This is a genomic window from Shimia sp. R9_3, assembly GCF_017743755.1.
Lineage (GTDB): Bacteria > Pseudomonadota > Alphaproteobacteria > Rhodobacterales > Rhodobacteraceae > Shimia.
In genome coordinates, this window is record NZ_JAGHRP010000009.1 from 1 (window position 1) to 115,343 (window position 115,343).

103 protein-coding genes and 1 pseudogene (1 of these 104 running past the window's edge) are annotated in these 115,343 nt (G+C 54.7%); 52 read left to right on the forward strand and 52 right to left on the reverse strand.

Features of this window, described 5'->3' with window-relative positions; translation table 11 throughout:
* Positions 1-199 precede the first annotated feature (199 nt).
* On the reverse strand, positions 200-1,456 hold the full coding sequence (locus J7412_RS18550) for a Xaa-Pro peptidase family protein (protein ID WP_209080230.1): 1,257 nt from the start codon (positions 1,454-1,456) through the stop codon (positions 200-202).
* Positions 1,457-1,587: 131 nt separating this feature from the next.
* Between J7412_RS18550 and J7412_RS18555 the strand changes: the two genes are divergently transcribed.
* The 5 genes from J7412_RS18555 (at position 1,588) to J7412_RS18575 (ending at position 8,245) form a co-directional block, all read left to right on the forward strand.
* Positions 1,588-2,436, forward strand: coding sequence for a LysR family transcriptional regulator (locus J7412_RS18555; protein WP_209080232.1), 849 nt, complete (start codon positions 1,588-1,590; stop codon positions 2,434-2,436).
* 374 nt (positions 2,437-2,810) lie between these two features.
* On the forward strand, positions 2,811-4,418 hold the full coding sequence (locus tag J7412_RS18560; protein ID WP_209080241.1) for an ABC transporter substrate-binding protein: 1,608 nt from the start codon (positions 2,811-2,813) through the stop codon (positions 4,416-4,418).
* 140 nt (positions 4,419-4,558) lie between these two features.
* Positions 4,559-5,515, forward strand: coding sequence for an ABC transporter permease (locus J7412_RS18565; RefSeq protein WP_209080243.1), 957 nt, complete (start codon positions 4,559-4,561; stop codon positions 5,513-5,515).
* 10 nt (positions 5,516-5,525) lie between these two features.
* Positions 5,526-6,587: an ABC transporter permease gene (locus tag J7412_RS18570; RefSeq protein WP_209080245.1), complete on the forward strand. Its 1,062-nt coding sequence runs from the start codon at positions 5,526-5,528 to the stop codon at positions 6,585-6,587.
* A gap of 5 nt (positions 6,588-6,592) precedes the next feature.
* Positions 6,593-8,245, forward strand: coding sequence for an ABC transporter ATP-binding protein (locus J7412_RS18575; RefSeq protein WP_209080247.1), 1,653 nt, complete (start codon positions 6,593-6,595; stop codon positions 8,243-8,245).
* Between the two features lie 109 nt (positions 8,246-8,354).
* On the opposite strand, the gene J7412_RS22060 is transcribed toward J7412_RS18575, so the two are convergent.
* The 5 genes from J7412_RS22060 to eutB form a co-directional block, all read right to left on the reverse strand.
* Positions 8,355-8,477 carry a hypothetical protein gene (locus J7412_RS22060; RefSeq protein WP_280637754.1) on the reverse strand — a complete coding sequence of 41 codons (123 nt, stop codon included), beginning with the start codon at positions 8,475-8,477 and terminating at the stop codon, positions 8,355-8,357.
* A 292-nt stretch (positions 8,478-8,769) separates the two neighbouring features.
* A complete protein-coding gene (locus J7412_RS18580; protein ID WP_209080249.1) occupies positions 8,770-10,143 on the reverse strand; it encodes an aspartate aminotransferase family protein in 1,374 nt (457 codons plus the stop codon).
* 241 nt (positions 10,144-10,384) lie between these two features.
* A complete protein-coding gene (locus J7412_RS18585; protein WP_209080251.1) occupies positions 10,385-10,873 on the reverse strand; it encodes an Lrp/AsnC family transcriptional regulator in 489 nt (162 codons plus the stop codon).
* 4 nt (positions 10,874-10,877) lie between these two features.
* Positions 10,878-11,864, reverse strand: a complete 987-nt coding sequence (locus J7412_RS18590; protein WP_209080253.1) for a cyclodeaminase — start codon at positions 11,862-11,864, stop codon at positions 10,878-10,880.
* A complete protein-coding gene (eutB, locus tag J7412_RS18595; RefSeq protein WP_247744006.1) occupies positions 11,854-12,870 on the reverse strand; it encodes a hydroxyectoine utilization dehydratase EutB in 1,017 nt (338 codons plus the stop codon). Before eutB ends, J7412_RS18590 begins: the two co-directional genes overlap by 11 nt.
* 258 nt (positions 12,871-13,128) lie before the next feature.
* Between eutB and J7412_RS18600 the strand changes: the two genes are divergently transcribed.
* The 4 genes from J7412_RS18600 (at position 13,129) to dddP (ending at position 17,806) form a co-directional block, all read left to right on the forward strand.
* Positions 13,129-14,313, forward strand: coding sequence for a M24 family metallopeptidase (locus tag J7412_RS18600; RefSeq protein WP_209080261.1), 1,185 nt, complete (start codon positions 13,129-13,131; stop codon positions 14,311-14,313).
* 2 nt (positions 14,314-14,315) lie between these two features.
* Positions 14,316-15,473 (forward strand): acetylornithine deacetylase, encoded by a 1,158-nt coding sequence (argE, locus tag J7412_RS18605; protein WP_209080263.1) that lies wholly within the window; start codon positions 14,316-14,318, stop codon positions 15,471-15,473.
* A 93-nt stretch (positions 15,474-15,566) separates the two neighbouring features.
* Complete coding sequence (locus tag J7412_RS18610) at positions 15,567-16,241, forward strand: GntR family transcriptional regulator (protein ID WP_348540512.1); 675 nt, start codon at positions 15,567-15,569, stop codon at positions 16,239-16,241.
* A 230-nt stretch (positions 16,242-16,471) separates the two neighbouring features.
* Positions 16,472-17,806: a dimethylsulfonioproprionate lyase DddP gene (dddP, locus tag J7412_RS18615; protein ID WP_209080265.1), complete on the forward strand. Its 1,335-nt coding sequence runs from the start codon at positions 16,472-16,474 to the stop codon at positions 17,804-17,806.
* 151 nt (positions 17,807-17,957) lie between these two features.
* Here the strand turns inward: dddP and J7412_RS18620 are convergent, their stop codons facing one another.
* Positions 17,958-19,499, reverse strand: coding sequence for a trimethylamine methyltransferase family protein (locus J7412_RS18620; protein WP_209080267.1), 1,542 nt, complete (start codon positions 19,497-19,499; stop codon positions 17,958-17,960).
* Positions 19,500-19,607: 108 nt separating this feature from the next.
* On the opposite strand from J7412_RS18620, the gene J7412_RS18625 reads away from it, so the two are divergent.
* From J7412_RS18625 to J7412_RS18650, 6 genes are all read left to right on the forward strand, one after another.
* The gene (locus tag J7412_RS18625) at positions 19,608-20,318 is read left to right on the forward strand and encodes a GntR family transcriptional regulator (RefSeq protein ID WP_209080269.1); all 711 of its coding nucleotides are present in this window, start codon (positions 19,608-19,610) and stop codon (positions 20,316-20,318) included.
* Positions 20,319-20,325: 7 nt separating this feature from the next.
* A complete protein-coding gene (locus J7412_RS18630; RefSeq protein WP_209080271.1) occupies positions 20,326-21,243 on the forward strand; it encodes a dihydrodipicolinate synthase family protein in 918 nt (305 codons plus the stop codon).
* A gap of 2 nt (positions 21,244-21,245) precedes the next feature.
* Positions 21,246-22,742, forward strand: a complete 1,497-nt coding sequence (locus J7412_RS18635; protein WP_209080273.1) for an aldehyde dehydrogenase — start codon at positions 21,246-21,248, stop codon at positions 22,740-22,742.
* 98 nt (positions 22,743-22,840) lie between these two features.
* On the forward strand, positions 22,841-24,079 hold the full coding sequence (locus tag J7412_RS18640; protein ID WP_247744007.1) for an FAD-binding oxidoreductase: 1,239 nt from the start codon (positions 22,841-22,843) through the stop codon (positions 24,077-24,079).
* Positions 24,080-24,654: 575 nt separating this feature from the next.
* Positions 24,655-25,329 carry a hypothetical protein gene (locus tag J7412_RS18645; RefSeq protein ID WP_209080277.1) on the forward strand — a complete coding sequence of 225 codons (675 nt, stop codon included), beginning with the start codon at positions 24,655-24,657 and terminating at the stop codon, positions 25,327-25,329.
* A gap of 23 nt (positions 25,330-25,352) precedes the next feature.
* Complete coding sequence (locus J7412_RS18650; protein WP_209080279.1) at positions 25,353-26,087, forward strand: hypothetical protein; 735 nt, start codon at positions 25,353-25,355, stop codon at positions 26,085-26,087.
* 161 nt (positions 26,088-26,248) lie between these two features.
* On the opposite strand, the gene J7412_RS18655 is transcribed toward J7412_RS18650, so the two are convergent.
* From J7412_RS18655 to J7412_RS18710, 12 genes and pseudogenes are all read right to left on the reverse strand, one after another.
* On the reverse strand, positions 26,249-26,626 hold the full coding sequence (locus J7412_RS18655; RefSeq protein ID WP_209080281.1) for a hypothetical protein: 378 nt from the start codon (positions 26,624-26,626) through the stop codon (positions 26,249-26,251).
* Positions 26,627-27,127: 501 nt separating this feature from the next.
* A complete protein-coding gene (locus J7412_RS18660) occupies positions 27,128-29,476 on the reverse strand; it encodes an acylphosphatase (protein ID WP_209080283.1) in 2,349 nt (782 codons plus the stop codon).
* The gene (locus tag J7412_RS18665) at positions 29,469-30,890 is read right to left on the reverse strand and encodes a hypothetical protein (RefSeq protein WP_209080285.1); all 1,422 of its coding nucleotides are present in this window, start codon (positions 30,888-30,890) and stop codon (positions 29,469-29,471) included. The genes J7412_RS18660 and J7412_RS18665 overlap by 8 nt, the downstream gene beginning before the upstream one ends.
* Before the next feature lie 703 nt (positions 30,891-31,593).
* The gene (locus J7412_RS18670; protein WP_209080287.1) at positions 31,594-31,824 is read right to left on the reverse strand and encodes a hypothetical protein; all 231 of its coding nucleotides are present in this window, start codon (positions 31,822-31,824) and stop codon (positions 31,594-31,596) included.
* A gap of 460 nt (positions 31,825-32,284) precedes the next feature.
* The gene (locus J7412_RS18675; protein ID WP_209080288.1) at positions 32,285-33,898 is read right to left on the reverse strand and encodes a chemotaxis protein CheW; all 1,614 of its coding nucleotides are present in this window, start codon (positions 33,896-33,898) and stop codon (positions 32,285-32,287) included.
* A 3-nt stretch (positions 33,899-33,901) separates the two neighbouring features.
* On the reverse strand, positions 33,902-34,387 hold the full coding sequence (locus tag J7412_RS18680; RefSeq protein ID WP_209080290.1) for a chemotaxis protein CheD: 486 nt from the start codon (positions 34,385-34,387) through the stop codon (positions 33,902-33,904).
* A complete protein-coding gene (locus J7412_RS18685; protein ID WP_209080292.1) occupies positions 34,384-35,232 on the reverse strand; it encodes a protein-glutamate O-methyltransferase CheR in 849 nt (282 codons plus the stop codon). The genes J7412_RS18680 and J7412_RS18685 overlap by 4 nt, the downstream gene beginning before the upstream one ends.
* A 31-nt stretch (positions 35,233-35,263) precedes the next feature.
* Positions 35,264-37,162 carry a PAS domain-containing methyl-accepting chemotaxis protein gene (locus tag J7412_RS18690; RefSeq protein ID WP_209080294.1) on the reverse strand — a complete coding sequence of 633 codons (1,899 nt, stop codon included), beginning with the start codon at positions 37,160-37,162 and terminating at the stop codon, positions 35,264-35,266.
* A gap of 159 nt (positions 37,163-37,321) precedes the next feature.
* Positions 37,322-38,057 (reverse strand): annotated as a pseudogene (locus J7412_RS18695) (IS5 family transposase).
* A 199-nt stretch (positions 38,058-38,256) separates the two neighbouring features.
* Positions 38,257-38,562 (reverse strand): hypothetical protein, encoded by a 306-nt coding sequence (locus J7412_RS18700; protein WP_247744008.1) that lies wholly within the window; start codon positions 38,560-38,562, stop codon positions 38,257-38,259.
* Positions 38,563-38,636: 74 nt separating this feature from the next.
* Positions 38,637-39,029, reverse strand: a complete 393-nt coding sequence (locus J7412_RS18705) for a nuclear transport factor 2 family protein (protein WP_209080298.1) — start codon at positions 39,027-39,029, stop codon at positions 38,637-38,639.
* A 22-nt stretch (positions 39,030-39,051) separates the two neighbouring features.
* On the reverse strand, positions 39,052-39,573 hold the full coding sequence (locus tag J7412_RS18710; protein ID WP_209080305.1) for a TetR/AcrR family transcriptional regulator: 522 nt from the start codon (positions 39,571-39,573) through the stop codon (positions 39,052-39,054).
* A gap of 121 nt (positions 39,574-39,694) precedes the next feature.
* Here J7412_RS18710 and J7412_RS18715 point away from each other — a divergent pair, with 121 nt between their 5' ends.
* The 4 genes from J7412_RS18715 to J7412_RS18730 all read left to right on the forward strand — a co-directional run bounded on the left by J7412_RS18715 (position 39,695) and on the right by J7412_RS18730 (position 42,652).
* Complete coding sequence (locus J7412_RS18715) at positions 39,695-40,750, forward strand: hypothetical protein (protein ID WP_209080307.1); 1,056 nt, start codon at positions 39,695-39,697, stop codon at positions 40,748-40,750.
* 171 nt (positions 40,751-40,921) lie between these two features.
* Positions 40,922-41,338 (forward strand): hypothetical protein, encoded by a 417-nt coding sequence (locus J7412_RS18720; protein WP_209080309.1) that lies wholly within the window; start codon positions 40,922-40,924, stop codon positions 41,336-41,338.
* A gap of 9 nt (positions 41,339-41,347) precedes the next feature.
* The gene (locus J7412_RS18725) at positions 41,348-41,665 is read left to right on the forward strand and encodes a hypothetical protein (protein WP_209080311.1); all 318 of its coding nucleotides are present in this window, start codon (positions 41,348-41,350) and stop codon (positions 41,663-41,665) included.
* Between the two features lie 21 nt (positions 41,666-41,686).
* Entirely contained in the window at positions 41,687-42,652 is a 966-nt protein-coding gene (locus J7412_RS18730; RefSeq protein WP_209080313.1) for an SDR family oxidoreductase, read from the forward strand.
* A 162-nt stretch (positions 42,653-42,814) separates the two neighbouring features.
* Here the strand turns inward: J7412_RS18730 and J7412_RS18735 are convergent, their stop codons facing one another.
* The 3 genes from J7412_RS18735 to J7412_RS18745 form a co-directional block, all read right to left on the reverse strand.
* Positions 42,815-43,741, reverse strand: a complete 927-nt coding sequence (locus J7412_RS18735) for an alpha/beta hydrolase (protein WP_209080315.1) — start codon at positions 43,739-43,741, stop codon at positions 42,815-42,817.
* 99 nt (positions 43,742-43,840) lie between these two features.
* Positions 43,841-44,857, reverse strand: a complete 1,017-nt coding sequence (locus J7412_RS18740) for an AraC family transcriptional regulator (protein WP_209080325.1) — start codon at positions 44,855-44,857, stop codon at positions 43,841-43,843.
* A 188-nt stretch (positions 44,858-45,045) separates the two neighbouring features.
* The gene (locus J7412_RS18745; RefSeq protein ID WP_209080327.1) at positions 45,046-45,708 is read right to left on the reverse strand and encodes a glutathione S-transferase family protein; all 663 of its coding nucleotides are present in this window, start codon (positions 45,706-45,708) and stop codon (positions 45,046-45,048) included.
* Positions 45,709-45,825: 117 nt separating this feature from the next.
* Here J7412_RS18745 and J7412_RS18750 point away from each other — a divergent pair, with 117 nt between their 5' ends.
* On the forward strand, positions 45,826-46,413 hold the full coding sequence (locus tag J7412_RS18750; RefSeq protein ID WP_209080329.1) for a TetR/AcrR family transcriptional regulator: 588 nt from the start codon (positions 45,826-45,828) through the stop codon (positions 46,411-46,413).
* A gap of 824 nt (positions 46,414-47,237) precedes the next feature.
* On the opposite strand, the gene J7412_RS18755 is transcribed toward J7412_RS18750, so the two are convergent.
* The 4 genes from J7412_RS18755 to J7412_RS18770 all read right to left on the reverse strand — a co-directional run bounded on the left by J7412_RS18755 (position 47,238) and on the right by J7412_RS18770 (position 49,101).
* Positions 47,238-47,411 (reverse strand): TRAP transporter large permease subunit, encoded by a 174-nt coding sequence (locus tag J7412_RS18755; RefSeq protein ID WP_348540513.1) that lies wholly within the window; start codon positions 47,409-47,411, stop codon positions 47,238-47,240.
* Between the two features lie 286 nt (positions 47,412-47,697).
* A complete protein-coding gene (locus tag J7412_RS18760) occupies positions 47,698-48,093 on the reverse strand; it encodes a carboxymuconolactone decarboxylase family protein (protein WP_209080340.1) in 396 nt (131 codons plus the stop codon).
* A 31-nt stretch (positions 48,094-48,124) separates the two neighbouring features.
* Complete coding sequence (locus J7412_RS18765) at positions 48,125-48,412, reverse strand: DUF1330 domain-containing protein (protein ID WP_209080518.1); 288 nt, start codon at positions 48,410-48,412, stop codon at positions 48,125-48,127.
* A gap of 2 nt (positions 48,413-48,414) precedes the next feature.
* Entirely contained in the window at positions 48,415-49,101 is a 687-nt protein-coding gene (locus tag J7412_RS18770) for a GntR family transcriptional regulator (protein WP_209080342.1), read from the reverse strand.
* 104 nt (positions 49,102-49,205) lie between these two features.
* On the opposite strand from J7412_RS18770, the gene J7412_RS18775 reads away from it, so the two are divergent.
* The 7 genes from J7412_RS18775 to J7412_RS18805 all read left to right on the forward strand — a co-directional run bounded on the left by J7412_RS18775 (position 49,206) and on the right by J7412_RS18805 (position 57,345).
* Entirely contained in the window at positions 49,206-49,808 is a 603-nt protein-coding gene (locus J7412_RS18775; protein WP_209080344.1) for an amino acid synthesis family protein, read from the forward strand.
* Positions 49,780-50,613 (forward strand): alpha/beta hydrolase, encoded by an 834-nt coding sequence (locus J7412_RS18780; protein ID WP_209080346.1) that lies wholly within the window; start codon positions 49,780-49,782, stop codon positions 50,611-50,613. The genes J7412_RS18775 and J7412_RS18780 overlap by 29 nt, the downstream gene beginning before the upstream one ends.
* Positions 50,610-51,527: a flavin reductase gene (locus J7412_RS18785; protein ID WP_209080355.1), complete on the forward strand. Its 918-nt coding sequence runs from the start codon at positions 50,610-50,612 to the stop codon at positions 51,525-51,527. The genes J7412_RS18780 and J7412_RS18785 overlap by 4 nt, the downstream gene beginning before the upstream one ends.
* Before the next feature lie 5 nt (positions 51,528-51,532).
* Positions 51,533-52,570 (forward strand): LLM class flavin-dependent oxidoreductase, encoded by a 1,038-nt coding sequence (locus J7412_RS18790; protein WP_209080357.1) that lies wholly within the window; start codon positions 51,533-51,535, stop codon positions 52,568-52,570.
* Positions 52,571-52,593: 23 nt separating this feature from the next.
* Entirely contained in the window at positions 52,594-54,057 is a 1,464-nt protein-coding gene (locus J7412_RS18795) for an aldehyde dehydrogenase (RefSeq protein ID WP_209080359.1), read from the forward strand.
* A gap of 88 nt (positions 54,058-54,145) precedes the next feature.
* Positions 54,146-55,816: a BCCT family transporter gene (locus tag J7412_RS18800; protein ID WP_209080361.1), complete on the forward strand. Its 1,671-nt coding sequence runs from the start codon at positions 54,146-54,148 to the stop codon at positions 55,814-55,816.
* Between the two features lie 80 nt (positions 55,817-55,896).
* The gene (locus J7412_RS18805) at positions 55,897-57,345 is read left to right on the forward strand and encodes an NAD-dependent succinate-semialdehyde dehydrogenase (protein ID WP_209080362.1); all 1,449 of its coding nucleotides are present in this window, start codon (positions 55,897-55,899) and stop codon (positions 57,343-57,345) included.
* A gap of 273 nt (positions 57,346-57,618) precedes the next feature.
* On the opposite strand, the gene J7412_RS18810 is transcribed toward J7412_RS18805, so the two are convergent.
* The 5 genes from J7412_RS18810 to J7412_RS18830 all read right to left on the reverse strand — a co-directional run bounded on the left by J7412_RS18810 (position 57,619) and on the right by J7412_RS18830 (position 63,933).
* Complete coding sequence (locus J7412_RS18810; protein WP_209080364.1) at positions 57,619-59,232, reverse strand: GMC family oxidoreductase N-terminal domain-containing protein; 1,614 nt, start codon at positions 59,230-59,232, stop codon at positions 57,619-57,621.
* 42 nt (positions 59,233-59,274) lie between these two features.
* Positions 59,275-60,243, reverse strand: a complete 969-nt coding sequence (locus J7412_RS18815; RefSeq protein ID WP_209080366.1) for an enoyl-CoA hydratase/isomerase family protein — start codon at positions 60,241-60,243, stop codon at positions 59,275-59,277.
* 20 nt (positions 60,244-60,263) lie between these two features.
* On the reverse strand, positions 60,264-61,037 hold the full coding sequence (locus tag J7412_RS18820; protein WP_209080520.1) for an enoyl-CoA hydratase-related protein: 774 nt from the start codon (positions 61,035-61,037) through the stop codon (positions 60,264-60,266).
* Positions 61,038-61,135: 98 nt separating this feature from the next.
* Entirely contained in the window at positions 61,136-62,413 is a 1,278-nt protein-coding gene (locus tag J7412_RS18825; RefSeq protein ID WP_209080375.1) for a CoA transferase, read from the reverse strand.
* A 26-nt stretch (positions 62,414-62,439) separates the two neighbouring features.
* Positions 62,440-63,933, reverse strand: a complete 1,494-nt coding sequence (locus J7412_RS18830; protein WP_209080522.1) for a CoA-acylating methylmalonate-semialdehyde dehydrogenase — start codon at positions 63,931-63,933, stop codon at positions 62,440-62,442.
* A gap of 102 nt (positions 63,934-64,035) precedes the next feature.
* Between J7412_RS18830 and J7412_RS18835 the strand changes: the two genes are divergently transcribed.
* From J7412_RS18835 to J7412_RS18860, 6 genes are all read left to right on the forward strand, one after another.
* A complete protein-coding gene (locus J7412_RS18835) occupies positions 64,036-64,956 on the forward strand; it encodes a LysR family transcriptional regulator (protein WP_209080377.1) in 921 nt (306 codons plus the stop codon).
* Positions 64,957-65,333: 377 nt separating this feature from the next.
* Positions 65,334-67,700 carry an EAL domain-containing protein gene (locus J7412_RS18840; protein ID WP_209080390.1) on the forward strand — a complete coding sequence of 789 codons (2,367 nt, stop codon included), beginning with the start codon at positions 65,334-65,336 and terminating at the stop codon, positions 67,698-67,700.
* 179 nt (positions 67,701-67,879) lie between these two features.
* Positions 67,880-69,832 (forward strand): ATP-binding protein, encoded by a 1,953-nt coding sequence (locus J7412_RS18845; protein ID WP_209080392.1) that lies wholly within the window; start codon positions 67,880-67,882, stop codon positions 69,830-69,832.
* A 42-nt stretch (positions 69,833-69,874) separates the two neighbouring features.
* Positions 69,875-70,027 (forward strand): hypothetical protein, encoded by a 153-nt coding sequence (locus J7412_RS18850; RefSeq protein WP_209080394.1) that lies wholly within the window; start codon positions 69,875-69,877, stop codon positions 70,025-70,027.
* Positions 70,028-70,274: 247 nt separating this feature from the next.
* Positions 70,275-71,186 carry a MurR/RpiR family transcriptional regulator gene (locus J7412_RS18855; protein ID WP_209080396.1) on the forward strand — a complete coding sequence of 304 codons (912 nt, stop codon included), beginning with the start codon at positions 70,275-70,277 and terminating at the stop codon, positions 71,184-71,186.
* Between the two features lie 161 nt (positions 71,187-71,347).
* Complete coding sequence (locus tag J7412_RS18860) at positions 71,348-73,153, forward strand: hypothetical protein (RefSeq protein ID WP_209080398.1); 1,806 nt, start codon at positions 71,348-71,350, stop codon at positions 73,151-73,153.
* A gap of 1,283 nt (positions 73,154-74,436) precedes the next feature.
* Here the strand turns inward: J7412_RS18860 and J7412_RS18865 are convergent.
* Both J7412_RS18865 and J7412_RS18870 read right to left on the reverse strand, forming a co-directional pair.
* Positions 74,437-76,152: a phosphoenolpyruvate hydrolase family protein gene (locus J7412_RS18865; protein ID WP_209080400.1), complete on the reverse strand. Its 1,716-nt coding sequence runs from the start codon at positions 76,150-76,152 to the stop codon at positions 74,437-74,439.
* On the reverse strand, positions 76,149-76,790 hold the full coding sequence (locus J7412_RS18870) for a phosphoenolpyruvate hydrolase family protein (protein ID WP_209080402.1): 642 nt from the start codon (positions 76,788-76,790) through the stop codon (positions 76,149-76,151). Before J7412_RS18870 ends, J7412_RS18865 begins: the two co-directional genes overlap by 4 nt.
* 188 nt (positions 76,791-76,978) lie before the next feature.
* On the opposite strand from J7412_RS18870, the gene J7412_RS18875 reads away from it, so the two are divergent.
* Genes J7412_RS18875 through J7412_RS18910 form a run of 8 tightly spaced genes read left to right on the forward strand, consistent with a single transcriptional unit; the run spans position 76,979 to position 84,100 of the window.
* Positions 76,979-77,845, forward strand: a complete 867-nt coding sequence (locus J7412_RS18875; RefSeq protein ID WP_209080403.1) for a branched-chain amino acid ABC transporter permease — start codon at positions 76,979-76,981, stop codon at positions 77,843-77,845.
* Positions 77,845-78,819 (forward strand): branched-chain amino acid ABC transporter permease, encoded by a 975-nt coding sequence (locus tag J7412_RS18880; RefSeq protein ID WP_209080405.1) that lies wholly within the window; start codon positions 77,845-77,847, stop codon positions 78,817-78,819. The genes J7412_RS18875 and J7412_RS18880 overlap by 1 nt, the downstream gene beginning before the upstream one ends.
* Positions 78,820-78,845: 26 nt before the next feature.
* Positions 78,846-80,084, forward strand: coding sequence for an ABC transporter substrate-binding protein (locus tag J7412_RS18885; protein ID WP_209080407.1), 1,239 nt, complete (start codon positions 78,846-78,848; stop codon positions 80,082-80,084).
* Positions 80,075-80,848: an ABC transporter ATP-binding protein gene (locus J7412_RS18890; protein WP_209080409.1), complete on the forward strand. Its 774-nt coding sequence runs from the start codon at positions 80,075-80,077 to the stop codon at positions 80,846-80,848. Before J7412_RS18885 ends, J7412_RS18890 begins: the two co-directional genes overlap by 10 nt.
* The gene (locus tag J7412_RS18895; protein WP_209080411.1) at positions 80,838-81,557 is read left to right on the forward strand and encodes an ABC transporter ATP-binding protein; all 720 of its coding nucleotides are present in this window, start codon (positions 80,838-80,840) and stop codon (positions 81,555-81,557) included. Before J7412_RS18890 ends, J7412_RS18895 begins: the two co-directional genes overlap by 11 nt.
* Before the next feature lie 29 nt (positions 81,558-81,586).
* Positions 81,587-82,795 carry a Tm-1-like ATP-binding domain-containing protein gene (locus tag J7412_RS18900; protein ID WP_247744016.1) on the forward strand — a complete coding sequence of 403 codons (1,209 nt, stop codon included), beginning with the start codon at positions 81,587-81,589 and terminating at the stop codon, positions 82,793-82,795.
* Position 82,796: 1 nt separating this feature from the next.
* Positions 82,797-83,657: a phosphoenolpyruvate hydrolase family protein gene (locus J7412_RS18905; RefSeq protein ID WP_209080413.1), complete on the forward strand. Its 861-nt coding sequence runs from the start codon at positions 82,797-82,799 to the stop codon at positions 83,655-83,657.
* Positions 83,657-84,100, forward strand: a complete 444-nt coding sequence (locus J7412_RS18910) for an SRPBCC family protein (RefSeq protein WP_209080422.1) — start codon at positions 83,657-83,659, stop codon at positions 84,098-84,100. Before J7412_RS18905 ends, J7412_RS18910 begins: the two co-directional genes overlap by 1 nt.
* 431 nt (positions 84,101-84,531) lie before the next feature.
* Here J7412_RS18910 and J7412_RS18915 read toward each other — a convergent pair whose 3' ends face one another.
* From J7412_RS18915 to J7412_RS18925, 3 genes are all read right to left on the reverse strand, one after another.
* Positions 84,532-85,809, reverse strand: coding sequence for a TRAP transporter large permease (locus tag J7412_RS18915; protein WP_209080424.1), 1,278 nt, complete (start codon positions 85,807-85,809; stop codon positions 84,532-84,534).
* A gap of 6 nt (positions 85,810-85,815) precedes the next feature.
* On the reverse strand, positions 85,816-86,343 hold the full coding sequence (locus J7412_RS18920; protein WP_209080426.1) for a TRAP transporter small permease: 528 nt from the start codon (positions 86,341-86,343) through the stop codon (positions 85,816-85,818).
* A gap of 64 nt (positions 86,344-86,407) precedes the next feature.
* Entirely contained in the window at positions 86,408-87,388 is a 981-nt protein-coding gene (locus tag J7412_RS18925; protein WP_209080428.1) for a sialic acid TRAP transporter substrate-binding protein SiaP, read from the reverse strand.
* Positions 87,389-87,687: 299 nt separating this feature from the next.
* Between J7412_RS18925 and J7412_RS18930 the strand changes: the two genes are divergently transcribed.
* Positions 87,688-88,452, forward strand: coding sequence for a helix-turn-helix domain-containing protein (locus J7412_RS18930; RefSeq protein WP_209080436.1), 765 nt, complete (start codon positions 87,688-87,690; stop codon positions 88,450-88,452).
* 176 nt (positions 88,453-88,628) lie between these two features.
* On the opposite strand, the gene J7412_RS18935 is transcribed toward J7412_RS18930, so the two are convergent.
* From J7412_RS18935 to J7412_RS18950, 4 genes are read right to left on the reverse strand one after another with little or no spacing between them, the layout of a single operon-like run.
* Positions 88,629-90,122 (reverse strand): cryptochrome/photolyase family protein, encoded by a 1,494-nt coding sequence (locus J7412_RS18935; RefSeq protein ID WP_209080438.1) that lies wholly within the window; start codon positions 90,120-90,122, stop codon positions 88,629-88,631.
* A gap of 26 nt (positions 90,123-90,148) precedes the next feature.
* Entirely contained in the window at positions 90,149-91,384 is a 1,236-nt protein-coding gene (locus tag J7412_RS18940; protein WP_209080440.1) for an FAD-binding domain-containing protein, read from the reverse strand.
* The gene (locus J7412_RS22125; protein ID WP_209080442.1) at positions 91,381-91,518 is read right to left on the reverse strand and encodes a DUF2256 domain-containing protein; all 138 of its coding nucleotides are present in this window, start codon (positions 91,516-91,518) and stop codon (positions 91,381-91,383) included. Before J7412_RS22125 ends, J7412_RS18940 begins: the two co-directional genes overlap by 4 nt.
* The gene (locus tag J7412_RS18950; RefSeq protein WP_209080444.1) at positions 91,515-93,029 is read right to left on the reverse strand and encodes an FAD-binding domain-containing protein; all 1,515 of its coding nucleotides are present in this window, start codon (positions 93,027-93,029) and stop codon (positions 91,515-91,517) included. Before J7412_RS18950 ends, J7412_RS22125 begins: the two co-directional genes overlap by 4 nt.
* Before the next feature lie 379 nt (positions 93,030-93,408).
* Between J7412_RS18950 and J7412_RS21905 the strand changes: the two genes are divergently transcribed.
* A complete protein-coding gene (locus tag J7412_RS21905) occupies positions 93,409-93,666 on the forward strand; it encodes a hypothetical protein (RefSeq protein WP_247744010.1) in 258 nt (85 codons plus the stop codon).
* A gap of 14 nt (positions 93,667-93,680) precedes the next feature.
* On the opposite strand, the gene J7412_RS18960 is transcribed toward J7412_RS21905, so the two are convergent.
* Both J7412_RS18960 and J7412_RS18965 read right to left on the reverse strand, forming a co-directional pair.
* Positions 93,681-95,309: a hypothetical protein gene (locus tag J7412_RS18960; RefSeq protein WP_209080446.1), complete on the reverse strand. Its 1,629-nt coding sequence runs from the start codon at positions 95,307-95,309 to the stop codon at positions 93,681-93,683.
* A gap of 32 nt (positions 95,310-95,341) precedes the next feature.
* Positions 95,342-95,668 carry a hypothetical protein gene (locus J7412_RS18965; protein WP_209080448.1) on the reverse strand — a complete coding sequence of 109 codons (327 nt, stop codon included), beginning with the start codon at positions 95,666-95,668 and terminating at the stop codon, positions 95,342-95,344.
* Between the two features lie 78 nt (positions 95,669-95,746).
* Here J7412_RS18965 and J7412_RS18970 point away from each other — a divergent pair, with 78 nt between their 5' ends.
* Entirely contained in the window at positions 95,747-96,697 is a 951-nt protein-coding gene (locus J7412_RS18970; protein ID WP_209080450.1) for a YcaO-like family protein, read from the forward strand.
* 27 nt (positions 96,698-96,724) lie between these two features.
* On the opposite strand, the gene J7412_RS18975 is transcribed toward J7412_RS18970, so the two are convergent.
* From J7412_RS18975 to J7412_RS18990, 4 genes are all read right to left on the reverse strand, one after another.
* Positions 96,725-98,176, reverse strand: a complete 1,452-nt coding sequence (locus J7412_RS18975) for a hypothetical protein (protein WP_209080452.1) — start codon at positions 98,174-98,176, stop codon at positions 96,725-96,727.
* Positions 98,140-100,056, reverse strand: coding sequence for a hypothetical protein (locus J7412_RS18980; RefSeq protein WP_209080454.1), 1,917 nt, complete (start codon positions 100,054-100,056; stop codon positions 98,140-98,142). Before J7412_RS18980 ends, J7412_RS18975 begins: the two co-directional genes overlap by 37 nt.
* Before the next feature lie 236 nt (positions 100,057-100,292).
* Positions 100,293-101,018 carry a response regulator transcription factor gene (locus tag J7412_RS18985; protein WP_209080456.1) on the reverse strand — a complete coding sequence of 242 codons (726 nt, stop codon included), beginning with the start codon at positions 101,016-101,018 and terminating at the stop codon, positions 100,293-100,295.
* Positions 101,015-102,208: an ATP-binding protein gene (locus J7412_RS18990; RefSeq protein WP_209080458.1), complete on the reverse strand. Its 1,194-nt coding sequence runs from the start codon at positions 102,206-102,208 to the stop codon at positions 101,015-101,017. Before J7412_RS18990 ends, J7412_RS18985 begins: the two co-directional genes overlap by 4 nt.
* A gap of 209 nt (positions 102,209-102,417) precedes the next feature.
* Between J7412_RS18990 and J7412_RS18995 the strand changes: the two genes are divergently transcribed.
* The 5 genes from J7412_RS18995 to J7412_RS19015 are packed head-to-tail and all read left to right on the forward strand — an operon-like array spanning position 102,418 to position 107,706.
* The gene (locus tag J7412_RS18995; protein WP_209080460.1) at positions 102,418-103,431 is read left to right on the forward strand and encodes a substrate-binding domain-containing protein; all 1,014 of its coding nucleotides are present in this window, start codon (positions 102,418-102,420) and stop codon (positions 103,429-103,431) included.
* A gap of 3 nt (positions 103,432-103,434) precedes the next feature.
* On the forward strand, positions 103,435-104,907 hold the full coding sequence (locus J7412_RS19000) for a sugar ABC transporter ATP-binding protein (RefSeq protein WP_209080462.1): 1,473 nt from the start codon (positions 103,435-103,437) through the stop codon (positions 104,905-104,907).
* Complete coding sequence (locus tag J7412_RS19005) at positions 104,904-105,830, forward strand: ABC transporter permease (protein ID WP_209080464.1); 927 nt, start codon at positions 104,904-104,906, stop codon at positions 105,828-105,830. Before J7412_RS19000 ends, J7412_RS19005 begins: the two co-directional genes overlap by 4 nt.
* The gene (locus tag J7412_RS19010; RefSeq protein WP_247744011.1) at positions 105,827-106,804 is read left to right on the forward strand and encodes an ABC transporter permease; all 978 of its coding nucleotides are present in this window, start codon (positions 105,827-105,829) and stop codon (positions 106,802-106,804) included. Before J7412_RS19005 ends, J7412_RS19010 begins: the two co-directional genes overlap by 4 nt.
* Positions 106,801-107,706: an SMP-30/gluconolactonase/LRE family protein gene (locus J7412_RS19015; RefSeq protein ID WP_209080466.1), complete on the forward strand. Its 906-nt coding sequence runs from the start codon at positions 106,801-106,803 to the stop codon at positions 107,704-107,706. Before J7412_RS19010 ends, J7412_RS19015 begins: the two co-directional genes overlap by 4 nt.
* A 96-nt stretch (positions 107,707-107,802) precedes the next feature.
* Here the strand turns inward: J7412_RS19015 and J7412_RS19020 are convergent, their stop codons facing one another.
* From J7412_RS19020 to J7412_RS19040, 5 genes are read right to left on the reverse strand one after another with little or no spacing between them, the layout of a single operon-like run.
* Positions 107,803-108,696, reverse strand: coding sequence for a carbohydrate ABC transporter permease (locus J7412_RS19020; RefSeq protein WP_209080468.1), 894 nt, complete (start codon positions 108,694-108,696; stop codon positions 107,803-107,805).
* A 3-nt stretch (positions 108,697-108,699) separates the two neighbouring features.
* Complete coding sequence (locus J7412_RS19025; RefSeq protein WP_209080471.1) at positions 108,700-109,605, reverse strand: sugar ABC transporter permease; 906 nt, start codon at positions 109,603-109,605, stop codon at positions 108,700-108,702.
* Positions 109,606-109,657: 52 nt separating this feature from the next.
* On the reverse strand, positions 109,658-110,908 hold the full coding sequence (locus J7412_RS19030; RefSeq protein WP_209080478.1) for an extracellular solute-binding protein: 1,251 nt from the start codon (positions 110,906-110,908) through the stop codon (positions 109,658-109,660).
* A gap of 27 nt (positions 110,909-110,935) precedes the next feature.
* Positions 110,936-112,012 (reverse strand): ABC transporter ATP-binding protein, encoded by a 1,077-nt coding sequence (locus J7412_RS19035; RefSeq protein WP_209080480.1) that lies wholly within the window; start codon positions 112,010-112,012, stop codon positions 110,936-110,938.
* A 3-nt stretch (positions 112,013-112,015) separates the two neighbouring features.
* Complete coding sequence (locus J7412_RS19040; RefSeq protein WP_209080482.1) at positions 112,016-113,140, reverse strand: enolase C-terminal domain-like protein; 1,125 nt, start codon at positions 113,138-113,140, stop codon at positions 112,016-112,018.
* Between the two features lie 140 nt (positions 113,141-113,280).
* Here J7412_RS19040 and J7412_RS19045 point away from each other — a divergent pair, with 140 nt between their 5' ends.
* Positions 113,281-113,982 (forward strand): GntR family transcriptional regulator, encoded by a 702-nt coding sequence (locus J7412_RS19045; RefSeq protein ID WP_209080484.1) that lies wholly within the window; start codon positions 113,281-113,283, stop codon positions 113,980-113,982.
* A gap of 43 nt (positions 113,983-114,025) precedes the next feature.
* Positions 114,026-114,346, forward strand: coding sequence for an L-rhamnose mutarotase (locus J7412_RS19050; RefSeq protein ID WP_247744012.1), 321 nt, complete (start codon positions 114,026-114,028; stop codon positions 114,344-114,346).
* 95 nt (positions 114,347-114,441) lie between these two features.
* Here J7412_RS19050 and J7412_RS19055 read toward each other — a convergent pair whose 3' ends face one another.
* A complete protein-coding gene (locus J7412_RS19055) occupies positions 114,442-115,044 on the reverse strand; it encodes an XRE family transcriptional regulator (protein WP_209065735.1) in 603 nt (200 codons plus the stop codon).
* A gap of 143 nt (positions 115,045-115,187) precedes the next feature.
* Between J7412_RS19055 and glyA the strand changes: the two genes are divergently transcribed.
* Positions 115,188-115,343 carry the beginning of a serine hydroxymethyltransferase gene (glyA, locus tag J7412_RS19060; RefSeq protein WP_209080488.1) on the forward strand. The gene runs 1,098 nt beyond the window's last position, so the window shows 156 of its 1,254 coding nt (coding positions 1-156); its start codon is at positions 115,188-115,190; its stop codon lies off the right edge, out of view.

Genomic DNA, 115,343 nt, shown 5'->3' on the forward strand with positions numbered 1-115,343 from the left:
AACTGACTACAACGAAATCAGGCCACATTCGTCGCTCAAGAACTTGACCCCGAGCGAATTTGCGGCCCAACTGAACGAAACCCGAAAGGTCGCATGAAGCCCGGACCAGAAACGGGGTGAACACCAAGCCAGCCGCACGCTTACTGTCAGCTTGGACCACTCATGTGGGGCTTAGGCCTCTAGGTCTTCAGCACCGAGATCACTGAAGCAAGTCGTCCTCAAATGGAAAGCGGGATAACAGTTCAATTCCGGAATTGGTCACCAGCACCTGCTGTTCCAACTTAACGCCCTCACCCCCGGTGGCTTTGCCGATGAAGCTTTCGACGCAGAGGGTCATGCCGGGCAAGATTTCTCCGTCATATCCGGCATCAGGGAAGTCGCCGCGATGGTAGAGATAGGGGTATTCCCCCGTCATTCCGCAGCCATGCGCAGACAGATAGTAGCGGTTCTCATAGTACTCTTCAGGAATGTCCCACGCGCGGTTCGCATAGTCGCGAAAGCTCATGCCCGGTTTCAGGATGCCCATGTTGTGGTGCACCTGCTCATAGGCCACTTTGTAGAGCTCTTTCTGCGCGAGGGTGGGTGTGCCTGGACCCGAGTGAAAAGTGCGTGAGAAGTCAGAATAATACCCGTGACAGCCCACTACATCCGTATCTAGGGCGATCAGTTCGTTTTCGCCAATCACATTGCTGGAGGTTTCCTGAAACCAAGGGTTCGTACGGTTTCCGGCATTGAGCAACCGCGTTTCACAGTAGTCGGCGTTTTGGGCTATCACGGACTGATGGAGCACCGCCCACAGCTCATTTTCCGTCATGCCCGGACGGATTGCCTCACGTAGTTTGCTTACGCCAACCTCTGTGGCGCGCAGGGAGGCGTTCACGCACTTCATCTCTTCTTCGGATTTGATGGCGCGAGCCATTTCAACCGGTTCCTGTGCGTCCACAATGTGCAGCCCACACTCTTTCATCGCGATCGCCGTGCCAGCGTTCAGGCGTTCGAGCCCAACGGTGGCGCCAGGGCCGACCAATTCTGAGATCAAATCGTTCATTTCTGCCGCCCAGGTCCGTTCACGCTCTGCGATATGAGGGCCCGCAGCCACGAAACTCGCGGTTTTGGCTGGTCGAACCTCGTCAATGGTTTCAAAGCCGCACCCCAGATGCAGACAGCCGGTGAATTCAAACAGAATGCTCCGATGTGTTGTGAGCAGCAAATAACGCGATGGCGCATTGCGTTGACTGAACACCTGCATGTTGCGCGCGCCAGTGGCGTAGCGGATATTGATCGGGTCCGACAGGATCACTGCATCCAAGCCGTAGTGTTTCATCTGATCGCGTACCCGGCCAAGGCGGTAAAGACGTACCGCCTTGAGATCGATGCCTTCGCTCTCGGGCGCGCGATCCAGCAAAGCAATTCCCGTCAGGTCGCTACGGTTTGCGTGCCAGTCAAAATTTGCCATTTTGCACCCCTTCGTTTCGGGTAAGTTTAGGTTCTGGCTGTACTGTGGAAAACACTTGAAAAACTCAGGCAATGGCATAACCAAAAGGAATGAGAAGTCTTCGCAAATCTCTTCCTCCACTGGACACTCTGGTGTTTTTTGAAGCTGTGATGCGCAACGGTGGTTTCACGGCTGCGAGTGCGGAGCTTTATGTCTCGCAGGCGGCAGTTTCCAAGCGCATTCGGCAACTCGAAGATTGGCTAGGCACCCCGTTATTTGACCGTGGCGCTCGCAAATTGACCCCAACGCCTGCAGCAAAGAAGCTGGTTGAACCCGTGTCGATGGCGTTGGATTATCTCAATTCATCCCTCAAAACCATCAAGCCGCAGGCAAAATCTCAGGTGCGGATCGCCACAAACAGCGCAGTGTCTGTGTTCTGGCTTTTGCCACGCCTCCGTGCCTTTGCGTTGAGTGACGCCTCATGCGTCGTTGAAAACATTGTGTCAGATGATCCCGGGGCGCTGATCTCCGCCGAACACGATCTCGCGATCATCTATGGGAATGCGCCCCCTGATGGATGGACGGGCGTCAGGCTCATGGACGAAGAGCTTGTTCCTGTGATAGCGCGGGATCGCGTCAGTGCGTTTCAAAACATGCCGCATAGTCTGTTGCTGCTGGACTATCAAAGGCATGCGCCAGACTGGATCAACTGGGATGTATGGAAAAAGCAATACCCCGGATCCGCATTGTCCAAACTGCCGCGGCAAATGTGTGAAACCTATTCCCAATCCATCGGGCGCGCTCTTGCTGGTGAAGGCATTGCATTGGGAAGTCGCGCCCTGCTGCAGATCGAATTGCGCAGCGGAACACTTCTTGCCATGGATGACGACCGATACTGGACAGGCAAAAGCTACTTTCTTGTGCACCGCTTGGGGACACCACTTCATGCTGGCGCAAAGGATTTTGCGCACTTTCTACAGACATTTTGCTTCGGGGACTGACCGGGATCTCGAGCTTGGGATTCGACGCTTATCGTCATGAGAAGAGAGCGGAGTCCCAATATCGCCGTCTATCTGTGGCGGGGTTTGAAGGTCGAAAATCGGCCGGTCGTTCGGCTGAGTCTTTTAAGTTAAGTAGCGGTCGACTCATCTATGGCTCGCTCGATCAGAGATTGTAGGGATGTCGCAAATAGACCGCTTGCTTATGGGTCCCCTCTCACAGACTCGCTAGAACATTGCATTATATGTCATTTTCTGACTTAAAGATGTTGTGAGGGCTTGGAGGGGGTGTCGCTTTTGAACAATTCGCTGCAGGCTGGTTGGGTTTACGCTGAGGAACCCAACTCTGAAAAATCAAAAATCGACAGGGAGTCATTATGACAAAAAAAGACCAACAGCTTCTCAACCGACTGGCTGACGCAGCCCGCAAGGGCGGTATCTCGCGCCGGAGTTTTATGCATTATTCGTTGGCCGCAGGGATGACGGCGACCGGCGCCACGGGCTTGTGGACCACGCAAGCGGCCGCTGCGCCTCAAAAAGGCGGCACCTTCCGTTGGGGTATTCACGACGGCAACACCGGCGACACACATGATCCGGGCACGTACTTGACCAGGACGATGATTTTCCTGGCGCACACGCACCGCTCCTATCTGACGATGATCAACGGCGACGGCTCTCTGGGGGGCGATCTCGCAACCAGCTGGGAAGGCAGTGCAGAAGCGTCGCAATGGACCTTCAAGCTGAATGAAAATGCCAGCTTCCATAGTGGCAAAAAGCTGACGGCAACCGATGTGATTGCGTCGCTCAACCACCACCGGGGCGAGGATTCCACATCTGCTGCCAAAGCGCTTTTGGCGGATGTCACCGACATTTCCGCTGATGGTGACTACACCGTTGTTGTGAAGCTGTCCGGCGGCAATGCTGACTTCCCGTGGCTGATGACAGACTATCACCTCGCCATCTGCCCAGCTAATGACGACGGAACCATTGATTGGAAATCCGGCGATGGCTCTGGCCCTTACAAGATCGATTCAGGCGAGTTCGGCGTTCAGTTCAGCCTCAGTCGCCATGATGGCTGGCACGGTGAAGGGGCCTACTTTGATGCGGTGGAAATCATCACATTGAACGATCCGAACGCCCGTCAGACCGCTTTGGTGACAGGCGATGTGGACGCGGTTTCGCTGATCGAGCTGAAAACTATGGCGCTGATGAGCCGCAACCCGAATGTGACCGTGCACAACATTCCATCTGCGGGTGCGATCACCATGCCGATGCTCACCGACATTGCGCCGTTTGACAATGTGGATGTGCGCAACGCCCTGAAACTGGCCATCGACCGCGACGAAATCATCGAAAAGATCGCCTTTGGCGCCGCCACCAAAGGCAATGACTTCCACCATTCGCCCGCGCAGCCATATTGGCCTGAGGATATCCCGCAGCGTGAGTATGACCCGGATCAGGCCAAGTCCTTGCTGAAGAAGGCTGGTCATGAAGGGTTGGAAATCAGCATCAGCGTGGCAGACAGCGTCTACGCAGGTGCGGTGGATATGTGCGTGCTTTATGCAGAGCAAGCTAAGAAGGCTGGCATCAACATGAAGGTCGTGCGTGAGCCCAACGATGGCTACTATTCCGATGTTTGGCTGAAGAAGCCCTTCTGCGCCGTGTCTTGGGGTGCCCGCCCGACACCGGACGTGATGTACACGCTGGCATACAAAGACGACGCGGCCTGGAACGAAAGCCGCTGGCAGAACGCAGATTTCAACAAACTTCTGCTGCAAGCCAAGGCCGAGCTGGACGACACTCGCCGTGGGGAAATGTATCGCGACATGGCCATGTTGGCGCGCAATGACGGGGGCACGGTCATCCCCTTCTTCAACAACTTCGTCTATGCGAACCGCTCCAATGTTGGCACGCCGGAGGCTTTGGCGGCGAGCTGGGAGTGCGATGGCGCCCGCGCCGCGAGCCGTTGGTGGTTTACCGGCTGATAAAGCCTTCACAAAGAACGTGGAGCCCGGATGGACCGGGCTTCGCATCTCTGAGCCGTCAGACACAATAAGATGGCCAAAGGCCAAAAAGGCCGCTTCCGGCAGATCGGACCCGTCGGAACATCAACAGGAGGGAGTCCATGGGGGACATTTCCAAACTCATAGCCAAGCGTCTTGGGCTTGGCTTGATCACGCTTGTTGTGATCTCCGCCATCATCTTTTTTATGGTTTTGCTGCTGCCCGGCGATCCGGCACAGGCCGTTCTTGGGCAAGGTGCTACCGAAGAAAACCTTGCGGCCCTGCGCGAGCAAATGGGGCTGAACACACATCCGGTTGTCCGGTATTTTGAATGGCTTGGTGGGGCGGTTACGGGCAATTTTGGAAACTCCATCGTCTCCGGAGATCCTGTCATGGATCTTATCTCTGACCGGTTTGTGAACACCCTGTTTCTGGCAGCCTATGCGGCGGTGATTGCGGTGCCTTTCGCGATCACGCTGGGTATCATTGTGGCCTTGCTGCGCAACACGCTGTTTGACCGTGTGGCCAATGTGCTGACCCTGACGTCCATTTCCAGCCCAGAGTTCTTTCTTGGCTATATCCTAATTCTGTATCTGTCGGTGAAATCCAACATGTTCCCCGCCATTGCGAGTTTGAATGACGGCATGACCTTTAGCGAACTGTTGCACCGCACTTTCCTTCCTGCTTTGACTTTGGTGCTTGTGGTCACGGCGCATATGATGCGCATGACGCGTGCGGCAATCATCAGCCTTCTCGCCTCGCCTTACATCGAAATGGCCCGTCTCAAGGGCGCACCTCCGTGGAAAGTCGTTGTCAGGCACGCCTTGCCGAATGCCTGGGCCCCGATCATCAATGTTGTGGCGCTCAATCTGGCCTATCTGATCACAGGGGTAGTGCTGGTTGAGGTGGTGTTTGTGTATCCTGGAATCGGCCAGGCGTTGGTCGATGCCGTGTCCAAACGCGATTTCCCTGTGGTGCAAGCTATCTGCTTGATTTTCGCAGCCACGTTTATCCTGCTTAATCTCGCGGCCGATGTCGGCTCCATCCTGACCAACCCGCGCCTGCGGCATCCGAAGTGAGGACAGACACATGAACGTATTTGTAATCTCATACTTCGCGATCCTGATCATCGCTTCCTGCCTCGCGGCCTTTTACGGTAAGCGCAGCATTTTCCTGACGCTCTTCACGCTCACACTGGTCAGCTTTGTTGTTGGTATCGTGGGCGGCGCGGGCGCGCTGCGCGCAATATCAATGGGCGCCATTATTCTGGCCTTCGCCGCCGGGGTCTCCTACTGCTTCCGTGAGTTCCTGGTGATCATCTCTCCAGCCAATGTGTCAAAAGAGCTGAAGACCGCGCCGCTGACTGCCGCGTTTGGTATGTTCATCATTTTCACCTACGCAATCGCGGGCATCTTTGCGCCTTGGATTGCGCCTTATGGAGAGTCTGAGGTCATATCTTCAGCTTTTGCGCCAGCCGATGAAAACATGCTGTTGGGCGCAGATCAGCTGGGCCGTGATATGTTTAGCCGCATCATCTTTGGCGCGCGCAACACTGTCGGCCTCGCGCTTACGGCAACGGCGGCGGCCTTCTTTATGGGGGCGACGGCAGGTCTGATCGCAGCCACACGAGGTGGCTGGATTGATCAGGCTTTGGGGCGCTTTGCGGATGTTATCATGGCGATCCCGTCGCTGATCTTCGCGCTGCTGATGCTGTCGATTTTCGGTCCGCATGTCTTTGTGATTATTGTGGCTGTGGCCATCATCTACGCGCCGCGTGTATTCCGCCTTACACGTGCGGTGGCTGGCAACGTCGTGGTTATGGACTATATCGAAGCTGCGAACCTGCGTGGCGAGAAGAACGCTTATCTCATTCGCAAGGAGATCCTGCCCAATGTCACTGCTCCGTTGGTGGCGGAGTTTGGTCTTGAGTTCTGCTTTGTGTTCCTGCTGGTCGCTGGCCTCAGCTTCCTGGGTCTGGGCATTCAACCTCCTACGGCTGACTGGGGCTCCATGGTGCGTGAAAACGCGACGCTGATTTCTTTCGGAGAAATCACACCCTTGATCCCGGCGGGGGCCATTGCGTTGCTGACGGTCGCCGTGAACTTTGTTGTCGACTGGATGCTGTTCCGGTCCTCCGGTCTGAAGGAGTGATAGAAATGTCCGCAGAAAACAAACAAGTCCTTCTGGACATCAAAGACCTTAAAATCGAGGGCTACACAGGCGAGGAGTGGGTGCCCATCATCAAGGGGGTAGATCTCAAGCTACACCGTGGTGAGGTGATGGGCTTGATCGGGGAATCCGGCGCCGGCAAATCCACCATAGGCGCGGCCGCTATGGGGTTTTCCCGTGATGGCACGCGGATTTCCGGTGGCTCAATCGAGTTTGACGGTATGGAGCTGACCACAGCCACAGAAGGCGAGAAACGTGCCTTGCGTGGGGCCCGGATCGCCTATGTTGCGCAATCGGCAGCCGCGAGTTTCAACCCGGCACATAAGATCATCGATCAGCACACTGAAGCCCCGCTGCACTACCGCATCCAGAAACGACTAGAGGCGCAAGAGGATGCCACTGAGCTTTATCGGCGGCTGCGTCTCCCGAATCCGGAAGAGATTGGGTTCCGCTATCCGCATCAGGTGTCCGGTGGGCAGCTGCAACGTGCCATGACGGCGATGGCCATGGCATGCCGTCCGGATTTGATCATCTTTGACGAGCCAACGACGGCGCTGGACGTGACCACACAGATTGAGGTTTTGGCCGCTATCCGCGATATCGTGGATCAGTTCAACACGGCGGCGATTTACATCACCCATGACCTTGCCGTGGTGGCGCAGATGGCTGACACCATCAAAGTGCTGCTCAAGGGTGAAGAGGTGGAACAAGCGCCAACCGAAGAGATGCTCGACAATCCTCAAGAGGATTATACGAAGTCACTTTGGGCGGTTCGCAGTTTCCAACGGCCTCAGAAAGATCGGCCCAAGGACGCCACTCCGGTTGTGTCCGTGCGTGGGGTGGATGCGGCCTATTCCGGCGGGCCCAAGATCCTCAATGATGTCTCTTTTGACATACACAAAGGCATGACCGTTGCTGTTGTTGGTGAATCCGGGTCAGGCAAATCGACCACTGCGCGAGTGATCACTGGCCTGCTGCCACCGTCCAAAGGTGAGGTTTTATTCAACGGAGAGGTCTTGCCGCCGAACTTCCGAAATCGCTCCAAAGACCAGCTGCGCCAGGCGCAGATGATCTACCAAATGGCGGACACAGCGCTTAATCCCAAGGTGCGTATCAGCGAGATTATCGGGCGTCCGGCGCAATTCTATTCCGGATTGTCTGGGGCAGCGCTCAAATCGCGCGTTGACGAATTGCTGGATTTGATCGAGCTGGAGCCGTCCAAATATTATAACCGCTATCCGCCGGAGCTCTCAGGTGGTCAAAAGCAACGGATTGGTATTGCTCGCGCATTGGCGGCGGAACCCAGTTTCATCATTTGTGACGAAGTGACTTCGGCGTTGGACCAATTGGTTGCAGAGGGTATTTTGCGTCTGCTGGACCGGCTCCAGAAGGAGCTCGATCTGGCCTATATGTTCATCACGCATGACCTTGCCACCGTACGCTCCATCGCAGATGAGGTGGTTGTGATGCAAAAAGGGAGGGTCGTGGAGCAGGGGCCGAAAAATGAGATGTTCACGCCACCGCACCATCCCTACACTGACTTGCTCCTGAGTTCAGTGCCGGAAATGGATCCAAACTGGCTAACTACACTGCTGGAGGAACGCGGGGTCGACAACGTCGGAGAGTCCGCTGGTCTTTGACACCATCAGATACAAAGGTTCAAGCCGCCTGGAGAGGTCTCGGGCGGTTTTTTATTCAATATGAAAGTGTTGCGCGCAGGGCTTTCAGCGGCGTATTGCCGACCATTGATCAGACGACGGCCATACCCGTGAGAACCAATGTGCCCAACAAAATGCCATAAAGTAGGATCACAGCCGGAAATGTACCCGCACGCGTGCGGTTATCGCGAATGACTTCATCACGTGTCAGCATGGCCAAATCCTCGTACCAGCTTTGTGCTTGATCTGTTCAGAAAGGTGAGGTTTTCAAAATTTTCTGCCTCAAGCCGCAGGTAGGGGATGCGATTGAGTCTTGCAAGTGCAAAAGGTTGCTTTTTTGATTGAATTTGAGAGATTCCGCTGTGCGGCGATTGCAGGGCTTGCGTACATCGCAGCCGCGGTGGGTTTGCTTTGAGAACACGCTCCGCAGCCTGACGAAGGCCCAATAGGTAAGCGGCGAGCAGGCAGGACCAACAAAACGCGGCCCTGACCTCGTATTTACCGGCTTACCCCAGAACAGCTTTCACAGCGGCAACCGTTCCTGACACGATGTCATCCGCCTCTTCACGGCTCAGACAGAAGGGCGGCGCAAAGCCAAGGATATCGCCTTGTGGCATGGCGCGAGCGATGATTTTTGAATGGTCAAGCAGCGCCGCCGAGATTTGCGGCCCGATCTTGTCGCTTGCATCAAAGAAAGTGCGGCTGTCTTTGTCCTTCACAAGCTCAACGGCGCAGAGCATGCCTTCGCCACGCACATCGCCCACATGGGCGTGATCCGCCAGCGCAGCCGCCATGGTTTGGTTCAGATATGCACCAACTTCACCGGCGTTTTGCACGAGGTTCAACTGATCAATGAGCTTTAGGTTGGCAACGCCTGCTGCGGCGCCAATCGGGTGCGCTGAATAGGTCCAGCCATGGCCGATGGGGCCGTTTTCATCTGTGCCTTGCTCCAGAACTTGCCAGACCCTGTCGGACACGATGGAGCCAGAGAGCGGCGCATAAGCCGAGGTCAGCCCTTTGGCGATGGTGATGATGTCCGGCTCCATGCCGTAGTGATCGGAGCCAAACATAGTGCCAAGACGGCCAAAGCCCGTGACAACCTCATCCGCGACCAGCAGGATGTCGTGTTTCTTCAGCACGGCCTGAATCGCTGCCCAATAACCTGCTGGCGGGGGTACAATGCCGCCGGTGCCCAAGACCGGTTCGCCAATGAAAGCGGCGATGGTGTCGGCACCTTCACGTTCGATCAGCGCTTCCAGTTCGGCCGCGCAATGGGCGACAAACTGCGCTTCTGTCTGATCCAGGTTGTCGCGGCGATAGTAGTATGGCGCTTCGGTGTGGATCACCTGCTCAACCGGCAGATCAAATTTCTTGTGGAACAGTTCAAGCCCAGTTAGCGATCCGGTTACCAGCCCCGAGCCGTGGTAGCCGCGCCAGCGCGAAATGATCTTCTTCTTTTCGGGGCGGCCAAGGATGTTGTTATAGTACCAGATCAGCTTGACGTTGGTCTCGTTTGCATCTGAGCCGCCAAGGCCGAAATAGACTTTGGACATGTTTTTCGGTGCGCGGTCTAGGATCATCTTAGACAGCGTGATCGAGGCTTCTGTGCCGTGACCTACGTAGGAGTGATAATAGGCAAGCTCCTTGGCCTGCGCGTCAATCGCCTCGGCTATCTCCTGACGGCCATAGCCAACATTCACACAATACAGCCCTGCAAAAGCATCCAGCAGTTTGGTGCCGTCTCTATCCTCGATAAACACCCCACTGGCGGTCTTGATCACCCGGCTGGGGCTTTCGCCGCGCGCATGCTGCGCCAAATGTGTCGATGGGTGAAAAAAATTGTCGCGATCCCATTGGTCGAGTTGGTCGTTTCTTAGCATCTGTACTCCTTTCTTAGCCGTGTTGGATCACGCCCAATCACGACAGGCATATTTGATCGCGGAGTGCCCTATGATGCTGAGCCTCGCGCCTTCGTAGCTTGGGCCGGGCGCATGCCTTGCCCGCGATGTGCGTCGGCGTACAAGGCGCTGTTTCTAAAGCCGAAAACCCTTTCGTATCGCAGGAGAAGGTGGCGGGTTCTTTCAGAGGATGTGACCAAATTTTGTGATTTGAGCAGATGAATCAGCTATCGGCATTGTCGCCAAGCAGCGCATTCAGAGGTGGTCCGGCTTTTCCCTTAACTGGCTTGGTCACAATATAGGTGAAATAGCGGGACAGGCCGATACGGGCCTCCAGCATCTCGTCAATCAGCCGTTGGTAGGCCTCGATGTCGCGGGTCACAATCTGCATCAGGTAGTCGAACCCGCCGCCAAGCGCCCAGCAAGCGGTGACTTCATCATAACGCTGCATGGCCGCCTCAAAGGTGCGGAAACTGGCGGCGGTATGATCTGCGATCTCGATGGAAACAAATACTGTTACATGCGGGGTCAGTTTTTTAAGGTTGATCCGCGCGCCATAGCCTTCGATCAGCCCGGCACTTTCCAGTTTTTTCAGTCGTTCCCAGCAGGGTGTGGGCGACAGACCGATCCTTTCGGCCAGCGCTGCTTTGGTAATTCGCCCTTCTTGAGAAAGAACAGACAGTATCTGGATATCGCGATCGTCGAGTTTCATCCGTCTATGCCTGAATAACGGTTCCGGCAGCGCCGAAGTATTTGCGGACATGGGTTGCGATTGCTGTGTCCTGCGCACCGGTGCCGGTGAGATCGCAGATGGTAATGCTTTCAGGCGAGGTGCGGCCCGGTTTAGCGCCTGTGATGACCTCTCCAAGTTCCGTGGGCGTGCCTTTGTTCCAGAGCCCGGCAGCCTTGGCCGCTTCCAGCTCGCCGGAAACTTCACATTGGCTGGCGCTGTCACAAACATATGCATCTGCGGCGACCAATGCGGCGGGATCAATCTCGTTCTTGCCGGTCTGGTCTGAGCCCATGGCCGTGATGTGCAGTCCCGGATGTAACCATTTGGCTTTCAGCACCGGCTCGCGCGCGGGCGTGGTGGTGACCACCAGCTGAGATTGAGCGACAACCTCGGCGGCGTCCGGCATCGCCTCCGCCTCAATCCCCAGCGCCTTGGTCAGATCAGCGGCACAACTGGCGGCTTTCTCCGGGTCACGGCCATGTACCAAAACCCGTTTGAACGGGCGCACGAGATGGGCGGCGATCATTTGCAGGCGGGCCTGCACCCCTGTGCCAATCACTCCGGCGGTGACCACATCATCTGGAGCCAAGTGCCGTGCGGCTACGGCACCCGCTGCCGCGGTCCGCACATCGGTCAGATAGCCATTGTCCAGAAAGAGGCTTTCCACCAGGCCGGTCTGCGCCGAGAACAGGATCATCAACCCATTAAGGCTTGGCAATCCCAGTTTGGGATTGTCAAAAAAACCGGGGCTAACCTTGATGGCAAAGCCGTCAAGGCCCTGAATATAAGCGGTTTTTACATCAACCTCACCATTGGCCTCGGGCAGGTCCATAGATAGGATCGGGGGCATCACCACCTTGCCGAAGGCCAGCGCCGCAAAAGCCTTTTCCACCACATCCACAACGGTAAGGTCGAGTTTAACGGCCGCTCTCAGCTCTGCTTCGGTGACGACTTGAATGTCATGCGCCATAGGTTTTGCCTTTCATTGCTAGATCCCCGATCATCACATCCTGACCTGTCATGAGTTTGGCAAAGGTTTGCATGTCAAGATTGCGCCCTGTAATTACCGTACCCACGGGCCCGTCCGGCTTGGGCAGCTTGCCCGCAAGCATAGCCGCTTGGCCCACAACTGATGCGCCCTCAGCCACCATGCGATCCTCAAAGAACATGACCTGCATCGCGTGCAGGATTTCATCTTCAGTCACCAGAATCGTGTCATCCAGGAGATCGCGGCAGATGGGGTAGGATAGTTTGTTTTTTAGCCCAATGCCGCCGCCAAGGCTGTCTGCCAGCGAGGCAAATTCGGGCACTTCGACCGGTTCGCGCGCATGGATGGACGCATGCATGGCCGCGCCGCGCTCCATGGTGATGCCGATCACGGAGATATCGGGTTTGATCGCTTTGGCCGCCGTAACAATACCCGCGGCCAACCCGCCGCCCGATAGTGGCACAAGCAACATCTCCAAATCGGGCCGCGCCGCCAGCATTTCCAAGCCGATGGTGCCCTGACCGCTGATCACGTGGGGATCATCAAACGGGGAAATCTCCACCAGCCCTTCAGCCGAGCACAGGCGTTGGCTTTCCTGCATGGCTTCGTCTTGCGAGGTACCGATGATCCGCACATCTGCGCCAAGCGCCTTGATCCCATCAATCTTGGCCTGCGGCACCAGCTCGGACATACAGATCACCGCCTTCATACCCCGCAGGTTGGCCGCAAAACTCACCCCGCGCCCGTGATTGCCTGTTGAGCAACAGGTTACACCCTGCACCTCGTCAGGCAGAGCCATCACCGCCGACATCGCACCGCGCAGCTTAAAGGCGCCAACGGGCTGCATGGTTTCCATCTTCATCAAGAAGTCATGGCCCGCCACAGTCGTCATGTAAGGGGAGGGGATCAAAGGTGTATTGTCTGCCACGCCGCGAATGCGGTTCTGCGCATCCATAATGTGGTGAAGCTCAAGGGGCATTCCGGTCATCTGAGTTTGTCGCTTTCCTTGCTTGCCATGCTGACAAGCCGCAACCAGATTGATCGGGGTTCGCTCTGGGTGCCACAATTTGTGTACAACCCTATAGTAGGATTGCTTTGGCTAGACCGTGAAAACGACATTCGAGCGCCGCTTTTGTGCAATTAAGTTCCCTTTTCTAACGATTAGTTTGACTGTGAGGGGCGCAGTTTGATCAGCGGTTTGATCATTGTTGTGCACAACTGCTATATTTTCATTCATGAGGTTGCAATGCCAGCAGACCACGTACCGTTCAGCCAAGCCGAATACGAACGCCGCATTGCCAAGACGCGAAGAGCAATGGAAAAAGCAGGACTGGACCTGCTGTTTATCACGGATCCGTCAAACCAAGCTTGGCTGACTGGCTATGACGGCTGGTCTTTTTATGTCCACCAAGGTGTGCTTCTGGGGCTTGAAGGCGAGCCGATCTGGTGGGGGCGCTATATGGATGCTTTGGGCGGGCGACGGACCTGTTGGATGTCCCACGACAACATTCACGGATACGCGGACAATTATGTGCAATCCACCGAGCGTCACCCGATGCAGGATCTTGCCAGCCACATCCGTGCACTTGGCATGGAAACCGCCCGGATCGGGGTGGAGATGGAGAACTACTACTATTCCGCCAAGGCCCATGGGGTACTGGTTGAGGAGTTACCGAACGCCAAGCTAATGGACGCAACCGCCATGGTGAACTGGCAGCGGCTGACCAAATCCGAGGAGGAAATCGCCTTCATCCGCAAAGCAGCGCGCATCTCCGAAAAGGTGATGCATACCGCCCTTGATCGCGCCGCGCCGGGCGTGCGCAAGAACGATCTGGTGGCCGACATTTTCCATGCTGGGATCTCGGGTGTCGACGACGATTGGGGCGATTATCCCGCGATAGTGCCTCTGACCCCCTCAGGCCTGGATGCAACCGCCGCCCATCTCACGTGGAACGGCGCCCCGATGCGTGAGGACGAAGCAACCTTCTTCGAACTGTCAGGCTGCTATCGCCGCTATCACGCGCCCCTGTGCCGGACGATCTATCTCGGCACACCACCTGAAGAGATGCGCGCCGCGGAACAAGCCCAGATCGAAGGCATCGCCGCCGGATTGGAGGCAGCGCGCGCGGGCAATCGAACTTGCGACATTGCCAGGGCGTTCCTTGATGTGCTGGCAAGGCATGGTATTTCGCGTGAGGGACGCATGGGCTATCCAATCGGGCTGAGCTATCCGCCGGATTGGGGTGAGCGCACGGCGTCGATCCGCATGGAGGACCAGACCGTTCTTAAGCCGGGCATGGTGTTCCACTTTATGCCCGCGCTCTGGATGGAGAGCTGGGGATTGGAGACAACCGAAACCATTTTGATCACCGAAAACGGGCCGGCCGAAGCCCTGTGCAATATGGATCGAAAACTCTTTGTGAAGGACTGACTATGAGCACACTTGCAGACACAAAGACCCTGCTTGCGGAGCTGATTGGTTTCCCCACTGTGTCGTCAGACAGCAATCTGCACATGATCCGGCATTTGGCTGAGCGGTTGTCTCATTGTGGGGCGGAGATTGAAGTCTGGCATGACGAGACCGGGACCAAGGCCAATCTGTTTGCCACGCTAGGTCCCAAACTTGATGGCGGCATCGTGTTGTCAGGGCACTGCGACGTGGTGCCGGTGGCCGATCAGGACTGGACATCTGACCCCTTCAGGATGGAAGAGCGCGACGGCAAATGGTTTGGACGCGGAGCTTGCGACATGAAAGGGTTCATTGCTGCGGCAGTCGCCATGGCGTCGCATTATGCGGCGCTAGACCTACAGCGCCCGGTGCATTTCGCCTTTACCTATGACGAGGAAATCGGCTGTTTTGGTGCCCGCGCATTGGCCGAAACCCTGCGCGAAAAGGGCCTCAAACCGGCGGTGGCGATCATCGGAGAGCCAACCTCAATGCGGATCATTGAAGGTCACAAGGGGTGCTATGAATACACCACGCATTTCACCGGCCTTGAGGGGCATGGCTCTGGTCCCGACCGAGGTGTGAACGCGGTGGAATATGCTGTGCGGTATGTTTCGAAATTGCTTGAGCTAAAAGAAGATTTGCAGAGCCGTGCCCCCGAGGGTAGCCGGTTTGAGCCGCCGTGGACGACCATCAACACTGGTGCCTTGGTGGGCGGCGTGGCGCACAATGTGATACCCGGCAAAGCTCGGGTGGAGTGGGAGATGCGGCCGGTACAAAAATCCGATGCTGACTTTGTGAAGGGGGCGCTACACCAATTCTGCGCTCATATGCTCATCCCCGCGATGCAGCTCGTGCATCCAGATGCCGAGATCAAGACCGAGGTTATTGGCGAAGTTGATGGGCTGACCCCTATGGAGGAGAGCGAAGCCCGCGATCTGGTGATGGAGTTGACGGGTGCAAATGGCGCTGATGTCGTGCCTTTTGGGACCGAGGCTGGCATTTTTCAGGGGCTTGGTATGTCCGTTGTGGTCTGTGGCCCCGGATCGATCGATCAGGCGCACAAGCCGGATGAGTATGTGTCTGTTGATCAGGTGAAGCAGTGCCTGGGCATGCTCGAACGCCTCGCGTCTAAGCTGGTCTGACCTGTTCTGGTAAGAGATGTACTCGCCGTTTATCAGGGCTGTAACACAGGGTCTACCAGCTCTAGAGTGTCGAGCCTACCAAGGATTAAGTCCGTGACCGCAACCATGTTTGAAAATAGTGATTTCAAGGCGCGCGACCGCTTTGAAATTCTGCACCAAGAGCTTCGCAATCGCATCTGCTTGCTGGACTACGCCCCAGGCATCAAGCTCTCGGAAACAGAATTGGCCGAGGAATTTGGCGTTTCGCGCACTCCGCTCAGGCGCGTTTTGGCACGACTGGAAGGCGAAGGGCTGGTGCGCTCGGTTCAAGGTGTTGGAACTTTTGTGACTGACGTGAACATCGAAGAGTTGGCGCAGACCTATCAAATGCGTATGGAGTTGGCGGAATTGGTGGGCAAGTTGTCTCCGAAACAGCCGGAAGCTGCTTTGTCTGCGCAACTCGCCGATTTGTCGCGCCAGGCCAAGGCTTTGGTCCAAACGCCAGAGCCGCGCGCCTTTGCGCAGCTCAATATGGCGTTCTTTCTCGCGCGGCTTGCGCTCACCGACAATGCGCCACTGCGTGAGATGTCTGAGCGACTTTATGTAAAGACTGCTCGGATCTGGCTGAAATCCTTTTTTGCTTCCATTATCGACCTTAATGAAGAAATTCGCGTTTTTGCACGTGAGGTTGATGAAGTCATCGCCGCGATCGAATTGGGTGATCTCCAGGCTGCTGCGCTTATCCAGCGGGCCCACATCTCGATGAGTTACAGCCGTATGAGGGGCTGATTTCCGAGAGGCGTTTTTGCGACATTTGGACATGGTAGCAGTCAAGGGAGGCTGAGTCAGCGATGCGCTTGCTGTTGGCGCGTGCGGGTAGAGCCAAGGCAGCGGACCGAAATGCGACCAGGCATGTCGCTCTGAAGCAAGCGTTTCTTTTCTATCATTCAGTAGGTTTGCTTCATGGGGGCGAGGGCCGCCCCCTCTGTATTGATGTTTCGCTCGGCGGCGGGGGGCACATGAACAGGCACTACAGCATGAACCGTAAGATCGACCCTACTCAAGGCAAGCGACTGGGCGATGGAACGGCAAACACGGGGGATCGGGTTCAGATCGGGCCAACCGCACTTGCTTTCGCGGAGTGGCGCGAAGCGGGGCTGGAGCTGCCTAACCTTGCCGAGATGCGCCGAGCCCGGCATCAACGCCTGACCGCCGCGATTGTAGCCCGAGGCTATGGGGGGCTTCTAATGTTTGATCCCCTGAATATCCGCTACGCAACCGACACGACCAACATGCAGTTGTGGAACACCCACAACCCGTTTCGGGCCTGCCTACTCTGTGCCGACGGCTATATGGTTCTCTGGGATTACAAGAACGCCCCCTTTCTGGCTGAGTATAATCCGCTTGTGCGTGAAAGTCGTTCCGGCGCGGATATGTTCTATTTTGCGCGCGGCGACCGGATCGGTCCAGCAGCTGACGCCTTTGCCGCTGAGGTGGCTGATTTGCTGGCTGCCCATGCCCCCGGGTATGCCAGGATCGGTATCGACAAAATCCAACCTGCCGGGCTGGACGCGGTCCGCCGAGCTGGGTTGGAGTATCGCGATGGTGAGGAGGTTACAGAGCGCACGCGGGGTATCAAGACCGAACATGAATTGCGCGCCATGCGCTGCGCTGTCCATTCCTGCGAGCGGGCAATGGCCGTAATGGAAGACTTTGCGCGCAGTGAAATTCCGAAAGGCGGAGTAACCGAGGATGATGTTTGGGCCGTGCTCCACGCCGAGAACATCAAGCGTGGCGGCGAATGGATCGAGACAAGGTTGCTCACCTCGGGGCCGCGCACGAATCCCTGGTTTCAGGAATGTGGGCCACGTGTTATCTCCGAGAACGAAATCCTCGCTTTTGATACGGATTTGATCGGGCCATATGGCATCTGCGCTGATCTCAGTCGCACGTGGTGGATTGGTGATGACTTGGCTCCAGCCCATATGCGGGAGAGTTACGCGGAAGCCGTCGAACATATCCGTTACAACACGGCACTCTTGCGGCCCGGGCTACATATGACAGACCTGACACGGTCTCTGCACGTGCTGCAGGATAAGTATCAGGCGCTGAAATACTCCTCACCGATGCACGGGGTCGGTATGTGTGATGAATGGCCTATGATTGCTTACCCAGATCGGTTGGTCGAGGGCGCTTTCGACGCTGTTCTTGAGCCGGGCTTAACGCTCTGTGTCGAGGCGCTGGTGGGTGAGGTTGGCGGCGACCACATGATTAAGCTGGAAGATCAGGGTGTTGTAACGAACAGCGGATTCGAGACGATCTCAACCTATCCTCTGGATGAGCGTTTTCTCTAAAGGCGACAAGATTTCGATTTGCCAGCTTCGGTATGCGAGGCATCGTGTATTCCGTGAGGAATCTGTTCGCATCTCGGTATTGATGGCAGTCGAAGCTGGTGGCCTCGCGCCAGAGAAGGTTTGCGCGTGAAGGCAGTAAGTCAACGCCTCGCTAGTAAGACTGGTTCAGCTCATCCCGTGCCGGAATTTCTCTTTCACGCCGCGCAATATATGCCAGCAGTTCTTCGTCTTTGGCCTCATCCAGTTTGGGTTCCTGATATTCGCCGAGCAAAAACCTTGCACGCTGCAGCGCCCGCTCGGTGATCTCGACAGAGCCCTCCGCTGCCCATTGTTCAATCGAGTTGTTGTCAAACAACTCGGGCATGAAGAAAGCCGACTGGAAGTTTTCTTGAGTGTGCGGATGCCCGAGATAGTGCCCGCCGGGGCCGATATCCGGCACTGCGGCAACCGCGGTGTCAAAATCCCCCCATTTTGGGCCTTCTGCCATCTTGTATCCCATCGCGCATTGCTCGGCGTCCACAATGAATTTGGCTACTGAGCAATGCATGCCGGCCTCATTCCAGCCGGCACTGTGCCAGATGTAGTTTGCCCCGGCATGGAGCACCGCAGAAAGTGTCGATGCGCTCTCATAACCTGCTTGTGCATCAAAAGTTTTTGCGCCGCCGAGTGTGTTGGATGTACGCCAGGGCACATCATAGTAGCGCGCCATCTGGCCGATCATGAAATTCATGAGGCTGATCTCGGGCGTCCCCGCCATTGGTGCGCCAGACTTCATGCTCACGGTCGAAAGGTAGTGCCCGTAGATCGCCGGGCAGCCTCGGCGTATGATCTGAGTGTAGGACAGCGCGCTAAGCGCTTCGGCATTGAGCTGCGCCACAGTCGCGGGCACGGATGCCGGCGTATTGGCGCCCCCCAAAACGAAGGGCGAACATAAAACAGGTTGATTGCGCTTACAAAACGCGCGCATCGCTCCCAGCATCGTCTCATCCCAGACAAGTGGCGAGTTCCCATTGCAATTGCCCGTGGTCACCGCATGGCTTTCCATGAAGGACTCGCCAAAGAGGATCGCGCACATGTCCATGACGTCTTCCGCGTTTTTTGGCGATGTGGTCATGCCCATAAATGTCTTGTCGGAGTATTTCATCGACGAATAGGTGATCCGCAGATGCCGTTGGCTGATCGGATGATCGTAGGGCTCGACAATGTGATGCGCGGAAGAATGCAGCGCAGGAGACATATGCGCCAGCTTGTGAAACATGGCGAGATCATCAAGGGTCGGATTGCGGCGCACGTCATCGAGGTCACGTAAATAGGGCGCCCCGGTCATTGGTACAAAAATTGAGTGGTCCTTGCCAAACGGCAGGTTATAGGCCGGGTTGCGCGCATGATAGGTAAACTCGGTCGGGATCGTTGCGATCAGCTCCCTCACCATGCCTCGGTCAAGATAAACAGTTTCGTCCACCACTTTGGCGCCGACGCTCTTCCAATCCTCAATCGCTATCGGATCGCGGAAATGCACGCCGACGTTTTCCAAAATATCCATAGACGCCGCATCAATCGTTTCCACCTGCGCACCGTCCATAACTTCGCACAACGGGATGTTTCGGCGGAGTGCGGGCTGCATGGTGACATCCAGAGTAGAGCGCAATGCGCGACGTGCGCTGCGGCCGCCAGACCGGGAACGGGATGTCATGGGTTTTCCTCCTCACCTTGGCATCGTCTCTTTGTCTTACAAAAAATACGGTTTGTATACAAAATGTATTTTTGTTAGCTTTCCTTCAAGCAGGCAACGGATGGACAAATGAAAGACGCCACCACTCATAAGAAGGCCAAATTGGTCCAGCACCTAAAGGGCGCTATTCTGACGCTTAAGCTGGAGCCGGGGCAGGATCTGGATGAGGCCGCGCTGTCTGACGTCTTTGGCCTGTCGCGAACTCCCCTGCGCGAAGTTTTTGCGCAGCTCGCTGGCGAAGGCTTCATTGAGCTTCGCAAAAACCGGGGCGCTTGGGTTTCGGCGATGACCCATACCACCTTGCGAGATTTCTTCCTTGCGGCCCCTATGATCTATGGGGCGATCCTCAAGCTCGCGGCGCGCAACGCCAGGTCTGCGCAAATCGAAGAACTGCGAGAGACGCAAGACCGTTTCAAGGAGGCGCTGCGCAAAGGGGCGCCTGAAGACCGCGCGCTCGCCAACAACCGGTTCCACGAGGTCACTGGCGATATGGCGGACAATATATATCTGCTGCCGTCCTTCCGTCGTCTCCTCATCGACCACGCGCGTATCGGCATGACGTTCTACCGTCCACAAGACCGTGAGATGGCCGATAAACTGTCCGAAGCCAGCGCGCAGCACGACACCATCATTGAGGCCATCGCAGCGCGCGATGAGGACGCAGCTGAACGGCTTGCGGTGGATCATTGGAACTTGTCTCGCGAGCAGATTGAAAGATTCGTCACCCCTCGCAGCCTCGACATGCCGCTTGGCGGGGCGGCGCGCAAAACATCAGCATGAGAACGATATGGCCCCTATTTTTAAATTCGAAGGCATCTATACCCCCGTGGTGACGCCCTACCATGATGATGGCAGCGTAAATTGGGATGCGCTTGCGCAGGTGATTGAGTTTCTGGTCGAGGGTGGCGTGCACGGGCTGATCTCCGGCGGCTCTACAGGGGAGAACTACGCCCAGACCGTGGAAGAGCGGCTCGAGCTCGCACACTTCACACACAAACAACTTAGCGGTCGCTTGCCACTGGTTGTTGGCACCGGTGCCATGCTCACGCCGGACTCTGTGGCTCTGGCCAGCGGCGCGCGGGCGTTAGGGGCGGAGGCCATCCTTTTGGCCAGCCCTCCTTATGCGGTTCCCACAGATCGTGAAAATGCGCTCAATGCGCTCGCTATCGACAAAGCCGCCGATCTGCCGATCATGCTTTATAACTACCCGCATCGCACGGGCACAATGATGGGCGCGGAATTTCTGGACCGGGTCGGCCGCTCCCGCAATTTCTGCGGCATCAAAGAAAGTTCGGGCGATATCAACCGTGTCCATCTACTCGCCCGCGACTATCCGCATATCCAACTCGGATGCGGGATGGACGATCAGGCGCTTGAATTCTTCGCTTGGGGTGCGCCTTTCTGGGTCTGCGGCGGGTCCAACTTCCTACCAGTTGAGCATGTCGCGCTCTACAATGCTTGCGTTTTGCAGGGTGACTTCAACAAAGGTCGGCGCATCATGTCGGCTATGTTGCCACTGATGAATGCGCTCGAGCAGGGCGGCAAATTCATCCAGACCATCAAACATGGGGTTACCATGAACGGCCTCGCAGCAGGTCCCGTCAGACCGCCGTTAAAATCTCTCAACAAAGACGACAAACGCGCGCTCGAACAAGTGGTGCGCGTGCTCAAACGCAAGATCGCTGACATCGTGGCGGAGGATTGAAAATGACACTGCTGACTCATGACGAATACCAATCCATCGCGACCAGTCTGGACTTTCCGACAGGCGCATTCATAAACGGGGGCTACCGCCCAGCAATATCGGGAGACACTTTTTCCTCCTTGAATCCTGCGACGGGGGACAAGCTGGCCGATATAGCATCCTGCGGTGCTGAAGATGTCGACTTTGCGGTTGAGAAGGCGCGCGAGGCCTTTGAAGATGGCCGCTGGTCACGAAAGCATCCTTCAGAGCGAAAAGATGTCCTGATCCGGCTGTGCAAGCTGATTACACGAAACGCGCGGGAACTGTCCGTCATGGAAAGCCTGGACAGTGGTAAAACCATTTATGATTGCGAAACGGTGGACATTCCTGAAGCCATCAATTGCATCAAGTGGCATGCGGAGGCGATTGACAAAATCTACGACTCCGTCTCTCCCGCCTCTGATGACCACATTGCCATGGTGGTCCGGGAACCTTTCGGTGTTGTGGGGCTTGTGCTGCCTTGGAACTTCCCGCTCCTTATGCTGGCTTGGAAGATCGGCCCAGCGTTGGCTGCCGGGTGTTCGGTTGTTCTAAAGCCCGCTGAGGAAACGAGCCTTACGGCTTTGCGGGTGGCAGAGCTTGCGGCGGAAGCCGGGCTGCCTGCAGGCGTGCTCAATGTGGTTCCGGGAGATGGTCCGTCGGTGGGCGAGCCCATCGGGCGGCATATGGGTATCGATATGGTTTCCTTCACCGGCTCCACGACCACAGGCAAACGGTTTCTCGCTTACGCAGCAGAATCCAACGCAAAAGAAATTGTCCTTGAAATGGGGGGTAAGAACCCGGCCGTTGTCTTGGATGACGCCGAAAACCTGGACCGGGTCGCCCAGCATATCGTCAATGGCGCGTTTTGGAACATGGGCGAAAACTGTTCTGCCACCTCGCGTTTGATTGTCCATAGAGACGTCAAAGTTGACCTGCTGGCGCGTATTGCCCATCACGCCAAAGAGTGGAACGTCGGAGATCCGCTCAATCCTGAAACGCGCGTCGGCGCATTGGTCAGTGCAGCCCATTTCAAAAAGGTTAGGGCCTATCTCGACCAACCTGGCAAAGTCATCCTCGGCGGCACCGCCAAAGACGGCTTTGTGCAAGCCACAGTTATTGAAGTGAGCAGCAACGACGCAACACTCGCCCGTGACGAGATCTTCGGACCGGTCTTGTCGGTGATCGAAATTTCGAGCTTTGAGGAGGCGATCTCGATTGCCAACGACACAGACTACGGGCTTTGCGCGTCGATCTTCACCGCCAATGTAAAACACGCGATCCGCGGGGCGCGGATGCTACAGGCTGGGACGGTGGCGGTGAACAGTTTCGGTGAGGGTGACATCAGCACACCCTTCGGCGGCTACAAACAATCCGGCTTTGGTGGGCGCGACAATGCGATCCACGCCCATGATCAATACACGCAACTCAAGACAATCTGGATTGACCTTGCCGACGATACGGATGAGGCCGTGGAGTGACACGTTACGCGGCCAAATCGTTGCCTGTTCATCGGGGGGCAGCGGCTTGGAATGCGATCCTTGGCGATCAAGGCGAAGCCGCCGAACTGGACAGCGATATGACCGCTGACTTCGCTGTGATTGGCGGCGGTTTTGCGGGGCTTGCCGCCGCGCGGCGCCTGCGACAACTGCAGCCTGATGCGCGGATCGTCGTGCTGGAGGCCGGGCGCATCGGCGAGGGGGCATCTGGACGCAATTCAGGTTTTATGATCGACCTGCCGCATGAGCTTTCGTCAAAAGACTATGCCGGCTCTGGTGATGATCGCCTCATGACCCGTCTGAACCGTCAAGCTATTGCTTTTGGCAAAGCGGCGGTCGAGGACTACAGGATAGACCCAAATTTCTTTGACGAAGCGGGCAAAGTGAATGGTGCGGCAGGTGATGCAGCGCTGGCCCATAACGCGACCTATGCGCAGCACCTCGAGAGCATGGGCGAGCCCTTCAGCCTGTTGGATGCCAAGCAAATGCAGGACTTGACCGGGTCGGCACATTACAATGGCGGGCTTTACACGCCTGGCACTGTCATGTTGCAGCCCGCAGGATATGTGCGCGGACTGGCCGCTGGTTTGCAGCGGGACGGTGTTGAAATTCTGGAAAACTCTGGTGTCATAGCTTTCGTTAAAGAAGGGCTGTCATGGAAGGTTGAGGCCTTGAAGGGCAGCGTTTCGACAGGGGCTGTGATCCTCACGGTTAACGGGCATCTGGAAAGTTTCGGCGTGGCAAAAGGCCGGCTGCTTCACCTGTTTCTTTTTGCCATGATGACACCTGAACTGGACGCTGATCAAATCGCAAGTATGGGTGGTCAGTCGAGATGGGGTATCACTCCGTCTGATCCGATGGGTACGACCATGCGCAGGATCGACGAAGGGCAGGGTGGCAACCGGATTATTACTCGAACAAGCGCTGTCCTGCGACCAGGGATGCGGACCACCGACACCGACATGAAGCGTTCGGCGTTGGCGATGCGGCGCAAATTCGATCAGCGATATCCGCTATTTGCAGATATGCAAATGGAGCATCACTGGGCTGGGCATCTATGCCTCAGTTTAAATGGTGTTTCCCACGCGCATGAAATCGAGAAAGGTGTCTATTCTGGCTGTGTGCAAAACGGATTAGGCGCGACGCGTGGCACGCTCACAGGCATCACCGCTGCGGAATTGGCTTGCGGGGTGCAATCGGAAATCAGCGATCATTTTCGCTTTGAGATTTCGGCAAAAAAGCTTCCACCGAACTCTTTCTTAGGCTTAGGTGGCAATCTGTTTCTACGTTGGAAACAATTGCGGGCGCGCAATGAATAAGAGCTGCCGAACCTCACGTTCGACGCTGCCAGACGGATTCGAATTCGAGTCAGTTCGAACGGTTGATCTCTCGCTTAGCCCGCGCATATTAGAGGCCGAGGCTTTAAATCATGGGCCTCAGTGAAGTGCCTCTATACTCTGCAGCACAATGTCGTTCGGCAACGGCGGTTGCGTGCTCCCGCAACCAAAATTTCCTCAATAAAACAGGACATCTGAGGCGCTTCGCGCCTCGCGAAGCATAAGCGATCATACCCGCCCGTGCTACATCCGTGCTACACCACACAGCAAACTCAACCACACTGGTCACATAAATCCGCACCGCACCACAAGCCGCCCAAGGGCGGCTTTTTGCATTTGTAACCTAACCAAGTGGAAGTACCGTGGAAGCAATAAGCGCCAAAACTCAAAACAAGAGCATTGTTACCGTCAGTACTGTCAGCGTCGTCAGCATCAGCAGCTCTTGCGGCTCCGACTCCAAAATGACAGACGCTGCGGTGTGTATGGACGGACAAAAAGTGGGATAGCTCTTTTTGTGATGTGGTATGGTTAAATTTCTCATGTTTTGGAGAAGTAAAATGGTAAAGAGTTTTGTTTTGACGTTAGCAACAATTTTTCTGTCTGCCCCAACTTTTGCTCAAGAAGAATGTGCAGGCCTTGCTCCCAAAGGCGGCGAGGATTTGAAGGAGTCGTTTAAGGGCTCGATAGAGGGCGAGGTCGAAGGTATCGTTTCTAAGCTGGTAAGTGGATCCGCTTCCATCGAAGGTGAATACCTTCGTTTAGAAACCGACACCTTGAAAGACTACCCTGAAGCGAACAAGGTTTTTGTCTGGCAGTCGATTATCTATCTTGCGTGTGTGCGGCCAGACGCGGGTATTGATATAAATAAACTATTCGAGTTGTACCTTAGCGGTCCGCCATCAGTAGAAAGTCGTGTTTGGCTTAACGGTTGTCCTGGCGATCTAGTGTACGGCGAGTTCCGTCCTGAAAGCCCGCACCAGAACTGGAATTTCGAATTTGACTTCGAGAAGCAGTCTAGCATTCTCTGGAAGTCCGATGGTGCGCGCGTTACTGGACGCCTGCAAGCTTCTTGCAACAGCAATGAGATCCAAGTGGTGCTGGATCATCAGAGCCATTTGATTGAGTACTCATGCTCAGGCACTGTATCAAATGCTAAAACGTCGGGTTTATGCCAGTTAAGCGATGGTAGCCAAAACAGCTTCACGGGCAGCTTTAGCTATAAATCGCTATGAGATATCGTTTAGATTCCACCAATATGTTGAAGCTTCAGATTTTCTCGGCTGTTTCAGTACCGTTCTGGATGTTCATTGTATGTGCCAGTGTAACATCCTTGCCATCTCCGATTTTTGCTCAAGATGATTGCGCGAGCTTAGCACCCAAAGGTGGCGAAGAAGTGACGGAGTCTTTCAAAGGCTCGATAAAGGGCAAAGTTGAGGGCCTTGTTTCTAAGCTTGCAGGGGGGCGCGCTACCATCGAAGGTGAATACCTTCGTCTGGAAACCGACACCTTGAAAGATTACCCTGAAGCGAACAAGGTTTTTGTCTGGCAGTCGATTATCTATCTTGCGTGTGTACGGCCAAACGCGGGAATAGATATCAATAAGCTTTTCGAGATGTACCTCAGTGGTCCGCCGAAGGTGAAACAAGCGGAGTCTTGTCAATTTCCGCTTGATCCAAGGGCCGCAGATTTTGATCCACCGAACGCAAAAAATTCGCTTGGAAACGTACCAAATGGCTTCAAAAGGGTTTCTCGCCCTGCTGAGCTAGTTAGCCAAGGAAAAGCAGGCGAGGCGTTGAATTTAAGTAGGCTTGGATTAGAGAGTTCAATCTTGGTATCAGGACCCTTCGCGCAGAGTACTTACGCTCAGGCGGATATATACGCTAGACTATTAATGGATTTCGGGGCCACCGCTGAAGATGGGCGGGAACTGACGCTTCTGCGTAACCGCTACGGTGATGACATCGGCACCTATGGGTGCTTCGAAAAATGAAATTCACAACGTCAAAGCCCGCGATGTAGCCACTCCGGCTGAATAGTAGCTTCCAATGGGGGTAGAAAGCAGGAAACGACTGCTTTGGCTGCTTAGCTGGTCACGCAAAAGAAAAGGCCCCGCCAGCATCGCGGGGCCTATCTATGTGGCTTGTCTATACTTTAAGGCGAACTAATCTCAATCACCCTCACTCCCGCCTTGCCTGATCTGTTGAACGCGACGCTCACACCACGTCGCCTCAGCACCGGCAAGACCCTCCTAAGCTCCGCCCCAAGCCGTGCATCACTACGCGGAAAGCTCTGGCTGTCTTCAGTGATGCTAGGAAAGCGGTCTCGAAGCGTCTGCCGCAATTCCGTCGCTGTACCGGTCCAATGGCTGCGCCCACCCATCAGGGAGACAATTGCCAGAGCCACAGGATTGTTTTCAACCGCCGCTTGGTCGGCCTGTGCGCGGTTTGCTGCGTAGGAGGCCAGAAACGCGCCCTGAGGCCACCCGAGGGATTTTTCGGCAACCACCACCCATTTGGTAAAATCGGCCATCCTTGGGGCCTCTGAGAGTCTCACAGAGTCGATCTCCCACAGCGCGCAGGATACGGCATCCAAGAAGCCGCCCAGGATCGCAGGCAAGGCTTTCTCAAAATCGCGATGGAACTGTCCCAGGGTCTTTCGCTTGTGAGGTGGAATGGGGTTCCGTGCCGCCCATTCCCGACCAATGATGCGCCCGTCTGGCAGCCATTCGGGCAAGCAGGCTGTGCAGGCGGATACGGCAGGCTTCTGCAATTGCGGCAAACGCAATGGGTTTCCAATCACCAATCATTTGCGGTCACCTCGCGCAGACGCGCAATTTCAAATGCGTCTATAGACGATGAATTCATCAATGCCACCTAAGTCCAGATCGTGTCATCGGCAACCGAAAGATCGTCAAAGTGACAATACCGAATGAAGCCTTATTGTTGGTGTTCTTTTTTGGGCAAGAAGTCTACGTGGCAAACCGATACACCTCTCGTTTCAGGCCGGACAATTCCAGTCTGGATGAATCGGTTAAATTTGTAAGCTTTCTAGCTGGATAGGATAGGTTTGGCACCGCTTGAGAACCAAGCCTGCTTGTATACCAGCCAAATTCTTTGGCTCCCCAATATCGGGGAGTAGGAATGGTCGTGGATCTATGTCGGGCCTAATCTCGGAAACGCCCCAATCTCCTGTTTCGGTTTCTCGGAACACGACGGTAGCGGTCTGCAGACCAGGTAAAAGTCTCAAAATTTCATCACACGCAGACTTAAGACCTTCGGTAAGCTTCACGTCCGTGTTGATCACACTCAACATGCGAGCGAAGGTTCTTGGCTGAGGGAGAAGCGTGCCTCTTGGCAGCACGTCGTCAGGAGCCAAAAGCTCCCTTCTGGACTGCCGTTGCGACAAAGAGATCGATCCGCGTCGAAAGAAGAGGGTTCTCTCGAGTTGCTCCAATGTACTTTCTTCGCCAGTCGCACGCACTGATTGATATTCAAGCTGCGCGGCGGCGATTACTGCGCCTCCCACAATGGCGACTTCCAAGGAAGAGTCGGTTTCGAAGGGCTGAAAAATGATTTCCCAATCAGAGTAATTCTTCGTCAGAGATCGAAGACGATTTAAATCTTCAACCCAATGAGTTTTCATCTTATGCCGACGCTGAATCGTAAATGCTCGACCAATGGGGGTTGCGCGATCATGCCAGGCGATTTCGGTATGATCCAAGGGAAAATGCGATGCCACATTTACGCCATTGGCATCGAGCGCATCGCGGAGAGCCAGCCAACGCCACGGCGCAAGCGCACTTCTAACAGCGCTGGAATTCTGTTGTAGAGAATAGAAATCGGCAGCAGCAGACCTTTGCTTTACAAGGATCTTGGGCGTTAAGAACTTTGTTCCAGCACTCGACGCCATGATGGCATCTGCGACTTGTTTGTCAAACGCATCATTTACCTCCGGCGCATAGGAAACGTTGACCTCATTCTCGGTACGGGGAATGGTCTGATCGCCACTGTTGAACGTTTGGCCAAACAGGCTTTCAAAAAAAGGGACATGCGAACCATGCGTCGCGTGCCGGAAAACGCCACCGACGGGTCTGCTGTTCATCTCACATATAGAGGCGTTTTTTTCAGCAAGAGGCGCGGCAAAGTCTTCAGATAGTACGTCTATACCCCAAAATGCCGTAGGATCGACGGCACGCGCTGCGTCTTGTGCCATTTGCGCGATATCTGGATGGATTTGGTTTGTGATAGGTACCAGGTCAGCGCCATCAGTAAAATTAGGCGAAACTCCAAGCAAAACCAATTTGCCGCGTTGGGGGACATCATCGGGTTGCAGCCCTTGTAGCGTCAACAGCCGTCGTTGGCTGATGTTGAGCTCGAGCAGGTGCGCATCCTGAGTAGCCGGCAGAGTTGCACGCGCCGCGTTTTTGATTTCAACAAGCTCGGAAATCGTTCGGATCCCATCTCCGACAACATGCGCAGGCAGCCGTAAGTAGGCCGCAACGATTTTGTCACCAATCAATAGAATTCTGATATCGACGCCTTTGACGTACTCTTCAACTATCACCGGCCCGTTTCGCGAAACCGACTTTGCGTATTCAAACGCCTTTTTAAGTCCGTGGTGCGACTTAATGTTTGTTGTCACGCCTTTGGCTTCAGTTCCAAACACAGGCTTCACAACCGCATCACCACGCAACTTGTCAAAGGCGTCATGAGCTTGCGTCAAATCGTTGCAAACCTTTCCGTAGGGAACGGAGATACCCTGCGCGCTCAGAACAGTTTTGGTCAGAAACTTGTTGTTGCTAAATTCTTCGGTGATTGGACTGACCCAAGAAGGGCGAGTAACATCCATCCCGAACAAGTTTCCGTCGGTTTTGCACAAAAAATTTGGGGGCGATTTGGGGCCCAAATAAGTGAGCTCAACGCCGAATTTTTTTGCGGCCGCATCAATTTGCCCAAATCGCCAACGGGTTGGCTTTGATTCATATTTGGTAAATTCGCGGCACTCAGAAGGGAGCGCATCGTAGGCGCGCTGACACGCTTCCACGTATTCTGGATGGAGCTCGTCAACCAAGTCATTCACTTTCTCAGCTGTCGATGGTCCATCGGCTTTCTCAGTGAACATGCGAAAGCTTTTTGGCCTTGCCTCCTTTACAACCAACCGAGCAACGCGCGCGTTTGCAGGGCCCTCTTCAAGAGCACGGCAGAACGGTTTCAACTGATCTTCGGTACAAGTGACCATTGCCTCTACACGGCCGTCTGGTCGGTTTCGAACCCATCCTTGAATACCCAAGGAAATAGCTTTTTGTAACGTCCACTTGCGAAAGCCGACTTTTTGAACTTTGCCGTAGACGAGGAGGTGGTAGCAGTCACGTTCAGACATACGGGATATCATTGAGGCTAGGCACCGTTAGATCCAGCAGTGCGGCATATGCTTTGTCATTCCTGCGTAATTTTAAGGGCAACTGCATAGACAAAGACAAGAGACGCCGGTCAGCGAAGGGATTCATATAGAACTGATTGGGAAAACCATGCCAACGCGCACCCTGGCTATGTGGAAGCGTTATGTCCAGCCATGCGAGGTCATGCACCTTGTTCTTTCCTTGAGCGGGCAGCGTTTCATACCATTCCAGAAAGGCAATAAACCAAAGCTGAAAATCCCGTTGTGTTTCATCCGGCCCGTAGATTCTAAGCCGTTTGACGGCGTGTTCTAAATTCAAGCTGCCTTCGCGTTGCCGAGCCCAATTTGTCGCCCGAAGTATGCCCATAATATTCCCTCTCAGAACAACAAAGCCTTTCGGCAGCTGTTCGTGTACAGCGAGAGTCTTCACTTCTGGCCCAAAAGTGGCGTAGCCATTCGATAGAAAATAACGTTGCCGATGTTTGAAAGTCGTCTTCTGAAAGCTGTAGAGTTGGTGGCGGATGCTTAAGCGTTCACAAATCTTCTGTGCAATATTTGCGTCTTGGCCAGATTGCTTGTGAAACCGCCAGGTAAACGCAAATTCGGCGCTTTGGACATCTTCAATCCCTGCACCAAGCAAACATCTGGAATCCCGCCCACCGGAAAGCGGCAAGATGCACTTATGGTTCCTAAGCAGAGCCCGTAAATTTTGAGATAGCCGCTCATTGATGCTTGCCACAACTTCGTTGACCTGATCTTCAGGCCTCGTTTCAAGATCTGTGTCATGCCGGGGCCAGAAGCGTTTGGGACGAAAATCACGCAGGCCAAGATAGTGGTTCCCGAGCAGCCGTTTCACTCCAAAATCTCTGGTATGGCCCAGCGAATACTGTTTGCGGCGCCCTGTAATTTCCTGCCAGGGAAAAATGGGATTCGGGTGAATTTCTCGATCGAGACAAAGGCACAAAGAGGATGCGACGATGCGAGCATCCGGATCATAGACCACAGCGTAGTCGGCAACCGGATCTGTATAAACTCTTTGAGCGTCGTTGGTTAGAAAGATCGCAACATAGCGGCCAGCGAGCCCTATAACGTAACGCTCAACTACATCCCAGAAATTCACCGAAGTTTCTTCGCAAGGCAGTGTTTGAGTACCGTCGACGCAATGCCCATCACTGTCGACTGCGACTCCTAGGATAAAGCCAATAGGCAAACCCGTGGCAGACACGACTTTTGCTACGGGTAAATCCTGACAGTGCTTAAGGTGCCAGCCGTTGAGGCTTTTCTCCGTCCATTCGGGTACATCTAGAGTTCTGTTCTGGGTAAGAAGGAACTGGTTTCGAAACGTAGCCTCAAACGAAAAACTGTTTTTTTCGCATAGTTTCTGCGCGATTAGCATGTCTTGAACCCGATATCGGCTTTTTAAATTTCGAAAGTGAACCGACAATAGTAGATGTGAGCCCACTTCCAAGTCTAAAAACGCTCAAGCCATCTCGGGGACTGCCAACTTGTTGGCACGTGTTCGAGGGGGTAGACTGCTTTGTGAAGACACCGACCTAAATGCCGCGCCTGAGAGGCTTCTGTGTCCCACTCAAGGTTATTTCCTAAGCTGTTTGGACTCACGCCGTTTTGCTCTTTGTACGGCGGATGCTGAGGATTTGATTGCCAATTTGTCCAAGTCTTTGAACGATCCCGCGACCAAAGCTGAGGCCACGAGGATCATCCAGTCTCTGTTCGAGAACACTGACCTTCTGCCCAATACGCCCGGCGTTTTGGACATTGAGTTGGTTGGCAAACTGGCTGGTCTCTTGTGTTTGGGGGCATCCTAAAACGAACAAAGCCGCCCTGCGGCTGTTTGATGTTCTAGAGCACTGGTTGCGGGGCACGCAATTACTGATAACGAACAAAACGGGACTGCAGAGCATAAAGACTTCGCGCCGAACACCTTCATCCTGCCACGCCAAATCAATAGACAAACAAAGCGCGTATTTTCTATCAGATGCGGCTCATTCAATGCGTACTCCCTGAATCCTGGATACTGCTTTAGAACAATCCATCGTAAAAGGTACCGTCAGCGAAGACGAAACTATCTACCTGCCCATCTAGGAAATCCTGCAGCCGGTCTGCATCGCCATAATTACTTCTGGCTTGTGACGTACCCAAGCGCCAAGGCTTGTGATTTCAACAAAGTCATTGACGCCGTCCAGCACCGCGGCGCTCGGCCCAAATTGAGCGCCACTCCTGGCAAGTGCGGTGTTCCCGGCAATCAGATCCGTGCTATCACCATTGAACTCCCATTGACCAAGCAGATTGACTGACGGCTCTGGATCCACAGTAATTTTCACTGTCGCGGTAACCAAACCCCCGTTGCCATCTGAGATCGTATAGTCAAACGTCTCGACCGCCGCGGCTGTCGAACTCAGGCCCGCAAAGGCGCCATAGCAGAAGGTGCCTCTGCATTCAGCGTCACGAGCGTACCTGAAGCCAAGACTGTCGCCACACCCAGCGTGGCGCCGGCGGCGCAAAGGTTGGTATCGCGCGGGAAGCGGTGGTGTTTGAATGGCGATCTACGCGGGATCGGCAACTCAAAACACTGAACGTACCCAATGTTGCTATTAACGCAACAGCCACCCTTTTGCAGGGCCAAGACAGCCGAAAGCAGCCCTCTGAAATCGGTGCGCCCTATGAGGCAGACAGAGCCTAAAACGCCCCCAATTTCGACGGAATTAGAAATTGCAGACCAAGATAACGCCCCGCCGCTTCTCATTCCAAACCACAGAACGAAGAACCACCCTACTGCTCCATAGACCTCAAGCAGCGTGTCACGAGGGCATCCGTATCCAAAATCAGTACGGAGTTCAGCGTGCCAAACGTATTGGTGTGCTGTATGCAGCCCGCCACATCTTCGGCAACGCTCCTTTCGGTGTTCTGCTTATCGATGGGCTTGAGCGCAGCAATCTGATTTTCAGTGGTCATGATGATCTCATCCACGGAGTCTACCAAAATCCCAAACCTCTGCCCCTTGTGTTTGAAAATCAACACCTTTTGGTCGGCTGTCTTGGTGGGAGGCATGCCATAGAGGAGACGTGGATTGAGCAGTGTGATCAGATCGCCCCTAAGGTTAATGATCCCTTCTACAAATTTCAGTGCAAAGGGAGGCTCCAGCAATTCCGCAGGGCGCTCAATGACTTCGCTGACCTTTGATGTTTCGAGCGCGAAGCGTTTGTCGAAGGTGAACTGAATGAACGTGCGTCGAGTGGTTCCGCGAAGATCTGTGGATGTTTCGCTGCTGTCTGCTTCTGGCGGGTAAATCTCCTGGCATGCCTTTGCGGCTTCCATAAAGCCTTTGTCTTCTTGAAGCATTTCCGGCTTAATCATCATCACGATGCGATTTTCTTGATCAATCAGACAGCCTTCGACCAGATCCCCACAAGGAAGCGCAAGTTTTGCAAACGGAAGAATCTCATCTTCGTAGTAGGGCAGGATGCTGTCGATAGAATACACCATCAGACCGACAGGCCCTTCTGGTGTCTCAATCACCAACATGCGCCGTTCTTGCGGCGGTTGGGTGAATTCGATCACCGGCTCATCGCCGAGAAAGCTGCGGAAATCGATCACCGGCAAGATGACTCCGCGCAGATTTGCGGTGCCCAGGATATGACCATGCGCAAAGAGCGACTGATCCAGCTTAGGCAACTCTCGCACTTCTTTCACGAAACGAAGATCAATGGCGCAAGAGGTGTGACCGGTCTGGAACGAAATGCAGGAGTGGCGTTTGCCCCGTGAAAATGCCTGACGGCTCGCTTCTGCACTGCTGTTGCTGCGCGGAAGTTTCTCCAGGTTCAGCAGCTCCTGAGGATCAAGGATCTGGACAAGCCGGTCGCCACCCTCAAACTTTAAAACGCCTTCGATAACAATATCTTTGATGCCACGATCGTTGGGCTTGAAATCAACTCGCGCTGCATCCTTGCCGTTAAGAACTTCGCTTGTGCGGTCAAACAACAGGCCAATGCTATGTGCCCCATGTTCGATAATCGCAACCTTACCAGCCTTGTCCTTGGGTGCCTCCGGGTATTCCAACAGCTTGCGCAGATCGACTACCGGAACGATCTTTTCGCGCAGATTGAAGAGCCCAAGCATATAGTCAGGGGACAAAGGGACAGGTGAAATGTCTTTGGGCTCGTTCACCACTTCTTGGACCGATGACACCGGAATGGCGAATTCGGTCTCTCCGATCATGAAGGAGCCGTAGATCGCTTTTTGTTGCTTCTCTTGCGCTCTCCGCGCGGGTTTTGGCGTTGAGGCAAAAGACGTCGGTTCCGTGGCTGGAGTTGGCTCTTGCCCAATCGGAGCCAGTCCATCGGAGGTTTTCAGCGCTGTAGATAGCTGATCCAAAGTCAAATCCATATTCTATTCTCCCAGTCGCGGGATGTGTGCGACGGTGAACTCCCCGCTGGTGCAGTCAATCGTCACCTGCCGTCCTTGCAAGCCACCGACGTCCTCATAAATGTTGCGCAGCCCCGCCTGTCGCAGGACTCCATAGGCAAATTTGGCGTTGATACTGCCAACCAATCGAGCGGGATCGGTGTCCGCAGGCATGGTCATATTCGCGCCACCAACGATCAGTGCCTTCACCTTGCGAATGTTGGAGGCGTTGAGATCCATCATTGATTGCAACGACCAAAACGCCTGATCTACATGCCGGCCGCTCAGCTTTTCACTTTTGTTCCCGGACTTTGACAGCAGACAATGCGCCAAACCAAAGATGCCCTCTGCCGGGTAGAGCAGGCCCAGGCCGATACAGGATCCGAGGATGGCCGTGAGAGATTGTCCCTCTCGGCCGACTTTGACCTGCCCGATCTGGACATGCAGTTTTTCATTTGCGGCCGTCGTCATTCCGCCCCCGCGCGCGCTGTGGGCTGGTAAATGATCGGAGCGACCTGCGAAAAGTCGGTGCTCAGGTTGGTCAGTGTTTCACTCTCACCAATATAAAGCACACCGTCGGAGCGGATCATTCTTCTGACATGAGCCAGTATTTTCTCCTGATCTTCAGGGGTGAAATAGATCAGCACATTGCGCAAAAACACCACGTCAAAACCACCCGCACCGCTCATTTTTTCGAGCAGGTTGTGCAGCTTGAACTTCAGCCGTGATCGCACCTGAGGTACGGCCTTATAGCCATTGGTGTCATCGCCCTTCATGTGTTTTTGAAACAGCTCGGGTTGCGCGGTGCGGAAACGGGCGATTGCACGCCCGTTGTAAACACCGGTCTGGGCAATATCCAAAACACGGGACGACACATCCGTACCCAGCACGCTGTAGTCAAACCCAGGGTGCTGAAGGCGTTGCTGCTCCAGCAACACCCCAACCGTATGCGCTTCCTCACCCGTGGACGCAGCAGCAGACCAGACCCGCATTTTTCGCCCACCGGCTGTCTTGTGGAACTCCGGCAGGAACGTTTCTGTGAAATGATCCCAGACCCGGGGCGTGCGATAAAAATAGGTCTCGTTTGTTGTCACCCGATTGGTGAGTTCCTGCATCTCGCCAGGGTCATTGGCGAGCCGGGAGATGTAGGAGGAGAAGCTCGGCTCCTCCACCTCCCGCAGGCGTTTGCGCAAGCGACTGATCAGCATCGACCGGCGGTTCTCCGCAATCGTGATGCCTGTCGTCTTATGCACAATTGCGCGCAGTTTTGAGAACTCGCTGTCGCTCATGCTGGTTTCTGCAACATGTGATGTCATCAAAAGCCCTTTCCTTGAGTGGTGCGACAGATCAGCCGCCCAGCTTCGCAACTTCCGATTTGAGCTCTTGAGCCCCGCCACTCAAATCCACCGTCGCAGCGGCAATCGCATCGGAGGCCACAACGGCTTCCTCAGATGCGTCAACAATGCTCTGAATGGCTTCGGCCACATCCCGTGCAGCAGTCTGCTGTTCATTCGCCGCAACGGATATTTGCGTGATGGAGTCCGTTGTTTCCGAAATCCCCGAGAGGATTTTGGTGAATGCGGCACCGGCCTCGCGGGAGACCTCACTGCCTTGCGTCACGCGCTTAACAGTGTCGTTGATCAGCTTGCTGATTTCCTTGGTAGATTGCGAAGACCGTTCGGCCAGTTTGCGCACTTCATCCGCCACAACAGAGAAGCCGAGGCCATGTTCGCCTGCGCGGGCCGCTTCGATCGCTGCGTTGAATGCCAACAGGTTGGTTTGGCTGGCAATTTCGCTGATTGTCTTCACAATTTCGCTGATCTCCTCTGAGGAGGAGTTGATCAGATCCATCGCCTCGATGGAGCGTTCGATCGCCTTTGCACCCAGATCAGCTTCTTCTTTGGTCTTCTGTGCAATTTCATCAGAGCGGTTGCTGTTTTGGGCAATCGAGTCAATGGAAGCGCTCAGTTCCTCTACAGAGGCACTGATTTCTTCCGTGGTGCAGCCAAGGGTTTGCGCCCCGCTGGCCACGGTTTGCGCTTGTTCAGAAATCCCGCTGGATTGATCCGCAAACCGCGTTGCAATGCGGGTGACCTCTTTCTCCACCTGTTTCGCGGCAGTGATGTCAGTGGCGAATTTGACCACTTTCACCGGTTTGCCGTCCGCATCAAACACCGGGTTGTAGGAGGCGTTGATCCAAACTTCGGCGCCGTCCTTACCAAAGCGTTTGTATTCCCCTGCAGAGAACTCACCCGCAGCCAGATCTGACCAGAATTTGGTGTAGGCCGGAGAGTTTACATAGGCAGGCTCACAGAACATTCGGTGATGGCGCCCACGGATCTCTTCCATCGAATATCCCACGGTTGCCAGAAAATTCTCGTTGGCAGTCAGGATTGTGCCATCCAACTCAAACTCGATCATTGCCTGCGCCCGGCTGATGGCCGCCATCTTGCCATCCTGCTCTGCCGTGCGCAGCTTTTCTTCGGTCACGTTGGTGGCAAATTTCACGACTTTGAAAGGCTTGCCATCGGAATCAAAAATCGGGTTGTAGGAGGCGTTGATCCAAACCTCGGCACCGCCTTTACCAAACCGCTTGTATTCGCCGACCGCAAACTCACCAGCGGCAAGGTCTTCCCAAAATTTGCGGTATTCAGCGGTGCTTACATAATATGGGTCGCAGAACATCCGATGATGCTGGCCGCGGATTTCATCCATAGCGTATCCGACCGTAGTCAGGAAATTTTCATTGGCTGACCGAATGGTGCCATCCAGATCAAATTCGATCACAGCCTGCGCTCGGCTGATCGCAGCCATCTTACCGTCCTGCTCTGCAATCCGGCGTTTTTCTTCGGTTACGTTTGTGGCGAACTTCACAACTTTGGTAGGTTTGCCGTCCGCATCGAAAATAGGGTTGTAGGACGCATTGATCCAAACGTCGGCCCCGTTTTTGCCAAGCCGCTTATACTCACCCGCAAAGAATTCTCCGGTTGCAAGGCGCATCCAAAAATCACGGTAATCCTCCGAAGCTGCATAAGCTGGCTCGCAGAACATACGATGATGCTTGCCTTGAATCTCGTTCAGCTCATATCCGACGGTTGTCAGAAAATTCTCATTCGCGTTGAGAATGGTCCCATCGAGTTCAAACTCGATTACCGCCTGCACGCGGTTGATCGCATCCACAACCCCCTGCAGATCGGTATTTGTATCCGTTGGCTCCGTTGCCCCAGTCGCTGTACGCGCACCCATGATTTGGCCCTTTCAGAAATAATCCCGGAGCCGAAAATGACGGGAGACAGGTTAAGATTTGGCTATTTTAGGTTGTTTTGCGGGGAGGCATATTCTTAAAATAATCAGCAAATGCCCGCGCGTTTTTCATTGTTACTCAGAGGGTTTTAGGGTCAGGACTCATAACCAATAGATAACGATCGCTGCGAGGGCGATTGCTGACAGGAAGACCTTCAGGCACCTGTTATAGCGGATTGCCACACGACGCTAATCCTTCAACCTGCCGAACATGATTTCGATCCGGTTGCGCCGTTGGTAACGACGCTTGTCGTACTGAACCGGTTTCTTTCGCTGCTTCCGGCCAGGGATGCAGGCGCGTATCTCCTTGCCTTCCAACGCTTCCCGGAACCAATCGGCGTCATGGCCTCGATCCCCGAACAGCCAACTGACATCGGGCAGACCGCTCAGCAGTACCCGCGCACCAATGTAATCGCCGACCTGACCGGCGATGATGATCAGGTTGAGAGGACGCCCCCGGCTGTCGCAGATGGCGCGCTGCTTGGTGTGACCGATCAAGCGTCCACGCCCCTTCTTACGCCGAACTGGTCGCGGTACGGTGGGCCTTTAGGTAGGTTGCATCGATCATCACGATCTTCTCTTCACCGTGTTCGGCAGCCAGATCAGCCATCATCTGGGCAAAGATGCCTTTGTCGTTCCACCGCTTTCAACGGTTATTGAGCGCCTTGTATGGGCCATAAACCGAAGGGGCACCGCGCCATCTCAACCCACTACGATTAATGAAGATAATGCCGCTCAACACACGTCGATCATCAACGCGTGGTTTGCCCTGGGACTTGGGGAAGAAAGGCTCAAGACGTGCCAACTGCGCATCCGTCAACCAAAAAAGGTCAGACATGGTCACCGCTCGATTTTCGAACCGTGAATCACGCAGCCAAGCAGAAATCAAAGGGTCCTGACGCTAGCGCGAAGTTCCAAACCGTTCTTTCTGCACATTCGAAATGTTGAACTCATGCAGAATGTGCGGAAAATCGTGTTCGCTGCGGTTCGCGAGAGTGTCTGCTGTTTGCACAATGCATAAGGGGCAGCTGCGAACTTTAGCCGTCGTCAGTCAAGGCGCCCGTCGCTACTACGGTTTCGAAGTACTCGACTTTCAAATCGAACGATTTTAGGAGCTTTTGGGTGCTTGGTTTGACCACTGCGTCATCAAAATCGCCTTTCTCGAAGTGCCCTGCAGAAGCGAGGTCAGACCAAAGGCTCGTAACCACAAGTTCGTTGTGTTGACCGTTCACTTTGACCGCAAGGGCAGCCCCTAAATGTCCTGGAAGCTGTGCCATTTCAACGAACGTCGTTCGTTTTAGATGATCAGCATATTGCTCCAATACGTCATCAGTTCCTGCCATTGCTCGCCACCAACGGATAATCATGTTGTCCTCGCTTTAATTTACTTTCTGTCGCCGCCAAAGCCGCCGTTGTTTTAAGCCGATGCGTACTTGTCGCCTACGTCATTGCGCACGGGATGTGTGTCATAAAAGATCGGTATAGACGCAAACCTGCCACTCTCAGAGAATTTGAAATAGTCTACGCCCTGAAAAACGATCTGATCGCCGTTCTTCAATGTCCAGTCATACTCAAAATGAGTGGCAGCACTATCTCCGTATTCGCCGACAAGAACGTCAAATACTGTGAGTTTGCTTGCAGAGGAGGCGTCGCCCAGCTTCTTGAAGAAGTCAGCTAGGTTCATCTTGCCAAGAAACGGGGACACCACGTGTGCTTCCGTGTCAAAAAGCGATATGATGCAATCGATGACCGATGCCGTGAGAAGCTCGAAATATCTACGCACGTGCGCGGTCTTTTCCGCTGATGTCACTATAGATCTCCTTTTTCATTGGTCATGCCAACAAATGGACTTTGCTTTTTCTTCTTTCAGCCGCCTGCTTTGTAATGCGACATGAACATCGCAATACAGTCGTCGCGTACTTCTTTTTGCGTCGAGTTTTCACCAAGAAAGAACTCAGGCCAGAAATAGAAGTTTTTGACCATAGCAAGCAGTTGGTTGGTCGCGAATGCCGGATCCGCCTTGCGAAGCGCGCCCGCGTCCATGCTTCGCTGATCAGTAGCGTGACGGGATAGTCGTGTGTTTCGCTTTCACTAAAAAACGAACGAGTGCGGTCAAAATCCCGGATCACCTCTGACAGAACCATGCGGTTCAAACCGATTGCGGTCTCGTCAGTTATGACTGTGATGTACCGCCACAGCGCCTCCTTGCTCTCGAAGTGATTGTAGAACGTGCGACTCGAAACCTGCGCTTTTCTGGCGATTGAGGTGGTCTTGGTCCCTAGAAATCCCTGCTCTCGGTACTCATCGATCGCCGCATCGATAATACCTTTCCTTTTCTTTTCAGTGCGTTTCACGATCTTCGATCATAAAAGTAAAATTATATGTTTACAAGAGGCACTCACTCCACATAAGTAAACACAGTGACTTACTTTTGGGAAGGCGAAACGCGATCCTGGAAACCAGTGGACCACGGCAATGAACCATCTCTCAAGACGCCACCTCATCCAAACCGCCTCGCTTGCCTCCCTGATGTCCTTCGCGGGCTGGGGCGCACGCGCAAAACAGACATCCCTTCCCATCAACGCAGGAGCTTCTGAAATGTCCTTCAAGCCCGGTACAAACCCCGTCACATTCAAATCCTTCGGCCTCGATCTTGTGGGCGATCTGTATTTGCCTGAAGACTTCGACCTGGCCAAGACCTACAAGGCCATTGTCGGTGCCAGCCCCTTCCCGCAGGTCAAGGACCAGATTCCAGCGACCTACGGCCCCGAAATGGCCGCGCGCGGTTTTATCTATCTTGGCTTTGACTACATGGGCATGGGCTCCTCTCCGGCGCTTCCCGGCGAACATATGAAATCACGCTACATGTTCCGGCTGATCGAAAACACGTGGGATGCTGTTTCCTATCTGGGGACACTTCCGTTCGTCGATGAGATCTATGGTCTCGGCGTCTGTCAGGGTGGTTCCATCATTGCCTCTGCGTCAGTTACAGATCATCGGATCAAGAAGATCGTCACAGTGTCTGGCATGATGGCAGCTGACGCTTTCCAGTGGGGTGATCGTGGCATTGCCGATCAAATGATCGCAGCAGCAAATTCCTCCAAGCAGAAGATGTATGAAATTGGCAAAGCGGACTACTGCTGGCCAAACGTCCTGGACGACAGCATGACGCGGGAAGAGTACAATGCGTTGGGCATTCCGATGTCGGACGACACTTATAATTATTATGGCAAGGATGGCGTCGCAGGCCCAGGAAAGGTCAAGAACTTCACCAATGAACACATCGGCGACCAGCCCATGCAGTCTTTGATTTCGATTGGTGAGCATTATGCAGACAAGATCACCCAACCGACGATGGTGATCTATGGACCGAACGCGGCGACAGCAATCTGTTCAACCAATTTCATTGACCGTCTGACAAACAACCCAGAAGTTCGCGCTTTCGATGAATTCAGCCACGTTGACTTCTATTGGAAGCCAGAGACCGTGAAAGCGTCCTGCGACGCAGCGGCGGAATTCTTCAACAAATAAAGTGGAGTAGCCAAGGCACTGAGGATTTGGCGCCGATTGTCGCCAGGTTCATATGTCAAGAGAAAGGCCCGGAAGATGGCAAAGGCATCTCTGTGGAACGTGGTGAATGGCATTCCGAAACTCATAGTCGGAACCGCCATTCACCCATTATTGCGCACTCTGAGAGGTCCAATGGAAGAACCGCAAACGCAATCCGAGCTGGCCAATCTGGTCAATCAGACCCGTGTTCATGAAATCCGTGCCGGGTATACCCACCGTTTCATCCGCTTGATGTTTGTGACCGTAGATGATCGCGTTTTCTGCCGCCGTTACCAGTACGGCGAGCGTTCATGGCACAGCGTGTTCCTCTCTGATCCAAGCGGACAGCTCAGACTGGACAGTGTTGTGGCAAACATCGATGCTGCCCCGCCGAAGGACATGGATGAGATCATCCCTGCAGTGGATCAGGCCTATGCCGATGCTCTGAAAAAGCTTGGAGCCGGCTTCATGCTGGCTGGCGCCATCGAGAAACGGGCGCAAGGCAGTACCATGGAGATCTTTCTGACTGACGCCCCCGTTGTCACCGCAAAGACGCTTAGCAGAAGGTAGGCAAAACCGATGAAATGGTATCACTATCTGGCCGCTTTTGCCGTCGGCTTCTTCTTTGGAAATGCAGTGCCACATTTGGTGGCTGGGGTCATGGGCAATGCTTTTCCATCCCCATTTGCCACACCACCCGGAGTGGGTTTGTCTTCACCACTCGTCAACGTCCTTTGGGGGCTGACGAACATCTTGATCGGCTACGTGATGCTGCGCCTAAGCAGGGCTCAGATTTCTCACACCGGTTCGATGGTTGCCATGTTCATGGGTTTGACGGTTGTCAGCGTCATGACCAGCATTCTGTTTGGGAATGCAATGGGCAGCCCAAGTTTCTAAAAAATTACAGGGATATCTCCAATGACCCATCCAAACCCTTTCGGCCCCAAGGGCTGGACCCCCGAACGTGTTGGTGATCTGACCGGCAAAACCATCGTCATTACCGGTGCCAACGCGGGGGCAGGATACGAGGCGACCCGGGTTTTCCTGTCCAAAGGCGCAAGTGTCGTCATGCTGAACCGCAGCGAACCAAAGTCCGAGGCTGCAATCGCCACGTTGAAGCAGGAATTCGGCCCTCAGGCCGATGTTCGATTAATCCTTATGGATCTGGCCGACCTTGCCTCGGTACGCGCCGCAGCCGATCAGGCATTGGCCGAAGTGCCGCAAATCGACGCTCTGATCGAAAATGCCGCCATTGCCCAGGTTGCGACCCAACAGTTCACGAAGGACGGGTTCGAGAGCCAGCTGGGCACGAACCACTATGGCCATTTCCTTCTAACTCGGTTGCTGTTTGACCGGCTGGTGCAAAGTCAGGCGCGTATTGTTGTTGTTGGCAGTAACGGCCACAAGATGGGACTGAAGCGGGTGCAGTTCGAAGACATGAATTTTGACGGCAACTACAACCCACATACCACTTACTGCCATTCGAAATTCGTGCAGATGATGTTCGCGTACGAACTGGAAAGACGTGTCGCCGAAGCAGGCCTGCCGGTCTCCGTCCACGTTTGCCACCCAGGCGCGGCGCGCACGACGCTGTCTAAGGAAGAGGCGAACCGAATGACCAGAGTCTTGTTCACCTTGCTGTCTCCACTGGCGCAATCCGCCGAGCGGGGCGCCTGGCCCGAAGTGTTGTGTGCAACCGAAGAGAACTTGAAACCTGCCGCATACTATGGCCCGACCAAACGCGCCGAAATGGTCGGCCCGGTTGGCGAAAGCATGTTGGAGAAGAGCGTGCTAGACCCGGTTCAGGCCGCGCAGCTTTGGGAGCTTTCCGAAACGGAGGCCGGTACAAGCTGGTCGATCCAGAAACAAGAAACTGTCTCATAAGGAAAGTATACAGTTTCGACTGCTTGTTTCTGTAGCGTAACAAAACGAACGGTTGATCAATCGTAACGAATGCTGGATCATTTCAAATGAAGCACCATTCAGAAGTTGGCGAGACTATCCTCGAGGAAGATACGGGAGGCCGCGCCTTCCTCTATGTTAGTTTCAGCTCATATGCTTGCCGAAGAACTCGATCATCGTTTCGGGGTGTTCACCAAAGAAGTTGTAACCGATGAAGCGGCGCGTATCGCCGTCTTCGATCCAGTGCAGTTTTTTGCCCGGGTTCGGCAGCAGGTCAAATGTGGTCTGCACGTCCTCCGGGACAGTCCAGACATCATCTTTGTTCTGCACAATATAAGTCGGCATTTTGATGTTCTTGGCGAACAGATGGGGCGTCATCTCATTCAGGTTCAGCCCCCTCACGCTTTCGACTTCTTGCGCAAACGTATCGAAGAACTCTCCCAGACCCATGCCATCAAGGGCGACCTTGGACATGATATTGATTGATGCAGGCTGGGCGCAGACAAACGCTTTCACATCTTCGAAGTATTCCGGGCGCTCGGACATGGCGTGGATCGCTGCGCCACCACCAGCACACGGGTTGAACAGGCCAACTTTCATTTCTCGCAAGTCTTCCCGCGACTTGACGTAGTCAAAGGCCGCGATGACATCTTTGTACTCGTCGGAGAAACCCTGTCCCCAAGCATTGTCCGGGGCGGAGTCGCTTTCGCCGTGGTTGCGAAGATCATAGGCTAGGACGTTGTAGCCCGCGTCGTGCAATGCCTTGTGCACCTTGCCGAACTTCACCTCGACATTCTGAAAATTGCTCCAAGGCTCCAGATGACCCGGAAATCCATAACGATTGAGGGTGGCCGGATGGTTGCAAATGATCAGCTTGTCGGACCCTTCAGCAGGGATGAACCAAGCTGCTAGTTTAATGCCGTCATCGGCAGTGAACGTGACATCTTCAAACTCCATTCCGTAGTCCTTGGGCGTCTCCAATATAGGCGCGCGCTCTCCATCAATGGAAACATAGCCACGGGCCACCGCTTTGAGCGTTGCAAGTTGTTCTGGGGTTGGTTGACCAGTCATTTTTGTTCTCCTTTGATTGGCGTGTTTGATTGTTCGGGGCCGGCCGTTGGAGCCCGTTGGAAGCGGTTCATGGTGCAGGTCTTTTGAGAAAAGCGGACGCTAGGTGTCGATTGGCACCTTGCCCCGGCCGTCTGGATGGCGGGAGCGCCATTCCGCTGGGGTTTGGTGTTCCCACTTTTGGAAGGCTCGATAGAATGAACCCTGGTCCTCGTATCCTAGAAGGTATGCGATCTCGCTGATGTCGAAATCGGGCTCGTCGAGATACTCGCAGGCTAGTTGATGTCGCGTGTCTGACAACAGAGACTTAAAGCTGTGTCCTTCGCCCCTCAGATGACGCTGCAAGGAGCGCTCACTAATGGCCATCTCACGCGCGATGCTGCATAGTTCCGGGCGACCGGCGGTCAGAGCGCGACGCAGGTGCCAACGGACTTGATCGGTGAGCGATGTGGTGTTCTCGGCCTTGTTCAAATCGGCATCGAGTGCAGCGTCCAACATCGCTAGAAGCTCGCTGTTGTAGCTGGTGAAGGGTATCTCCAAGTCTGCTGTGTTGAAACTAATTCGGGAGCGGGGAGCGTTCCACGCAATGGGGCAATCGAACCAGGTCTCTAGTCGGTCGCTTCGGTTCCGACGTAGCTCGACACCACTAGGCGATATTGATTTCCCAGTTCCCGCCCGGACCATATTCACAAGAAATGAAAAGGTCGCGTCTGTAAGCGCGTTGGGTTCTGCCTGCTGTGCATAGGTCCAAACCGTTGTCACGGCGCACCAGTCGTCCTCGACCGCCACTAGAAACTCTTCAGGAGCACACAGCGCTTTGAAACGCGCAACACGGTGCAAAGCCTCCCCAACGTTTTTTGCGTGGAACGCGACAAGAAAGGACGGCGGCAAGGTTGCTCCGTGCATCGTTTCCGTTAGTGCGAGGCCAATATCATCACCTCCCAGAGTTTGGAGGGCCTCCCACATTGCGAAGAGTTGCTTCGTTGTCATACGCCCTTCTGACGAGAACACGCTTGAGGGCAGTTTTGCATCTCGCAAGAGCGCAGCGCGGCTGATCGACAGGCTCTCAATCGCTTTCCAGAAAGTGTCGGGCGTCTTTATTCGGTCGGGTGTTGGCATCTGCGTTGTCCTTGGTGTCGTGGCTGAGCATAGCCTCAAACACCAAGAAAGTTTATCGCACCACCCGCCAAGTTAGCCGCAGAACGCGCCAAAAATATGTTTCACAGATTACAACTAAGCGGTCATCTGTCTGTCATGCTTTGGCTCGAAGGCAGGTGGGCTCACATTGGAACGCAACCGTTTATTATTCAGCCGATTTTGGTGGGTAGTGGTTCCATCATTTGCTGGCTTGACGGACGCGCGGCCATCATCTCACGCCAGCGCTGAACATTCTCCAGATCAGGACGAGTCAGCCATGGAATGACAAAGGACATCGGCGTCATGAACGAATTCATGAGGATATCTGCCATGGTCATACGGTCACCGGCAATGAAGGTTCTGCCTTCAAGGTCTTTGTTTAGCTGCTCAAGACCGCGTTCTGCCTGTGCTTTCATCCAGGGCATAGCGTCTGTCGCGGGCAGCCGATTGCCTTTGAAAAATGCGATAGCGTCATCGGTTCCGCGCCACCAAGTAACGGCCGGAAGCAGTACCTCACCATAGAGTCGGCGTGTCCACATATTTGTTTCGGCACGCTCTTCGGGTGTATCACCGAACAGAGAAGTGCCGCCTTCTGCAACTTCGTCAAAATAGGCGCAGATAGCGGTGATCTCGGTGATTACCGAGCCGTCTTTCAGACGCAAGGCCGGGACTTCGCCTCGGGCATTCACATTGTTCACGTAATCGGGTTCGCGGTTGGCCAGGTTCTGGAGGTCAATGTGAGTGACATCCATCGACAGACCACTTCGTTCCAGCACGAATTGGCGAACGGTTGCAGGGTTCGGACCTGGAGAGTTGGCATCATAGAGAAGCATGGAGATGGTCTTTCTGAGCTAGAGTGTATACGATATCGTTTACATAAGGTGTGCGGGCATTGATGTAGACGGTTTCGTATACTTAGCGTTCGGAACAAGTCTAAAATGATGTAAAGAATGACAAAAAGAGATGATATTTTGAGTGCAGCCATGGCGGTCTTCCTCGAAGAGGGGCTTCATGGCGCACGGATGGAACGAATCGCAGAAACCGCGAGCGTTTCAAAGCGAACGCTCTACAAGCACTTTGAAGGCAAAGAGGTACTGTTTGGAGAGATAACCGATTGCGTTTTGGAAACCCTCTCCGACATGCATATCCCAGAGTTTGATCCCAATGGGTCATTGGAAGGTCAGGTGTTGGAGGCACTGCGTATCTACTACCATCATGTAACGGACGAACCATTCATGAACGGGGCAAGAGTGCTGATTGGAGAACTGATGCGGAGCCCAGATTTTGCCAGCCAGTTCAACAAGGAGTTCGCATTGATCGATGCGCCGCTCGCGGAGTTTTTGGCAGGCGCCATGGCCTGCGGTCAGTTGAAGAAAAGCGATCCGAACGTTGCGTCTGATCGCCTATTGGCGCTCTTCAAGGCGACGATATTTGTTCCTCTTTTGACGCACGAAACTTCCGTCACCGCGCCTGAAAATTTGCAAAGCGTTGCCAGTGAGAGCGCCGACATTTTCTTGCGGCAATTTGCAGTTGGGTAGCACGCCTTGCTTCGGCCTATGAACGCAAAATTTAGTCACGAAATCACTTATGACCTTTGCGCCGTAACACCTTGGGGAAATCAGATGTTACAGTTCTCCTTTTTGCCCGCTCTTCGGCAGAGCGGACATTGGTTTTAGGCGCAGCATTCGTAACTTTGGGCTCATAGGGGTAGTTTGCTGAAAGCGGTGGAGATGTCTGCTTAGGTTCGAAAGATGGAGGACAAAGGTAATGCGAGTGAATATAAGCGGCCGGTAAAAATGGTTCGGTATCGTTGGCTGCGTGCTCCCGCAACCATCGATCAGAACGGCCCGAAGCAAGCGCTCCGAGGCCGTTTTTGTTTGGCCTAATGCAATCAAACCAGCCAGTTCCCCAACAAGCTCTATCTCCATGGCATTTGTGTGAGAGGTAAGCTGGATCTCCTCCAACAAATACCGGATGATCGTCGTCGCTTCGGCTTTGGTCGCAGGATTGTTCAGCGTCTCCGTCAGATTGGCGACCTTGCTACGGTAGACCTCGGAGATGTTAGGGTGAAGTAATACAAGTGACAGGTCGACATTGGAGGAAAAAAGGGCACAAAATGCATTTGGGCGGCACCAATTTGCGCTGTTCTATCTCTCAACAACACCTATTCCATCCAGCAAATTCAGACGGACCAAAGTCTCTCATATTCAATCGATTGCCCCGCCGAGGTAAATCACTGCGCGGCCCTTGGTCCTTGTACCAACCGAATGTGAAACACTGCGGCGGTAACGAAGTCCAAAGCTGAATAGTGGTAACTTAGAACGCTGACTCTGGTACGAGTAGCGCAACTTCGTGATATGCCTCATCCATAGAGCAGTTCAGGTAGCCAAAGCACCAGTTGCGGAATGAAAATGAGCAATAGGAGCGCGCCAATCAGCGGAACTAAGAAGGGCAGAGTGACTCCTACACACTGCACAAATAGCACTTTGCACGCGCGAGACAGTACAAAAAACACCATGCCAACAGGTTGCGTAATAAGCCGATACTGCCGCCTTGGGGCATTTTAAGCCCTATCTAAACGTGCTGAATTGCGCCTGGTTATTAATGTTCTTTTATGGTTAGGAGTTTGATGTGACTATGCCTGTGATCTGATCGGGTGACTTTATGAGCGCAGGATGCGCGCCAATAGACCCCGCGGGCTGAGGTGTGCGGTAGCATACACGCCCATCACTACAGATCCGTTGCCTGCCACCTTCGATTCAGAAACTTCCGACGAGGACCAAATAGAGGGTGGCGGAGAGGGGTAGCCTATCGACTATTTGTCAGGCGTGGGTCTCAGAGGGTAGGAGATTGCGCTCTTCCAGAACTTTTTGCGCAACACGGAAGCACTCCACCCCTTGTGGAACACCGCAATAGATGGCGATCACATGGATTGCCGCGCGGATTTCTTCGAATGTGACGCCGTTGTTGATCGCGCCGTTCAGGTGCAGCTCCCACTCGTGCATCTTGCCCAATGCGCCGATCATCGACAGATTCATGAGTGATCGTGTGCGGGCGTCAATGGCCTCGTCACCCCAGCCAAACCCCCAGCACCATTCGGTCATTGCCTCTTGGAAGGGACGGGTAAATTCATCCGCTGCGGCAAGGTTATTTTCCACATAGTCAGCGCCCAGTGTTGCCTTGCGTTGTTTCAGGCCTGTCTCGAACAGATCGGTCATGTCTTATCCTTTCAAAGAGTAAATCTGGCGCTCAGTCGAGCCCTTCAATAATTGCGACATCGGCTTCGCAGGCCTCGGCGCGGCTGGCGCGGGCAGCGCGGTATTCAGCGCTGTCGTAGCATGCTCGGGCGGCATGGATGCTGTCGAATTCTATTACAACGCGACGCTGCCAGTCTCTGCCTTCCAGGGTTTCAGCCTCCCCGCGCGCCAGAAAGCGCGCGCCGTGGGCGGCAAAGGCAGCGGGGGCCAGGGCCTGATATCCGGCATAGTTTTCCGGGTCGGTCACGGTGACATTTGCAATCCAATAGGCCTTGGGCATGGTCAAGTCGCTTTGTCCTGTTCCGCCAAAAGCCGTTCGGCAATGGCGCGAGTGTCGCTGAGGTGATGGCTGACTGCAGTACGAGCGGCGTCTGGTTTACCGGACGTGATGGCGTCGCAGATGGCCTGCATATGTTCCGCGCCTGAGCGTTCACGGTCGTTCGAAGACAGGGTCATCATACGAAGTCGGCTGATACGGCCATTGAGACGTTGCACGATCTCCCATGCAATATGATGGCCGGCCCCTTCGAAAATCTCGGAATAGAAATCGGCCGAGGCGCGAAATAGCTCGCCGGGGGTGGCACCGTCGCGTTCCCGTTGCAGCCGGTTCAGCGCCGCCTGCAGTCGCTCTGCGCGTTCGGGCGTTATGTTGCGAGCACAGCTTTCGGCGGCCGAGGTTTCCAGCATTAGGCGGATGTCATAGATTTGTCGCGCGTCGCCCCGGCTCATCGGCGCCACAATCGGGCCGCGACCGGGGAGGATGTCGACTAACCCCTCTGCCTCAAGATAGCGGATGGTTTCGCGAATGACGGTACGGCTGACCCCAAGCTGTTCGCATAGCGGGCGTTCGACCAGGCGTTCCCCCGGTTTGAAGTGACCCTCGATAATTGCCTCGCGCATACGCTCTTGCACCATGTCGCGCAGAGTCGCCGGGGGCTGTTCGATCGGGGAAAGTTTCGTTTTGCTCATAATGGTTTGGTTATCAGGGCAGGGGGGTAGCTGCAAGATATTATTGACTAACGGTCTTATGGTATACCATATTGCACCCAACGAATCACAACGAAGGTGCTCTCATGCCTGCTGAAATCCGCAAAACGCTCTTGCATGTCGAAGAAACCCTGATCGAAGGGGGGGAAGCCGCAGAGACTCCGTTGAAGATGATTGCTGCTATCGCCGTGATCAAAAATCCCTGGGCCGGTCAGGGCTTTGTTGAAGATCTGCGTCCAGAAATTTACGACTGTGCTCCGGGTCTGGGTGAATTGCTTACCAAAATGGTGCTGGATGCCGCCGGCGGCGGCGACAAGGTCGAAGGTTACGGAAAGTCAGCCATCGTTGGTGTGAATGGCGAAGTCGAGCATGCGTCAGCTTTGATCCATACGCTGCGCTTCGGAAATCACTACCGCGAGGCGGTTGGCGCGAAATCTTATCTTGCGTTTACCAACACACGTGGACCAGCGAACGCGCCGCTGCAAATCCCGTTGATGGATAAAAATGATGGCGGCAAACGCAGCCATTACCTCACCATCGCGCTGCAGGTGGCTGATGCCCCCGGTCCCGATGAGATCGTTGTGGCTCTGGGGGCTTCGATTGGCGGGCGTCCACATCACCGTATTGGCGACCGGTATCAGGATCTCAAGGAACTGGGTCATGACGTTGACAATCCTGCCGCCCTATAAGACCTGCGACCTGCCAGCTGGCACGTTGGCCTGGCGTGAGGCCGGATCCGGCACGCCGGTTGTGCTGATCCATGGGGTCGGTATGCAGTCCGCCGCATGGGGTCCGCAATTCGCAGCGCTGTCGGCAAACCACCGCGTGATTGCACTGGATATGCCTGGGCATGGTAAATCTTCCGCCTTGCCCGAAGGTGCGCAACTGCCTGATTTCGTCGAGTGGCTGCGTGGGGCGCTGGATGTTCTGGAATTGGATGATGTAAGCCTTGCAGGTCACTCTATGGGGGCGCTGATTTCTGGTGGGTTCGCTGCGACCTATCCAGAGCGACTTGAACGGGTGGCTTTGCTGAACGGCGTATATCGTCGCAGCGAGCAGGCCCGCGAAGCTGTCATTGCCCGTGCTGACGTGATCCGCGCGGGCGGGTTTGATCTGGAAACGCCATTGGCCCGCTGGTTTGGGGACGGCGCTGAAGATCAGGCTGCGCGTGTACATGTCTCAGACTGGCTGGGTCAGGTTAATCTGGACGGATATGCCACGGCCTATGGGGCTTTCGCGCGTGGCGACGAAACCTATTCGGATCGTCTTGGCAACATTACCTGTCCGCTTTTTGCAATCACTGGCGACGGAGACCTGAATTCTTCGCCTGCCATGGCGGAGGCAATGGCCAACGCCGCGCAGGTTGGGCGCGCTATTGTCATCAATGGCCATCGTCACATGGTCAATTTGACTGCGCCAGACGCTGTCAACGCCGTTTTGCTCGACTGGCTTGCCACAACAGCCGTCGCAACAGCCCAAGGAGAGACATCATGAGCGAGATCGATCCCCGCGCCCTGCGTAACGCGTTTGGCGCTTTCATGACCGGTGTGACGGTTATCACCACCAAAGATGCAGACAGAAATCCTGTGGGCTTCACTGCGAACTCTTTTACGTCGGTGTCGCTGGACCCGCCGCTGGTGCTGGTTTGCCTTGCCAATTCGTCGTCCAACTACACCACGTTTTCTGAGGCAGGGGGATTTGCAGTCAACATTCTGTCCGAAGGGCAGATCGACGTGTCCAACACTTTCGCCCGTCCTGTAGAAGACCGGTTCGCAGCTGTGGATTGGCGGGCGGGGCCGCATGGGTCTCCGGTCTTTGACGGCACCTCGGCATGGTTTGACTGTTCTATGTTCAAAACCGTGGACGCGGGCGATCACCTGATCCTGATCGGTGAAGTTGAGGCATTCGAGAACGAGACAGCCCCTGGTCTTGGATATGCCCGCGGAGCTTACGTTACACCAGCCGCCGAAGTAGAAGCCCTGAGCAATCAGGCCGATCTGATGGTTTCGGCTCTGATTGAACATGAAGGCAAGGTATTGCTGGTCGACAACGGCGCGGGCCGTCTTACGCTGCCCGAGGTTGTGGTTCGCAAGGACGGTGCATCTGCTGCCCTGACCCGGTTGATTGATGATCTCGGAATTACCGCCGAACCTGGGTTCATCTACTCTGTTTATGAAGATGCAGCGCGCGAACATCAGCACATCTCGTTCCTGTGTCAAACCGCCGAAGGTACGCCCTCGCGCGGGGTCTTTACCGAGCTGACCGTCTCGACCCTGATGGACATCGCGGATCCCGCCATGTGCACCATGCTCGAACGGTTCGCCGGAGAGAGCCGCATGGGCAATTTCGGTGTGTATTACGGCAATCAAGTGAGCGGCGAAGTACGACCGCTTTCGCAAGGGAGTTAACCCCAATGAAGTTTTCGCTTTTTGTGCACATGGAGCGCATTTCTCCTGATCAGGATCAGAAGCAGCTGTATGACGAGTTCATTGAGTTGTGCAAAATCGCCGATCAGGGCGGTATGCATGCTGTCTGGACGGGCGAGCATCACGGTATGAATTTTACCATCGCTCCCAACCCGATGCTCAATCTGGTAGATGTGGCGCGTCATACGAAAAACGTACGCCTTGGCACCGGCACGGTGATTGCGCCGTTCTGGCATCCGATCCGCTTGGCCGGCGAGGCAGCGATGACCGACATTATCGTCGATGGTCGTCTGGAACTGGGTATCGCGCGTGGTGCGTACTCTTTTGAATACGAACGGATGATGCCGGGTATGGACGCCTGGGAGGCCGGTCAACGCATGCGTGAGCTGGTGCCCGCCGTTCAGGCGCTTTGGAAGGGCGATTACGAACATCAGGGCGAGTTCCACCAATTTCCGAAGACCACTTCGGCTCCGCAGCCGTTGCAGCAGGACGGCCCGCCGATCTGGGTTGCAGCGCGTGATCCCAACAGCCATGAGTTCGCTGTAGCCAATGGCTGTAACGTGCAGGTGACGCCGCTGTGGAATGGAGATGGAGAGATTGCTGACCTGATGGGCAAGTTCAATGCGGCCTGCGAGAAACATTCGGACCAACCTCGCCCCAAGATTATGCTTCTGCAGCACACCTATGTGGCCGACAGCGACGACGATGCCACACTGGGCGCGGTCGAGCTGAATCGCTTCTACTGCTACTTTGGCGCGTGGTTTATGAACAAGCGTGACATTACACAGGGTTTGATCGAGCCTCTGAGCGATGCTGAAATCGCCGCACATCCGATCTATTCGCCAGAAGCGATAGAGCGCGATTTGGTTATCGGCACATCGGACAAGGTCATTGAGCGGCTAAAAGGCTATGAAAAGCTGGGCTATGACGAATACTCGTTCTGGATCGACAGCTCGATGACCTTTGAGCGCAAGAAGGCGTCGCTTGAACGGTTCATCAACGACGTAATGCCAGCGTTTCGGTAAAGCGCCCTGAAAGGACAAGAAGAATGCAGCAATTTCAGCACTATATCGGCGGCGCGTTCGAAGATGCCTCAGCACAGTTCGACAGCCTTGACCCGGCTACTGGCAAGGTTTGGGCCAAGATGCCTGCGGCCACGCCCGAAGATGTGAACCGCGCCGTTGATGCGGCTGAGGCTGCGTTCTTCTCTGCCGAATGGGCGGACATGACAGCCACCGCGCGGGGCAAATTGCTCACGCGGTTGGCGGATTTGATCGCCGAGGCAGCACCACGTCTGGCGGAGCTGGAAACCCGCGACACCGGAAAGATCATCCGCGAGACCAGCGCACAGATCGCCTATGTGGCGGAGTATTATCGCTACTACGCTGGTCTGGCAGATAAGATCGAGGGCGCACACCTGCCCATAGACAAACCCGACATGGAGGTGTGGCTGCGTCGCGAGCCGGTGGGTGTGGTTGCCGCTGTGGTGCCGTGGAATTCGCAACTGTTCTTGTCAGCGGTCAAGATCGGTCCCGCTTTGGCGGCGGGGTGTACCGTTGTCCTGAAAGCCTCCGAAGAGGGCCCTGCGCCAATGCTGGAGTTCGCGCGCATCTTTGATCAGGCGGGTTTCCCCAAGGGTGTACTGAGCGTTATCACTGGCGGACCCGATGTGGGCGCAACCCTGACCAGCCATCAAAAGGTGGCGCATGTCGCCTTTACCGGCGGACCGGACACGGCGCGTCACATTGTGCGTAACTCGGCTGAGAATCTTGCCTCGACCTCTTTGGAGTTGGGCGGAAAATCACCGTTCATTGTGTTCGAGGACGCCGATCTTGAAAGCGCTTTAAATGCTCAGGTCTCGGGTATTTTTGCCGCCACTGGTCAAAGTTGCGTTGCCGGATCACGGCTGGTGGTCCAAGAAAGCATCAAGGACGCGTTCCTGGCCCGGCTTAAGGAAAAGGCTGAGGCCGTGGTGATTGGCGCACCGGATGACGTTGCCACCGAAGTCGGGCCGCTTTGCACAAAACGTCAGCGCGACATGGCGCTTGATCTGATCGCGCGTTCGGTCGGGCAGGGGGCCAAGGTGGTTACGGGAGGTGATGCGCTGGATCGTGAAGGTTTCTATTTCCCGCCAACGATCCTTGATTGCGACGACGCGCGTGAGGCGGACAGTCTGACCAGTGAATTCTTCGGTCCAGTCCTGTCGGTTGTCAGCTTCAAGGATGAGGCAGAGGCCATCGAGATTGCCAATAATACGCGCTTTGGTCTGGCATCCGGTCTGTTTACCCAGAACCTGACTCGCGCCCATCGGATGATCCGGGCGATCCGGTCAGGTATTGTCTGGGTCAACACCTATCGCGCAGTCAGCCCGATTGCGCCTTTCGGAGGGCATGGCCTATCCGGACACGGGCGTGAAGGCGGCATTGAGGCCGCGCTAGAATACACCAAGAGCAAATCTGTGTGGTTGCGTACATCTGACGATCCGATCCCCGATCCCTTCGTGATGCGCTGATCCATCCGACAATTCGATTTTTCGCAGCTTGCCGCATATGTGTCAGTGGGCTGCCTCATCCTGTCCATCCAAAGGGAGGAAACGCGACATGGCACAGGAGCCAATACCTAATAACCAAGGCCATTTGGTCTCGGACAAAGGATTCTTCAAAGGCCTACATAATGGCATGAGCATTGCCTCCAAGGCGATGGTTGCAGTCTTTGTGGTCTTTACTATTCTTAACGTGGACTTTGCCGGCCAAATTTATGGCGGCGTCCGGTCATGGGTCGAAGGGGCGCTAAGCTGGTACTATATCAGTTCAGTTATCGTGATACTTTTCGCCTGTCTCTACCTGATGTTTAGCCGTTTCGGCTCAATTCGTTTGGGTGATGATGACGCCAAGCCAGAGTTCTCGAACTTTGCATGGTTCGCGATGTTATTCTCGGCCTCAGTGTCCATCGGTATCATGTTCTTTGGCGTGGCAGAACCGCTGTTTTACTTCGACAACTCTGCGGGTTGGGGCTACCCCAATAACCCGTTTGCGGACATGGCAGGTCATGCCGAAATGGACATGGCGCGGGCGGTGGATGCAGTGCGTGTTACCAATTTTCACTGGGGTCTGCATGGCTGGGCAATTTACACTCTGACCGGTTTGGCGCTGGGGTATTTTGCATTCCGAAAAAAACTTCCGCTTACCTTCCGTTCGGCACTGTACCCCATTTTGGGCGAGCGGATTTATGGTCCCGCTGGGCACGCGGTTGACCTGTTGGCCGTGTTCGGAACAGTCTTTGGGATCGCAACCTCTATGGGTCTCGGCGTGACGCAGATGGCTCAGGGGATGAACGTGCTGTTTGGAGTTGATCCGGGAACTGCGACGCAAGTTGTGCTGGTGCTGGTGATCTCGGTCATTGCGACGCTGTCGGCTGTGTCCGGTATCGGCAAGGGCATTAAGATCCTGTCGGAGTGGAACATCGTTCTGACCATCCTTTTGATCTTGTTCTTCTTCGTCGCAGGGCCGTCGCAATGGCTTGCCGGTTTTTTCCTGAACTCTGTGGGTGACTACGCGACCAAGTTCCTGTCTATGGGCTTCTGGACCGCAACAGACGCCGGCGATGTCAAATGGCAGGGTGGCTGGACCATCTTCTACTGGGGTTGGTGGCTGAGCTGGGCGCCCTTTGTAGGTATGTTCATCGCCCGTATCTCGAAGGGCCGAACCATCCGCGAGTTTATGTTCGGCGCGATGCTGGTCCCGACCACAATGGCGTTCATTTGGATATCGATCTTTGGCGGCAACGCACTGTTCATGGAGCTGAATGCGGAGGGCGGTGTTGGCACAGCTGGTCTGATCGACATGGTCAACAACTGGAACCTTGGTGGCACTCTGTTTGGCACGATTGATCGACTGACCGACGGCGGAACACTGGCGTGGATCATTTCGGCGTTGACTACCTTCCTGCTGGCCACTTGGTTCATTACCAGCTCGGACAGTGGCACATTGGTTGTCACCACGATCCTGTCGATGGGCAATGCCCATCCGCCGAAACAGCACAGGATCATCTGGGGTCTGGCCCAAGGTCTTGTTGCTGCTGTGTTGCTGATTGCCGGAGGTCTGTCTGCCCTGCAAACCGCAGCCATTGCCGCTGCGTTGCCGATTTCGGTTCTGGTGGTGATGATGGCGTGGGGGGTGATCAAGTCGCTGATGGAAGATCCCTCTGCGGTTGATGCCGCTGCCGCAGCCGCGCCGGATGGTACGGCGCTGGATGGAGACTTGCACGCCTGATCCGACACAACCCTTCAAAACGGGCGGGGATGGCCCCGCCCGTTTTCGTACCTGATTGATACAACCGAAAGTGAGAAACCATGCTTCCCCTCAACCGCTCCGACCTGCTGATCGAAGACGCCTATCTGGATGGAGACTGGTATCAGACTGAAAACCGCTTTGCTGTGACCAACCCTTCGACACACGAAACTCTCGCCAACGTGTCCGATTGCACCGTAGCGGATGTGGATGCGGCAATCGTCGCTGCCGGACACGCGCAGGTCAATTGGGCTGCGCGTACTGGTAAGGAACGCGCTGCCATATTGCGTCGCTGGTATGAGTTGATGGTGGCGCACGCCGATGATCTTGCCACGATCCTGACCGCAGAAATGGGCAAACCACTAGCCGAAGCCAAGGGCGAAATTATTTATGGTGCGTCCTTCATTGAGTGGTTCTCCGAGGAGGCCAAGCGGATCTACGGGGATACCATCCCTGGCCATCAGCGCGACAAGCGTATTCTCGTGCTAAAACAGCCCGTCGGAGTGGTTGGCGCGATCACGCCTTGGAATTTTCCCAACGCAATGATCACCCGCAAGGCCGCTCCGGCCCTGGCGGCCGGTTGTGCCATGGTCGTACGCCCCGCTTCAGAAACACCGTTGTCCGCGCTGGCCATGGCCAAGCTGGGCGAAGAAGCGGGCATTCCCGCGGGCGTTCTGTCGGTGCTACCTTCGACCGACAGTGTTGGCGTGGGCAAGGCCTTTTGCGCACACCCACTGATGCGCAAGATCAGCTTTACCGGATCAACTCGCGTAGGCAAAATCCTGATGCAGCAGGGCGCGGAACAGCTCAAGAAACTGTCTTTAGAGCTGGGTGGCAACGCGCCATTTATCGTGTTCGACGATGCCGATCTGGAAGCCGCTATTGAAGGCGCAATCCTATCTAAATTCCGCAATGCGGGACAGACTTGTGTCTGTACCAACCGGATTTATGTGCAGGACGGCCTGTACGATGCCTTTGTTGAAAAACTGACGACTGCGGTTGCTGCTTTGCCCGTAGGGGATGGTTTTGCTGAGGGTACTGCAATCGGGCCGCTGATCTCTGAAAACGCCGTCGCCAAGGTACGCCAACATATTGCCGATGCCACCGCCAAAGGTGCCACCGTTACCCTTGGCGGTGCGGATCACGCATTGGGAGGTACCTATTTCCAGCCTACTGTGATTTCCGGTATCACGCAGGACATGGCGGTTGCGCGCGAAGAGACCTTTGGTCCGCTGGCACCGGTCTTTCGCTTCTCGACTGCAGAAGAGGTCCTGTCCATGGCCAACGATACCGAGTTCGGTCTGGCATCCTATGTCTATACGCAGAAACTGTCTCAGGTCTGGCAAATGATGGAGGGGCTGGAGTACGGCATGGTCGGTGTCAACACCGGCCTGATATCGACCGAGGTGGCGCCGTTTGGTGGTGTCAAGGAAAGTGGCTCAGGCCGCGAAGGCTCAAAATACGGGATCGAGGATTACCTTGAACTAAAATACTGCTGCTTGAGTGTATAAAACGGTATCGCCAAATGGTCGCGCGATCCAGCAGCAAGCAGATTTGTCTTCTTGTCGTGCGGCCATTTGACGTTTCTAAGCAATGACAGGGTAATTGATCTGGTGGCTGGCCCCTTTGAGACCACGTTGTGAATTGTAAGACTGCAGCTGTTTCGAGGAGGGCGGCGGCGGTCGAAACATTCCCGCTTTTGATTGAAGATAAACGCGAGCTCAACGTTTCAGGTTTCTGTCTAATTCGTCAAAGACAATAACCTAGCATTGCCATCAGGCTCCTTAGGCAGAAGTTCTCTGCCCAGCTATGAGGCTGGCTGCCTTCTCCGCAATCATAATTGTTGGAGAGTTGGTGTTGCCAGAGGTGATTGTCGGCATGACAGATGCATCGACAACCCGCAAACCTGCTATCCCCTTCACATGCAGTTCAGGATCGACCACAGCCTCGTCGTCCGGCCCCATTCGGCAAGTGCCGGTCGGGTGGAAAATTGTTGTTCCAATATCGCCCGCCACCTTGGCCAGATCTTCGTCTGACTGGTAGGCCGCGCCGGGTTTGATTTCCGCAGGATTGTATTTCTTCATCGCATCTTGCCCAGCTATCTGCCGTGCCAAGCGGATTGCGCGCACCGCCACTTGCTTGTCCATTTCGGTGGAAAGGTAGTTCGGATCGATCATAGGCTGAACTGTGTGGTCTGGCGAACTGATATGCACTGTCCCACGGCTTGATGGACGAAGCGGCACGACGCTTGCGGTGAAGGCCGGAAAGGCATGCAAAGGATCTCCGAATTTCTCAAGAGACAAGGGCTGAACATGAAATTCTAAATCCGCTGTGCCGACTTCTGGACTAGATTTTGCAAATATACCAAGCTGGCTGGGAGCCATCGACATCGGTCCTGAACGTTTCAAGAGATATTCTAGGCCAATCCCCATCCGTCCGAGGAACGATCCGGCACGCTGATTAAGGGTTTTGACACCCTCAACCCGAAATGCGCAACGGACCTGTAGGTGGTCCTGTAAGTTTTCGCCGACGCTATTGATCTGGTGCAGTACTTCTATACCCTGAGCCTTGAGGTAGTCTGGATTCCCGATCCCTGACAATTCAAGCAATTGAGGGGAGCCTATCGCACCGGCTGACAGAACCACTTCACCCTTTGTCGCGAAGCGCGTGATCTGTCCGTTCACATCGGCCTCTATTCCGACAGCGCGCTTCCCGTTAAACAAAACCCGCCGGGCCTGCGCATCCGTGACGACCCTGAGGTTCCCGCGTTTCAGAGCTGGGCGCAAAAAACCTTTGGACGTATTCCATCGTAAGCCCCCACGCTGATTGACTTTGAAGTAGGCTGAGCCCTCATTATCACCCCGATTGAAATCTTCGACTTTGACAATGCCTGCGTCTTCAGCCGCATCACGGTAGGCATCTAGAATTTTCCAACTCAAGCGCTGATTTTCGACGCGCCACTCTCCACCAGCACCGTGCATATCATCGGCGCCGGCATGGTAATCCTCTGATTTTTTGAAAAACGGCAACACATCATCCCAGCCCCAGCCAGCGTTGCCCATCTGCCGCCAAGTGTCATAATCTTGCGCTTGACCACGCATATAGATCATTCCGTTGATCGAGGAGCAGCCTCCAAGCACTCGGCCACGTGGATACGCAAGCGCGCGACCATTCAGACCCGGCTGTTTGGTCGTTTGAAGCCCCCAATCCGTGCGTGGATTACCCATGCAATAAAGGTAACCGACCGGGATATGGATCCAGATGTAGTTGTCTTTGCCACCCGCTTCTAAAAGCAGAACTTTGTTTCGCGGGTTCTCAGACAGACGATTGGCCAGAACGCATCCCGCTGAACCACCACCCACGATCACATAATCGTATTCTTCTGAGTTCGTGGACATGTTCTTCCTTTCGTGTTGCTTTTGGCCGCGCCGACCCAAGTGCTACTTCCCGCGCGAATGCCAACTCGGACTGTGATCCTTGTCGACCAACACGGCGCGAATTCCCTCGACCAAATCTGGGTGGCGCAACGCCCGTTGCATGGCTTCAAACTCATGTTCAAGACATTCAGAGAGCGATCGTTCCCTCCCGTTTCTCACAAGCGTCAGCGTCTCCTGAAGGCTGCGTGGCGAGGCTTGTTTCAAAGCCGACAGAGCGCGCTCTTTTGGTCTGGTCTGATAGCGCTCAAGACAATCAAAAATTGTACATAGCGTTGGCTGATCGAAACACATCGTTGTGTCTGACAGCATCAATACGCTGGGCTGATATCCTAACGTTGCGCATAGTTCAGAAAGAATATTCTCAATATCCCGCACGCCATAGCTCAGTTCTTCGAGCAATCTGGGTAGAGATTCTGCGACCGTCAAATGGGTCGAAATCCCAAGCCCATGCGCATCAACCCCCCGGACAGAGGCGCCGGTCAACCCCATCCAAATACCTGATTGGTTGGGCATCCGGGAAAGAAAATGGCTGCCCCCAACATCAGGGAAGAACCCAATCATGGTTTCGGGCCTCGCAAACAATGCACGTTCGGTGGCTATGCGATAGCTGCCATGGACGCTCAGGCCCATGCCTCCGCCCATACACACCCCATCTATCAACGAAATATAGGGTTTCGAATACTCCGAAATCCGCTCAATCAGTGCGTATTCTTCTTTGAAGAATTGCTCAGCCTCCTCGAAGGCCCCCGCCAACACAAGTTCGCGAACGCGCCGCATATCGCCCCCTGCGCAAAACGCGCGCTCTGTACAGGAGGTCAGGATGACACAGAAGATATCTGGATCATCCTGAAACTGTGTCAGAGCGTTGTCTATCAGACGGATCATTTCGAGTGTCAGAGCGTTCATCGCTTCAGGGCGATTTAAGCTGATAATGCCTGCGCGCCCCTGCTTTTTGACGTTTACTTGTGACACTTAGAAATCTCCCATCGGGTTCAGCGATTGCGGAACACCGGTGCCCGTTTTGCGATAAAGGCCGCCATGCCTTCTTTTTGACCATCAGTGGCGAATGCAGCTTGGAACAGTCGGCGCTCATGCAGCACACCAGGTGTCAGGCCGGTTTCCAGAGCGTGGTTCACCGCTTCCTTTGCTATGGTCACGGCAGGCGCATTATGTCCCGAAATCTGATGCGCAGCTTCCAATGCGGTTTGCAGGAGGTCCTCGCCAGGCACAACACGGGCCACGATGCCGGATTCCTTGGCTTCAGCAGCGCCAATTGTCCGGCCGGTCAGGATCAGATCCATCGCCAGAGCCTTGCCAATCGATTTAGTCAGCCGCTGAGATCCACCGATACCTGGCAAGATGCCCAGTCTGATTTCAGGTAGACCAAATTGAGCGTCGGTGCTTGCGATGATAAAGTCGCACATCAAGGCAAGTTCAAAACCGCCACCAAGGGCAAAGCCACTTACAGCTGCGATCACCGGCTTCTTAATAAACCGCATCTGGTCCCAGTCGGCAAAGATGTCGCTGGCCAGCAAATCGACCAAATGCTTTTCCGCCATTTCTTCGATATCGGCGCCTGCCGCGAATGCACGCGGGCTGCCAGTGATCACAATGGCGCCAATGCGGTCATCCTTGTCGAATTCTTTCAGAGTTTGCATCACCTCAGCAGCCAACTGCAGATTCAAAGCGTTCAAGCTCTTGGGGCGATTGAGTGTGATCAAGCCGACGCTTTCGCGGCGATCAACGATGATTTCTTCAAGGGCCACGCGAGGCGTCTCGCTAGATTTGGCTTCGGCACTCTGTTCGGTTGCGCCCTTGGATTTGGCTTTGCTGTTGGTCATGGGGTTCCTCCCGAAATCTTATTTCAGCTCTTCAGACCAAAATCGGTCCAGATCGTGCCCTCCGCGGGCGCTTCGGTTTCTTGCTTCGCCTGCGCTGAAACGTTATGATCATAGGCTTCGAAATCTGCCATCTTCTCTGCTAGTATGGCCTCGCGATGTTCATTTAGGCCCGGTGCCGCAAGCGGCGTATTGGGGTCAATTTCCTTGTAGGCGGACAATTTGATCGGATTGCCAGCTGTCAGGAATGGCTTCTTGCCCTGTCCCTCAACCTGCACAATCATGCTACGAGACAGCAGTTGCGGGTGGTCGAGCAATCTATCGATCGTATTGATTGGACCGCAGGGCACACCCGCTTCATTGAGCGCGTCCAACCAATGCTGAACAGGCTTTTGAGACGTTACCGCATCAATCGCCTTAACCATCTTGGGCCGATTTCGAACGCGCAGATCGTTGCTGGCGAAATCAGGATCCAAAGCCAGTTCAGGCGCGTTCAATGCGTCTGCCATCAGCAAGAAAAGCTGATCATTGCCTGCCGCAATCACAAAACGCTCATCCTCTGCCTGGAATGTCTCGAAGGGGGCAAGTGATGGGTGACAATCCCCTGTACGAGTTGGAACAATGCCTTCGACATCATAACGTGCGAGCGCAGTTTCCATGAGTGCGGCCTGGCAATCGAGCATTCCGATATCGACCCGCTCACCCTGCGCGTTTTTAGTGCGTTTGTAGAGCGCTGACAAAATACCGATAACCCCAAACAGCGCTGCACCTAGGTCTCCAAAGCTGGTGCCGACACGGGCGGGCTGCTCTCCGGGCCAGCCAGTCAGGCTCATGACCCCGCCCATCGCCTGCACAACCATGTCATATCCCGGAAGATCAGTCATCGGGCCAGAATGCCCGAACCCGGAAATGGATGCATAAATCAGGTGGGGATGGGTTTTGGCCAGACGTTCAGCGCCGTATCCCAGCCGATCCATCACACCTGGACGGAAGTTTTCCACCAGAACATCTGAGGTGTCCAGCAGCCGCTCCAGCAACTCGCGATCTCGAGGAGATTTGACATCCAATACGATGCTTTCTTTGCGCCGATTAAAGCACATAAAGTATGCGCTTTCTGCATCCACAAAGGGAGGGAAGGCGCGCGTGTCGTCGCCTGTCCCAAATTTTTCCACTTTGATAACCCGCGCGCCCAGATCGGCCAGCACCATGGTGCAGTATGGCCCCGCCAGAACGCGTGAGAAATCAAGGACCGCAATGCCGGAGAGAGGCCCTCCCTCTAGTTTTTCGTCTTCGGGTTTTTGCATGGTTCTCCCTCCTATTTACGGCTGGATTACTTCGCGACCGGCATTGTAAATTCTGCACCCTTGGAGATGCTTTCAGGCCAACGCTGCATGATCGACTTTTGTTTGGTGTAGAAGCGCACACCTTCTTCGCCGTAGGCGTGCATGTCGCCAAATAGGCTCTTTTTCCAGCCGCCAAAGCCATGCCATGCCATTGGGACTGGGATCGGAACATTGACGCCGACCATGCCAACCTGAATTTGTCGACCAAACTCGCGGGCGGCGTTGCCGTCGCGGGTGAAGATCGAAACGCCGTTGCCATATTCGTGGTCGTTGATCAGCTGGACACCTTCGGCGAAGCTGTCGACGCGGACACAGGAAAGGACGGGGCCAAAGATCTCTTCTTTGTAGATCGTCATCTCCGGGGTCACATTGTCAAACAGAGTGCCACCTAGCCAGTATCCTCCTTCGTGACCTTCAACGGTGTAGCCACGGCCATCTACGACCAGATCGGCACCTTCTTCGACACCTTTGGCGATATAGCCCGTGATGCGTTCCTGCGCTGCTTTGGTGACGATTGGACCCATCTCTGCGTCGAGCTCAACGCCATTCTTGACCTTGAGGTCTTTCAAACGCTCTTTGATCATAGGAACAATTTTGTCAGCCACATCGCCAACCAAAGTCGCAACGGAAATGGCCATGCAGCGCTCCCCAGCAGAACCGTAGGCCGCGCCCATAAGCGCATCTACCGCTTTGTCCAGATCGGCATCTGGCATCACCAGCATGTGGTTCTTCGCGCCACCAAGTGCCTGAACACGCTTGCCGTGGCGCGCGCCCACTTCGTAGATGTAATTCGCAATCGGGGTGGACCCCACAAACGAGACAGCCTTTACATCCTCATGTTCAAGAAGTGCATCCACCGCAACTTTGTCGCCCTGCACAACGTTGAACACGCCATCAGGGAAGCCTGCTTCCTTCATAAGTTCTGCATATAGCAAAGACGGCGTTGGATCGGTTGGTGATGGTTTGAGAACAAAGGTGTTGCCCGCAGCGATCGCAACGGGGAACATCCACATCGGGACCATTACCGGGAAGTTGAACGGTGTTACCCCTGCCACAACACCCAGTGGCTGACGCAAGGTCCAGTTGTCGATGCCGGTGGAAACCTGATCCGTGAAATCACCTTTCAACAGCTGCGGGATACCGCAAGCAAACTCAACAATGTCGATCCCGCGTTCAACTTCGCCACAGGCGTCGGTGAACACTTTTCCGTGCTCAGCCGTTATTGCGTGAGCGAGCTCTTCCTTGCGTTCATTTAACAATTGCAGGAACTTATTCATCAACCGCGCCCTGCGGATTGGCGGAACATTCGACCATGCAGGGAACGCCGCTTTTGCTGCGGCAACGGCTTTATCCACATCGGCAGCAGAGGCAAGGTCGACCGTGCCAGTCAACGCACCGGTAGCAGGGTTAAATACATCTTGGGTGTTAACGCGTGCGCCGGTATACACCGCGCCATTGATGTAATGGCCGATTTCGCTCATCGTCATAGGGGTGCCTCCTCCTTGGCTTTCCGGCCAGCATCGGTGAACTGTCCCCCATAAATCCAATGACTAATCGAGTCTCATATTATAAATAGCATTAATATGAGGCCCATATCTGATATTCGCATCCTGAACGCTTTTGTCGCGGTTGCCCAAGAGGGCAATATATCCCGCGCGGCAAAACGTTTGCATCTCACCCAGCCCGCTGTGAGCCTTCAACTCAAAAGGTTGGCACAGGACACAGGGCTGAACCTGTTTGTGCGTACTTCCAAAGGTGTTGAACTGACACGTGATGGGGAAACGCTCGTCGCCAAAGCAGAAAAGGTCCAGGCTGCCCTTGATGAGTTTGGACAAACTGCGCGGCGTATTAACGGGAATGTCCGGGGCACACTTAGGCTCGGGACAATTGTGGATCCTGACTTTATTCGGCTTGGGGCCTTTTTGGCTGCTCTCGTTGATGGATATCCAAATCTACGGACGAAATTGCTGCATGGTATCAGCGGCGATGTCGTACATCGCCTGATTGACGGCCAAATTGATATTGGCTTCTTTCTGGGAGACCTAGATGGCTTTGAACCCGAAGTAGCAGGGGATGGCGCTGACTCTCTCTTCTTTCAACGTGAACTAACCAGATTCACATATCGTGTTATCGCCCCTGCGGGTTGGGGTAAGCGTATAGCTGGGAAATCATGGCAGGAATTGGCAGCTATGCCTTGGATAGGCACACCCAGAAACTCTGTACACAACCGATTGCTAAAACGTATCTATCCAAACAAGGAGGAGGCGCCGGACCCGGTGTGTTTGGTGGATCAGGAACCCTCCATGCTTGCCATGGTGCGCTCCGGTATCGGCCTCAGTCTCTGCAGAGAGTCGATCGCGTTGGAGGAAATGCAATCTCGCGGGTTGGTCATTTCTGACACGGCCAAAGTCGATACATCACTTCGATTTGTAACTCTCGCCTCCAATAGATCCGAGCCCAATATCCTTGCGGCATTCGATGCGCTAGAATCTGCTTGGATTTAGTATCCTCTCATCGTTCAAAGGCACCGACTTGCATAGTCAGATTCTTGAAACCGTTTTGCCAATATAGCGCGAGGTTTCGGAACCATGTCTGATCGTATCAAGTCGGATTTAGGTGACGCACGGGAAAATCACTTCAGCTAGCGAAAAACTGTGTACGGCTGGCCACCTTTAACACCTGCAGGCCGACGATTTTTCTTTTTGTGCCATCGGTAGCGATTGTCTCTATGACACACGTTTTTGGGGGCAATGTATCTGGCAGCCCAATTTTTTAAGCTTCAAAAATATAAGTGAAGTTTTACTAAACATCGGCTGTTTTCGAGCCGGCGACCGGCCAGATCCTTTACCCAATATTTCCGTGTTTCAAAGACAAAAGCGATATGATGTACCATGTTGCTTTGAGACCGGCTTTGATTGCCATTGGGTTGTTTCTGCTTGCACTCTTTATCTCGGTGTGGATGGCGTTTTTTACGTATCGCCAAAATTCAGAAACCGTATTTGCTGAATTTGATGCACGGGCCGATAGTTTGGCCGCACAAATCTCTCGAGAACTCGACATTACGGTGGCGACAATAGAAGCCAGCGCCTCTGCATTGAGTCTGGGCGGAAGTGTGGACGGTAGCGTGCTCAAAGAACAGCTCTATACTTACTTGGAAAAAGGGAACATTCTTGCGAGTTCACCTGCGATCAAAAATATCGGGTTGGTGATGAATGGTGGGTTTAAGGATGCCTCTACGCCTAGTCCTAGCTTTCCTCTAATCGGCGTTTATCCTGATACAAGCAGCAAAGCCATCGGTGCTGATCTTTCTTTTAGCCCGGAGCGGATTGCCGCGATCCATTTTGCCCAAGACACTGGCCGTGCGGGGGTTGGCGACCGGATCGTTCTCCTAACGGGCGTGCCCGGTGTGTTCTTTGCCTTTCCAATCTACGCTACGGAGTTAATCCCAGTCGATTCAGCTGCACGCCGAAAAGAAACCGTTGGATTGATTGTAGCGGTTCTTGCAACAGACAGCTTCATGCTAAATGCCTTGAGCGACATCGACTTAAAGGGAGTCGATTTTGAGGTACATGATCTGGGCTCTGATACCAGCGCTTCACCCGTCTTAGGCGCTCAAACAGTGCTCGCAAGCAGTCGTTTAGAAGCAATCGATTACTCAGATTCCTCGAGCGACGAATTGCTTATCTCATCTGCGTCAGACGTGATTACACGTGACGTTGAGGTCGGTGGGCATGTTTGGCGGATTTTACTTGCACCTAAGCCAAACGCGACCAATTCTCTCGCGGTCCAGGTGTCGTGGGCAATTGCACTGGTCGGGCTGCTTATCTCGGCTTTGGTGGGCTTCGCGACCTATCAGCAATTAATTCAATCAGTCTCGCTAAAACGGCGGGTTCAAGAACGAACACACGCCCTTCAGACCGCCAATTCTCTGATCAGCAAACGCGCAAACGAAGATGATTTGACCGGCTTGGGCAATCGCAGATCTCTTGCAAATGCGATCGACCAAATGATCGAAGAGCACGCGGCAGCTGAACTTTATAGTATCGCCGCAATCCATATCGATTTGGATCGTTTCAAGCAGATCAATGATACGATGGGGCATGCAGGGGGCGACTTTGTACTACGCCATGTCGCGAAATTGATTACTTCTTCTTTCCCCGATGAGGCCTTTTGTGCGCGTGTCGGCGGAGACGAATTCACAGCAGCCTTGATCATTGAAAGCGGCAACGAAATTGCGCTTCAAGATGCTGCGTATGGCTTGATAGAAGCCTGCTCTCTGCCGGTCGCCTTCGAAGGGCGCCCATGCCGCTTTGGCGCGAGCGTAGGGATCGCTGTGCAGTCGCTCCCTGAAGCCGATCCTAAGGCATTGTTGGTTGACGCTGACTTAGCGCTCTACCGTGCAAAGGAAGACGGTCGAGGACGTGTGCAACTTTTCTCACCCGAAATTCATGCCCAAGTGATCGCCTACAAACATCGTTCCGACGATATTTTGCGCGCAATTGAGGCCGGAAATGAGTTTATTCCCTACTTACAACCTCAAATATCTTTTAGCGACGGGCAGCTCTATGGGGTCGAAGCTCTTGCCCGCTGGAAACATCCTGAATTGGGAGTTTTGCCACCTTCCGAGTTTCTTTCAATTGCGGAGGATCTTGACGTAGTTGCACAAATCGATCGCAGCATTCTGGAAGGGTCCATAGATATCGTTAACCGATGCCAGGAGTTGGGGTATTCTGTGCCGCATTTAAGCACGAACTTGAGTTTCTCGCGATTGATGGAGGAGGAGTTTGTCGCCTCGGTATCAAACCTGCCAGCATGTGACAGTTCGATTAGTTTCGAAATTCTTGAGTCTATTTTCCTTGATGAAGAAACAGGTCCAGCGATGTGGAACATAGACAAAATTCGGAGCGCGGGTTTTGATGTCCAGATTGACGACTTTGGCAGCGGGCGCGCTTCGGTAGTTGCTTTGACCCGCGTCGCCCCGAGCAGAATGAAAATCGACCGAGAACTCGTTGCTCCTATTGCTGATCACGACGAGCGTCTCCAACTGGTGAAGTCCATAGTCGAGATCGGCAAAGTACTTGGCATTGGCGTTACAGCTGAGGGCGTGGAAACACAAAAACAAGCTCAATTGCTAGGGGAAATGGGCTGTGATGTCTTGCAAGGCTACCTTTTTGCAAAGCCACTCAGCGAAGGCGATCTCTTGCAGTTTCTTCGTTCTTTTCCAATCAGTGGGAAACTGGCCTCTTAGTAGATGGCCAGTTTAACTGGCTTCCTCGAAGATACATCTAGCCGAATGTTGATACGTCTGTTCTAGACGCGATCTTGCTATTGGATCTTCCAGCCGATCGCGTCTGTTAAGCATTTCGTAACATTAACTTGCGTACTTAAATAAAACTAAGGGTGCTATTATCAAAAGGCTGTGGGTTGATGGATCTAGCGTTTGCCGGTGTCCAGCTGGGCGTGAGAAAAAAGATCACTATTTGGAAAAATTTTGCCCAATCCTACAACAACCAAAATAGGTCTCTACCTTTTGTTTTGTTGATCGGACTCTCTCTTATTATCAGCGTTGTTGTCGGAGCGTTGAGCTATCAAAGCGGTCAAGAGAGCTTCAAGCAGCGGAAAGAAGAGGAAAAGGCGGCGATTTGGAAAGTTACAGCCGCGTTCTTTGAGAGCTATGCGAACCATCTAGACACGCAAGGCGCTCCAGAAATGCCGTCCCCACAAAAGCTTCGCGCCGAAGCGCTACATTTGTTTAGCGAATTGCAATCGGAAGAGGATGGCTCAGTTGCCATCGCCGTGGGGCGACAAGGTAGAGAGATTGGTGTGTCTCCCGATGCTCAAGCCGAAGAGACGATGTCGATGTTAGCCGCAGATCCGACGATTGAGACCTGGTCAGAATACCACAATAAAGACGGCGAACTTAGTTTGCGCATTGTCAAACCGATCTTTGCCAATCAGCAAAATTGCGTGAGCTGTCACAACAGGATCCAATCGCTCGAACCCGCTTGGGAGGTTGGAGATTTGATGGGAGCGTTTGTAGTAGATGCGCCCACAAAAACGGCTTTCTCTGCTTTGCGCAACGAAGCTTTTATGGTTGGGGTTGCGATTTTCTTAACCGTGTCTTTGATGGGAAGTTTGCTGCTGAAGCTTCAAATAAATCTGGTTACCGCGCGCAATGACGCCAAACATCAACGCGACAGAAAAGAACTGCTCAAAGAGATGAAAGAAGTCGCGGAGTCTGCGAATAATGCTAAATCTGCATTTTTGGCGAATGTCAGCCATGAAATTCGCACGCCGATGACGGGCGTTATTGGGATGTGTGATCTCTTAGGCGAAACAGATCTCACCGAGGAGCAGAAGCAGTATACGAGTACTATAGCGACCTCTGCGAACGCACTGCTTTCCATTATCAACAGCATTTTAGATTTTTCTAAGATGGAAGCGGGAAAGTTCACAATTAAGCGCCATTCGTTTAGCCTCTACGATGTCGTGCACGATGTGGCGCACCTCTTGACGCCAATTGCTCGGCAAAAAGATCTCGCGCTATCGGTGGTCTATTCCAAAGATGCGCCGACGGAATTCTATGGCGATGAAGGGCGTATGCGGCAGATACTTATGAATCTTGTGGGCAATGCCATCAAGTTCACCGATGCCGGCTCTGTGACACTTGCGTTAAGCGCCGACCTTTCTGGCGATCGCTTGAATATTCGGGTGAAAGATTCAGGTGTCGGCATCCCGCCCGACCGTATCGATACAATCTTCTCTGCCTTTGAACAGGTGGACAACAAAGTAACGCGCTCGTTTGAGGGCACAGGTCTGGGCCTTGCAATCACACAACGTCTAGTGAGCCTGATGGATGGGAAAATCAGGGTGTCATCGCAGTTAGGTCGGGGTTCAATATTCTCGTTGGAGCTGCCAATCCCAGCCTCAGAGAAATCAGTGAAGGCACGATCCGGTCCAGAGATGGTTTCTTTCGACGATCAGAAGGCGGATCATGTTTGTTTCGAAGATCAAAAGATATTGATTGCAGAAGACAATCAGACAAACCAATTGATGCTTCGAAAGATGCTGCAGCGGACCCAAGCAAAATTGGTGTTTGTGTCCACAGGCAAAGACGCCCTAGAAGCTGTCGAAACAACTGTGTTTGATCTCATACTGATGGATGTTTCGATGCCCGAAATGGACGGGTTAGAAGCAACATCGCATATTCGAGCTAGAGAACAGCAAAACGGCCTGGAGGCATGTCCAATCATTGCTCTCACCGCCAATGTCCAAGACAGTGATAGGGACTTGTGCCTAAACGCGGGCATGTCCGACTTTATTGGTAAGCCTCTGCGTAAAAAGCACTTAATCTCGGTAATTTCGCGCTGGCTGGCCTGAGAGGGGTGAGACCCATTCAAGTTTGGCAAATGAGCATTTCAAATGCATTCCAAGACCTCAGATTTGCTGCCAGGCGATGATCCCCATGGTGGCGGCCACCAACCCGGACACCGTCAAGCCGCCAATGCTATCCACCTCGACTTCTGGCATGATCTCAACAAAATCGACGGCAGCAATCAGGCTAGAGGCGCGTGATGCCTACCTTCGAACCTCCGCTTCCTAACCATAACTATGAGTTCAAACCACTCCAGCGGCCGTGCATCAATTCAGCGCATTCCGCCATAAACGGCAACGGTCGTTTGATAAAGTGATCGATCTGAAAATTTCAGCCTTGCAGATAGATTGAAAATCGTGTTTCAGATCTGACCAGATCGGAGCGAAGCCGCTTAGCCATTGGTCGTTCCTGTCATGATTTTGCATGAGCGCGCTAAAATGAAGGAGGATGCCGTTGATAAGTTCAAAAGACACATCGCAGCCCCCAGAGCCTGCCGCGCAAAAAACACAACAAAGTAAAAAGCTTAGCTTTCTAAAACGCTTGCGCGAAAAATATTCAGAGCTTCCAGGCAGCGAACAGAAGATTGCTGATATTATTCTGGATACCCCAGGTGATATCGCAACCTATTCAGCAACCGAATTGGCGGAACGCGCTGGCGGTTCCAAAGCGGCGATCACGCGTTTGATTCAGCGCCTGGGGTATGAAAGTTACGAAAGTGCCCGGCGTGACGTACGTGATTCTCAGGCGTGGGGATCGCCCGTTTCACTGGCACGACGGCAAGATGAAGATGGGGATTTCGCAAGTCGGTTGCGCAGCCAAATTGATCAGGACATGAGCTGTATACACGACGCATTTGGTGACCTGACGGAAGAGGATGCAACTGAGATCAGCGACGCTTTGATCCAAGCGCCCAAAGTTTGGATCATTGGATACCGCAGCAATCAATTCCTAGCGGGCTACTTTCGCTGGCAATTGATTCAGGCAAGGCCAGACGTGCACTTGCTACCAAAGGCGGGTGAGACACTTGGGGAGTCTTTGGCGGATATTGGAAAAAACGACCTGCTGGTTGTGATGGGATTGCGCCGGCGCACGCCCCTTATTGACACCGTTCTAAACTGGTCAGAACGCAATAAGGTGCGCAGTTTTCTGATTACTGATCCAACCTCTCGCGCCACTGGCTCACCGACATGGACGCACCGCTGCGATGTGCGCGGTCGGGAGGTGTTGGATCGTTACCAAGGAGTCATGTCGCTTCTGCACTTTTTTAGCATGTCCGTCTTGGATCGTGCGGGGGCGCAGGGACGAAAACGTTTAACACAACTTGAGGAAATTCATGGCGATCTCGACCAGTTTGTCTGACGACTCCATCGGGACGCTGATGCGGTGGGCGATGCTTTGAACGATCCACTGAACAAAGAGACTATTCGCCGACCACTCCCGGCGTGTGATTGGAAATTTAGATGTGTCTGAAGTGGCACAACATGGGGAACTGAATGCGTATTGCGGCAAGTGTAATGTCAATGGCTCTCTCCGGAGTGGCCTTTCCAGGGTTTGCAGACGAGTTTACCGTCACCGGATCAACCACCGTCACCAATGGCGGTAATACCATTGATGGCGATGACACTCTTACAGTCGATGATGGGGCTTCCATTGTGACCGCCGGAAGTTCAGCGATTGTCACGACTGGTGACAATAACATCATTATCAACCGAGGGCTGGTCTCCAGCGACGTGAACGCCGTTGATCCTAATGGTGACGACATCACCATCACAATCTTCAACCACGGCACGATCAGAAGCAATGCAGATGCGATCGATGTCCAGAACGACGACTCTGTCGATATCACAAACTACGGCACGATCTCTGCCCGGACCTACCCCATCGATGTGTTCAACAGCCCCTCGGTAGTCGTGCGCAACTTTGGCACAATTCTCAACGATGAGACCTCTTCTGCGCGGCACGTCCTGGACTTGGACGGCGACAATAGCGCTGGCAGCTCAGCCTATGTCTATAACGCCGGAACGCTTACAAACGGTGCCGTCGATGCGGCCATATATTTGCGAGATTTCGATGAAGTTGCTGTGGTCAACAGCGGCACTCTGACCCGCGTGGGCACACCGACAAACAATCAGGGGCTTATCGAAGTGGTTGATGCTGCGGATGGGCTGACGCTGTACAACTCGGGCAGGATTTTGGCGCTGGGAGGCGGTGTCGCGCTCGAATTGGTAAACGATGGACGGTCAGACATCTATTTTCATGATGGATCGGTGATCAGCGGCTCCACCTATTTTAATGGAAGGATCGAAGAGGCGCATTTACACTTCGGAACTGGGGTGTCTGGCCGCTACCAATTTGGCGGGTTCTCCAGCACAGGCTTCGTAAGCACCCCCGGAAACCAACCGGGTGATCTGGCCTCGATTGACGTGGAAAACGGTGTTTACGTGATCGATGGTGACTATCTGAATGTTGTCGATCTGAGCCTGAAAAATGCGACCACCCGCAATCTTGTGGGGCTGCTGGAAGGATTGCAGCATGGAGGGGTGTCCGCTGGGCGCGGCAGCACCAGCTCCGGCAGTACCGCTGACAATGGGAAATGGTTTAGCGCCTTTGGCTATCATACCGACGGTTCCGCAACAGAATTCTACCACGATTTCCGCGGAAACGGTGTTGGCGTTCAGCAAGGTGGCCAACTGAGCAATGGTTTGGACTACTATCTGGGCGTCACGGCGTCGGATATCGAAAGCGACGCGGACGTTGGTTTTGACAGCACCGGCTACGGTGTGATCGCGGGCATCGCTCAGACAAACGCATCCGGGATCGGCTGGAGCCTTGATTTCGGTGTGATGCATCTGAATTCTGAACGCACCATCAATGACACCACCGTTGTTGCAACAGGTTTGGACAGCGCAGAAGAGAACTATCTGGCTGGCTATATCTCCCCAGCTCTGCGGTTTCACAACAAGCTCAACTTCGGAGAGACCATTTCGCTTCGCTACGCAGCGATTGTGCAAGCGTCACAGGACTATGCATTTACCTCGACGACCCAGAGTTTCGGCTCTTCTGTCGCGCACTATGTCTCCGCTGAGTTCGTGAAAGCAACAGAGCTGAAAAACGGCATGATCCTCGACTACGGGTTCAATGTTGGATCCGTTAACAACAATGGCACGGATATTCGCGTCGACGGCTTCACCAGCGAAGCCAGAGGTCGCTCATGGGGCGAAGGAGAGGCCATGGTTGGCCTCACGATCGGCCAACTCCGCTCCGAGCTGCGTCGGTCGACTGAGGGCAGAACCGCACTGAGCTTTGATTGGCGGCGGACTTTCTAGCACGACGACTTAGGGCTGTGATGTTGCGGGCTGGGCTGGCAGCATCATAGCCCGATTTGTTCGAATGCTGTAGTGCGCTGCAGGCGTGGTGTACTGCTTCTTTCAGCTTCCGTCGTTTGCCGTCGGGCTGCAGGCGTTTGAAGCGTTTAGGCGCTACAGTGCAGTATCGGTGGTGTCGCGCTCCCGTAACCAGCGTTACAGAACGGCCCGAAGCGAAGCCCTGCGAGGCCATTTTGTTTGTTCCAAAGCAAGGAAAGCGGCCAACTCACCAATCAACTCGTTGTCCCCGCTATCTGCTCTCTGGGTCAGCCGGGTCTCCTCTCGCAGAGGCGAGATAAGGGTCGTCGTTTCTGCTTTGGTCTCGAAATCGTTCAGCGCTTCGGTCGGGTTGACGAGCTTGGTGCGCTACATGTCTGTGAGCTTGGGATGCAGAAACACAGGGGGCATTTGGTCGGGATCGGCAAGGTCTGTTTCCAGTCCCTTCTTGCGGAGTTCTAAGCTGTGCAGCCGTTTGATAAGGCTCTTAGTCTCCGTTCCCAAGCGTGTCCAAGATTTTGCCGTTGCGGTTCTTTACATTTGCCAACTCTTTGGAGTCCAACTGTGCACTAGAGTTCTCCGAGAAGAGCCGATTGTGTTCTTGTCTAACGCTTTGCTATGCAGCCGATCGTTCTGGTGTTTCAGAAGAGCATTTTGGGGTAGGTAGGGCCGTTTCTTAGAGCCCTACATGTTTAGATATTGGTAAGGTACTAAGAATTGGTGAATTCTAAAACACTACACAGGTGAAGGTACTTTTTTTGTCGCAAAGCAATGCGATAGAAAGTCATACACTGCTCGAACGCTGGGGTTTTGGTGTAGTTCTGAGTGGGCGGTTAGCCAGACTTCCATCTCAATTGGTGCTCCAAACTCTGCTACCACATGGTCAACCAACGGGGCCGCTGACTTTGCCCAAACTGCGTTAAACGGGAGATAGAGCGCGATGACCATTGCGAATAGATGGCGAAACATAGTGGCTCCAGTGAAGCGAAATTCCTCCGAACAGGGTATGCTGAGAATACAGAAGTGTGCCTTCACATTTGCATTAGTCGATGTGCGCACGACATCTAGGTCATTTAGAAGCTTTCCAAGGGGGACATCTCAGCCCGAGTATTGAAGCTCCGAAGTGTCCGTCAGTGCGGACATTTAGCGGCCCCGGTTTTAAGGTGATCAGAGGTTATATTAGTGGTCAGCCATCGCGCCAAGCTTGCGCTGCTGGTTACCTCTGTTCCAGAAAATGTGCCGTTTCATCAGGTTTGCAGGCCATATTTTTTGATTTTGTTGTAGAGCGTACGTGTGGTGATGCCGAGCTCTGCGGCGGTCTGGCCGCGGCGGAAGCCGTTGCGGGCCAGGGCTTCGGCGATCCATTCCTTTTCGGATTTGGCGGTTGCTGGGAGCGCGGGTTCTTCGGGTGTGGCGGGGGCCGTTTGCGGCTTGCTGCGCAGGAACTCGACCGCGCGCAGGTCGATGGTGCCGCCATTTGCATTTCGGATGGCGCGCTGCACGGCAAAGCCGAGTTCGCGCACATTGCCGGGCCACGGATGCTCTAAAAACGCGCGTAGGGCGGCGTTTGAGAATTTTGGCTCCATACCGGTCTGTTTGCGTCCCAGATGCAGGGCGAGCTCGGGGATGTCATCCACCCGTTCGCGCAACGGGGGCAGGATGACTTCGTGACCGGAGAGGCGATAAAACAGATCGCGGCGAAATGCGCCGGTCTCAGCGATCTCGTCAAGCTGTCCGCCGGTGGTTGAAATGATCCGCGCCGATACTTCGCGGAGTGTGTGATCGCCGACGCGCTGTACGACCCTTTCATCCGCGAATTTCATGAGCTTGCCCTGATGGTCCAAGGCAAGCGCTGAGACTTCGTCAAGGATCACCGTGCTGCCCGCCGCCTGTTCAAGCGCGCCGCGCTGGCTGCCGCTGCTGCCGCCGCCGCGCCCCAACAGATAGGTTGCGCCATCTTCAGAGGTCAGAGCCGGACAGTCGACCACAACCGGCTGTCGTCGCGCGGCGGGGCCGCTTTCATGAAGGTGCAGCGCGGCGCGGCTTTTGCCTGTGCCGGTTTCTCCGACGAGCAGAACGGGGATATCCGCGTGGGCAAGGTCATTAAGATCAGCGCGGATGTTTTGCATGGCATGGGATGAGCCGACGAGGTCGTGACCGGAGCTTTCTGAGCTAGAGGAGCTGCGCACCAGCGCGGGGATGGCGGTGAAGCCGCGCGTCACTTCGTTCAGGGTTTGCTCGACAGGCAAGCGGTCCAGCGTGGAGCCGGCCACAAAGCCTTCGACCCTGCAGATGCGCGTGATGGCCAGGGCCTCTTCGGGAGAGGTGATCGGGCCGCCGTGGCAGAGTTTGTCGACGGTGGCGGGCACACCTTCCAGCACACGGTCGATCAACCTGGCGGCCGTGTCCAAGGTCAAATGGGTGCTGACCCCGGTCGCGCCGCTGGTAAAGCCGACATTCACGCAGATCGCCGTGGCGCCCGCATCCACCATCCTGCGCGCCTGTTGGTTCGTGCGTACATATGCAAAAGAGGTCAGCCCGGCCTTGGAGGCGAGGCGCACGAGGTCAAGCTCACGCGCAAAGCCCAAACCCTCTTGCTCCAGAACTTCAGAAATGCGTCCATCAAGCAGGGTTGTGGAGGGAAAGTTGCAGATGCCGGAAAAGCCCAAATCGCGGGTGCGGCTGACAAGGTTTTCGATATCGAGGGTCGGGTCGCTGACGGAGTATCCGGCTGTCAACGGAGCATCGCAGCGGCCAAGCATTTCACGTTCGGCAAATTCGATCACCCAATCATTTGCAGAACGGACCGGCAGGAAGCTGGTCAGTGATGATGCGCCTTGCACCCTGAACCGGCCTGCGTTGAGCGCAAGCAAATAATCCGCGCCGGCTTTGTCCGCGGCTTTTGCTGTCAGGCCCGAGCCGACAACGGCTGCAAAAAGGAAGGGTTTTTTGGATGTGCTCATGGCGCGTCTCCAAACCAGATCACCCCGTCAGCGGTCAGCCCGCTGAGTGGCAAAGACTTTTCGTGCCATGCGGATGTGTAGACCAACACCTCGACCGTTTCGGCCTCAGATTTGAGCGCGTTGATCAACCTTTGCAGGGATCCGAGCACCATGTCTGGCGCGATGCCACCTTCTGAAACCAGCAATCCCGGGTGCAGCACCAACCGCTTGAGGCCGGCCTGCATGGCTACGCGTGCCTGTTGCAAGGACAGAAAGAACGCCATCGCATCCAACCCCGCGCTCCGCGCTGACGCGAGAACGTCATATTCAAACTCTGGCGTGGCGGGGATTGTGGCCATTGTCTCTTTTAAGATGCCTTCCAAAAGGATCGAGGAGGGCCAGTTTGCCACGCCTTTGTACCCCAGCTCTTTGAGGCGTGTGAAGAAGGCGGAGGTGGAGCCAAACGGATCGCTGGCCAGTATTGACGCCCAGTCGCCCTGGTTCGCCGTTTCGCGGAGCGCCCGGTTGTGATCCATGCGCGGCATCACAAAAGACAGATCCGCCTGACGGGGTGTCAGGCCATCAAGCACAGGGCAATAGATGCGGTTTCGCGGGACAGGTGCTGTGACGCAATGTCCGGTCAGGGTCAGTTTCTGCATTCCGATTTGTAGGAAGAAACAGGTCTTAATTGGAAGTAAATTCTAAAAATTTCCGATTCTTGCAAAGTGCGGCTTCTTGATGATTCTGTAAGTATCAGAAAACAATAGATTAATTTTTCGCAAGACAATTCATCAAGATCTGCGCTCTTGCAGAAATTTCCGGCATGGTCTTCGGCAACGGAGGACTCATGACACTTTTTCTTATTGTCACCTTGAACGGTTTGACGCTGGCAGCGCTCTACTTTCTCGCAGCCAGCGGCTTTAGCCTCATCTTCGGTCTGATGCGGACCGTGAATATGGCACATGGCGCGCTTTTGCTGTTGGGCGGCTATGTCGGGTATAGCGTTGTTGACCTCACCGGTTCCTGGGCGCTTGGCGTCATGGGTGGTGGTGTTGCGGCGGCCTTGGCAGGGGCGCTGGTTCAGTTCGGCGTTCTGGGCTGGATGCAGGGAGATGAGCTGCGCCAGACGCTGGCTTCTATCGCGATTTCGATCATCATGGCGGACCTGATGCTGTGGTATTGGGGCGGCATCACCTATCAGGTTGAGCTGCCGGAGGCGTTGGCGGGCGGTCAGCGTTTGCCGATCCTCAGCGTGGGCTATGCCAATATCCGTCTGGCGCTGATGGGCTTTGCCTTGGTGGCGGGCATTGCGCTGTGGCTCTTGATCCAAAAAACCCGATTTGGCGCTGTGATCCGCGCAGGCGTGGATGACCAAGACATGCTGCGGGCGCTTGGCTATCCGATCAATCGCATCTTTGTTCTGGTCTTTGCCCTTGGTGGTTTGCTGGCCGGCATGGCGGGTGTGGTTGCGGCGAGTGCGTTGTCGATTGCGCCGGGCACCGATCTGCAATTCCTGCTGTCGTCGCTTGTTGTGGTGATCGTGGGCGGCATGGGCTCAATCGGCGGTGCGGCGCTTGGGGCGCTTTTGGTGGGGCTCGCAGAGCAATACGGGCTCGCCTATGCGCCGACCTATGGCGTTGTTTTCACCTTCGCAATCATGGTGCTGGTTCTCGCGGTGCGCCCGCAGGGGCTGCTTGGAAAGGCTGAACAATAATGAAACACTCTGCAATCCTGACCCCGCTTTTGCTCCTGCCTCTGATGTTGAATGATTTCTGGCTGACCCAGGTTGCGACCCGCGCGCTGATCCTTGGAGTTATGGCGCTGAGCCTGAGCTTTCTGGCCACCTATCTGGGCGTTGTCTCCTTTGCGCAGGCCACGTTGGCCGGAGTGGCGGGATACACCGTTGCCTATTTCGGGCCGAACACTGTGGGTGTGGGCGCTGAGCTGTCTTTCTGGCTGACGGTGCCGCTGGCCTTGGTGCTGGCGACCCTTTCGGGTGCGATTGTCGGCCTGATCGCGCGTCGGTCGCGCGGGATCTACGCGATCATGATCACATTGGCGATTGGCGTGGCTTTCTTCTACTTCACCCGCCAGAACTACACGTTCTTTAATGGCTGGACCGGTTTCTCCGGCGTGCGCGCTCCGATGATTGGCGACATGAGCCTGCGTGATCCGCTACCGCTTTACCTTCTCTCATTGGCAATTGCCGTGATTGCGCTGGTGCTGGTCAACGGCTTTGTCCGCTCGCCTCTGGGTCTGGCCATACAGGCCGTGCGCGACGCGCCGGGGCGCGTGCTCGCTCTGGGGATTTCAGTCACCACGCCGATCGTCGCAGCCTTTGCCTTCTCGGGTTTTCTGGCCGGGACCGGCGGCATTCTGAACGCCTGGTATCAGGAGCGCGTGTCGTCCTTTTCGGTCGGGCTCGGGCCCATCATCGACCTGCTGATCATCGCGGTGATCGGTGGCCTGCGTCACCCCAGCGGGGCGTTTGTCGGAGCGGTGGTCTTTGTCCTGCTCGACACTTTTGCCGTCGATCTGATTGACCGCGAGCGCTTCAACACACTGATCGGCGCCGTTTTGTTGCTGATCGTGATCGCGGCGCCCAACGGGTTGCAGCAGCTTGTGACGGACTGGGGCGCGCGCCTTCGCCCGGCTCCGCCGCAGCCAGCACCCAAGACAACAAATTGAGCAAATCAAAAGGGAGGAACCTTAACATGAACAAGCTCAAACTCGCAGCATCGGTGCTCGCGCTCAGCGCGATGGCCATGCCGGCCTCGGCCGCCGACATCAAAATCGGAGTGATCTCGATCCTTGAAGGCGCTTTTGCCGCGCTGGGTCAGGATGGCATCCGTGGCGCCGAATTGGCGGTAAAAGAAGTGGGCGGTGAAGTGGACGGCAAGTCCATAGAAGTGATCACAATGTCCTCGGACGCAAGCCCTGACAGCGCCGTGAACGCAGCCCGCAAGCTGATCGAGCAGGATGGCGTTGACATGATCGTGGGCCCTCTGTCGGGATCCGAAGGTCTGGCGCTACGCGATCTGTCCAAATCTTACCCCGCTGTGACCTTCCTCAATGGCTCTTCGGCCGCGCAGGACACCACGCTGCGTGACAGCTCCGAAAACTTCTTCCGCTTTGGCGGCGACGGTGCCCAGTGGATGGTGGGTGTGGGCGACTATGCCTACAACGAAATGGGCTATGAAACGGTGGCCGTGATCGCGGAGGACTATTCCTTCCCCTACACGCAGGTTCTGGGCTTTATGAGCGAGTACTGCAAAGCTGGTGGCAAGGTGCCTGAGAAATTCTGGACCCCGATCGGGAACAAGGATTACTCCTCGGTTGTGTATTCGATCCCCCAGGATGTGGACGCGATCTTTGTCGCGCTTGGCGGCGCGGATGCGGTCAACTTCCTGACGCAGTACAGCCAGGCGGGAGGCGACAAGCCGATCATCGGCGGCTCAATCACCATCGACCAGTCGATCCTTGACTCCAAAGGTCCGTTCAAGAAGCTGCTGGTTGGCGCGCCTGCGGGCACCCCGACGGTGAGCGATTATGACGGCGAAGAGTGGAAAGCCTTCACTGCCAGCTACACCGACGCCTTTCCCGATGGCTTCTCGGCCCCGTCGATCTTTGCGCATCACTACTACATGAGCGCCAAGGCTGCGATGCTGGCGCTAGACGAGGTGGATGCAGATCTGTCGAGCGATCAGGAAGCGTTCCGCGCGGCTCTGACCGATCTGACATTTGTCACCCCGACCGGTGGCACCATGCGTCTGGATGAAAACCGCAACGGCATCGTCGACAACTTTGTGACCGAAGTGTTTGAGCGTGAAGACGGCACTCTGGGCAACCGCGTGGTGAAAGTTGTGCGCGATGTGAACCAGTTGCTGGGACAGGACAAAGAGACCTTCCTGGCCGCAGGTCCGGTGAGCCGGGACAATCCTTCGTGCCCGTAAGTGCTGCAAATACCACCGTCAATGCCCTGGAAGCTCAGGGCATTGGCAAGCGCTTTGGCGGGTTCTGGGCTGTGCAGGACATCACCCTGTCAGTCCGTCCCGGCGAACGCCGCGCGATCCTCGGTCCAAACGGGGCGGGCAAAACCAGCCTGTTTAACGTGCTGACCGGCGATCTGAGTGCTTCGACCGGCTCGATCACCCTCTTTGGGAAAGAGGTGACACGCGAGCCGATCAACAAACGTATTCGGCGTGGGCTGCGCCGGACGTATCAGCACGCCCATCTGTTCAACGGGCTGACCGTTCAGGAAACTCTGTTTCTGGCGGTGGCCGGGGTGCGCGGCGGCTGGGGTCAGATCATGCCCGTGCGCAAGGCCGACGCACGCATGGTCGAGGCAGAGCGGCTGGCCCATGTCGCCGGCGTCGCCGATGTGCTGAGCCGCGAAGTGTCCGAGCTGAGCCACGGTCAGCGCAGGCAGCTCGAGATTGGCATTGCTCTGGCGGAGAACCCAAAGATTCTGCTCCTTGATGAGCCGGCGGCAGGCCTGTCCCCGGCGGAGCGACCCAAGCTGAGCGCATTGCTGATGTCACTGCCCAAAGACGTGACTGTCGTGCTGATCGAGCATGACATGGATATTGCGTTGCAAAGCTCTGAAAGTGTGTCGGTGCTCTATAACGGCCGGATGCTGGCCGAAGGCGCACCTGACGAGATCATGCGCAATGAACAGGTGCATGAAGTTTATATCGGGGGCGCACATGGCCACTGACGCTTTGCTTGAAATACGCGGACTCGACCTGCGCTATGGGTCTAGCCATGTTCTGCATGGGGTGGATCTGAATCTGGGCAACCGTCCGCTGGGCATTCTGGGACGCAACGGCATGGGGAAGACCAGCCTTTGCAATACCATTCTGGGCCTGCATCCGAACTCAGCCGGGACGATCCGCTTTGACGGCGTTGATCTGACCGGGCTGGCCCCGGAAAAACGCGCTAGCATGGGCATCGGTTATGTGCCGCAGGGACGGCGTGTATTTCGCTCGCTGACGGTTGAAGAGCACCTGAAAATTGTGGCGCGCAAAGGCGGCGCGTGGACGATTGACCGGGTTTACGAGACCTTCCCGCGCCTTAAGGAACGTCGCCGGAATTTGGGCAATGCGCTTTCCGGCGGTGAGCAGCAGATGCTGGCCATCGGCCGCGCTTTGTTGCTGAACCCGCGTCTGATGGTGCTGGACGAGCCGACCGAGGGGCTGGCCCCGGCAATTGTTTCGGATGTGGTGAAACTGATCGAATTGATCGCCCAAGAAGGCATCGCGGTGCTTTTGGTCGAACAGAACCTGCATGCGGCTTTGGCCTCGGTCAAAGATGTGGCGATCATGGTCGGCGGCGAGGTGGTCGAGCGGATGACCGCGCAGGCGCTTGAGGAAGATACCGCCATGCAAAAGCGACATCTGGGGCTTGAGCCTGGGCAGGCGGGCTGAGGCAGCGACAGGAGGAGAAGAACGTGAAGATGATCAAGAAAGCCTATGTCGTTGGCACGGCTGACACCAAAGCGGCGGAGCTGTCATATGTGCACGATCTGATTGAAGCTGCTGGAACGCCGACCGTTCTGGTCAATGTCGGCACCAAAGGCGGCGAAGACGTGGCGGATGTCAGCGCGGCAACTGTCGCGGCCTGCCATCCTGAAGGCCCTGCCACGGTGTTCGTGAACGATCGCGGGCGTGCCGTGGTCGAAATGTCCAAGGCGCTTGAGGCTTATGTATTGGGGCAGGAGGATCTGGGCGGCATCATCGGTCTGGGCGGCTCCGGCGGGTCGGGCATTATTGCCCCTGCCATGCAGGCATTGCCCATTGGCCTTCCAAAGGTGCTGGTTTCAACGCTCGCCTCTGGCGATGTCTCAGCCTATGTGGGTGCGTCGGATGTGAACATGTTCCATCCGGTCACGGATGTGTCCGGGATCAACCGCGTGTCGCGCAAGTTGTTGGCCAATGCGGCCCACGCATTGAACGGCATGATGACCCACGCCATTCCTGAGAGCGCGGATGATCGCCCGGCTTTGGTCCTCTCGATGTTTGGCGTGACCACACCAGCGGTGCAGGCCATCACCGACGAATTGTCGAGCGCGTTTGATTGTCTCGTGTTTCACGCCACTGGCTCTGGTGGGCGCTCAATGGAGCAACTGATTGATCAGGGGGAGATCGCCGGTGCGCTGGACATCACAACCACCGAAATATGCGATCTGATTGTCGGCGGATTTCTGTCTGCGGGTGAAGAGCGGCTGGATGCCGTGGCCCGCACCGGAATCCCTTATGTAGGCTCTTGCGGCGCGCTCGATATGGCGAATTTCTGGTCGCCAGAGTCTGTGCCGGCCGAGTTCAAGGGACGCACGTTTTATCACCACAACGCTCAAGTGACATTGATGCGGTCCACAGCCGAGGAATGCGCCCAGATCGGACGGTGGATTGGTGAAAAGCTCAATGCCTGCAAAGGGCCGGTGCGCTTCTTGCTGCCGCTGCGCGGGGTCTCGGCGCTCGATATCGAAGGCGGTGCCTTCCACGATCCAGAGGCAAACGCGGCGCTGTTTCAGGCGTTGCGCGACACCGTGAAGATCACAACAGATCGCCAGCTCGTCGAGCTGGACATGCATATCAACGACCCTGCTTTCGCCGCGGCGGCGATCAGCAGTTTCAAAGAAATCTATACGGAAAAGGACAGCTGACATGGCGGTTACAGGACGCAAAGACATCCTTGATCGGTTGCGCGCAAAGATCGCGGCAGAGAAGGTCATCATCGGCGGCGGCGCGGGCACGGGTCTGTCGGCCAAATGCGAAGAAGCAGGCGGAATTGACCTGATTGTCATCTACAATTCAGGCCGCTATCGCATGGCTGGACGCGGCTCGCTCGCAGGCTATATGTCTTATGGCAATGCCAATGAGATCGTCAAAGACATGGGCCGCGAAGTGCTGCCCGTGGTGAAAAATACTCCGGTTTTGGCGGGTGTGAATGCGACCGACCCGTTCTGCATCATGGATGAGTTTCTCGATGATTTGGCAGGTATGGGCTTTGCCGGTGTGCAGAATTTCCCCACCGTCGGTATCATTGACGGCCGCTTCCGTCAGGAGCTTGAAGCGACGGGCATGTCTTATGAGATGGAAGTTGAGATGATCGCGAAGGCGCGCCAGCGTGATCTGCTGACGACGCCATATGTGTTCAGCGCCAAGAATGCGGCGGACATGGCCAAAGCGGGCGCAGATGTCATCGTGGCGCATTTCGGCCTGACCACAGGTGGCGCAATCGGCGCGGGCGATAGCGCACCGACAATCGAAGACTGCGCGCGCCTTTATAACGAATGGGCGGCTGCGGCTCGCGCGCACCGCGACGACCTGATTTTTATCTGCCATGGCGGCCCGCTGGCCGAGCCTGAGGATGCGCAAGCTTTCCTTGATCTTTGCCCTGACTGTCATGGGTTCTATGGTGCCTCATCGATGGAACGCTTGCCGACCGAGCGCGCCATTTCCGAGCAAACCGCAAAGTTCGGCGCAATGCGTTGCGGGACCGCCGTCAAAAAGGGAGTTGCCTGATGATCAAAGCTTATTCTTCTACCGTTATCGCCGTGCCAGTGGGGCAGGTCTGGGAGCGGGTGCGCGACTTTAACGGGCTGCCGAGCTGGCACCCCGCCGCCACGGACAGTAAGATCGAAGAGGGGCATGCCAATGGCGAGGTGGGCTGCGTGCGCAACTTCGCCCTGACCGATGGTTCTGGCCGCATCCGCGAGACGCTGCTGGCGATCTCCGATCTTGAGCACACGTTGTCATATGACATGCTGCCTAACGGGCCACTGCCGTTTGTGAACTACATCGCCAAGATGAAATTCACGCCGATCACTGATCGCAACGAAACTTTTGCGGAATGGTGGGCAGATTTTGAGGCCGGAGATGGTCAGACCCAGCATTGGCATGATTTCGTGGCCATTGATGTGTTTATCGGCGGCTTCCGAGCTCTCGAGGACAGCTTTAAGAGGTGAGGTCTTGCTTGCTGGCCGGTTTTTTATCGGCTGGCAACACTAGCGTCTCTGTCGAAGTGCAAAAGTCACTGAGGTCAGGTGGCAGCGATGCGCGCTGGTCAGGTTGGAGACATCGCGAAATCTGTCGACCCGGCCCAGAGCGTGGCGAAGCACTTAGGTGTTGTCGGCCACTGCTTTGGCCTGCTGCACAGTGCCTGTTGGCAACCTGCGCTGCAATAATTTCACCCGACACAGCACACTTAGGCGGGCCAATGTCACTCTTCTTCGCTCGGTAGCCGCGCTGAGGTAGCCCTCGACGTGGCTCTTGATGTTTGTAGCGACCGAACGTGAAACCTTGTGAAGGTAACACAATACAAGACCAAACAGAGCTAACCTTTGATTGCTGGCTCTAATGTGGGCATTTCGACTTCGTGATTGTCACGAAAATTGGCTCATCCATAGAGCAGTTCAGGCAGCCAAAGCACCAGTTGTGGAATGAACGTGAGCAGCAGGAGTACGCCAATTAGCGGGATCAAGAAAGGCAGGGTGGCCTTTACACACTGTTCAAAGGGCACTTTTGAAACCCGGGAGAGCACAAAGAGCACCATGCCCACAGGTGGCGTCAACAAGCCCAGCATCAGGTTCAAAATGACGATGATGCCAAGGTGAATGGGGTCGATCCCGAATTGTGCGGCCACAGGCATCAAGACAGGCACCAGAATCGAGATTGCGGCGATGGTCTCCATGAAGAGGCCCACGATCAGAACGATCGCCATGATCAGCAGCAATACCACGGCTTTGCTGTCGGTGAAGGACAACACGAATTCAGCAAATTGAGTGGCGATCTGATTGGCTGTCAAAATCCAAGCAAACACAGAGGCTGCACCAACGATCAGCATAATCGCGGCTGTGGTTTCGATGGTTTCCAAGGAAATAACGGCAAGTTTGCGCAGAGTGAGTGTTCGGTAGACCAAAGTGCCCAGCACCAGCGCATAAGCCGCCGCGCAGATGGCTGCCTCAGTTGGTGTGAACGCGCCGGACACAATGCCACCGACGATGATAACTGGGGTCATCAGGGGCAAGAAAGCTGCCTTGAAGCGGGTGCCAATCAGGGTGGCGCTAAAAGCAACGTCGCGGGGATAGGCGCGTTTGCGAGACATCCACCACACCATCACCGACAGAGCGCCCGCCATCATCAAGCCTGGCACAATGCCAGCGACGAACAATTGGCCAATCGAGACCGATGCCATGACGCCAAAGATCACCAAAGGCAATGAAGGCGGAATGATGGGGCCGATGGTGGATGACGCTGCGGTGACGCCCACGCTGAAATCGTCATCATACCCCGCTTCACGCATGGCTTTGATTTCAATTGCGCCAAGACCACCGGCGTCAGCCACTGCAGCGCCGGACATCCCTGCGAAGATAATACTTGCGCCGATGTTCACGTGGCCAAGACCGCCATGCATCCAGCCCACAATGGCGCGGGCAAAACCGAAGATACGCGCGGTGATGCCCGCAGAGTTCATCAGCGCACCGGCAAGGATAAAGAAGGGGATGGCCAGGAGCGGAAAGCTGTCCATGCCATTGACCATGTTATGCATCAATAAAACTGGCGGTAGGCCGGAATGCAGTATGTAGGCGAAGGAGGAAAGTGCGAGCGAGAATGCAATTGGCACGCGCAGCAGCATCAAACCAAAGAGCGATGCGAAAAGTATGAAGAGGCCCATGGGTTCTTAGCTCCGTGTCGCGGATTTCAGTCGTGTGAAGATCTGTAGAATGATGATCAATGCATTGATCCCGGCTAGAGCCATCACGCCCGCGTAAAGGTAGTATTTGGGGAAAGGGAGAGAGACCATTTGCTGAAATGACGTGCGCTGGATAAGCTCCCAAGCTGACCACAGGATGGTCGAAAACAGTGCAAAACTCGCCAGTAGAGCAAAGAGATGGACCCACTTCAGGTGACGGCCATAATACTTGTCTACAAATTCGAGTGCGATTTGCGATCCAATCACCTGACAGCGGATTGCACCGCAAAAACTCATCAAGATCAGGAGATACCGCGCCGCTTCCTCCGTCCATGCGATTGAGTCGTTGAGGACGTAGCGAGTGAAGAACTGCAGGAACACGACACAAAACAACGCCGCAAAGAGGGCGAGAAGTGGGTAATCGGCTATGCTGATTTTGAAGTTTTTGAAGTGCAGCTCGTCTTCTTGAGCCAGGGCGTCAAAGTCGATTTCAGGCGCTTGGATCATGTCCTTCATCGGACCTTTCCTTTCCATATGTTGCTGGGCCTGCCGATCGAAATCGGCAGGCCCAGAACCATTTTTATTCTTTGATCGCTTGCAGGCGCGCGAAGATCTCTGGCGTCCAAGGCACATCTGCGCTGGTCAGCATTGGAGACACCGCATCCATGAAGGGTTTGCGATCCACTTCGTTGACGGTCACGCCCTGTGTGCGGAACCAATCAGCGAGTTCTGCCTCTGAGGCAACAATTTCATCAGAGGTGCTAGAGGCGGCTTCCGCCAAAGCGTTCAGAAGGGCTTGGCCGTCATCGCCCATTTTGCCGAGGGTGACCGGCGACACTACCATTGCCAGAGAGTTAGTGATGTGGCCCGTTAAGTTGATGTTGGACTGCACTTCATGGAACTTTTTAAACTGGATGGTTGGCAGTGGGTTTTCCTGCGCGTCTACAACGCCTTGTTGCAAAGCAAGATAGACCTCTGCGAAGGCCATTGGTGTTGGGTTTGCACCAGTTGCTTTTGGGAACATCTGATAAGCAGGCGCATTTGGTGTGCGGATTTTCAGCCCGTCCATATCTTCTGGCGACATGATTGGTTTGTTGGAAGTCACGTGGCGTGCACCATAGTAAGTCATTGCGGCAATGGTGTTGCCGGAAACCTTGCTGTAGGCCTCGCTCATTTCTGCAAACAAGTCGGAACCGACATAGGCTTTCCAGTGGTCGTAAGAGCGCATCGTGAAGGGATAATCAGAGATGCTGATCGGGCCATAAGACTGACCCAAGAAAGCAATACCTGTGTAGATCACATCGACTGTGCCCAGAGACAAGGCTTCGTTCAGCGCAGCTTCTTTGCCAAGTTGAGAGGCTGGGAACACCTCCATTGTGTAGCGACCTTCGGTGGCCTTCTCCAGTAGGTCTGCGGCCCGCTCTGCTGCTGCGTGGTATGGCGTTGAGGCTTCATAGACATGGCCAAAGCGTAGAACTTCCTGCGCCCAAGCGGTGGATACGCTTGCAGTGAGCGCCATAGTCGCGCCTAGGGCAACGGTGCGGATGCGATGTAGTTTCATATTTTCCTCCCTGAGTGTGTTTTGAAACTTTTGGCTAAAGTGCTGGTGCGTTCTCGAAGAGCGGTGTTCTTACGGAAACCGAGGTTTCGTCACGGCTTTTGGGGAGGGCGCTCAAATCCAAACTGAGCAGGCCTTTGGAGCGATGACGCGCTGCGCAGCTTTGCAACAAACTGCGTTTTTTCGACGATTGCGCCCTGCGAAATGTCTTCAAATCTGGCATCAACTCACATCTTCCTCCCTGATGTGGGTTGAATGGTTTGCATATTTGAAACAGTGTGTCAAATACGAAAGGATGGCGCATGACTAAATCGACTCAATCCTCCTATTCCGCACCAGCTCTCACGCGTGGGTTGAAAATTCTTGAGATCGTGAGCAAAGCGCCAGAGCCGCTCAGCACCCAGGACATTGCAGCCGAGCTTGGCCGTAACCGAAACGAGGTGTTTCGGATGATCGCGGTTTTGGAAGCAGAGGGTTTTTTGGAAAAGGCAGGGGCTGGTTACGGGTATGTAACGACATCGAAATTGTTGGAGATGGGCCTTAATGCCCCAATTATAAAAGATATTTTTGAAGCGATTTCACCGATGGCGGACCGTTTTTCTGCCCGCACAGGTGCGCCGTGCCAATTGGTTTTACCAAGCGGCGATGAGATGGTGGTTATGAAGCGATGGGAACCGCCTCTGCGGATGTCGATCAGCGTGCCCATTGGTTCTCGCAGACCATTGGAAGACTCCGCGTCAGGTATCGTGATGCTCTGTGCCATGAACTCATTTCACTACTCAGAAGCTGAGGCGCGCATTCGAGAGCGAAACCCAGAATTTTGCTCCGATGACTTGGAGGAATACCGCGGATCTTTGGCTAAGAATGGGGTATTGCGCTTCAACAGCCGTTTTATGGGCGGAGTTGTGGATCTTTCCGTGCCGTTGGTTTCTTTGGGCGGGCAACTTCATGGTGCTCTGACTGTTCCTTACGCCAACAACGCCACATGTGAGGCTGACGTGGAAGAGATTGAGGCGGAACTTTTGAAGATCAGAAACACCATCGCGACGTCCATTCTACGCGCCTGAAATACGTAGCAGATGGTCTTTTAGGTCGAGCTGCATTTACAGCTTGGTGAAAGTTGCGGCACGTTGCACTGCATCAGACATTGTAGGTAATGCATTTGCAAGCTCTGCGGGCATTGAGAACTCAAGCGGACTTAGCAACGCCATATGCGCTTCAATTCAATCCTGTTTAGCCTCATTCATGCCAGACCACTCAGAAACTCTTCGGCGTTTTCTAAATGCTTCGCTTTTGCCTCCGGTGAAATCTTTGCGCCTGTCCGGCACATCATGGCCCAGCGGGGATTTTTGGCGAGCGCGTCGGAATGTTTGAAGATGAAGCGCCAATATAGTCCGTCCCAAGTGTCGGACCAATCTCCTTTGGGCCAATGGCTCATTTTGCGAATGTAGTTTGATCCGGAAAAATATGGCTTGGTGGTGATGAGACCACCGTCAGCATGTTGGCTCATTGCATAAACATTGGGAACCATGACCCAGTCATAGCTGTCCACGAACATTTCCATAAACCAGCGGTAGACATCATCTGGCTTGATCTCGCATAGAAACATAAAGCCGCCCAGCACCATCAACCGCTCTATGTGGTGGCAATAGCCGGTTTCCAAAATACGTGTGATTGTGTGGTCAATCGGGGCAATTCCGGTGGTGCTATCATAGAACGCAGCAGGCAATGGCCGGCCATGACCCCAGTGGTTTGAGGTTCGCATGCGCACACCCAAATCCTCATAGGTGGCGCGCATGAACTCGCGCCAGCCAATGATCTGACGGATGAAACCTTCGACGGAATTGAGCGGAATATTTTTGCGTTTGGCGTATTCCAAGGTTGCGTTCAAAACCTCGTCGGGCGTGATCAAACCGATGTTTAAGGCCGGCGTTAGAACGGCATGCCAAAGCCAGCTTTCTCCCTGAACAATGGCATCTTCAAAATCACCGAACTGCGCAAAGCGCCTTTCAAGAAACTGATCTAGCCAATCTGAGGCCGCGCGGTGTGACGTTGGATAATAAAGGGTGTTGAGATGTCCAGGCGCGCTTGGAAAGTCGCTCAGAACGCTGTCTTTCGCGGCTTGGTCGATATCGTCGTGATAGGGCCAATCTATCCAGGGCAGGCTTTGCAAAAGCGCTTTGGGCACCTTCTTGCGATTGTCTTCATCAAAACTCCACTGACCGCCCAAGGGGGCATCGCCGTCCATCAGGACGTTCAAACGGCGACGCTGGCTTTTATAGTATTCCGCCATAAACCAGCGTTTGCGCCCCGCAGACCACGCTTGATTTTCGGCGCGCGTGTTCAGAAAACCGGGCGAAGGCAGAAATTCAAGTGCGAGCCCCACCTCGGCGGCCGCCTGCCGCAACCGCTTCTCAGCGATGAAATCGACGGTGTCGGCCATGACGACATGAGAGATCTGCTGGGCGACGAGTCGTTCGAAAAGGTGCAAGCAAGCTTTGGTGCAAGGTTCATATGGGATGAGCTCCACATCAAACCCTTTGACCTCCAGCTCTTGCTGATATCTGGCCATGCTCGCCCGATGGAGCCAGAGCTTCTGTTTGTGCATCTGAATGGGATATTGCGGGTCGCCAAAGAACAAAGGGTCTTCAAACAAGATCACCTTCTGCAATGGGAAATAAAAGGCGGGGTGCTGGGCAAACAATTGATTTGGAAGCACAAGAGCGGCGTATGTCACAGTGTTTCTCTGTTTGAGTGATGGGATCAGCGGACCAGATCTAGGTCACGCAGGATGGAAGGGATCTTTTTCTTGAGACCAAAGAAGCCCGCCTTGGCATGTGGCCAAGAACGCGCGTCGTAAGCGCGCAAAATCCGATACAGGTCTATTCCTGCGGCGCGCAGTTTCGGCTCTGCGGCGTCCAGCCGCGCGCGGGCTGGGCCAACAGGATAATAAGGTGTGACGATGGTGTTGACGTTACAGTCTTTGGCTGCCCTGATCAGGGGTTCCGCCCAATCCTCATGGGCCTCTCCGACCTTCCCAAAAGGCAACAATGCGCTATCCATGGCGTCTTTCGCGAAACTTGACGCCACTTCGCCGATCTGACCAGGCGAGCGGCCATGTGTCGCCGTTAAGCCAATCACATCGGCAGGCTGATATGGCACGAATTTTGCCGCTTCCAAGTCGTCCTCTGTGATCAGGAGCAGATATGGCTGTGTGAGTGGCTGATTTGACCGGGCGTGGAGCGCGATGCGCGGATGCTGTTCCGTTTCAACCAAGGGTTCTGTGATATCGGCCAAACCTTGAGGCTGAAACCTGCCATTGGTGTATTTTGCGATATTGTCGGGGCGCGCCAGATAGGTCTTCCCCTTCGTATGGAGCCCAGCCACCCAGCGCCAACTCAACGTGTTTGAGGCGGGATCCCCGTCTACAAGATGGCGCATGAAGACATCCGCTCCCAATTCCCATGGCAGCCTGAGCGTGAAAATCCAGATTGAGGCCACCCACATCCGCGCGTGATTGTGAAGATAGCCGGTAGCAGTGAGCTCCCTCATCCAGTGATCAAAACAATCGATACCGGTCCTGCCGAAGATCGCATCCTGATACGTGGTGTTTAACGCGTCATCGTCTTCCAGCCGCTTTAGGCGCGCCAGAAGGTTTCTCTGATAGCTGGTCCAGACACTTGGCCGCTGTTCCAGCCAGCCCTTAAAATAGGTGCGCCAAAACACTTCTTGTATAAATTTCTCGGCAGCTTTATCCCCATGGGCCGCCAGTACACGAAAAAGCACTTCTTCTTCAGTCACGAGGCGATGTCTCAGCCACGGCGATAGCACGGAAACGTTGGTGCGTCTGTCCGCCCCGAAATCATAATTTCGGGTGCGCGCGTAGTGACGTCCAGTGCGAGATACAAACTGTTCCAGCCGTGCCAAACCCGCTTTTCGTGTGGGTTCAAACCGCACCTGTTCCAGAGGGTAGTTCAGCTCTTCAAATCCCGAGGTCATGCGGCCGCCTTGCAACGTTGCGAACAGTATTTGACGGCCTCCCAGTCCCTCTTCCATTTTTTGCGCCACGCGAAGGGACGTTTGCACACAGGGCAGATTTTCTGCGGCAGATCCGCTTTTTTGCGCATTTTCATGTGACGTCTTCGAGGGGCAGGCTGAGTTGGGCAGGGTTCGCTGCGATCTTTGATTTTCTCTTGTGGGCGCGCCCGGATTTGCGGCTGGCATGTTTGGCGGCAATGGCCTGTGCCTGATCTCGAAATTCAGCCCGCCGCCGCACCGCCCAAACCTTTTCTCGTGCGGCCTTTGCCGCCGCCAAGTGGTCAAAAACACGCCTCGGATATCTTTGATCAATAACGGCATCGGCGTTTTCCGCGTTCCATGGCTCATGGAGATCTTGATCTGTTATCTCGGCCAGCTCAGGCACCCAGCGGCGAATGAACCTGCCTTTTGGGTCCTGATCCAAACCTTGCTTGACCGGATTGTAGATGCGGACAGTGTTGATACCGGTTGTGCCGGATTGCATCTGGACCTGGCTCCAGTGAATACCGGGTTCATAGTCTGTAAACATCCTTGCCAGATGTAGCCCCGGCGCGCGCCAGTGCAGCCACAGATGATAGCTCGCGGTGGCCATCACCATCGCGCGCATACGAAAATTCAACCAGCCCGTGGCGCGCAAAGACCGCATGCAGGCATCCAGAAACGGATAACCTGTTTCGCCCGACGACCACGCATGTAGAATTTCCGCTTCTGGGTCTTTGGGGCGCAAATCGTCATACAACGGGTGCAGATTGCGAAACTCGATCTGGGGTTCGTCTTCCAGCTTTTGAATGAAATGGCAGTGCCAGTGCAAACGAGCGGAGAAAGACCGCATCGATTTCTGCCATTCCTTGGCGCCTGCTGGCAACGCGCACCGGGCGGCTTCTGTGGCCTGAGCAACTTCGCGGATCGATACTGCGCCCCATGCAAGGTATGGGGACAACCGCGAGCAGGCGGCGGCCCCTAGCAATGGGCTGGACATCAACCGTTGATACTTCTCGCCGCGCTTGTTCAGAAAGCTGCTCAGAACCTCCAATGCCACTTTACGCCCGCCCGCCTGCCGGTGGGGACAGGGTGTCTCTTGCAGTCCTAGGTCTTTGGCGCTGGGAAGCGTGCCAAGCTCGAGGCCCAGTGGTGTGAGCTGCGGAGGGGATATTGTTGGTTGCACCATCTGTGCGTCCCAACGATTGGCCCACCCGTTTCTGGATTTCAGTCGGCGAATTACGCCGTGGTTCTGAAGCTCATACCATGGCACGCCAGCTTCGCCGCACCAGGCTGCAACCTCTTTGTCCCTGCGATAGGTCCACTCGTTGCCTGTCTCCTCATGCGACCAAAGTGCATCCAGGTAGCCTCGTTTCTTTAGGGCTTCAAAGGTCTCGATCACTGTGCCAACCCGAACAATGACTGGCTTTCCGAGCCGTCCGGTTTCGTCGCGCAGTTCAGCAAGGGTTTCCGCCACAAAACCCCACTGCCGCTCTGATGCGCCCGGTTGCAGCCACAGGTCTGGTTCAACGACATAAAGCGGCAGCACAGGACCACGCCGTGCGGCCTGAGCCAAGGCAGCATGATCTGAGACACGTAAATCCCGCTTGAACCAAACGACTTGCAAACCCGCGCTTCTCTTTGTGAGTTTTTGTTTGAGATCATACGCGTGATGTCGCGTAACAGATCAGAAAAAGCGCTGCCTTTGAGCGGATAGAATGAGTGGATTGCTTGCAATTTGGGTGTTCTCTATTTGGATTATGCCGCTGGTTGGGCAGCTACTGTAGGAATATTTGACTGGGGGCTCCGCGGCCAAATTTGGCAAGTGGCTGAAGCTCTTGACTAAGGCCATTTCGCCGGTGAAGCCATTGCCGCTCATAAGGCAGTCTTTGGTGAAGGGGTAATCCCTTCCGTCAACTATTGCGATCCTGAGGTAGCATGGGGCGGTTTAACAGAAACAGGAAGCCAAAGCGCAGGACACCAATTTTAGAAACGATTTTTCGTGGATGGCATCGGGCCGATCATCATCCATGGGGCGCGAAGAGGAGCCGATTAAATTGGTCTTTGACCCCGATACCAAGCGGATTCTTGGAGGGGGTGTTGTTGGTCAGGGCGCGGGCGATCTGATCGCTGAGATCGCCTTGGCGATAGAGATGGGAGCGGATGCAGAAGATATCGCATTGACCGTGCACCCTCATCCAACTTTGTCGGAGACAATAGGACTGGCTGCCGAACTGTTCGAAGGCACCATCACCGACCTTTAAGTATTGGTCACTGCTCACAACCCGGCAACGCGCAGGAGACTCGCAACCCATGTATAATGCTCACCATTCTTGAAACATGTCGGCCAGGCCCAGTTATCTGCGGTGAAGCTGGGTTGCAGGTCACGGATCTGGCGGGCGTGTCTGCGGGCGAGTGGCAGGTTGTTTGCGTCAGCGGACAGAACGCACAACACTACACGCGCGCGTACGCTGTCTGGGCTGACGCGCAGCACATTATGTGCGTGTTGCCAGGCACTCTGGTCGCCGGATAAGGCCAGCGCCATGGCCAAATTGGCCTCAATCCAGATGGGCGGGTGGGGGGTAAGTGCGAGGGCTTGACGGCACAGGGCGATCTCGCCGTCGAGTTGGTCGTCATACCCTAGAAGTCCGGCATGATATCCGAGCAGTTCGGGGCTGTTCTGAAACTGATCCAGAACCTGTTGCATAAGGCTGCAAGCCTCGCCGGTTTCGCCAGCGACATTGCGGGTAAATGCCTCAAGTGCTGCGCAATAAGCGTCATTGGGGTGGCTTGCACGCAGAGACTGGCAGGTAGATATCACCTGATTGAGTGTTTGCTCAGGCGTGGTGTCCATACCCAGTCGGATCATGTCTAACCGGCAAAACCCGATCGCCACGTGGGCAGGCAAATAGCCCTCATCCAGTGACAGACAGGTCTCATATTGTTGAATTGCGCGCTTTAGTCCGTGCTGTGTGGTGTGGCCTTCCTGAATGCGACCCTGCTGAAAGGCGGTCCAGATTTCGGTTGTGGTGGTGCGCGAGGACCAGATATCGGACCAGTGGCCGTCACGCAGGTTCAGCTGCAAGGCCTGTACGACCTGCATTGAAATTTCTTCGACGGCATTAAACGTGTCTTGTGCCTGAAACCGGAAACGTCCCGCCCAAAGACAGGTTTTGTCGAGTGACGAGGTCAACTGAGCAGAAACACGCATACCCTCGGCGCCGATGATCACCCGCCCGCTTAAGATGTACCCCTCGACCGGGCCTTCCTGGCGGCTGGCATCCCGCAATTCAATCACATCGGAAAGCGTTCCGAGTAAGAACATTAGTTCGTCGTGGATTGAGCTCGCTGCAATATCCAATTCGGCATCATTGCCGACTTGCTCCATCTGTTCGACCATAACGGTGGGGCGCTGACGTCCCCATTGGGGTAGCCCTCTTGGCTGAAACGGCAATCCGTTAGGGGTTTCCTCACTTGTTTCGAGATCCCAATAGGCCTGCCGTTCTACGGTCAGCCAGTCCTCAAATTCCGGATCCGCGACGTCCAGTCCTTCGAGCAATTCAGAGCGGTCCGGCAACAATTGCTCATCAAACAAATCGACTTCGAGCGTGTCCAATTTGATGGAAACGGTTTCTCGATCGATTTCCAGAAAATCGAGGCCGAACTTGCCGAAATGTTTGGTCAGCACGCTCAGCTCTTTGCGCAGTGAAGACGCTCCCTGCGCCGGAGCGCTTGTGCTCCACAGCCGGTCCTGAATCCAGACCCGGCTGCGGACCGTGTTCTTTGACAACAAGACCAGCGCGATCAGCGCCTTGGCCTTGGTGCCGCGCGGCGTCGCGTCCCGCCCATCATCGCAGATGATCTGAAACGGGCCCGAAAGGAAAATCTTGGTTCGAGCTTGGCTCATGGTCATCCGTCAGACAGGCCGCAAAGCCTTTGTTATTTGCCGCACCCGCGGACCGAGATTTCACCCATAGCTTCGGCTGCGATGTCGCGCAGATCATACTCGTCCAAAGGAGAGGGTTCGGGTTTGCCTCTCTTTGAGGAGATATCCGGGATCACCACGTGAACCTGTTTTGGGCTATCGTAGACAAAAGTAATCTCCGGGTTCAGGGACTCGCCGCTTTCGCTGGTGCCGGCGAACATGCCCCGAATGGTTTTTTCGCCTGCTTCGCGGTTTGAGCCTTGCGACTGATCGGACGCGGCCGCCAGTTCAAGAATTGCGTGGCCAAGTTCCTTAAGTGAGAAACTGTCATTCAGTTTCAATCGTGCCATTCCAAAAGTCCTTTTTCTGGTTCAATAATAATAGTTAATAGCCGCTTAAGCAGTTTGCCGGAACTGAAAATGACCGACACATTCATTCAAAGTGCCGAAACGGGGAAGCTTGTTTCCGAACCATCCTTCGCTGACTTTCCTGACAACGCCCCAATTCATGTGGCGTTTCGGTTGATCGAGCTGCGTGAGGGTACCATTTCTCCGCCAGGAGCGATGAAGCGCCGGGTGGCTTTCGGGGTAGCGGATACTCCCGAACAGGCTGCGCGATTGTCGGGTTTTGAGGCAATTGAGCGTTATGCCCTGCAATACTGTTCAGATCAGGACCAGACTTGCCACAGTCTGATGGCGTCAGATGGGGGTTTACACGAAATGCCGAGGGCGGCCTTGGCGATTGGGGCGCCAGATACCATTGGCTCGGTTACTTCCAAAGGAGCCGCAGCGGGACCAACACATGCTGATGCTGCCTTGCGCGCAGTCTATGAATGCCTTGAGCATGCCTTGGATCAGAAGGGGGAGTATACTCACCGCGTCGCGCCAGACTGTTTGCCGCAAGCCCTAAATGCGTGGCTCGCGCGGCATTTGCGTAAACTCGACATTCATGTGCAGCCGGTCCCCGACATTGGGCTACTTGTGCGCGTCGTGTGCAGTGATTTCGATGACGGGCGACCTAGTTATGGCACGGCTTTTGACAACGACTTGGAGCAGGGCGCGTTGAGCGCGGCAGGGGAAGCAATCGTGTCGTGGCGCAATATGGTCACTTTGGAACACAAAGGGGTCACGCCAAAGGATATGGACGCTGAGGAGGCGCGTTTTTTTGAGCTCTACCGTGGTGCGCGAGGGGATCGGCCGATGTCACCACAGCAAGAGTTTAGCCGCGAAGCATGGCAAACTTTGCCACCCGATCTTAATCGCGCTCTGGAGTACGTGGCCGATGTCTTGGTCAAACCAGTTGCTGTGTTTGACATGACCGCCGCAGACATACCGCTGCCTGTTGTGAAGGCCGTGCCGATTAGGAGCTGATGAGCTCATCAAACTGCTAGGGCTGCGTTAACTTTCGCGCAAACCCCGCGTGCCAGGAACCACCCCTAGCGGATTTTCATATTGATCAGCAAAGGTGGCAATCTGTTTGCATCTTTCATAGCTCGGCAGTCCGCGGGTAATTGAGGCACACGATCGCGTGGGGATGTCGCGAAACTCATCATTGGCGATCGGGCGCGGCGTATCTCCGATCACAACCAGCGGTCCCACCTCAATCAAGCGCGCCAAAAGGTAGCCTGACACGGGTGACGTTCGCGCCCCATTGGTCCAAAGCAGGTCATCCAGAAAATGCGGATCCTCGTCGCCGGGGCCAAACTCAAGCCGCATCATCATGCCGTCTGTTCCTCGAGAAAAGCGCACCCATTCTTGTGGCACCGGTTGACCATCAAGGCTCAGATCGTTGGTTCTGAGCGCACGCAGGTAAACCCCCAAAGGATTGGCAAAGGCCATCACCCGCCCCTGAGGCGGGTTTTTGCCGCGCAAGAAAACCTGATCGTAGGCTGCCTGAGCTGCGCCGGTATCAGCATTACGGCAATAAAGATCTTCGCGATCTACCGACAGGAAGATTTCTTCCAGTTTGGCGCGTCTGCGTTTGCCATCCTGATTGACCGCATAGGGAAATGACCCGAAATGCACGACAAAAATCAGATCGCTGAGCCCGTTGATGTTTTCGGCCATGAACAGCACATGTTCCATATTCAATGGGTGTTCGGGCGGTTGTGCCCTGCCGAACCCAACCAACCTTCTGCGGAAGATCTCGGTGCGGGTTTTGACAGTTAATCTATTCCATTGCTGCTCAGGGATGCCAAACAGCTCTTCGGCCTCATAACGTCGGCCAGTGATACTGGTTACACACTGCAGGAAGTAAGGCAGGTCATGAACCGCCATCGCTTGCCACCACTCCATCAGTTCGGTTGTTGCAATGAACCGTTTGGGCCGCAGATTTCCATCGCTGTCAGGGCGCATGATCAGCGCATATTCCAGGTATTCATTATGCAGCTCTGCCCGTCCGGGCCATCCCCAGTCCGAAAGTTGAACAGCCAGTTCTTCGCCGAGACAATCCAGGGGTTCACGCGGGTTCGCTGGCCATTTGATAGAATGAGCGATTTTGCCATCAGCGATCTGCGACGGGTCAGTGACCAAAAAGGGGCTGGCTTTGTGCGAATTTATCTTGTCGAGTATAGTGTCGTTCCATACGGCAAGAACCGCATCGCTTACATCTGGATCCGCGCGTCCTGGCGACTGAAAAATGTACATCGTTACGTCCCTCAAACAATTCGGGATTAAGTTAGTGCGGCCGCAAGAAAGTCCCTGCTGCCGCGCCTTCCCACAGAGCATAGATTGGGGCAAGCTCTGCTGGGGGGAGAGGAATTCACCGGCGTTTCCACTGAGGCATTCGCCGGTATGTCGTTTTTGCTCGCCTGTCACGATTGGGGTTGCGGTGGCAGGTGGCGGGTCCACCAATCACTCAGGCTACAGCCAGATACGCGGATTTCAGAGCTGCCGGCCCCATTGCCAGAGATCGTCAGAACGTCACCATCGAAGGTTTCAAGCGTCATGGTCACGTCGGCGCAAAAGGTCACCATATGTTCCGCTAAGATGCCGACAGCAATCCGCTCGCCCATGCGCAGGCTGTCGAAACTGTCGCTATAATAATTCACACCGGCCATGCAGCCTGCTAGGGACATGTTTTCAGCCAGTTTGTTCAACTCACCGTTCAAGGTCAGCACTTCAGGCGCATCGTCAACCTTTGTTTCCTTTAGGTTCAGGCCTCCGTCTTCCGGCACAAATGCAGCGGGCGCACCCGCCTCTTTCAACGACGTCGGCCGCTGGTCTGCGTCATGGGTGCAGAAAAATGCTTTGAGTACAGTCACACACCCGCCAGCTATCGTTGCATGCCCGGCCCCATAGGAAGGATGCATGGGCGATCCCCCCGGAGAAGCCATCGGCAGTAATAGGTTACGTGTCATTTCGGGCAGGCGGCTCCAAGAGCGTGTGTTGTGCTTGAAGCGTCGTTCAGAGGGAGCGGCAACAATCGCCTCAATCAGGTTGAAGTCATTGGAAAAGGCCGACCCCAGCTTGTCCACATGCTGAGCGGCCATCGCCTCCGCCGCACCAAGCTCCGCGCCATAGCCGTTTTCAATCAAACAAGCGACGCTGCCTAGTTTTTCGGGGCGTGCCCGGTTGTGCGTCTCAAATTTCTGTTGCCAAGAGGCCCTGTGCGCCCGTTTGGCGGTCTCCGACAAAAGAGACAAAAGACGCGCTTCTCCCGAGCCGTCAAAATGCCGGGTATCCTCATTTTGGGATAGGCCAAGATCACTATTGGTATTCCAATCAAACAGCAATGCGGCTGCATGTAGATAGGGCTTACAAGAGGCATCAGTGCAGGCAAGCGTGGCTAGGTCACGCGGCGTTTCGATATACTTTTTTGTGCCTTCGAACGCAGCGCGCTCTTTTTTGGTATTGGCGCCGTTTTGAACATCCAGCCACTCTGCCCAGTCGCGCAGATAATCCACTCCGGGTGCACGTTCGATAATCCGCGGGTCCCAACGCCCGATCTTTATTTGAGCGCTTTTTTCTTCTGGCGCCGCAGCCCCTTGGAGTAAAAACTGCGAAACATAAGGACCATCGGCGCAACCGGCACTTGACCCGCGGAAAAGAGTTTGCGGCGTCAGGTTTTCGCCATCTCGTGTGCGCCTGTTGGAGGAGACCATGCTGAGCGGATTGCCGTCGGCATCGGTTGGCGTTTGCTCAGGGTCAAACCAAGGCATATTGGATAAGGCAGCAGCGACTCGCTGAGAAGTCTTGCTGGTCCGCATGGCTTCAAAGGAAAGATCCCGGAGATACGCCATGGCATAAAGTTCAGCCATTTCGGCTGCCAACTCATCCGACCCCAGGCAAGGCGCCGGCGCCAAGGCAACAGAATTTGCTTCTGGTGCTTGCGCGACCAATTGATGGTACGCAAAGGGCATGTCCCAATTGCGCCAAGAAAATTCACTACCTTCCGCATTGGGGCGGGTTTGGAAGCTGCCGCAGTAGGCCGGTGAATCGAAAAGTGCGATCCGGTTGCCCATGTTGTCGGTGTAGCTAGGATCTGAAATTTCTTCAAAAAAGTTATTGTAGGAATACGTTGTGACGATTCCGAAAGCATTGTGCTCCAATCCTTTGGAAAACCGCGTTGGCCATGTGCCGGGAAATGCGTCTGCCTCGCCGTTGCAGCGGGTTTCTACGGCCAAAGCACTCAGAGGAATGGCTGCCGCGCGGCACTTGAGTGCCTCGACCACTTGACTTGATTCTGGAATTCTAGCGGTGGCGTAAGCAACATTTGCCTCTTTAGTCATGATGCCCTCCTTGGTGTGTAGGTGCATCAAGAACAGGCGGCATTACCGGATCGTTACCGATTTCGCTGGGATCGTTACCTTGAGAAAAACTTAACCGAAATTTAGGACGGTTTTGGTATTTTTCTTTCTCCGAAAATCTTGCGCGTAGCGAGGCTAGGTAATGGATTGGCGGATTAGTCAGCTAGGAATTACCGGTGATTGAGCGATAGGCTAAATGGCAAACTCAAAACTCAGGGTCAAAAAGTCGCCTTGCTTAACCATTCACCAAGGTCTTTTTCGGCAGATGCGATGACTTCGGTATTTAATATGTGGATGCGCATCGCTTTTGACACTGCCCTGACGCGCTTGTTGATCGCTACATCAGCATGCGCCAGGGGCAGGTCGTTGACGTCCAACTTTTCATAGATCGACAGCAACCGGTTCTGCACAGTCCGTAGGGCGAGTTTGCGGCGCTGCGCTATGATCTTGTCCGGCAGTCCAAGCGCCAAATCAGAGAGAATTGCTAGCTCGACTTCGGTTAATGCTTCACTTGAGCGGCTCTGTTCGCTTTGAAACTGATGGATCTCGCGATCGACCATGATCTGGCCTTCGAGCAGCACCGCGCGTAGGGCCAGTTGCATGCGAGAGGGGCTCGCGGTTTTGAGGACGTACCCATAGGCGGCTTCTTTCGGGACGATCCGCGCAATACCCCGCAGATAAGCTTCGTCAGAATAGTTTGACCAGAAGAGAATGCGCGTGCTCGGTCGTTCGGACCAAATCGTACGCGCGGCCTCAATCCCGTTGCGCGCTTTCATGCGCAGGTCCATCACAATCGCTTCGATAGCGTCGTCGCGAGCCATCTGTTCACCCTCGCGCCCGTTTGTAGCCAATTCCACTTCTATAGCTTCAGGCAGCGCTTCGGAGACCAGTTCCGTGAGGTAGCTGGCATGCATGGCATCATCTTCAACCAGGAGAATCTTCATGCTGAAATCTCGTCCTTGCTGGTGCACTCTGATGTCGGCAGACAGACAATGACCTCGGTGCCATTGGAATAAGAGATATCGAATTGTGCGGCGATGAGCCGGGCGCGGGTGCGCATATGCATCAGGCCGCCCGATGCCCTTGTCGGTTCCAGTGCGGGATGTGTTTGACCATCATCGTGTACCGATAGATACAAACCGTCGCGGCAGGCGATCTCGACGGTGATGGATTGCGCCTGTGCGTGGCGAACAGCGTTGTTAATCGCCTCTTGCGCGATCCGAAACAGTGCGATCCGTTTTGCTTGGGGCAACTGATCGACAAGCCCATCTGACAAGTCGCGTACATCAATCTCCAGTTGCTGGTCCGGCCCTACGGCGCGCTCCAAATGTGTACGAACTGCGTGCTGAAACCCGAAAAGTTCCAACAGAGAAGGGATCGACATGTCTATGATGGTTCGCAAATCCTGAATGCATCTCTGCATATGGTCGCGCAAAGCGGCAATATCTCGCTGCGATTTGCAGCATTCCAACTCGCGGCTTATCCGCGTCAGGTCCGCCAGCGTTTGGTCGTGCAGGTCCATGCCAATCCGCTGGCGTTCCTGTTCCAGAGCATCGGTCAGACTTGACGCCCCAAGCCGCAAGCCTTCTTCGCGCGCCTGCACTTCAGCGCGCATAATGGCCTCGCGTTTGGCTTGTTCGGTGGCGCGCAACGCATAAAAATAGGGTGCTAAAATATCGGCAATATTGCGTACCTGCTCGACGGCGTTGTTGTCGTAGTAGTCTGGCTGTTGGGATGAGCAGTTGAGGGCGCCTATCGTACGGCCCAGCACTTTCATTGCGACATTGACACGACTGCGCATCTGGTGCCGGATGATCGGCCCTGCATCAGCGCCTTCAAATATGTAACGGGGGTCTTCTAAGGCGTTGCCAGTTAGCAGGCTGTCACACTTGCCGGTCAGGATATCGCGCACCGGTGATACCGCGACCGGAGCGCGCGTACGGCTCCAACTGGTGCGCAGGCCGACTTCGTAACTGGTGTTGAGCTGCCCGTTTTCATCGACGAGACATACATCCAAGTGATCCAAATGCAAAATGCGGTCGATCTCGGATTTGACCGAGCGCAGCGCGGATTTGATATCGAGGTTTCCCGCCAGATGGTTTGAGATCCGCAGGTAATAGGCAAGATCAGCCATTTAAGACCCTTTGCAAAGCAGGCCTTGAGACTATAGCCAGAGCGATACCGCGTGTCATGCGGGTTGCCGCAGCCTCTTTGCGGGAAGCCGCAAGCAATGCGCGCGGACTACTCTTACCCTTATTGCCGAAACTCGGAATCTTTGTCGCGCAGGCCCCTTTTGGGGGCAAGAATGCATGTGCGGCAGTGTGGCCGCTCTGGGAGGATACCATGAAACTTAAGGCCATTTTATTGGGTGCTACGACTGGATTAGCCGCTTTGGCTGCGACACCTGGCATAGCAGACACATCAGACAAACGTATTGCGTTGTCCAACAACTACGCGGGGAACTCATGGCGCCAGGCGATGCTTGAAAGCTGGCAGAAGAATGGTGACGCAGCGGTGGCTGATGGCGTCGTTGCTGCCGCTGACGCGTTCACGACTTCCGAAAACCAGGCCACCGAACAGGCGGCTCAAATTCAGAACATGATCCTGCAGGGATATGACGCTATCGTTATAAACGCTGCGTCGCCGACAGCCATCAACGGCGCAGTCAAGGCGGCCTGCGATGCAGGCATTACCGTTGTATCGTTTGACGGTATTGTGCAAGAGCCCTGTGCATGGCGCATTGCTGTCGACTTTCAGCAGATGGGACGTGAGCAGGTTAAATACTTGGCTGAGCGCTATCCCGATGGCGGCAACCTTCTGGAGATCCGTGGACTTGCTGGGGTTTTTGTTGACGACGAGATCAGCGCGGGCATTCATGATGAAGTCAAGAACACGAATTTCGAAATTGTCGGGTCGGTTCATGGTGATTGGGCTCAGGACGTGGCGCAGAAAGCGGTTGCCGGTATTTTGCCCAGCCTGCCCGATATTGTAGGCGTCGTGACCCAAGGGGGCGATGGATATGGCGCCGCGCAGGCGATTGGCGCAACGGATCGTGCGATGCCGACCATTGTGATGGGCAATCGTCAGGATGAATTGCAATGGTGGGCTGACGAAAAAGCGGCCAACGGGTATCAGACCACTTCGCTGTCCATTGCACCGGGTGTCAGCACACTCGCATTTTGGGTGGCACAACAGGTTCTCGATGGAAATGACGTTCCCAAGGATTTGACCGTACCATTCCTGACTATTTCGGAAGCCTCTCTGGAAGGGGCACTTAGAACCACCCCTAAGGGGTCGGTCGCAAACGTGGAATACACGCTGCAACAGGCCAAAGACGTGATTGCGGCGGCCAAATAATTTATGCCTGATACGCAAACGATACCCGGCGCACTAGATGCGCCGGTTGTCTCGCTCGACTCGGCGGATATGTCCTTTGGCCCTGTTCATGCCTTGCGCCAAGCCACGATGACCGTGGCAGCCGGGGAATGTGTTGGTCTGGTGGGGCACAATGGCGCGGGTAAGTCGACCTTGGCTAATGTGATCAACGGACGGCTTTCGCCGACAGGTGGAGCTGTGACGCATCGCTATGCAAATATCGCGATGACAAACAGTGAGAACGCGCGAAACGCTGGAATTCGTAGCGTGTTTCAAGAGCTATCCCTTTGTCCAAATCTTACCGTTCTGGAAAACCTGCGGATCCCGTACCGGAACATGTCGCGTAGAAATTGGCGGCGCACTGCGCAGCAAAAAGTTACTGATGCGCTGGATTTGGTTTTTCCCGGGCATGACATCCGCCCACATGCCACAGTGGGTGCTTTGACCATTGCGCAACGGCAGATGGTTGAGATCGCCATTGCGTTTGCCGATCGGGATAGCGAACCCAGCCTTGTTATTCTGGATGAGCCAACATCGTCGCTCGACGCTACGATTGCTCAGCAATTGCTGGCTCACATCAACCGGTTTTGTGCTGCAGGCGGGGCTGTTCTGTTTATCTCTCACATGATGGGAGAGATTTTTGAGGTCGCGACCCGGATCATCATCATGAAAAACGGCCAAATTGTTGCCGATCAACCTGCCCGAGCGTTTACACGTAGCAGTATCGTGGATGCGATGGGCCATGTTGCACCAGATCATGATGAGGCGGTGGTCGATCGTGCTAGCCGCCCGCTCGGAGATGAAGTGATCCGCGCCGAAAACGGCTTGAGCGCTCGTAAAGGCGAAATTGTAGGTCTTGCCGGTCTAGCCGGGCATGGGCAGGCCGAAGCGCTGGCGCAAATTTACTTTGATCATTCTCCCTTGTGGAAAACGGCAAAGACGCCGGAAGTCGTATTTGTCGCCGGCGACCGTTCCCGTGATGGGGTGATGCCGCTTTGGTCGATCCTACGCAACCTTTCACTGACCACCCTGAACGAGTTCAGCCGTAGGGCCATGGTGGATCATGGCGCAGAGGTTGGATTGGTGCAGAGCTGGAAAGAGCGGATCGGTATTCGCACCGATAATTTACGCAATCCGATCCTGTCGTTGTCAGGCGGCAATCAGCAAAAGGTGCTGTTTGCCCGCGCGCTTGCCTCTGCTGCACCGATCGTACTGATGGACGATCCAATGCGCGGTGTAGATGTGGGCACTAAGAAAGAAGTTTATCAGATGCTTCAAGATGAAGCTGCCAGGGGGCGTAGCTTTCTTTGGTATTCAACGGAAACGGACGAAATTTTGGAGTGCGACCGGGTGTTTGTGTTCCGGACCGGTAGAGTTGCAGCAGAGTTGATTGGCGAAGAAATAACCGAAGAGAATATCCTGCGTGCTTCCTTCGAAATGCAGGAGGCCGCCAAATGACTGCTGAGCGGATGCGATTACTGCTGCCTGTTCTGTCTCTGGCGGTGCTTTTGGGCGCCGTCTTCTACTTACAACCCCGCGCCATGAGCTATTTCGGGCTAAATCTGCTGTTCAATCTGGCGATCCCTGTTGCCTTGGCGACGATTGCCCAGATGATGATTATCATGGTCAATGATATTGACCTCTCCATCGGTGCCTTTGTCAGTTTTTGTGCCTGTGTGACAGCGACATTTGTGCATGACACGCCACTAATCGGCTACTCTATCCTGTTGCTTGCCATTCTGGGATACGCCGCGCTGGGAGCTTTGATACAGTTGCGCGGGCTGCCAGCCATCGTGGTGACACTGGGTATGTCTTTCGTTTGGGGCGGACTGGCTGTGTTGATCTTGCCTTCCCCCGGTGGCGCTTCCCCTGAGTGGCTGAAGGCTTTGATGGTTTTCAAAACACCTCTGGTTCCGATTGCGGTGATAGTACCTCTGATCATTGCTTTTGTGGTGCATGTGCTGATCAAACGTTCCTGGGTCGGCGTGGTCTTGCAGGGGCTCGGAGGAAATGAACGCGCAATGGAGCGGGCGGGCTGGTCTGTCGTCCAGTTGCGCGCGGGGGCGTATGGTTTGGCGGGGCTGTTCGGGGTGCTGGCGGGCATGTGTCTGGTTGGGCTCACGACAGCCGCCGATGCCAATATCGCGCTGCGCTATACGCTCTTGTCGATAGCTGGGGTGATCTTGGGTGGTGGCGAGTTTGTCGGCGGGCGCATTTCGCCGTTTGGGGCTGTGATTGGTGCGCTGACACTGACATTGGCGGCCAGTTTTCTGTCTTTTCTACGCCTGTCACCGGATTGGCAAATTGGTGCGCAGGGCGCGATCTTGATACTGGTTCTGGCGGTCCGGCTGCTGTTTGTACGCAACGGGGTTACCGCATGACTGACAAGATGTTGTCTTTAGAACCAAGCGCCAATCGGCTTTCTGACCTGATCCGCAAACCTTGGCTTTGGGCTTATATTGCGGCGGCGCTGACATTTGCTGCGACCAGCTTGGTTGCAGGGTCCGCAGCTGGATCGCTTCTCTATGCGGCACTAACCTTTGCGTCTTTTTCGGCCATTGTCGGTATCGGGCAGATGCTTGTTATCACCATGGGCCCGGGCAATGTTGATTTGTCGATCCCCGCCTCTATGACGCTGGCGGCGACCTTGGCACTGAAATTCATGGACACGCAAGCCGAGCTGATCCTGCCCGGGCTCTTAATTGCGATCGGTGTGGGCATGGGCTGCGGAATTCTGAATTTCGCCCTGATCCTGCTGTTGCGCATCCCACCGATCATTGCCACGCTGGCGGCATCGTTTCTCTATCAATCTCTGGCGATTTGGTCGAACCGCGGCTTGCGGATCAAACCGCCCGAACCTTTGTCGGAGTTCGCAACGGGGGGCACACTGGGTGTGCCCAATGTAGCATTGGTCGGGATCGCACTGGCAGTTTTCGCATATGTATTGTTGGAGAGGGCCATTGCGGGGCGTTGGATCTCTGCCATCGGGCAAAATCTGCGCGCAACACGGTTGAGCGGAGTGCCAGTAAACATCGTACGCTTTGCCGTCTATGTGAACTCTGCTGTCTGCGCCGCGCTTGCCGGATTTCTTCTGGCCAGTTTTTCCGGCGGGGCCAACCTGAACATGGGAACCGAATACATGCTGATGTCGATTGCCGTCGTCGTCATCGGTGGGTCTTCGATCGGCGGAGGTAATTCGAACGTCCCCGGTATCTGGGGAGCAGCGCTTTTCATGTTCCTGATCGTTTCGATGCTGAATTCATATGGTCTGGGGGCCGGGATACGACTCATCCTCACGGGGCTTGTGATTGTGTGCGTCGTCACGCTTGCCAGTCGGAAAGGATACAATGCATGACCCGTGCACAGCTCTATGACATCGTTAAGCCCGAGTTCCGTGATTTGATTCACGAAAATCTGAGCCTGACACGGATTTCTAGCGGACATGTCTGGACGGAAGGTCCCGTCTGGTTTCCTGCGCATAAACAGCTTTTGTTTTCAGATATTCCGAACCAGCGTCTCTGCCGTTGGACACCGGATGGCGGGACCAGCGTATTCCGCACGCCCTCGAATTTTGCCAACGGCAACACACGCGATCTGCAGGGGCGTTTGGTGACATGTCAGCACGGAACGCGTTCGGTGGTCCGCACAGAACATGATGGAAGCCAAAAAGTCATTGCAGATTCCCATGACGGGAAGCGGCTAAATTCCCCCAATGATGTGATTGTTCATTCCGATGGCTCGATCTGGTTTTCTGACCCCACTTACGGAATCCTTTCGGATCTTGAGGGCAGCCGTGCTGATCCTGAGCAAGAGGGTAATTTCGTCTACCGCGTGGCCCCTGACGGACAGGGGATCAGACCGGTTGCAACAGATTTTGTTCAGCCCAATGGGTTGGCTTTTTCTAGGGATGAAAGTCGGCTTTATGTGGCGGAGTCTGGCAGTAGCCATGATGCGTCAGTACCGTCAATTCTAAAAGTCTATGATGTTATGTCAGACGGAGCGTTGGCAAATGTGTGCGACTTTTCGGAAATCGACAACGGTTTACCAGATGGGTTACGTGTCGATCAGCATGACAACCTCTGGTGCTCCGCTAATGATGGCGTGCACATCTTTGCGCCAACTGGGGATCTGATTGGCAAGGTTTTGGTCCCTGAACGGGTCGCCAACCTCACCTTTGGTGGCGAGCGCGGGAATGTCCTCTTCATCACCGCTACAACCTCAGTCTATTCCGTTTTCGTGAATACCGGAGCGAGCTAAGCGTTCTCGTGTCGCCAGTCAGATGGCGCTTTGGGCTGCGGGTGACCGATGTCACCAAGACTGCGTGATCAAGCGGCGATCTATATGGCTGGCCACTTAACCTTTTTCAGCGCCCGATAGTGTTCCCGCACGCACGTATTTTTGGGAAGCAAGAAACAGCAACAGCACCGGGGCAATGACCAAAATAGCCGCAACAATTGCTTCCGGTTTGTTGATTGGAATATCGCTGGCAACGTCATTCCCCAATGCGCCGGAACTGCTGACCAAGACCGCAAGTCCAATGGGCAGGCTATAGAGTTCATCTTTGGTGAGCAGCACGAAAGCCAAAAAATAGTTGCTCCAATTGGCGAGAAAACTGAAGAAGGCGACCAGTGCGATCAACGGTTTGGACAGAGGTAAAGCGACCTTACTAAAGACTTCAAACCTGCTGGCACCATCAATGCGTGCGGCATCTATGAGCCCGTTGGGCAGTGATGTGGCGTAGTAGATATAGGCGAGATAGACACCAAATGGAAAAAATGCGGTGGCGATGATCATGCCCAGGTAGCTGTTGTTCAATCCGAAGGCCTGCATCTGAAGGAAGATCGGCAGCGCAACCACAGTGTTGGGCGTAATCATGGCCACCAGCGTCAGCACCAGAATGGTCTTGCGCAAGGCGAATTCACAAGTTGCCAGTATGAACCCTGCGGGGAGCACCGCGACCAGTGACAGGCCGACGCCGCCGATGGTGTAGATTGCAGAGTTCAGGGCCCATCGGCCAATCTGAAAGTCATTGTAGGTTGTCAGATTGTCCCATGTCTGGGCCAACATCTCAAAGCGACCCAAAGAAAATGGCCCCGATGAAAACAGCGTGGGTTCATCCCGAAAGGCGGCGAGTAGAAGCCACAAAATTGGTGTGGCGTAAAAGACAAAGGCGAGCCCGAGGCAGAACCAAACGATGATCCATCCCAGCCGGGCATTCAAAGGGGGTGTTTTCTGAGCAGCGGCCATGGGTCAATCCATTTTGTAAAACCGCGTGCCAAAGACAACGCAGAGAGAGATGAAGATCGCGACTCCGAGGAGCATGGTGCTCATCGCGGCGGACGCGCCAAAATCACCCAAGTTAAACGCATATTGGAACGCCAACTGGTTTACTGACCAGTCGGGGCGTGAATAGGTCGAACCTGCCAGTGACATGAGCTGGGGTTCCACAAACATCTGGATACCGTTTGCAAAGGACAGGATGGCCATCAGGGCAAGGGAACGCCAGACCATCGGCAATTTGACCCGCGTTGCAATCTGGAACTGATTGGCGCCATCCACATGGGCGGCCTCAACCACTTCTTTTGAAATGCCTTTAAGCGCGCCGCCAATCACCACGATCCAGCCGCCGGAATAGGCGAGATAGGCCATCAATGCAAAGACGACAGGGTAGCCGAAATGTGACACGACCTGACGGCGATTCTCCCATCCAAGCGCTTCAAACAAAGCGCCATAGGGGCTCACGGCGGGGTCCAGAAGAAAGAGCCAGAGGATCACGATAGCGGATGATGTTATCGCGCCAGGTAAAAAGAACGAGGTTCGCAGCACAGACGCCGCGCGATCCGGCAGGGCGTCCAGCATCAACGACAGACCCGCTATGCCGACAACCATCATGGTTAGCCAGATAGCGACATAGGTGAACACGTTCTGAATGGCTTCAATCAGGCGGAAGTCATTGAGAACAAATTCGTAATTTGTGAAGCCCCAGAACACCCAGTCGATTGTGTCCATAAAGCTGAGACCGATCGCATAGACAACCGGCGCAATCCCGAAGAAGCCAAGCAATGCCAGATAGGGTGCCATCATCGCGATGATGAACCAGCGATCCTGCCGGCGGCGTTTTTTAGGGTCTGAATTGGACGCTGAGATTTGTGTCATGGATGCCTGTGAGCGAGCAAGGGGAGGCGGCGTGTGCCGCCTCCGAACAGGGTTAGTTTGCGATCTTATACCCGGCAACTTTGGCGGAGTTTTCTATTTCAGCTGCATAATCTGCCAGCTTGTCCACGATGCTGTCGTCAGACGCTCCGTCGATCTTGGCAAAGGCTGCCATGATATCAAAGCGGTATCCAGCATAGGAAGGATGTCCGTAAGGTGCTGAAGCTTCCATTTTGTCGTAGACATCTGCTGCGGCATACCAAGGGTCGCTGGCGACGCGATCTTTCCAAACCGCGGAACTGTCCGCATGGGCAGGCATGGTGGTTGCTTTGCCCTGCAAACCGGTGTCCGTGGTCATCCACTCAATGAGTTGCACTACCTCATCGGGGTGCTCGGATTTGTGGTAACCGCCAAAAACACCGCCGCCCCAGCTCCAAGCGACAGGTTGTTCCTGATCCTGAAACTTCAGAGATTCAGAGGCTGCAACGATGCCGCCATCCAGCTCATAGAGAGGTCGCATTACGTGTTCACCAAACCATGTCGGGCCGTTAAACATCAATAGCTTGCCGTCTTTGACGTCGGTCACAAAGGACGGCTCAAACGGGCCGTGAGGACTCAGGGCGCCATTTGCGCGCATCCGATCCACCATACCTGCGGCTGCAACGCAACCGTCATTCGCCATATCGATATTGATCGTATCGGTGGATCCTTCCACCAGGAACCCAGGCTCACAACCGCCCGCAATCAACATATTCACCACCGGTGTCGGTTGCGTACCTGTACCGACGATCATCCCGTTTTGTGCAGCCACCTCCCCAATTTTTTCAAACTCTTCCCAAGTTGCCGGGACCGCCAGTCCCAGTTCATCAAACTTCGGTTTGTTGTACCAAGTGATGAAATGGGCCAGATCGTTGCGCAAGCACAGGAGGCGTCCATCTCCGGTTTCGCACGGCGAGAGTGAGCTTGGCAGGAAGCTGTTAACGACGGTGGCGTCTACCTTGTCGCTGAGATCCATCAGATAGTTTGAACGGCGGGTGGACAATTGCGCAATCTGCTGTAGCTCTGCCATGAAGATCACATCGGGCACATCGTCCCCTGAGCGCATCGCAAGTTGCAGTTTTGCAGTCTGGTCCGGCGGGGCGACCGTAACAATATCGAGCTCTATGTTGTCATGGGCGGCTTCAAACGCTTTGAAAGGCTCTATGCGCGCTGTGTCTGACCATACAGTCAACTTCACCGGATCTGCCGTTGCACTGCCCGCTGCAAGCGCTGCGGCGACGGTTGTCAGAAGTATCCGTTTCTTCATCTTGGGTCTCCTCCCTTAGTGACCGGATTATCGGATGGATTGGCCTGTGCCATCAAAGACGTGGAAGTCGTCAGGGGCGATTGAAACGAGTACGATATCGCCCCGTTTTTCGCTGGCTGAGGCTGGTAATTGCACGACCAGAGGTGTTTCGCTGCCATAGTCGATATGGGCGTAACTTACGTGGCCGAGCTGTTCTAGCGAGACGATTTCCCCTCTGAAATTCAAAGCGTCAGTTTGCTCGGTTCCGATCTGCACGGCTTCGGGGCGAATGCCGAGCGTCAGATCCGACTGTCCCGTCAGGTCACACTGGTTCAGAGCAACGGATTTTTGCTCTGCCAGTTCAATCTGAGCCAAGTTCGAGCCAGCCGCAGTCGCCGCGATGAAATTCATTTTGGGCGAGCCTATAAATCCTGCGACGAAGAGATTGTTTGGGTGATTGTAGAGCTCCAAAGGGGTGCCAATTTGCTGAATTCTGCCACCGTCAAATGCGACGATGCGGTCAGCCAGTGTCATGGCTTCGACCTGATCATGGGTCACGTAGACCATTGTAGCGCCGACATTGCGGTGCAGTTTTTCGATCTCAAATCGCATTTCAACACGCAGCGCAGCATCCAGATTTGACAATGGTTCATCAAACAGAAACACCTCGGGATTGCGCACAATCGCGCGGCCGATTGCAACGCGTTGGCGCTGACCTCCCGACAGTTGGCTGGGTTTGCGCTCCAGCAGTTCGGTAAGGCGCAGAATACGCGCTGCTTCGTGGACACGACTGTTCACCTCCGCTTTTGACACCTTATTCAGGCGCAGATTGAAGGCGATGTTCTCAAAGACGGATTTGTGCGGGTATAGCGCGTAGGACTGAAACACCATGGCGATGCCGCGCTCAGAGGGTGAAGCGTAGGTTACGTCATGATCGCCAATTTGGATCTGGCCCGCGGTGGCATCTTCAAGCCCGGCAAGAATGCGCAACATCGTCGATTTACCAGAGCCTGATGGCCCGACAAAGACCACAAACTCCCCCGGCTCAATGTCAAGATCAACACCAGTAATGACCTCAAGTGCGCCGAAAGACTTGCGAATATTGCGAAGCAGAACCTTGGACATGGATTAGTCCCGCCGCTGATCTACGACAGTTTTGGACAAAGCGGTCGCATCCAATTTTTCCCGATCAAAGTGATGCCCAATACCCGGCTCCTGAGAGATATCTAATTGACCATCAATGATGGAGATCGCCCCCATGTCGTTGAGGGTGTGAATGTGGTCTTCGTCGAAGATGATCTGTTCGTAAAAATCATTGTTTTCAATGGCTCCGCACAGCTGCGCGTTTTCCAGCCCCATGCCATGTACCTGTGCGCGCATACCGAAGCTATCGGACAGTTGCGCGATCTTCATCGAGCCTGTGAAGCCACCTTTGAAGTGGAAGCTGACACGGGTCATATCGAGCGCCCCGGCCTCAATCCAACTTGCCGCGTTCCAGTGTACGCCGTCAGATGTTTCTGCTGCCAGAATGGGTATATCAAGCTTGTCCGCGAGCTTGGCGTAGGACCCGAGGTGGAATTCACGCATCGGCTCTTCGTACCATATGTACCCTTCGTCCTGCAGGGCCTTGCCGACGGTCAGCGCATCGGCGTAGTCCCAGCCTGCTGATCCATCAAACATAAGCGGAGCGTCAGGCCCAACCCATTTGCGCAGGGCGCGGATCAATTCGATGTCTTCTTTCACCAGCCCCCAAGCATGCAGTTTGTATGCCCCAAAGCCGACATCTCGGCAGGTTTTGATGTTGCGCTCATAGGTAGCCAGATCTTTCCAGGTCGCAGTGGAGGCATAGGCCGGGATCGACGTTCTGGAGCCCCCTAGCATCACATGAAGGGGCATCTCAGCCACTTTGGATTTGAGATCCCAGCACAGCATATCGAGGATGCCAAGTTGGCGCTGGTGGAACTCTTCCATGCGGTCGACTTCCCAAACGCGGGTCCACATGCGCTCGGTCATCAGAGGGTTATCACCAATGAAATGCGCGAAACGGCGCCTGACGACGTCGAATACCGCGTCCCCCATTTCAACAGTGACAAAACCGGATCGACCGCACTCTGTCTCCATGAGGATAGACGCCAGTCGTGGACCTTCGCCGTCAGGTAAGCCGCCGTGCGACGTTGGCAAACCAAAACGCCAGATGATTTGTGGCGCACGTGGTGCCTCATGAACCCAACATGTGAATTTGGCTATCTTCATTTTAATCCTCTTTTTTGCCACCTTAAAAATATTTTAATGCCTGTAAAGAATATTTTTTGGTTCAAAAAATCTCCTTGGGGTTTTCAGGAGCCTGGTGTCAGTGCTAAAAGAAGCAAAAAAATTGATCGGAAAAGCAGCGCATGACGGAGATGGTTTTGGATCAGGTTTACATCCCTGAAACGCTCGAAGAACTGCCAAAGCATTGGAATGCGGGATTTGAAAAGTTCATTCAGGCCGTCGGGACGGGCCAATTGCCACCGGGCACGACATTAACTCAGGCACAGCTATGTGATTTACTTGATTTGTCGCTGACACCATTGCGAGAGACATTGGTTTTGCTGGAGGAATACGGCCTGATCGAAGTGAAGCAGCGCGCAGGTGTGACCATTCTGAACCCCGAATTGTCATTTGTTCGCGAAAACTATCAGTTCCGGATCCTCATTGAAGAGGAAGCACTTCGATCTTTTGCTGCAAGCGTGAATGACGACTGGCTGAAAGCTGTACGGGATCGCCATTTGATGTTAATCGATCGCTTGGAGCGGGAACCGGACAACATGAAAAACGTCGCTGCTTTTGTGGCTCTGGATCAATTTGTTCATTCAAGTTTTGTCGAGGCACTTAACAACAAGTCCATGCTGGCGACCCACAATCGGCTGCAACAGAACATTCGCATGGTGCGCTCTATGCAGAAAAATGCCGCCTACGTACGCAATTTGCTGAGTGCTGCGAATGAACATCTGGCGATCTTCGAACAGATTGAAAAGAAAGACCACGAAGGGGCAGCACAAAGTCTGCGCAGGCACTTTGAAGCGTCTATCTACCGAGCAGTGGTGTCTTACTAGCCTAGGCAATTTTGCGGATGCAAGAGGTCAGCATATGCTGCGAATGGGGATGGTGATTGGCATCAAGCCGGAGAAAATCTCGACCTATAGGGGCCTACATGCACAGGCTTGGCCTCAAGTGCTGGCCAAAATGACTGAAGGCAATATCCGTAACTTTTCGATCTTCTTGCACGAGGCTGAATGTCTTTTGTCCGGGTATTGGGAATATCATGGAGGTGACCTGGAAAAAGACATGGCTCTTGTTGCTGCCGATCTGAAAACGCAAGAGTGGTGGGCGCTGACCGATGAATGCCAAAGACCTCTTCCTGGTCGGGCGAAAAGTGAGCACTGGGCGATGATGAAAGAGGTCTTTTATCACGCGTAAGAGACTTGAATGCTTAGCACCGTACGAGATGGTCGTTCCTCATCTCTCACGGCTGAAACAGAGTGGGGCATTTTGGAAGTCTGGGCCAAGCGCAATTACTCCATAGAAACCCACAAAACCTGAGCATCTTCATCGCTGGTCGAAACGCACCCATGACCCATCGCGCTGTCGTAGTAGATGGAGTCGCCGGCCTTCATCGCCAAGGGGCGATAATGCTCTGACAGAAACGTAAGCTCGCCGCTGATGACATACATGAATTCCTCACCGGAGTGACGGATCCAGGTTTCAAACTCAGACACATCGCGCGCTTTGATCGTCGCAATGTATGGCAGCATCCGTTTGCTGGAGAGTTCGGTGCAGAGAAGCTCATGGGAATAAGTAGAGGTTTCCCGCCGTTCGCCCTGACCGGATGGGGTAAAGTCGCGGCGACCTGAAATCCCTGTCTGCCCGGACTGCACAAACAGTTGCGGCGGGTTCATGTCCAGTGCCTGTGTCAGCCGCCGAACGATGTCAAAACTCGGGCGTGTTTGGTTGTTTTCGATCTTTGAAAGCGTCGAACGACCGATCCCCGCCGCACGGCAAGTTTCCTCTAAGGTCCATCCTTTTGCCCGTCGTGCCTCACGAATCGAGCGTCCAAGAGCAGCAACATCCTCTGCATCTTCGATGCCCGAGGCGTCGTGACGAAATTCGTCGTCCATAAAATATCCTCGTTTTTCTGAACGTTACCACTTCCCTAGGGTGCCAGCAATGAATCTAAAAAGGAAAAAGATTGCAATAAGAGACCTAATTCCCCTATGGGAAATTTAATTCCCTATCGTGGGTGGAACTGTTGGAGGAAATCATGTTCAAAACTTCGCTGAGTGACGCTGACCCGTTTATTGCTGCTTCGATTGCGCGGGAGGCAGACCGCCAAGCTGGACAGATTGAGCTGATTGCCTCGGAGAACATTGTCTCCAAAGCGGTGATCGACGCGCAGGGCTCGCTGCTGACCAATAAA

Bases quoted from the DNA above. Each gene is read 5' to 3' on its own strand.
- eutB (WP_247744006.1), bottom strand. From the start codon at position 12,870: ATGACCGGAATGCCCCTTGAGCTTCACCACATTATGGATGCGCAGAAC.
- J7412_RS18560 (WP_209080241.1), top strand. From the start codon at position 2,811: ATGACAAAAAAAGACCAACAGCTTCTCAACCGACTGGCTGACGCAGCC.
- J7412_RS18585 (WP_209080251.1), bottom strand. From the start codon at position 10,873: ATGAAACTCGACGATCGCGATATCCAGATACTGTCTGTTCTTTCTCAA.
- J7412_RS18795 (WP_209080359.1), top strand. From the start codon at position 52,594: ATGCAGCAATTTCAGCACTATATCGGCGGCGCGTTCGAAGATGCCTCA.
- J7412_RS18770 (WP_209080342.1), bottom strand. From the start codon at position 49,101: ATGAGCAAAACGAAACTTTCCCCGATCGAACAGCCCCCGGCGACTCTG.
- J7412_RS18810 (WP_209080364.1), bottom strand. From the start codon at position 59,232: ATGTCCACGAACTCAGAAGAATACGATTATGTGATCGTGGGTGGTGGT.
- J7412_RS18990 (WP_209080458.1), bottom strand. From the start codon at position 102,208: ATGGCTGATCTTGCCTATTACCTGCGGATCTCAAACCATCTGGCGGGA.
- J7412_RS18880 (WP_209080405.1), top strand. From the start codon at position 77,845: ATGAAACACTCTGCAATCCTGACCCCGCTTTTGCTCCTGCCTCTGATG.
- J7412_RS18895 (WP_209080411.1), top strand. From the start codon at position 80,838: ATGGCCACTGACGCTTTGCTTGAAATACGCGGACTCGACCTGCGCTAT.
- J7412_RS18970 (WP_209080450.1), top strand. From the start codon at position 95,747: ATGACCGACACATTCATTCAAAGTGCCGAAACGGGGAAGCTTGTTTCC.
- J7412_RS18735 (WP_209080315.1), bottom strand. From the start codon at position 43,741: ATGACTGGTCAACCAACCCCAGAACAACTTGCAACGCTCAAAGCGGTG.
- J7412_RS19025 (WP_209080471.1), bottom strand. From the start codon at position 109,605: ATGACACAAATCTCAGCGTCCAATTCAGACCCTAAAAAACGCCGCCGG.
- J7412_RS19005 (WP_209080464.1), top strand. From the start codon at position 104,904: ATGACTGCTGAGCGGATGCGATTACTGCTGCCTGTTCTGTCTCTGGCG.
- J7412_RS18665 (WP_209080285.1), bottom strand. From the start codon at position 30,890: ATGCTAATCGCGCAGAAACTATGCGAAAAAAACAGTTTTTCGTTTGAG.
- J7412_RS18995 (WP_209080460.1), top strand. From the start codon at position 102,418: ATGAAACTTAAGGCCATTTTATTGGGTGCTACGACTGGATTAGCCGCT.
- J7412_RS18920 (WP_209080426.1), bottom strand. From the start codon at position 86,343: ATGAAGGACATGATCCAAGCGCCTGAAATCGACTTTGACGCCCTGGCT.
- J7412_RS18930 (WP_209080436.1), top strand. From the start codon at position 87,688: ATGACTAAATCGACTCAATCCTCCTATTCCGCACCAGCTCTCACGCGT.
- J7412_RS18565 (WP_209080243.1), top strand. From the start codon at position 4,559: ATGGGGGACATTTCCAAACTCATAGCCAAGCGTCTTGGGCTTGGCTTG.
- J7412_RS18720 (WP_209080309.1), top strand. From the start codon at position 40,922: ATGGAAGAACCGCAAACGCAATCCGAGCTGGCCAATCTGGTCAATCAG.
- J7412_RS18645 (WP_209080277.1), top strand. From the start codon at position 24,655: ATGGTAAAGAGTTTTGTTTTGACGTTAGCAACAATTTTTCTGTCTGCC.
- J7412_RS18650 (WP_209080279.1), top strand. From the start codon at position 25,353: ATGTTGAAGCTTCAGATTTTCTCGGCTGTTTCAGTACCGTTCTGGATG.
- J7412_RS18865 (WP_209080400.1), bottom strand. From the start codon at position 76,152: ATGAGCACATCCAAAAAACCCTTCCTTTTTGCAGCCGTTGTCGGCTCG.
- J7412_RS18675 (WP_209080288.1), bottom strand. From the start codon at position 33,898: ATGGATTTGACTTTGGATCAGCTATCTACAGCGCTGAAAACCTCCGAT.
- J7412_RS18580 (WP_209080249.1), bottom strand. From the start codon at position 10,143: ATGCTAAGAAACGACCAACTCGACCAATGGGATCGCGACAATTTTTTT.
- J7412_RS18785 (WP_209080355.1), top strand. From the start codon at position 50,610: ATGAGCGAGATCGATCCCCGCGCCCTGCGTAACGCGTTTGGCGCTTTC.
- J7412_RS18715 (WP_209080307.1), top strand. From the start codon at position 39,695: ATGAACCATCTCTCAAGACGCCACCTCATCCAAACCGCCTCGCTTGCC.
- J7412_RS19020 (WP_209080468.1), bottom strand. From the start codon at position 108,696: ATGGCCGCTGCTCAGAAAACACCCCCTTTGAATGCCCGGCTGGGATGG.
- J7412_RS18655 (WP_209080281.1), bottom strand. From the start codon at position 26,626: ATGGCCGATTTTACCAAATGGGTGGTGGTTGCCGAAAAATCCCTCGGG.
- J7412_RS18730 (WP_209080313.1), top strand. From the start codon at position 41,687: ATGACCCATCCAAACCCTTTCGGCCCCAAGGGCTGGACCCCCGAACGT.
- J7412_RS18800 (WP_209080361.1), top strand. From the start codon at position 54,146: ATGGCACAGGAGCCAATACCTAATAACCAAGGCCATTTGGTCTCGGAC.
- J7412_RS18680 (WP_209080290.1), bottom strand. From the start codon at position 34,387: ATGACGACGGCCGCAAATGAAAAACTGCATGTCCAGATCGGGCAGGTC.
- J7412_RS18825 (WP_209080375.1), bottom strand. From the start codon at position 62,413: ATGCAAAAACCCGAAGACGAAAAACTAGAGGGAGGGCCTCTCTCCGGC.
- J7412_RS18625 (WP_209080269.1), top strand. From the start codon at position 19,608: ATGAAAGACGCCACCACTCATAAGAAGGCCAAATTGGTCCAGCACCTA.
- J7412_RS18875 (WP_209080403.1), top strand. From the start codon at position 76,979: ATGACACTTTTTCTTATTGTCACCTTGAACGGTTTGACGCTGGCAGCG.
- J7412_RS18835 (WP_209080377.1), top strand. From the start codon at position 64,036: ATGAGGCCCATATCTGATATTCGCATCCTGAACGCTTTTGTCGCGGTT.
- J7412_RS18790 (WP_209080357.1), top strand. From the start codon at position 51,533: ATGAAGTTTTCGCTTTTTGTGCACATGGAGCGCATTTCTCCTGATCAG.
- dddP (WP_209080265.1), top strand. From the start codon at position 16,472: ATGAACAGGCACTACAGCATGAACCGTAAGATCGACCCTACTCAAGGC.
- J7412_RS18685 (WP_209080292.1), bottom strand. From the start codon at position 35,232: ATGACATCACATGTTGCAGAAACCAGCATGAGCGACAGCGAGTTCTCA.
- J7412_RS18550 (WP_209080230.1), bottom strand. From the start codon at position 1,456: ATGGCAAATTTTGACTGGCACGCAAACCGTAGCGACCTGACGGGAATT.
- J7412_RS18910 (WP_209080422.1), top strand. From the start codon at position 83,657: ATGATCAAAGCTTATTCTTCTACCGTTATCGCCGTGCCAGTGGGGCAG.
- J7412_RS18690 (WP_209080294.1), bottom strand. From the start codon at position 37,162: ATGGGTGCGCGTACAGCGACTGGGGCAACGGAGCCAACGGATACAAAT.
- J7412_RS18980 (WP_209080454.1), bottom strand. From the start codon at position 100,056: ATGACTAAAGAGGCAAATGTTGCTTACGCCACCGCTAGAATTCCAGAA.
- J7412_RS18830 (WP_209080522.1), bottom strand. From the start codon at position 63,933: ATGAGCGAAATCGGCCATTACATCAATGGCGCGGTGTATACCGGCGCA.
- J7412_RS18700 (WP_247744008.1), bottom strand. From the start codon at position 38,562: ATGGCAGGAACTGATGACGTATTGGAGCAATATGCTGATCATCTAAAA.
- J7412_RS18780 (WP_209080346.1), top strand. From the start codon at position 49,780: ATGACGTTGACAATCCTGCCGCCCTATAAGACCTGCGACCTGCCAGCT.
- J7412_RS19015 (WP_209080466.1), top strand. From the start codon at position 106,801: ATGACCCGTGCACAGCTCTATGACATCGTTAAGCCCGAGTTCCGTGAT.
- J7412_RS18925 (WP_209080428.1), bottom strand. From the start codon at position 87,388: ATGAAACTACATCGCATCCGCACCGTTGCCCTAGGCGCGACTATGGCG.
- J7412_RS18940 (WP_209080440.1), bottom strand. From the start codon at position 91,384: ATGACCTCGGGATTTGAAGAGCTGAACTACCCTCTGGAACAGGTGCGG.
- J7412_RS18915 (WP_209080424.1), bottom strand. From the start codon at position 85,809: ATGGGCCTCTTCATACTTTTCGCATCGCTCTTTGGTTTGATGCTGCTG.
- J7412_RS18805 (WP_209080362.1), top strand. From the start codon at position 55,897: ATGCTTCCCCTCAACCGCTCCGACCTGCTGATCGAAGACGCCTATCTG.
- J7412_RS18900 (WP_247744016.1), top strand. From the start codon at position 81,587: ATGATCAAGAAAGCCTATGTCGTTGGCACGGCTGACACCAAAGCGGCG.
- J7412_RS19040 (WP_209080482.1), bottom strand. From the start codon at position 113,140: ATGAAGATAGCCAAATTCACATGTTGGGTTCATGAGGCACCACGTGCG.
- J7412_RS18640 (WP_247744007.1), top strand. From the start codon at position 22,841: ATGACCGCTGACTTCGCTGTGATTGGCGGCGGTTTTGCGGGGCTTGCC.
- J7412_RS22060 (WP_280637754.1), bottom strand. From the start codon at position 8,477: ATGCTGACACGTGATGAAGTCATTCGCGATAACCGCACGCGTGCGGGT.
- J7412_RS18745 (WP_209080327.1), bottom strand. From the start codon at position 45,708: ATGCTTCTCTATGATGCCAACTCTCCAGGTCCGAACCCTGCAACCGTT.
- J7412_RS18850 (WP_209080394.1), top strand. From the start codon at position 69,875: ATGCATTCCAAGACCTCAGATTTGCTGCCAGGCGATGATCCCCATGGT.
- J7412_RS18885 (WP_209080407.1), top strand. From the start codon at position 78,846: ATGAACAAGCTCAAACTCGCAGCATCGGTGCTCGCGCTCAGCGCGATG.
- J7412_RS18985 (WP_209080456.1), bottom strand. From the start codon at position 101,018: ATGAAGATTCTCCTGGTTGAAGATGATGCCATGCATGCCAGCTACCTC.
- J7412_RS18840 (WP_209080390.1), top strand. From the start codon at position 65,334: ATGATGTACCATGTTGCTTTGAGACCGGCTTTGATTGCCATTGGGTTG.
- J7412_RS19045 (WP_209080484.1), top strand. From the start codon at position 113,281: ATGACGGAGATGGTTTTGGATCAGGTTTACATCCCTGAAACGCTCGAA.
- J7412_RS18630 (WP_209080271.1), top strand. From the start codon at position 20,326: ATGGCCCCTATTTTTAAATTCGAAGGCATCTATACCCCCGTGGTGACG.
- J7412_RS21905 (WP_247744010.1), top strand. From the start codon at position 93,409: ATGGCATCGGGCCGATCATCATCCATGGGGCGCGAAGAGGAGCCGATT.
- J7412_RS18590 (WP_209080253.1), bottom strand. From the start codon at position 11,864: ATGGCGCATGACATTCAAGTCGTCACCGAAGCAGAGCTGAGAGCGGCC.
- J7412_RS19030 (WP_209080478.1), bottom strand. From the start codon at position 110,908: ATGAAGAAACGGATACTTCTGACAACCGTCGCCGCAGCGCTTGCAGCG.
- J7412_RS19000 (WP_209080462.1), top strand. From the start codon at position 103,435: ATGCCTGATACGCAAACGATACCCGGCGCACTAGATGCGCCGGTTGTC.
- J7412_RS18855 (WP_209080396.1), top strand. From the start codon at position 70,275: ATGCCGTTGATAAGTTCAAAAGACACATCGCAGCCCCCAGAGCCTGCC.
- J7412_RS19010 (WP_247744011.1), top strand. From the start codon at position 105,827: ATGACTGACAAGATGTTGTCTTTAGAACCAAGCGCCAATCGGCTTTCT.
- argE (WP_209080263.1), top strand. From the start codon at position 14,316: ATGAGCACACTTGCAGACACAAAGACCCTGCTTGCGGAGCTGATTGGT.
- J7412_RS19055 (WP_209065735.1), bottom strand. From the start codon at position 115,044: ATGGACGACGAATTTCGTCACGACGCCTCGGGCATCGAAGATGCAGAG.
- J7412_RS18765 (WP_209080518.1), bottom strand. From the start codon at position 48,412: ATGCCCAAGGCCTATTGGATTGCAAATGTCACCGTGACCGACCCGGAA.
- J7412_RS18575 (WP_209080247.1), top strand. From the start codon at position 6,593: ATGTCCGCAGAAAACAAACAAGTCCTTCTGGACATCAAAGACCTTAAA.
- J7412_RS18775 (WP_209080344.1), top strand. From the start codon at position 49,206: ATGCCTGCTGAAATCCGCAAAACGCTCTTGCATGTCGAAGAAACCCTG.
- J7412_RS18860 (WP_209080398.1), top strand. From the start codon at position 71,348: ATGGCTCTCTCCGGAGTGGCCTTTCCAGGGTTTGCAGACGAGTTTACC.
- J7412_RS18760 (WP_209080340.1), bottom strand. From the start codon at position 48,093: ATGACCGATCTGTTCGAGACAGGCCTGAAACAACGCAAGGCAACACTG.
- J7412_RS18905 (WP_209080413.1), top strand. From the start codon at position 82,797: ATGGCGGTTACAGGACGCAAAGACATCCTTGATCGGTTGCGCGCAAAG.
- J7412_RS18725 (WP_209080311.1), top strand. From the start codon at position 41,348: ATGAAATGGTATCACTATCTGGCCGCTTTTGCCGTCGGCTTCTTCTTT.
- J7412_RS19035 (WP_209080480.1), bottom strand. From the start codon at position 112,012: ATGTCCAAGGTTCTGCTTCGCAATATTCGCAAGTCTTTCGGCGCACTT.
- J7412_RS18750 (WP_209080329.1), top strand. From the start codon at position 45,826: ATGACAAAAAGAGATGATATTTTGAGTGCAGCCATGGCGGTCTTCCTC.
- J7412_RS18660 (WP_209080283.1), bottom strand. From the start codon at position 29,476: ATGTCTGAACGTGACTGCTACCACCTCCTCGTCTACGGCAAAGTTCAA.
- J7412_RS18635 (WP_209080273.1), top strand. From the start codon at position 21,246: ATGACACTGCTGACTCATGACGAATACCAATCCATCGCGACCAGTCTG.
- J7412_RS18870 (WP_209080402.1), bottom strand. From the start codon at position 76,790: ATGCAGAAACTGACCCTGACCGGACATTGCGTCACAGCACCTGTCCCG.
- J7412_RS18740 (WP_209080325.1), bottom strand. From the start codon at position 44,857: ATGCCAACACCCGACCGAATAAAGACGCCCGACACTTTCTGGAAAGCG.
- J7412_RS19050 (WP_247744012.1), top strand. From the start codon at position 114,026: ATGGGGATGGTGATTGGCATCAAGCCGGAGAAAATCTCGACCTATAGG.
- J7412_RS18960 (WP_209080446.1), bottom strand. From the start codon at position 95,309: ATGAGCCAAGCTCGAACCAAGATTTTCCTTTCGGGCCCGTTTCAGATC.
- J7412_RS18600 (WP_209080261.1), top strand. From the start codon at position 13,129: ATGCCAGCAGACCACGTACCGTTCAGCCAAGCCGAATACGAACGCCGC.
- J7412_RS18620 (WP_209080267.1), bottom strand. From the start codon at position 19,499: ATGACATCCCGTTCCCGGTCTGGCGGCCGCAGCGCACGTCGCGCATTG.
- J7412_RS18570 (WP_209080245.1), top strand. From the start codon at position 5,526: ATGAACGTATTTGTAATCTCATACTTCGCGATCCTGATCATCGCTTCC.
- J7412_RS22125 (WP_209080442.1), bottom strand. From the start codon at position 91,518: ATGAAAATGCGCAAAAAAGCGGATCTGCCGCAGAAAATCTGCCCTGTG.
- J7412_RS18845 (WP_209080392.1), top strand. From the start codon at position 67,880: ATGGATCTAGCGTTTGCCGGTGTCCAGCTGGGCGTGAGAAAAAAGATC.